Genomic DNA, 112,488 nt, shown 5'->3' with positions numbered 1-112,488 from the left:
GTGACCGTCATGGACGTCGTCCCCACCGCCGAGGTGTGGGCCCGCGCCGACGCGCGGATGGCCCTCGGCTACTGGCACTGGGCCTTCCTCGCCCTGCCCGAGCCGATCCCCGAGCGGCTGATCGCGCCGGATCCGGAGTTCTTCTTCTTCGACGCCGAGTTCGGCGGCGCCATCCGCGGGTTCGCCGCGGAGGCGGTGGCCGACTACGCCCGCTGCGTGCGGGACCCCGCCGTGGTGCACGCCATCTGCGAGGACTACCGGGCCGGTGCCACCTGTGACCGCGCCGACGACGAGGCCGACCGGGCCGCCGGGCGGCGGATCACCTGCCCGCTGCAGGTGCTGTGGGCCGGCCGGGGTGCCCTCGCTTCCTGGTACGACACGCTGGCGGTCTGGCGGGAGTGGGCCGACGACGTCACCGGCGAGGCGCTCGACAGCGGTCACTTCATGGCGGAGGAGCGGCCGGCGGAGACGCTGGCGGCGATCCTCCGCTTCCACGGCGACGGCCGGGCGGAGGAGCCGCTGCAGGCGACCGGCGCCGTCCCCGGGACCCGGACGTGAGGACACCCGGACCGGCCGGTCCGGGAGAGGGAGGTCGTGCGATGAGCGAACCGACGGACGAGCCCGACCGCCGGCTGGACGGCAACGCGGCGGCCGGCGTGCTGACCGAGATGATGACCATGGACCCCACCACCGCGATGGTCACCTGCGCGCACTGCGGCAGCCGGGCGGCGCTGGGCGCACACCTGGTCTACGCCGACACCCCCGCCATGGTGGTCCGCTGCCCGGGCTGCATGCAGGTGGTCATGCGCTGCGCGTCCGACGACGGTGGCCGCCGTCTGGAGATGAGCGGCGTGCGGCTGCTGTCGGCCCCGCCCGGCGGCTGACCCCGCGCCCCGGGGGCGGTTGCCCGGGCGGTCAGGCCGTGCCGGGCACCGCCGGCGTGCCCGCCGCCAGGGAGACCCGGCACAGGTCGAGGGTGTCGACGATGCCGACCAGCTTCCCGCCGTCGAGCACCAGCAGGTGCTGCATCCGGTGGTCGACCATCGCGCGGACGGCGTCGTCGACGGGGGTGTCCGACGTGACCGTGACCGGGGGGCCGGACACCACGTCGCCGACCCGCACCTGCTCCGGGTCCCGGCCGTCGGCCACCGCCTGGCTCACGTCCGCGTCGGTGACGATCCCGATCGGGACGGCGGCGTCGTCGGCCCGGGTGACGACGAGCGCGGTGTCGCCCGACCGCTTCATCAGGTAGGCGGCCGCGGCCAGGTGCGCCCCCTGCTCGACCGTCGTGACCGGCGGGCGCATCGCGGCCCCCACGGTGGGGGCGGCTGTGGGCGGCATGGCTCTCCTCGTGGCGTCGGGGACGGTCACTCCGGGCCCGGGGTGCCACCGAAGCGCTCGAGCCGGATGCTCGACGGCTCGTGGCCGAGGTCGACCAGCGTGGCGGCGACGGTCTCGACGAACACGGTGGGACCGCACACGAACACCCGCGGCCGCTCGGCGGGCGGGTAGGTCCGCTCGCGCAGCAGGGGGGCGTCGATGCGGCCGGTCGGACCCGGCCAGTCGGCCGGCGCACCGCGGGTGAGGGTGACCGTCGCCTCGGGCCCGAGCAGGCCGGTGCCCAGGACGTCGTCGGCGGTGCGGGCGGAGTACAGCAGCCGGACGGGGGTGGGGCTGCCGGCCCGGCGGGCGTGGTCGAGCATCGCGAGGAACGGCGAGACCCCGGCACCGCCGGCGACGAGCTGCACCGGGCGACGGCGCTCCGTCGGCGTGGCGCGGTCGGCGTCCGCGGACCAGACGAAGTAGCCGCCGATCGGGCCACGGAGTTCCAGGGCGTCCCCGGACTGCATCTCGGCGGTGAGGTAGGGCGACACCTCACCGCCCGCGAGGTTCTCGACGAGCAGGTGCAGCTGCGGGTCCTCGGGTGGGGAGGCGATCGAGTAGCTGCGCTGGGCGCGGTAGCCGTCCTCGGCCGTCAGCCGCACGTCCACGTGCTGGCCGGGCAGGTGCCCGGTCCAGCCGTCCACGTCGAACACCAGCCGCCGGACCCGGGTGCTCTCGGGCCGGCTGTCGGCGAGCCTGGCCTGCAGCCAGGTCAGTCGCCGCTGTACCGCTGCTCGAGCCACGGGTCACCGCGGTCGTGGTAGCCGAAGGTCTCCCAGAAGCCGGGCTCGTTCACCCGGGTCAGCGTGAGCCCGCGGACCCACTTGGCGCTCTTCCAGAAGTACAGGTGGGGGACCAGCAGCCGCGCCGGGCCGCCGTGCTCGGGGGCGAGGGGCTCCCCGTTGTAGGTGTCGACCACCCAGGCCCGGCCGCCGGTCACGTCGTCGAGGGGCAGGTTGGTGGTGTACCCGCCGTCGCAGAACGCGACGAGGTACGACGCGCGGGCGCCGGCGTCGGCCAGCAGGGTGTCGACCGCGACGCCCTCCCACCGGGTGTCGAACTTCGACCACTTGGTGACGCAGTGGATGTCGACCGAGATCGCCTCGCGCGGCAGCGCCCGGAACTCCTCCCAGGTCCAGGTGCGCGGGGTCTCCACCTCGCCCCGCACGGAGAAGTCCCACCGCGCCACCGGCGTCCGCGGCGTGGGGCCGGCCGACAGCACCGGGAACCGGCTGCCGGTGTCGTACTGGCCGGGTGGCAGGCGGTCGTCCGTGGTGGCCGACCGCCTGCGGCCGAACCCCCGGGACACCAGTGACATGGCAGCCCCCTCTCGTCCGGGGTCCCACCCTGGACGGCACCGGGCGGGACAGCATCGGTCAGATGACCGTCACGCGCGGGCCGCGCCGCGCAGCTCGAGCAGGGCGTGCAGGAACGCCTCGGAGAAGGTCGGGAACGGCTGGATCACGTCCTCGAGCACCTCCAGCGGCACGCGGGCCCGGATGGCGAGGGTGGCCTGCTGCAGCCACTCGCCGGAGCCGGGGCCCAGGGCGTACGCCCCGGTCAGGTGCGTGCCGTCGGAGACGAGGGTGAGGAAGCCGGGCTCGGTGTCGTAGGAGCGGGTGTAGGTCGCCGTCCGCGCCACCTGCGACAGCGGCACGGTGGCCGTGACCGGGCCGTCGGCGTCCCCGACGGCGGCGGCCTCGGGGTCGGTGTAGGTCACCCGAGGGACGGCGGAGTAGTCCACGGCGCGCGGCCGGCCGAGGATGTTCGACGCCACCACGCGCGCCTGGTACTTGCCGACGTGGGTCAGCGGCCAGGGGGTCATCACGTCGCCGACGGCCCACAGCCCCTCGCGCGCGCACAGCCGGGCGTCGAGGCGGAGCTCCTCGAGGCCGACGGTCTCCAGGCCGATGTCGTGCACCCGGGGACGGCGGCCGGTGGCCACGAGCAGACGGTCGCCGCGCAGCGGCTCGCCGTCGGGGAACTCGAGCACGAACTCGCCGTCCTCGTACCGGGCCGCCGACGCCATCCGGCCCAGGTGCAGGCCCACGCCCTCGGCCGCCAGCGCCGTGCCCAGCGCGGTCCCCAGCGCCCGGGGCTCGCGGGCGAGCAGGTGGTCCATGCCCTCGACGATCGACGCCGAGCCGCCCAGCCGGGTCACCGCCTGCGCCATCTCCACGCCGACCGGGCCGCCGCCGAGGACCAGCAGGTGCCGGGGGACCTCGGTCATGCTCGTCGCCTCGCGGCTGGTCCAGGAGCCGGGCAGCTCGCGCAGGCCGGGGACGGGGGGCACGAAGGGGTCCGAGCCGGTGGCCACCACGACGTGCCGGGCGGTGTGGACGGTCCTGTCGACCTGCACCCGGCCGTGGCCGGCGAGGCGGCCGTGGCCGCGGATGACGTCGATGCCCTCGCCCTCGGCCCACTTCACGGCGCCGGCGTCGTCGTAGTCGCTGACCATGAAGTCCCGCCAGCCGAAGGCGGCCGCGGTGTCCACCGGGCCGGTCACCGCCTGCGCCGCGCCGGGTGCCCGCCGGGCCGCGGCCACCGCCTCGCCGGGCCGGAGCAGGGTCTTCGACGGGATGCACGCCCAGTAGGAGCACTCCCCGCCGAGCCGCTCGCGTTCCACGATGGCGACCCGCAGGCCGCCGTCGGCGAGGCGCGCGGCGCAGTGCTCACCGGGAGCCCCGCCGCCCAGCACGATGACGTCGTAGTCCATGACCGCTCCTCGGGTGTCGTCGCTGCGGGTGGGGGAGACCGACGGGTCACCGTCGGCCGGCCGTCTGGGCGGGCACCGGCCGCACCGTCGAGGGGACCGGCATCGGCGCGGGCGCGGGCATCGGCGCGGGGGTGGGCCGGTCGGAGGCGAACAGCGCGGTGACGGCGGCGGCCGCGAGGGCCAGCCCGGTCATCACGAGCATGGCCGGCCGGTAGCCGTCGGCCAGCGCCGGTCCCAGCTCGCCGTCGCCGGTGCCGACCAGGACGGGCACGAGGGCGACCAGCAGCAGCGCGCCCACCCGCGCCGCCGCGTCGTTGACCGCGGAGGCCTCGCCGAGGTCGTCGTCGCTCACGGCGGCGAGCACGGCCGAGGTCAGCGGGGCCACCGTGAGCGCCAGGCCCACGCCCCACAGCAGCGCGCCGGGGAGGAGGCCCTCGACCCAGCGGTCGCCGGCGTCGACGGTCGAGAGCACGAGGAAGGAGCCGGCGATGGAGAGGATGCCGGCGACCATCAGCCGGCGCGGCCCGACCCGGCCGACCAGCCCGCCGACGACCGGGGAGAGCACGAGGAAGACCGCGGCCTCCGGGATCAGCACGGCACCGGCCTCGGCGGCGCTGTAGCCGAGCTGGAGCTGGACCTGCAGGACCAGCAGGTACGCGGCGGCGGCGAGCGCGCCGTAGAGCAGCACCGTGGCGACGTTGATGGCGTCGAACTGGCGGGAGGTGAACAGCGACAGGCGCAGCATCGGGCTGCGCTGCCGGCGCTCGACGGGCACCAGCGCGGCGAGGCACAGGACGCCGCCGATCCCGGTGAGCAGGACCCGCGGGCTCAGCCAGCCGGCCACCGGCCCGGCCATGAGGGCGAAGACGACGCCGCCGAACCCGGCGACCGACAGCACCGCGCCGGCGACGTCCAGCGACAGCGGCCGCCGGGCCCCGCCGGTCTCGGGGACGTGCCGCAGCACCCAGACCGCGGCGAGGACGAGCGGGACGTTGAGCAGGAACAGGTACCGCCAGGACGTGGTGTCGACCAGCCAGCCGCCGGCGTAGGGGCCCAGGGTCATGCCGAGGGTCGCCAGGCCCGCCCAGACGCCGATGCCCCGCGCGCGGTCGGCGACCAGGAGGGTCCCGTTGAGCAGGGCGAGGGCGCTGGGCACCACCAGGGCGGCGCCGGCGCCCTGGACCAGCCGGGCCGTGACCAGGGTGGCGGTGGTCGGGGCGACCGCGCACAGCACCGAGGCGACGAGCATCACGACCAGACCGGCGAGCAGCGCCCGCCGCCGGCCGAGGGCGTCGATGAGGGCGCCGGCGGGCAGCAGCAGCGCCGCGGCGGTCAGCAGGTAGCCGGCCACCACCCACTGCACGCCGGACACGCTCGCCCGCAGGTCGGCCTCGATGGCCGGCACCGCGACGTTGACGACGGCGGCGTCGAGGAAGGCGACCATCGACGCGAGCACGGTCGCGGCGACCAGCGCGGCGCCCGGCCCGCTGCGCAGCGCGACGAGCCCGCCGTGCGGCGGGTCGGCCGCCGTGCGGGTCGCGCCGTCGCCGGCGGGGTCGTGCCGCCGGGGATCGCCGTCCACGGGATCGCCGTCCACGGGATCGCCGTCCACGGGATCGCCGTTCACGGGATGGCCGTCCACGGGGCCGCCTCCGGGCGCCGGTCAGTGCGGGGCGCCCTCGATGACGAGGGTGGCGTCGGCGACGGCCTCCTCGGCGGTGCGCCCCTGCCGGCGGGCCACGATGTAGCCGGCGTACCAGTCGGCCCAGTGGTGCGGCGGCCCCACCGGCTCGTACTGCCCGTGGTGCTCCTCGGCCTCGCGCAGCAGGCCGGCCAGCGTCGGGACGTCCATCTCGTCCACGTCGTCCTCCTCGGTCTCGGTGTCGGTGTCGGTGTCGGTGGTCAGCGGCCGGGCAGGCGGGTGGTGAGCTCCTGCAGCACGTACCGGTTGCCGTCGGGGTCGGCGAAGGTGGCGTAGGACGCGTAGCTGCGGCGCTCGGGGTCGGGCCCGGGGGCGTGCGTGGTGGGGTCGCCGCGGACGGCCAGGCCGCCGCCGGCGTCGTGGAAGACCTCGCTGACGTCCGCGCCGTTCTCGATCAGCTCCGCGCGGGCGGCCTCGATGTCGGTGACCGCGAGGAACATCCCGCCGCCCGCGCCGGGTGCCGTGGGGGGCAGGCCGATGCCGAAGTGGATGGAGCAGGGGGAGCCGGGCGGCGTCATCTGGATGATCCGGAAGCCCTCGTCGACGAGGAAGTCGGCGTCCTCCCGCCAGCCGAGGTCCTTGTAGAACTGCTTGGCCCGGTCGACGTCGGAGACGCCGATGACGACGGCCTCGAGCTTCATGTCCACGGGGTGCTCCCTCACGCTCGCCGGACCCGGCGCCGACCGGTGCCGGTCGCACCAGGCTGGTCCGCCGGCCTCCGCGTCGGACCAGGGAGAGTCACTGGTCCGGCCCCGGGGCCGGCGGGAGGAGGAGCCGGCGGGCCCGGGACCAGGGACTGTGCCTGGCGCGACCGCGAGCGGGGAGCGGCAGCGTCGGGCGGGAGCCGACCGGGGAGGAGCGACCGTCGGCGGTCGAGGACCCCGGGGCCGGACGAGAGGGGCATCCGATGCGTTCCGACATCGCGCCGGGCGGGGTCTTCCCCGACTACTCGCTCCCCGACCACACGGGCGTCGAGCGCACGCTCGGCGAGTTGCAGGACCGCGACCCGATGGTGCTGGTCCTGGCCCGCGGCCACCACTGCCCGGAGGACCACCAGCAGCACCTGGAGCTGGCGGCCTTCCAGTCGAGGATCGGGGTGGCCCGCACCCGGATCGTCACCGTCACCACCGACGACCGCCACACCGCGCAGGAGTTCCGGGCGTCGGTGGGCGCCCAGTGGCCGTTCCTGTCCGACCCCGGGCGGATCGTGCAGCGCGACCTGGACATCCAGGACTACACCGACCCCGGCAACGACCCGATGGTGCCGCACACCCTGGTGCTCAAGCCGGGCCTGGTCGTGCACTCGGTCTACAACGGCCACTGGTTCTGGGGCCGGCCCTCGATCTGCGACCTGTGGCACGACCTGCGCGCCGCGACCGCCGAGATCCGCCCGGACTGGGACCTGAGCCGGCCGGGGTTGCGCGAGGCGTGGGAGGCCGGCGAGTGGTCGCACTTCTCCGCGGAGGACCGGCGGGCTCCCCGGCCGGCGGCCCGGGTCGGCTGAGGGCCGGACCCGCCCGGTCGCTCAGGCGTCGTCGCGGGCCAGCGCGTCGACCAGCTCCCGCCGCGAGCTGACGCCGAGCTTGGTGAACACCTTCCGCAGGTGCCACTCGACGGTGCGGGGGCTGAGGAACAGCTGCGTGCCGATCTCCGGGTTGGTCAGCCGCTCGGCGGCGAGCCAGGCGATCTGCGCCTCCTGCGGGGTGAGCTCGTCGAGGGTCGCGACGACGCGCCGCCGCGCGGTCTCCCCGGTGCCGGTCAGCTCCTGCCGGGCCCGCTCGGCGAAGGCCTCCATCCCCATGTCGACGAGCATCCGGTGGGCGGTGCGGAGGTGGTCGCGGGCCTCCCGCCGCCGGCCCTCGCGGCGCAGCCACTCCCCGAACAGCAGGTGCGCGCGGGCCTGCGCCACCCGGATGCTGGTGCGGGCGAGCCGGTCGACCGCCTCCCGGTGGAGCGCCTCGGCGTCGTCCCCGCTGCTGAGCAGGGCCCGGCATCGGGCGTCCACCCCGAGCGCCCAGTCGGTCCCGCTGGCCCGCGCGAACGCGGTGAACCGGGACGCGGGTCCGGTGGCCCGCCCGGCCCGGCCGCTGCGCACCGCCGCCTCGACGACCTCCGGCCACACCCAGGTCCACAGCTCGAGCCCGTCGGCCCGGTCGGCCGCGCTCTCCGCGGCGGTCAGCGCCTCGTCGTACCGGCACAGGCCGAGGAGCATCACCGCCCGCGTCCAGTCCGCGGAGATCAGCCACAGGCCCTCACCCCGGCGCACGACGTCCTCGCGGCTGGCCTCCACCAGCGCTCGCGCCTCGGCCTCGCGGCCCCGCCAGGTGGCCAGGCTGACCGCACCGTAGGGGGTGACCCGGCTGCCGATCGCCTCGGTGACGGCGGCCGCCTCGCCGGCGAGGGACGTCGCGACGGCGAGGTTGCCGGCGAACAGCTGCATGCTGAACCGCTCGGTGAGCGCCGTGGGCAGCAGGGACAGCGCGCCGGTCCGGCGGGCGACCCGGACCTGGCGCTCGGAGAGCACGTCCCAGCTGGTGTCGTCGAACAGCGCACGGGCCGTCCGGCAGGCCAGCCACAGCCAGCGCAGCGCGTCGTCCTCGGGGAGCGGCTCCTCCCGCATCGCGGTCAGCGCCCGCCGCAGCACCGGGATCCCGGCCCCGTGGCCCCGGGTGAGCAGCAGCGCGAGCCCGTCGAGGAGCAGGGCGCACGACCGCGGCAGGCCGGAGGGGGAGGGGCCCCAGCCGGCGGTGACGACGGCGTCGGCCACCTCGCGCAGGTCACCGCCGCGGGCCTCCCGCCCGGCCGCCACCGCCGCGGCGAACGCGTCGAGGTAGGTGGCGCGCGCGAGGGTGGCGTCCAGCGGCTCCAGCCGGCGGGCCGCGGCCAGCAGCAGCCGGGGAGCGTCCCGGCCGCGGGTCGCGGCGAAGGTGATCTGGGCGTCCAGCAGCTCCGCCCGGGCCCGGTCCAGCTCGTCCAGGGGACCGACCCGGGCGGTGGAGAGCAGCTCGACCGCGCGTTCGGCAGCTCCGGCCAGGTTGGCGCTGGAGGCCGCGGCCAGGGCCCGGCGGGCCCGCCGCGCGGGGTCGGGGGTCAGCGCCACGGCCCGTTCGAGGAAGACCGCGGCGGCGGCCTGCCCGCCCCGGGCGCGCACCCGGCTCGCCGCCCGCTCGAGCTCCTCGGCGACGTCCTCGTCCAGGCCCGCCGTCCCCTGCGCCCGGTGCCACGCGCGGCGGTCGGGGTCGGTGCCGGGATCGACCGAGGACGCCAGCGCGCGGTGGGCGGTGCGGCGCTCCTCCGGGGACGCCGCGCGGTAGACCGCGGACCGCACCAGGGGGTGGCGGAAGCGGACGGAGGTGTCGATCTCCACCAACCCCGCGTCGGTCGCGGGGGTCACCGCCTCGGCGCCGATGCCGAGCCGGCCGGCGGCGCGCCAGACCGGGACCGGGTCGCCCACCGGGTCCGCGGCGGCGATGAGCAGCAGCCGGCGGGTCACCTCCGGCAGCGGCGCGAGCCGGCGCCGGAAGACGTCCTCGATCCGGCCGGCCACCGGGGTGGCGTCGGGCAGCCCGAAGCCGCCCGCGAGCTCGGCGGGCGTGCGCCCCTGCGGGAGCTCCAGCAGGGCGAGGGGGTTGCCGCGGGCCTCGGCCACGATGCGGTCGCGTACCCGGGGGTCGAGGGTGCCGGTCACCGCCGAGTCCACGAGCGCCCGCGCATCGGTGTTGTCCAGCCCGCGGACGACGAGCTCCGGCAGCCCGGCCAGCACCGGCTCGCGGTCGGACGGGCGGACGGCGAACACCAGGGCGACGGGCTCGGCGGCGAGCCGGCGGGCGACGAACTCCAGGACCTGCGCCGAGGCCTGGTCCAGCCACTGGGCGTCGTCGACGATGCACAGCAGCGGCCGCTCCTCCGCCACCTCGGAGAGCAGGGTCAGCACGGCCAGGCCCACCAGGAAGCGGTCGGGTGCGGTCCCCGCCCGCAGGCCGAACGCGGTGCCGAGGGCCTGCTGCTGCGGCGCGGGCAGCGCGGCGAGCCGGTCGAGGTGGGGACCGCACAGCTGGTGCAGGCCGGCGAAGACCAGCTCCACCTCCGACTCCACGCCCGCCGCGCGGGCCACCTGGCACCCGGCCGAGCGCTGGAGGAGGAAGTCCAGCAGCGCGGTCTTGCCGATCCCGGCCTCGCCGCGCAGGACCAGCACCTGGCTGCGCCCGGCCTTGGTGGCCGCCACCAGGCCGCTGAGCCGGTCGCACTCGGCGCGGCGCCCGACCAGGCCCGGCCACCTGCCGACGGTCGTGCCTCCCGTCTCGAGGCGGTCGTGCGGGGACCGCCCGGCACCGGTGCGCAGCCGTGCGGGTGGCACGGCGCGCGCGGCGGGGTCCCGACCCTCGGGGCCCGGACGCCGGGGATCCGCTCCGGCCGGGCGCCTCGGCGCCGGTGGGCGCAGTCCGGTGGACCCGCGGCGGGGGACCGCCATGACACCTCCTCCCGGGACAGCGGGAGCAGGAGCTGCCCGCCGGGGAGGACGGGCCGGCCGGAGCTCTCCCGGGCCCGGAACGCTAGGCAGTCCGGCGGCCGGGGGCATCGGTCATCCGACTCGACCAGGGTCTCCCACGGGCGCGACCGGCCGCGGAGGCCCCCATCGTGGCCGCGTGGTGAGCGACGCGGCGGGCACGGACGGGCGCGGGCCGGCGACGCCGGGCGCCTGGGAGCGGGTGGTGCACGACCACTCCGCCCGGGTCTACCGGCTGGCCTACCGGCTCTCCGGCGACACGCAGGACGCCGCGGACCTGACCCGGGAGACCTTCGTGCAGGTGTTCCGCTCACCGGCGGGCCCCGCGCCGGGCGGCCCGGAGGCGCCGCTGCACCGGATCACGACGGGGCTGTTCCTCGACCTGGTCGAGCGCCGGCAGCGGGCCGGCACCCCGGCGGGGCCCGGCGCGGGGACGGGCCCCGGACTCCCGGTGCAGGAGGCACTGGACGCGCTGCCGCCGGAGGTCCGCGTCCCCGTCGTCCTGCGCGACGTCGCGGGGCTGCCCTACGACGAGATCGCGGCCACCCTCGGCATCGGTCGCGGCGCCGTCGGCAGCCGCATCCACCACGGCCGCGCCGGGCTGCGGCGCTGCCTCCCGGCCCCGCCCCGGGACCGGGCGGTCGCCGACCGGCCGGGGCGGTCCGCCGGGCACCTGGTGCGCGGGCGGCCGGGCGAGCAGCATCCGTCCTGACCGCCGTCCGCCCGTGACCGCACGAGGAGCGCACCGCGACATGCCGACCGAACCGCAGCCGGCGACCGACCTGGCCCGGCGCTCGCCCCCGTCCGTCCTGGTGGTCTTCGGTGCGTCGGGGGACCTGACCGCCCGCAAGCTGCTGCCCGCGCTGGAGCGGCTGGCCGCCTACGGCGCGCTGCCCCCGGAGGTCGCCCTCGTCGGGGTCGCCCGCACGCCCATGACCGACGAGGAGTTCGGCAGCTACTGCCGGACCACCGTCGCCGCCACCGACGACCCGCGCTGGACCGAGCTCACCGCCTCGGCGCGCTACGTCGCCGGCGACTACGACGACCCGGGCACCTACTCCCGGCTCGCCGAGGTGCTCGCCGACTGCGACCGGCGCCACGGCACCGCCGGCGGCCGGGTGTACTACTTCGCCACCCCGCCGCGGCTGTTCGGGCCGATCGCGGTGAACCTGGGCAAGGCGGGCCTCGGCACGCCGGCCGGCGAGGGTTTCGTGCGGGCGGTGATCGAGAAGCCGTTCGGCTGGGACGAGGCCAGCGCGCGCGACCTCTACACCGAGCTGACGACGGCGTTCACCGAGGAGCAGATCTTCCGCATCGACCACTACCTGGCCAAGGAGACGGTGCAGAACCTGCTGGCGCTGCGCTTCGCCAACTCGGTGTTCGAGCCGATCTGGAACCGCACCTGGGTCGACGACGTGCAGATCACCGTCGCCGAGACCCTGGGGGTCGGCTCCCGCGGCGGGTTCTACGAGACGACCGGGGCGATGCGCGACATCGTGCAGAACCACGTGCTGCAGGTGCTGTCGCTGTTCCTCATGGAGCCCCCGACGTCCTTCCACGCCGAGGCGATCCGCGACGAGAAGGTCAAGCTGCTGCGCGCGCTGCGGCCGCTGGACGAGGAGGCGCAGATCGCCGCCAACACCGTCCGCGGCCAGTACACCCGCGGCGGCACCCGCGAGGAGCTGATGCCCGGGTACCGGGAGGAGCCCGGCGTGGACCCGCTGAGCTCCACCGAGACGTTCGTGGCCATGCGGCTGGACATCGACAACTGGCGCTGGACCGGCGTGCCGGTGTTCGTGCGCACCGGCAAGCGGCTGCCCGCCCGGGTCACCGAGGTCGCCATCCAGTTCCGCCGGCCGCCGCAGCTGCCGCTGTTCCCCGGCACCGGCGACGGCCTGGAACCCGACGCGCTGGTCGTGCGGGTCCAGCCCGACGAGGGGGTGAGCCTGCGCTTCGGCGCCAAGGTCCCCGGCCACGCCTTCCGCGTGCAGAAGGCCTCGATGGACTTCTCCTACGAGAGCTTCGAGCAGGAGTCGATCGACGCCTACGAGCGGGTCATCCTCGACGCGCTGATCGGCGACCCCACCCTGTTCATCCGCGCCGACGAGGTGGGCCGCTCCTGGCGCATCGTCGACCCGGTGCTGCGGTACTGGGCGAGCGACACCGCGCCCATCCCGCTCTACCAGGCCAGCACGTGGGGACCGCCGGAGGCAGGCGCGCTGATGACCCGCGAGGGCCGACGGTGGCGCCATGGGGGGTGAGCCCGCGCCGCGCGGCCGCCCGGGGTCAGCCGTCGCCGGCGGCGGCCGGCCGCAGCAGGACGGCCTCGTCCGGCTGCAGCACCAGCCCGGGCAGCGCGACGGTCCCGCGGCCGTCCCGCGCGGGGTCGGTGGACACGACGACGGCGTGCGCCCCGCCGGGCAGGTCGCCGCCCTCGAGCCGCCGTGGGCCGGAGGCGAAGTTGACGGCGGCCACCAGCCGGCCGGCGCCCTCGCCGCGCACCCACGCCAGCACGTCGGGGCCGGCGTCGAGCACCCGCTGGGCGCCCGACTGCAGGGCGGGGGAGCCCGCGCGCACCTCGCCCAGCCGGCGCACCAGGGACAGCGTCGAGGCGGGGTCGGCGATCTGGCGCTCGGCGCACAGCCGCTCGGCGTCGGCCACCAGCGGCAGCCACGGCGTCCCGGTGGTGAAGCCGGCGCCCGGGCCGGCCACCGACGGCGGCCGCCAGGGGAGCGGCGCGCGCTCGGGGTCGCGGCCGTCGACGTCGACCACCCGGTCCGGCGGCACGTCGGCGTCGGGGAGGCCGAGCTCGTCGCCCTGGTAGAGGAACGGCGTGCCGCGCAGCGCGGTCAGCAGCAGCGCGGCCGCCCGGGCGCGGGCCGGCCCGGAGCCACTGCCGTCGTCGTACCGGGTGGCGATCCGCGAGTGGTCGTGGTTGCCGAGGAACCAGGCGGGCCAGGCGTCGGGCTCGGCCAGCTCCTCGAACTGCTCGACGGCGTCGCGGAAGGCGGCGGCGTCCCAGGGCAGGTGCAGGAAGACGAAGTTGTGCGCCATGTGCAGCTGGTCGCCGCCGGCCACGTAGTCGACCACCCGCCGCAGGTCGAGCAGGTACACCTCGCCGACGATCATGCGGTCGGGGTACTCGTCGACCACCCGGCGGATGCCGCGCAACCGCTCGTGCGCGACCGGCTCCCAGTCCTGGTCGTGCCGCCGGTCGGCGCCGGCGTTGCTCCGCAGCAGCGGGTCCTTGCCGAGGCGCTGGAGGGCGTCGATCCGCAGCCCGTCGACGCCGCGGTCCAGCCAGAACCGCACGGTGTCGTGCATGGCGGCCTCGACCTCCGGGTTGTCCCAGTTCAGGTCCGGCTGCTGCGGGGTGTAGGAGTGCAGGTACCACTGCCCCGTGCGCTCGTCGAAGGACCAGGCCGGGCCGACGGCGGCGAAGTCCGACCGCCAGTCGTTGGGGGGCCCGCCGCCGGGGGCACCGTCCCGCCAGACGTACCAGTCGCGCTTCGGGTCCTCCCGCGACGAGCGCGACGCCAGGAACCACGGGTGCCGGTCGGAGGAGTGGTTGGGCACCCAGTCCAGGACGACGCGGATGCCCCGCGCGTGGCAGTCGGCGATGAGCGCGTCGAGCTCGCCGAGGCCGCCGAAGAGCGGGTCGACGTCGCAGAAGTCGGCGACGTCGTAGCCGAAGTCGGCCATCGGCGAGGGGAAGACCGGGGAGAGCCACACCGCCCCGACGTGCAGGGCGGCGAGGTGGTCGAGGTGCTCCCGCAGACCGCGCAGGTCGCCCACGCCGTCGCCGTCCGCGTCGGCGAACGAGCGCGGGTAGACCTGGTAGACGGCGCCGCGCTGCCACCACGGGGGCTCTGCCATGCGCGGAGCGTAGGACCGGGCGGCGCGTTCCGCTGCCGTGCTGACCGCGGGCGACCCGGTCCCGGCGTGAGTCCACCGACGACTAGTGCCGTCGGCCATTGCCCGGAGTCCGCCGTGTGCCGTAGGAAGACCGCGCACGCTGTCGCGTACGTCACACCGGAGGTGCTCCATGGGCGTCGAACTGCGCGGACTCGAGGGCAAGGTCGTCCTCATCACCGGAGCGGGACGCGGTCAGGGCGCCAACCACGCCCGGGCCTTCGCCGAGGCCGGGTGCGACGTGGTCGCCGTCGACATCGCCGCGCCGATACCCGGCCTGTACGAGACGGCGAGCGCCGAGGACCTCGCGCTCACGGTGAAGCAGGTGGAGCAGTACGACCGGCGGGCGCTCGGGCTGACCGCCGACGTCCGCGACGAGGACGCGGTGCGCCGGGCGGTGGAGACCGCGCTGGCCGAGTTCGACCGGATCGACGTCCTGGTCAACAACGCCGGGATGGCGGCGCTCGACACGATCCAGGACATGAGCGCCGCCACGCTCGACGCGGTCATCGACACGAACCTCAAGGGGCCGATGCACGTGGCCAAGTTCGTCGTCCCGCAGATGATCGGACGGCGCGACGGGAAGATCGTCAACATCTCCTCCGCGGTGATCGGCAGCGGGCACGCGATGCTGTCGCACTACGTGGCGAGCAAGCACGGCGTGGTGGGGCTCACCCGCGCGTGGGCCACCGAGCTCGCCGAGTTCGGCATCAACGTCAACGCCGTCGCCCCTGCGACCATCCGGCCCGGCCCCGACCGGCACGGCTCCGGCATGGTCAGCGGGCTCTCGGCCGGCATGGGGATGGACCCCGCCGAGGCCTTCGAGGTCTTCTCCGCCCAGGGCAACCTCCCCGGACCCAAGTGGCGGGCGGAGATGCAGGACATCACCGACGCGGTCTTGTTCCTCGCCTCCGACAACGCCCGGGTCATCACCGGTCACACGCTGCACGTCGACTGCGGTCAGGCGACCCGCTGATGGGGTCCATGGTCGGAGCCGCCGTGCTCCGCAAGGAGGACCCCGCCCTGCTCACCGGCCGGGGCCGCTACGTCGACGACATCCAGCTGCCGGGCACGGTGCACATGGCCTACGTCCGCAGCGTCGAGCCGCACGCCCGCATCGCCTCGATCGACACGAAGGCCGCCCGGGAGCTGCCGGGCGTCCTCGGCGTGTGGACCGCCGCCGACCTCGACGGGCTGCCGCACGTGCGCTCCTTCCCCGGCACGCAGCGGCCCTGCCTCGCCCGCGACGCCGTCCGGTTCGTCGGCGAGCCGGTCGCCGTCGTCGTCGCCGACGACCGCTACCTCGCCGCCGACGCCGCCGCCGCGGTCGTCGTCGACTACGACCCGCTGCCGGCCCTGGTCACCGTCGAGGACGCGCTGGCCGAGGGCGCGGCGCCCATCGTCCCCGGGCTGGCGAGCAACGTCGTCCTGGACCAGCCGATGTCCGCCGACGACGCCGAGACCGAGCTCGCCGCCGCCCCGCACCGCACCAGCCTGCGCATCCGCAACCAGCGGCTGGCCGCCGTCCCCATCGAGCCCGGCGGCTGTGTGGCCAGCTGGGACGGCAGCGGGCTCACCCTGTACGCCACCGTGCAGGCCCCGCACCCGGTGCGCAACGAGCTGGCCGCCATGTTCGGCCTGCCCCAGCACGAGACGCGGGTCGTCGCACCCGACGTCGGGGGCGGGTTCGGCGCCAAGGCGAGCTTCTACCCGGAGTTCCTCCTCACCGCCGAGCTGTCGCGGCGGCTGGGGCGGCCGGTGAAGTACGTCGAGACGCGCAGCGAGAACCTGGTCGCGATGACCCACGGCCGGGCCCAGCTGCAGGACGTCGACGTGGGCTTCGACGACGAGGGCCGGCTGCTGGCCATGCGGGTGGCGATCGTCCAGGACGTCGGCGCCTGGCCGGACGCGACCGGCGCCGGGCTGCCCACCCTCACCGTCTTCATGTCCGGCGGCTGCTACAAGATCCCCAAGGTCGCGGCGTCCTTCCGCAGCGTCGCCACCAACACCACGCCGGTGGCGGCCTACCGCGGCGCCGGCCGGCCGGAGGCGGCGTTCCTCATCGAGCGGGTCGTCGAGGTGGTGGCCCGCGAGCTCGGCCGCGACCCGCTGGAGGTGCGGCGGGTCAACTTCATCCAGCCCGGCGAGATGCCCTACGCCACCCAGTGGCCGGGGATCGTCTACGACGAGAGCGACTACCCGCGGCTGCTGGACACCCTGCTGGAGCACCTGCGCGACGGCGGCGCGGACCTCGAGGAGCTCCGGCGCGAGGCGGCGGAGCGGCGCGCCGACCCCACCCGGCCGCTGCTGGGCATCGGCTTCTCCTGCTTCGTCGAGATGGGCGGCTTCGGCCCCACCCCGCTGTTCGAGCAGTTCGGCTACATCGGCGGCTGGGAGTCCTCCACCGTGCGGATGAACCCCGACGGTTCCGTGGTGGTCTCGGTGGGGACCAGCCCGCACGGGCAGGGGCACGAGACGGCGTTCGCGCAGATCGCCTCCGACGCGCTCGGTGGGGTCCCGGTGGAGCGGATCAGCGTGCGCCACGGCGACACCGGGACCGTGCAGGAGGGCATCGGCACCATGGGCAGCCGGGCCATCCCGGTCTGCGGTCCGGCGGTGCACCGCTCCAGCGACCAGCTGCGGCGCAAGCTGCTCGCGATCGCCGCCCACCTGCTGGAGGCCGACGAGTCGGACGTCGAGCAGGACGGCGAGCGGTTCGCCGTCCGCGGGACCCCCGGCGCGGAGGTGTCGCTGGCCGACGTCGCCCTGACCGCCTACAAGCCGCACAAGCTCCCGGAGGGCATGGACGTCGGCCTGCAGTTCATGGACTACTACGAGCCGACCAACCTCAGCTACCCGAGCGGCGCGCACGCCTGCGTGGTGGAGGTCGACCGGGCCACCGGTCAGGTGTCGGTCCTGCGCTACGTGGCCGTCGACGACTGCGGGACGGTGATCAACCCGCTGACCGCGCGCGGCCAGGTCGAGGGCGGGCTGGCGCAGGGCATCGCCCAGGCGCTGCTGGAGGAGGTGCGCTACGGCGACGACGGCCAGCCGGTCACCTCGTCCCTGGTCGACTACGCCGTCCCCGGGGCCCCGGACGTGCCCGACCTCCACACCCACCACCTCGAGGTGCCGACCAGTTTCAACCCGCTGGGGGCCAAGGGGCTGGGGGAGTCCGGCGCCACCGCGGCCCCGCAGGCGGTGGTCAACGCGGTCGTCGACGCCCTGGCGCACCTGGGCGTGCGCACCATCGACATGCCGATGACGCCCTACCGGGTGTGGACGGCGATGCGCGCCGCCGAGCAGGGCCGGGCCGACGGCGCGGCCGTCGACGACCGGCACCCGCCGGCCGCGGCCATGCAGCCCGACGACGACGCACCGCCACCCCCCGACGGCATGCCGACCCCGCCCGCGGGGGCCGGCGAGGACTGGAAGGTGACCCCGTGAGGCACGACGTCACCCTGCGCGTCAACGGCGTCGCCACCCGGCACACGGTGGAGTCCCGGCAGTTGCTGGTGCACCACCTGCGCGAGACGCTCGGCCTGACCGGCACCCACGTCGGGTGCGACACCTCCAACTGCGGCGCCTGCACCGTGCTGCTCGACGGGGTGGCGGTCAAGTCCTGCACCGTGCTCACCGTCGCCGCCCACGGCGGTGAGGTGCTCACCGTGGAGGGCCTCGCCGAGGACGGCCGGCTGTCCCCGGTGCAGGAGGGCTTCCGGCAGTGTCACGGCCTGCAGTGCGGCTACTGCACGCCGGGCATGGTGGTCTCGGCGACCGGCCTGCTGCTGGACAGCCCGGATCCGACGCGCGAGGAGATCCGGGAGGGCCTCGAGGGCAACCTGTGCCGCTGCACCGGCTACCAGATGATCGTGGAGTCGGTCCGCTGGGCCGCCGAGAACGGCGGTGCCGGCGCTCCCGCGGAGGAGCACCGCGCCCGGTCCCAGGAGGCGGTCCGGTGATCCCCGCCGACTTCGACCACGTGCGCGCCGACTCCCTCGACCACGCCCTCGACCTGCTCGGCGAGCACGGCGACGACGCCAAGCTGCTGGCCGGCGGGCACTCGCTCATCCCGCTGATGCGGTTCCGGCTGGCCGCCCCGCGCGTGCTCGTCGACATCAGCCGGGTGCCCGCGCTGCGCACCCTGGAGCGGTCCGACGGGCACCTGCGGCTGGGCGCCGGCCTGCGGCTGCGCGACCTCGAGAACTCCCCGGAGGTGCGCGAGCAGGTGCCGCTGCTGGCGGCCGCGGCCGCCACCGTCGGGGACCGGCAGGTGCGCGCCCGGGCCACGCTCGGGGGCACCGTGGTGCACGGAGACCCGGCCGCCGACGTCCCGGCGGTGCTGGTCGCCCTCGACGCGACCCTGGTGCTCCGCGGCCCGGGCGGCGAGCGGGAGGTGCCCGCCGCGGAGTTCTTCGTCGACTTCTGGGAGACCGCGTGCCGGCTCGACGAGGTGCTCACCGAGATCCGGGTGCCGGCGCTGCCGGGGCGCGGCTGGGACTACCGGAAGTTCCGCCAGCGCAGCCAGGACTGGGCGACGGTGGGTGTCGCCGTGCAGGAGCGCGCCGACGGGTCGCACGCGGTCGGGCTGGTCAACATGGCCCCGGTGCCGTGGCGGGCCACGCCGGTCGAGGACGCCCTGCGCGCGGGCGCCCCCGTGGCCGAGGCGGCCGGGCACGCGGCCGAGGGCACGGCGCCGCCGTCGGACCTGCGGGGCGACGCCGACTACCGCGCGCACCTCTCGCGCGTCCTCACCGCGCAGGCGCTGACCACGGCGATGGCCGGCCGCCCGCAGTGAGGGAACCGCCGTCGGCCCACACCGCCGCCCGCCGCACGATCTCCCGGTGCTCCGGGACGGCGTAGGACGGCACGTGGTGGCCCAACGCGTCGTACACCACCCGGCCGGCGCCCACCGTGCGCGCCCACAGCAGGGGGTGGTCGCGACCGCCGTGCGGGGAGGTCATCAGCCCGTCCACGTCGTCGGCCAGGTCGAGGAACCCGTAGACCTCGTCGACGACGTCGAAGTCGGGCACCCCGGCCACGACCGGGTGCCGGTCGCGCGCGACGCTGACCCGGACGGCGGCGCCCAGCGGCGGGTGCGAGGAGCGGTCCCAGCGCCACACGCCGCCGAGCAGCTCGCGCCACTGCGGCCAGTCGTCGAAGCAGATGCTCGCGCCGTGCACCGCCAGCAGCCCGCCCCCGAACCGGACGTGACCGGACAGGGCCGCCCGGGCGGCGGCCGACAGGGACAACGACCACCGCTCGCGCAGGTGCGCGTAGCGCTCCACCCGCATGGTCCAGCGCAGCAGGTTGAGCACGACCAGGGGGCGGGACCCCGGCGAGCCGGCCGCGAGCCCGGTCAGGGCCGCCTCGACGTCCTCGGTCACCGTGGTGGCGAAGCCGGCCTCGTGCAGCACCTCCGCCAGCTCCGCGGACGTGGCGGGGAAGTCGTGCGCCACCCCGCCGGACACCACCACGGCCGACCGGCTCCCCGGACCACCACGCATGACCGCCCTCCTTGACGTCAGAAGACCAACTACTACAGGGTGGCAGCGACGCAGGTCACACCCGAGGAGTGTCGATGACCGCGACCACGGTGGGCGTCGTCACCGTCCGGACGTTCGCCGACGCCAAGGACGCCTACCGGCACCGGGACCTCCGTCAGGCCCTCTATGACGAGGGCGAGGTGGTCATGGCCGACGTGCTGGTCAACCTGCACGGCGAGGAGCACCGCCGCCGGCGGCGGGTGGAGAACCGCAGCTTCCGGCGGGAGACCTTCGAGCACTACGAGCACGAGCTGTTCCCGGCGGTCACCGACCGCACGCTCGCCCCCCACCTGGCCGCCGGGCGGGCCGATCTGGTGCACCTCGGTCACGAGCTGATGCTCAACCTCGCCGCACTGACCGCCGGCGTCGACCGCCCGGAGGGCACCGCCGAGGAGACCGCCCGGCTGCACCGCTACCTCCTGCTCTTCATCGAGGGAGCCACCCTCGCCCACTCCACGCAGGACCGGGAGGAGCAGCGCCGCCGCGTGGCCGCCGGGCTGCTGGACTGGGACGAGGAGTTCCTGGCGCCCTCGATCGCGCGCCGGCGGGACGCACTGGCCCGCGCGGCGGCGGGGGAGGTACCCGACGGGGAGGTCCCGCGCGACGTCCTCACCGGGCTGCTGCGGGCGCAGGACGAGCTGGACCTCCCGCACGAGGTCCTCCGGCGCGAGATCGCGTTCGTGCTGCTCGCCGGCGCGCACACCAGCGCGACGGCCTTCGTCCGCTCCGTCGACGCCCTGCTGTCGTGGACTGCCACCCACCCCGGTGACCTCGCGAGGGTCCTCGAGGACCCGCTGTTCGTGCAGCGCTGCGTGCACGAGACCGTGCGGCTCAACCCCTCCAGCCCGGTCGGCGTGCGGTGGGCGCTGGCCGACGTCACCCTCCGGTCCGGGGTGCGGATCCCCCGCGGGAGCAGGCTGGTCATCGACCTGGCCGCGGTCAACCGCGACCCCGCCGTCTTCGGTCCCGCGGCCGCGGAGTTCGACCCCTACCGGGAGCTGCCGCACGGCGTGGCCCCGTTCGGGCTGAGCTTCGGCGGCGGGATGCACGTCTGCATCGGCCAGGACCTCGCCGCCGGGGTGGTGCCGGCCGGCGACGCTGACCCGCGGACCCACCTCACCGGTCTGGTCACCGGCGCGGTGCGGCGGGTCTTCGCCGAGGGCGTGCGGCGCGACCCCGACGCACCGCCGCAGCGGGACGCGAACACCGCCCGTCCCTACTGGGGCACCTACCCGGTGCTCCTCGGCCGCAGCGGCTGAGCCGATCCCGTCCCGACCGGCCGCGGGCACGACCGAGCCAGGAGCTGCCATGGCCTACACCGTCTCGGTGGACAAGGACACCTGCCTCAGCTCCGGGAGGTGCGTCGCCGACGCCCCGGCGGCCTTCCGGTTCGACGACGACGAGCTCGCTGAGCCCGTCGAGCCGCAGCCGCGCGCCGACGACGACCTGCTGCTCGCCGTCGCCCGGGCCTGTCCCTCGGCCGCCATCGCCGTGCAGGACCCCGCCGGCCGGCCGGTCGACCTGTCCTGACCCCGCCCCGAGGAGCCGACGTCCCGTGTTCCGTCACGTCGTGGTGTTCAGCTGGACCGCCGAGGCCACCGCCGAGCAGCGGGAGGTAGCGATCGCGGCGATCCGGGCGTGGGGCGAGCAGGCCCGGGAGTTCGGCACGCTCACCCTGGGCGTCGACGCCGGGCTCGCGGAGGGCAACGGGGACGCCGTCGTCGTCGTGGACCTGCCCGACCGGGACGCCTACGCCGCCTACGCCGCCGACGAGCGGCACCAGCGGATGCTCCGCGAGCACGTCCGGCCCATCCTGGCGCAGCGGTGCGCCGTCCAGCACGAGCTCTGAGCCGCGGGAGGCCGGTCAGCGCTCCCGGTCCAGGCGGAGGAGCCGGACGGCGTTGGCCGACAGCGCCGGGGCCAGGTGTGCCACCTCCGCGACGGCGACGGCGCCCCCGGCGTCCCACCCGGCGAAGTTGGTCCCCAGGACCAGCCGGTCGGTGCCCAGCACCCGGATGAGCAGGTCGAGCGCCTCGCGGCTGCCCACGTGGGTGTCCAGCCACAGGCCGCGCAGCTGGGGCAGCGACCCGTCCCCGCCCGCCGCCCGCAGGGCCGGGGGCACCCAGGCGCGCGGCACCGCCACAGCGTGGGTCAGTCGCCCGGCCAGGAACGCGGTGGCGCCGCCGCCGTGGGACAGGCAGACGTCCAGCCGGGGGTGCCGCTCCAGGACCCCGCCGAACACCAGCGCGGCCGCGGCCAGCGTCTCGTCGTAGGCGAAGCCCACCAGCAGGTCCAGGTCGAACCGGCGCAGCCGCGGGTCGTCGGGCGGGCCGGCCCGGCCCAGCGGCGTCGGGTGGACGAACAGCGGGACGTCGAGGTCCACCGCGGCGGCGTACAGGTCGTCGAGCGCCGGGTCGTCGAGGGTGCGTCCCCCGGGGTCGGTGTCGACGGAGGCCGCCGACAGCCCGAGGTGGCGCACCGACCGTTCCAGCTCGGCGACCGCGGCACCGACGTCCTGGACCGGCAGCTGCGCGGCGCCCCTCAGCCGGGTGGGGTGGGTCGACACCAGCGCGGCCAGCGCGTCGTTGTGCGCCCGGGCGAAGCGGCCGGCCGCGGCGGCGTCGAGGTCGCCGAAGTAGGTGAGCGGGTTGGGCGAGAGGAGCTGGACGTCGATGCCGGCCTCGTCCATGGCCCGCAGGCGCACGTCGACGTCCGTGAAGGCGCTGCCCTCGTAGCGGACGCCGGTGAGCACGTAGCCGCCCACCCGGTAGAACGGCGCGCCGTCGGGGGACGTCCCGAGCTCGGGGCCGGCCGCCCCCGCGGCGCCGAGGCTCCCGGGCAGCACGACGTGGGCGTGCACGTCGACCACCGGAGCAGCGGGCGAGGTGCCGGTCATGACCCTCCCCGGCCATGGACGTGTGACCGGCGACACACTAGCGTCGCTAGGCGGTTGACGCCGCTCGCGCGGCGTCGTGCCCGCCCCGGAGGAGGTCGCGTGTCCGTCGACGAGGTGACGGCGACCCCGCAGCTGACGCTGAGCGGCTACGCCGAGCTGTGGGACGCGTTCCGCCAGCGCGACCTTCGGCAGCGGCTCTACGAGGCCGGCGGGGTGGTCATGCGCGACGCGCTGCTCGACCTGCACGGCGACGAGCACCGGCTGCGCCGCCGGGTGGAGAACCGGCTCTTCCGGCGGGGCACCTTCCGCCTCTGGGAGGCCGAGCTGGTGCCCGGCGTGATCCAGGAGGCGTTCGGCCCCGCCCTGCAGGTCGGCCGGGCCGACCTCGTCCGGCTCGGCTACCGCACCACGATGGCCCTCACCGCCCGGGTCGCCGGCGCCGACCGCACCACCGGGTCGGTCGAGGAGACCGACGCCCTGCAGCGGTTCGCCGTCACCTTCAGCGAGGGCGCCACGCTCGTCCACAGCACCCGCGACCCCGCCGAGGTGCGGGCCGAGGTCGAGGACGCGCTGCGCCGGTTCGACGCGCTGTTCTTCACCCCCTCCCACGAGCGGCGGGTGGCTCTCGCGGCCGACGCCTCCGTGGCCGAGGCCGACCTGCCGCGCGACGTCCTCATGGCGCTGGTGCAGCACGCGGGCGAGCTCGGCGTCGACCGCGACACCATGCTGCGCGAGGTCGCCTTCTACCTGCAGGCCGGCTCGCACAGCACGGCGGCGGCCTTCACCCACGCCGTCGACGAGGTCCTGCGGTGGGCCGGCGGGGACCCCGACCGTGCCCGGCGGCTGGCCGACGACCTGTTCCTGCAGCGCTGCGTGCACGAGGCGTTCCGGCTGCACCCGGCCAGCCCGGTCGCCGAGCGCCGCGCGCTGGCCGACGTGCCCCTCCGCGACGGGCGCGTGGTGCCGGCCGGGACGGTCGTCGTCATGGACATCCGGACGGCCAACCGCGACCCGGCGGTGTTCGGCCCCGACGCCGGCATCTTCGACCCGCTGCGGACGGTGCCCGACGGCGTCCCCCCGTGGGGGCACACCTTCGGCGGCGGCATGCACGCCTGCATCGGCATGGAGCTCGACGGCGGCACGGTGCCCACCGACCCGCCCGCGACCGACCACGTGCTGGGCACGGTGACGCTCATGCTCCGCGAGCTGCTGCGGCACGGTGTCCGCCCCGACCCGCAGCACCCACCGACCCGGGACCCGCACTCCCGGCGCGAGCACTTCGGCAGCTATCCCGTGCTGCTCGGCAGCCCGTGAGGCACGGCCGGCGGCCGGCGGTCCCCGGTCCGTGGAGGAGCACATGAGCTGGGCGGTCGTCACCGGCGCGGGGCGGGGCATCGGCGCGGTCACCGCCCGCTGCGCGGTCGAGGAGGGGTACCGGGTCGCGGTCTGGGACGTCGACGGGGCCGCGGCCGGCGCCGTCGCCGCCGACCTCGGGCCGGCCGCCGTCGCCGCCACGGTCGACGTCACCGACGAGGCCGCCGTGGCCGCGGGCCTCGACGGGTTGCCCGAGGCCCCGGCCCTGGTGGTCAACAACGCCGGCCGCGTGCGCTTCGGCCCGCTGCTCACCCTCGACCGGCAGGACTGGGACGCGGTGCTCGCGGTCAACCTCACCGGGACCTTCCTCGTGGGCCGGGCGGCGGCGCGGCGGATGGGGGAGGCCGGGGGCGGCGCGATCGTCAACATCTCCTCCGTCAACGGCGTCGCCGCCGCGCCGCACGCCGGGGCCTACACCAGCACCAAGGCCGCCGTCGTCCTGCTCACCGAGCAGATGGCGCTGGAGTGGGCGCCGCTCGGCGTGCGGGTCAACGCGGTCGCCCCCGGGCTGATCCGGGCCGGCATGTCCGACCCGATCTACGCCGACCCCGAGGTCCGCCGGCAGCGGCAGGCGAGGGTGCCGCTGGGTCGCCTGGGCACCGCCGAGGACGTCGCCGCGGCCGTGCTGTTCCTCGCCTCCGACCGCGCCGGGTACCTGACCGGGCAGACGCTCGCGGTGGACGGCGGCCTCACCAAGGCGGCGCTGCTCGGGCTCGCGCGGCCGCGCAGCGTGGACACCGCGGGCGGCTGACCGCACGGGCCGGGCCACCCGTGCGGACGACGACGGGGGACGGGAGTGGCTGGCATGCTCACGACGCGACCGCGGGTCCCGCGGGACACCACCGGGAGGGATCGGGCCGTGACCCACGACGACGTCATCGAGCGGCTGCAGCACCTGGGCATGTCCGGCTACGAGGCCAAGGCCTACCTGGCGCTCCTCGGCGCGGGCGGCCCGGTCAACGGCTACGAGGTCGCCAAGCGGTCCGGGGTGCCGCGCAGCACGGTGTACGAGACCCTCGCCAAGCTCGTGTCCCGCGGCGCCGCCTTCGAGGTCCGCGGCGCCGACGACGCGGTCGACTACCTGCCGCTGCCGGCGAAGGCGCTGCTGGCGCGGCTGAGCCGGGACTACTCGGAGTCGCTGGCCGCGCTCGACGCCGTGCTGCCCTCGATCACCGCGCCGCCCGCGGTGCACGTCATGCACGACCTGTCCGGGGCCGCGGCGCTGCTCGACCGCGCCCGCGACGTCGTCGCCGGTGCCCGCCGGGAGCTGTTCCTCTCCATCTGGCCGGAGGAGATGGCGGCCCTGCGGGAGACCGTGACGTCGGCGGAGGCCCGGTCGGTGGCGGTCACCGCCATCGCGTTCGGCGACGTCGGCGACCCGGTCGGCCGGACCTACCGCCACGAGCTGTCCACACCGGAGGTGGTGCTCGAGAACCTCGGCTGCCGGATGCTCACCGTCGTCGGCGACCGGCAGGAGGCGGTGATCGGCGGCTTCACCGAGACCGGCGCCTGGGGCGTCTACACCGACAACCCGGCCGTCGTCCTGCTGTCGGTGGAGTACGTGCGCCACGACATCGCGATCCAACTGATGGGCCACCACTTCGACGCCGACCAGATCCGCGCCTTCTGGCGGGAGGACCCGGACATGGGGCGGCTGCGCGCCGACCGGGGCCTGCCGGCGGTGACGCTGCGGGCCGGCGCCCAGGCGCGCCCGCAGGCGGTTCCCGCCCGCCGCGCACGCCGCGGCCGGTCGGCCGGCTGAGCCGTCCGGGCGCGGGCCCCGGGGAGGGAGGCGGCATGCGGGACCTGGCGGGCTCGTCGGTGCTGGTCACCGGCGGGGGCTCGGGCATCGGCGCGGGCGTGGCCCGGCACCTGGTGGGCCTCGGCGCCCGCGTGACGGTCTCGGGTCGGCGGGCCGACCGGGTCGAGGCGGTGGCCCGCGAGCTGGGGGAGGCCTGCCGGCCCGTCGCCGCCGACGTCACCGTCGCCGCCGACCGGGAACGGCTCGTCGCCGCCGCGACCGCGCACGGCAGCGGGCTCGACACGCTCGTCAACGCCGCGGGGAACATGTACCGCGGCGCCCTCGACGAGCTCGACGAGCGGGCGATGCTCGACCTCTACCACGCCAACGTGGTCGGGCCGGTGCAGCTGTCCGGCCTGGCGCTCCCGGCGCTGCGGGCCAGCCGCGGGTCGATCGTCATCTTCGGGTCGGTGCACACCCAGCGGGCCTTCCCCGGGGCCTCGCCCTACGCAGCGACCAAGGGCGCGCTCGAGGCGCTCACCGGTGTGCTCGCCGCCGAGCTCGGCCCGCAGCACGTGCGGGTCAACTGCGTGCGTCCCGGCGCGGTCCCCACCGAGATCAACGTCCGGGCCGGGCTCGGTACGCCGGAGCAGGCCCGCGCCCGGCTCGACGCGCTGGGCGGGGCCCACGCGCTCGGCCGCATAGGCACCACCGAGGAGGTGGCCGAGGCGGTCGCCTACCTGGCCGCCGCGGAGTGGGTCACCGGCACGGTGCTGACCGTGGACGGGGGGCTGGCCCTCGGCGTCACCAACGCCTGACCGGCGCCGGCCGGTAGTCGTCAGCTCCCTTGACACCACCAGGGCCCCCTCCGACGATGAGGGGACCGCGGGGCCCGTGGCCGGGAGCGCGACCCGCCGCGCAGGGAGGTGGCGCCGGTGTCCGAGCCGATCCTCGTCTCCGGGGGCACGGTCGTCGACGGCACCGGGGCCGACGCCCGGCCCGGGGAGGCCGTGCTGGTGCGCGACGGACGGATCGCCGCCCTGGGCGCGGCCGCCGAGGAACAGGCCGCGGCACTGCCCGGGCTCACCCGGATCGACGCCACGGGGCGCACGGTCATGCCGGGTCTGGTCGACGCCCACACCCACCTGTCCTTCGGCGAGCCGACCGGCAACGACGAGCTCTTCTTCCACCGCACCGAGGCGTTCAGCTCGATGCTGTCGGCCTACAACGCGCAGAAGGTGCTGCGGGCCGGCGTCACGAGCGTGCTCGACGCCGACTGCCTGTGGAACATCGGCGTCGAGCTGCGGGACGCCATCGAGTCCGGGTTCGTCGAGGGACCGCGGATGCGCGCCGGCGGCAACGCCCTGATGACCATGCTCGGCGGCACGGCCGGCCGGCTGATCCGCGACGAGGGCACCACCGGCTACGCCACCGTCGTCCACGACGTCGACGGCATCCAGCGCGAGGTGCGGCGCCAGATCAAGCACGGCGTCGACTGGATCAAGGTCATGGTGACCGGGCTGATCCCCTCGGTGAAGGGCCCCGAGGTCAAGGTCTGGAACCGGCGCGAGATCCAGGCGGTGGTCGACGCCGCGCACGAGCTGGGCACCCCGGTCGTGGGGCACTGCCGCAACTCGGTCAGCACCAAGGAGTCGGCCGAGGCCGGCATGGACCTCATCTACCACTCCTCCTACATGGACGACGAGGCCCTCGAGGCGGTGGTCGAGCACGGGGCGACGCTGTGCCCGACCTTCACGCTGCTGGGCAACCTCGTCGACTACGGGGAGCGGGTCGGCACCGCCCCCGAGCTGCTCGACGTCTTCAAGGCCGAGCTCGACGTCACCGGCGTCATGGTCGACAAGGCACACCGCGCCGGGGTGCGGGTGATCACCGGTTCGGAGACCGGCTTCGCGATCACCCCCTGCGGCGAGTGGCACGCCCGGGAGCTGGCGATGCTCGTGCAGTACGCCGGGTTCACGCCCATGGAGGCCATCACCGCAGCGACCTCCCAGGCGGCCTGGGCCATGCGGATGGAGGGCAGCCTCGGCGCGCTGCGCGAGGGCTACGTGGCCGACCTGGTCGTCGTCGACGGCGACCCGCTGGCCGACATCGGCGTGCTCACCCGCGAGGGCTCGATCGTCGAGGTGGTGAAGGACGGTCGGCGGATCGACCTGTCCCGGCCCCTCCCCGAGCGCCGTCCCCGGGCGGGGGAGAAGGTGAGCTTCCTGGCCGCCTGCCCGCTCACCCGGGCCTTCGCCCTGGAGGACACCCGGCTGCGGGCCACCCGGGCAGAGGGCGAGGTGCTGTCCGACGAGCAGATGGCCGAGCTGGCCAAGGCCTGATCGGCTCCCGCCCTCGCCCGGTCCGCCGAGGGGCTGTCGGGCCGCCCGACGTGGTGGAAGCATCCCTGCATGACCGGTACGACACCCCGCCGGCGTCCGACCCTGCGCCTCCTGCGGCCGGCGGCGGGTGCCGCCCCGCGGGACGGAGCCGGCCCGCCCGGCCGCCGGCCGCGGGTGGTGGTGGTCGGGGGCGGGTTCGCGGGCTTCCACGCCCTGCGGTACCTGCAGCGCCACCTCCCGCCCGACGCCGCGGAGCTGGTGCTGGTCAGCCCGAACGACTACCTGCTCTACAGCCCGCTGCTGCCGGAGGTGGCCACCGGCGTCGTCGAGGCCCGGCACATCGCGGTGTCGCTGCGGCGCACCCTGCCCCGGGTGCGGCTGGTCCTGGGACGCGTGTCCGACGTCGACCTGACCGGGCGCACGGTCACCGTCGCGCGCGCGGACCTGGTGCAGACGCTGGCGTGGGACCAGCTGGTCCTGGCGCCGGGGTCGATCACCCGCCAGTTCGACATCCCCGGCGTGCCCGAGTACGCGCGCGGCCTGAAGACCCTGGTGGAGGCCGTCTACCTGCGCGACCACCTGCTCGAGCAGCTCGACCTCGCCGACGCCCAGCCCGACACCGAGGCCGGGCGGGTGGCGCGCGCCGAGCTGCTCACCGTGGTCGCGGTCGGCGCCGGGTACACCGGCACGGAGTTCGTCGCACAGGCGCAGCGGTGGCTGACCCGCATCGAGCGGCGCTGGGACCGCACCCGCGCCAGCGACGTGCGGTGGGTGCTGGTCGACGTCGCGCCCGCCGTCCTGCCCGAGCTCGGCCCGGAGCTCGGCGCGCACGCGCTGCGGGTGCTGCGCGACCGGGGCGTCGACGTCCGGCTGAGCACCAGCGTCGCCTCGGCCGAGGACACCCGGGTGACCCTCACCGATGGCACGACCATCGCCACCCGCACCCTCGTGTGGGGCGCCGGGGTCGTGGCCAGCCCGCTGGTCATGGGGCTGGGGCTGCCGACCCGTCGCGGCCGGCTGGTCACCGAGCCCGACCTGTCGGTGCCCGGGGTCGAGGGCCTGTGGGCGGCCGGGGACGCCGCCGCCGTGCCCGACCTCGCGGTGGACGAGACCGACGGGCGGCGGCCCGACACCCAGCCCACCGCCCAGCACGCGCAGCGGCAGGGGGTCGCGCTCGGCCGCAACATCGCCGCCACCCTGGGCTCGGGCACCCGGCGGCCCTACCGGCACCCCGACCTCGGCCTGGTGGCCGACCTCGGCGGGTTCGACGCCGTCGCCCGCCCGCTGGGGGTCAGGCTGACCGGTCCGGTGGCCAAGCTGGTGACCCGCGGCTACCACCTCTACGCCCTTCCGGCGATGTCCAACCGGATCCGGGTGGCCGCGGACTGGGCGTTCCAGAGCCTGCTCCCGCCCGACGAGACGCAGCTGTCGGTGGTGCGCGAGGAGGACGCCCGGCTGGCCACCGCCCAGGCCACCGCCATCTACGGTTCGACGGCGTAGGGGCGGTCGCGACCGGCAGGAGGCAGGACATGCCCGGATCCCGCGAGTGGGACCTGGAGGGACACGGCGGCCGGCTGGTCGCCCGGACCTGGGAGGGGGAGGGCGCCCCGACGCACGTCGTCGTCCTGGCCCACGGGTACGGCGAGCACGTCGGCCGGTACGAGCAGGCCGCGGCCGCGCTGGTCGCCGCCGGGGCCGTGGTGTACGCCGTCGACCACGTGGGGCACGGGAAGAGCGAGGGCGAGCGGGTGCTGGTGGCCGACTTCGAGGCGGTCGTCGACGACCTGCACCGGGTCGCCGAGCGGGCGCGGGCGGAGCACCCCGGCCTGCCCGTCGTCCTCCTCGGCCACTCGATGGGCGGGCTGGTCGCCGCCCGCTACGCGCAGCGCCACGGCGACACGCTCACCGCGGTGGTGCTCTCCGGCCCCCTGGTCGGCAGCTGGGAGGCCGCCGCCGCGCTGCTCGCGCTGCCCGAGCTGCCCGACGCCCCCCTCGACACCACCACGCTGTCCCGCGACCCCGAGGTGGGCAGGGCCTACGAGGACGACCCGCTGGTCTGGCACGGCCCGTTCAAGCGCCCGACGATCGAGGCGATCGACGAGGCCCTGCGCGCTGTCCTGGAGGGCCCGTCGCTGGGGGCGCTGCCGTTGCTGTGGGTGCACGGCGAGGCCGACGCGCTGGTCCCGGTCGAGGGCACCCGCGTGGGCATCGAGCACCTGCGGGGCGAGCGCCACGTCGAGCGGATCTACCCCGGCGCGCGGCACGAGGTGTTCAACGAGCTCAACGCCGAGGAGGTGCTGGCGGACGTGACCGCGTTCATCGACGAGGTGCTGTCCGCCCGTCGCGGCTGACCAGCAGGCGCGCCCGGTCGGCCGGTCGGGCGCGGTGCAGCGGCCTCGCGCAGGATCGTCCCGGGTCGGCGCCGACGGCGCCGCGGGGAGGAGGCGCGGGATGGCGGTCGACGAGGCGGAGCTGCGGCGGCGGTGGTCGGCCGGGCAGCCGTGCCACGGGGTGTGGAGCCTGCTGCCCGGGGCGGTGACCGGGGAGCTGCTCGCGCGGACCGGCGCCGACTACGTCGTCGTCGACCTCCAGCACGGCGCCGCCGCCGAGGCCGACCTGCCCGGCACCGCGGCGGCGGTCACCGCGGCCGGCGCGGTGCCGCTCGTCCGGACCCGCAGCCCGTCCTTCGCCGACGTCGGCCGGCCGCTCGACCTCGGCGCCCGCGGCGTGATCGTCCCCAACGTGCGCGACGCCGGCCACGCCCGCGAGATCGTGGCCGCCTGCCGGTACGCCCCGGCCGGCGGGCGCTCGATCGGCCGGCTCTCCGGCGGGTCCGACCGGCCGCTGGTGGTCCTCATGGTGGAGGCCGCGAGCGCGCTCGACGACCTCGACGCCCTCCTTGCCGTCGAGGGCCTCGACGGCGTCTACGTCGGCCCGGGCGACCTCTCGCTCTCGCTGGGCCTGACCGGCGAGGAGCGGCGGGCGGAGCTGCGCGGCGTGCTGTCCTCGATCGTCGCCCGGGCCGTGGCCGCCGGCGTGCCGGTCGGCGTCCACGCCTCCACCGCGCAGGAGGCCGCCGCGTACGCCGCGGAGGGCGCCACGATCGTCACCGTCGCCGTCGACGCCGTCTCGCTGGGGGCGGCAGTGAGCGGCGCCCTGGACGCCGCCCGGGAGGGGGCCGGCCGGCGGGGCTGACGCCTCTGGCCTCCGGCTGTATCAGCGCGGCTCCTGCGGCCCTCTGCCGGTCGACGTCCTCCCTCCCGATCGGGGACCGCTGATGGACCAGGACCTGCGCGTCACGCTGCTCGACGGCTTCACCGTCCGGGCCGGGGGGCTGCCGGCCGCCGGGGACCTCCCCCCGGCCGCGCAGCGCCTGGTGGCCCTGCTGTGCCTGACCGGCGGGCCGGCCCGCGCGGACGTGTCCGGCCGGCTGTGGCCCGGCGCCGGCGAGGAACGGGCCCGGGCCAGGCTGCGGTCGGTGCTGTGGCGGCTGCGCCGCTGCGCTCCCGGGCTGGTGCTCGACACCGCGCCCGGCACGCTCCGGCTGGCCGCCGGCGTGCGCGTCGACGTCCGGGAGCTGCAGGCGTGGGCCGGGCAGGTGGGCGACCCGCGGGTGGCCGCTCGCCGGCTGGCCCTGCCGCGGCCGGCCCTGCTGGGCGACCTGCTGCCGGACTGGTACGACGACTGGGTGCTGCGCGAGCGGGACCGGCTCGATCGGCTGCGGTCGCAGGCGCTCGAGACCGCGGCGGTGCGGCTGTCGGCCGCCGGCCGGTACGCCGAGGCGCTCGAGGCCGCTCACCTGGTGATCCGGGCCGAGCCGCTGCGGGAGAGTGCCCACCGCGCGGTGGTGCGCGTGCACCTGGCCGAGGGCAACGTGGCCGAGGCGCTGCGCGCCCACGACCTGTACCGGGACCTGCTGCGCGAGGAGCTCGGCGTGCCGCCGACGGGCCGGATGACCCGCCTGGTGCAGGGCCTGGGCCGGGCGGGACGGCTGGCGTCGTGACCGCGGGCAGGGTCCAACGACCGTTGACGCCCGTCGATGCGTGGCGGAACGATCCCGTGCTGTCACCACCGTCCGCCGGGACCCGCCGCCAGCCCGGAGCAGGCTCGAGAGGTGCCCCCATGAACGCCACGTCCGCGCGCATCCGCCTGCTCGACGGCTTCCGGGTCACGGCGGACGACGCGGGCGCGGACGCCGCCGTGCGCGACCTGCCGCACGGCGTCCAGCGGCTGGTCGCCCACCTGAGCCTGTCCGACTGCGCGGCCCGCGGGGCGATCGCCGGCCGGTTGTGGCCCGACGTCCCCGAGCCGCAGGCGCACGGCAGCCTCCGGTCGGCCCTGTGGCGGGTGCAGAAGGCGGTGCCCGGGCTGGTCGAGGTCTCCGGCAGTGCGGTGGCGCTCGCCCGGGGGGTCCGGGTCGACGTCCGCGAGCTCGTCGGCTGGGCCTCGGCCGTCCTCGACCCCGCGACCCCGGTGGCGACCGTCGACACCCCCGCCCCGGCGCTGGCGGGGGAGCTGCTGCCGGGGTGGGACGACGACTGGGTGCTGCTCGAACGTGAGCGGCTGCGCCAGCTGCGCCTGCACGCGCTGGAGGTGTGGGCCGACCGGCTGGTGCGCGCCGGCCGACACGGCGAGGCGGTGCGGGCCGCCTACGCCGCCGCCCGGGACGAGCCGCTGCGCGAGAGCGCGCACCGGGCGATCGTCCGGGTGCATCTCGCCGAGGGCAACCTCGCCGAGGCGGTGCGCGCCTACGACGCGTTCCGGACGACGCTCGCCCGGGAGCTCGGGGTGGCGCCGACCCGCCAGATGCAGGACCTGGTGTCCCGGTGGCGGGTGCGCTTGGTCACCGGGGACGGCCGCACGCGCGACCTCCCGCGGCCCCGTCCGGAGGCCGCCGTCCCCGTCCGGACCGCAGCGCCGGGAGCGGCCCGGCGGTGACGGCGCGGTGACGCCCGCCGCGTGGACTGGGACCACCCTCGGGGCCCGCCCGGCCCCGCGACGCGAGGAGGTCCCCGGTGTCCCTCGACGCACCCGAACGCCCCGGGCCGTCCGGGCGGGCCGGTCCCGTGGGCTACGACGCAGCCTTCCTGGGTGTCGACCTCCCCGCCCCGGTGCCCGGTCCGGCCGTCCTGCCCGATGTGGCACCCACGGTCGACGGCACCGGCGTCGTGGCCCACGAGCACTTCTCGCTGCAGGTGAGCGCGCCCCGCCGGCTGGCCCTGTGGGTCGGGTGGAACATCGACGGCGGCAGCCTCAAGGCGCTCAGCCGCCGCGGCCTGGAGTTCGTCCGGGACCCCCAGGTCGCCGGTGACCTCCAGGTCGGCGACGAGCTGTACGCGGGCAACCGTCTCGACCGCGGGCACATCGCGCGCCGCGCCGACCTGGTGTGGGGCAGCCTGCCCGTCGCGCGGCGCGCGAACCGCGACTCCTTCTACTTCACCAACATCGCGCCGCAGATGGACGACTTCAACCAGAGCACGCGCGACGGCGTGTGGGGCCGGCTCGAGGACGCCGTCCTCGCCGACGCCGACGTCGAGGACCTCCGGGTGAGCGTGTTCGGCGGGCCGGTGTTCGCCGACGACGACCGCGTCTACCGGGGCGTGCGGCTGCCACGCGAGTACTGGAAGGTCATCGCGTACCGAGAGGCTGGCGTGCTGCGGGCCCCGGCCTTCCTGCTGACGCAGTCGCTGGACCCGCTGCAGTTCATCGACCTCGACGAGTTCCGGGTCTTCCAGGTGACCGTCGCCGAGGTCGAGCAGCGCACCGGGCTGGTCTTCCCGGACCTGCTGGACGCGGCGGGTCCGTTCGTTCCCTCCCTGCTCACGGAGGAGCGGCGGCCGCTGGAGGGCACCGCCGACATCGTCTGGTGAGGGCCGTATCACCGCCTCCGCCGCCGCCTCCGTGGGGTGTCACACCCTCCCGGCTCCTGGAGGCGGGCCATGACCGACCAGTCGTCGTCGCCGTACCTGCGCGCCCTGTGGCGCGCCCGCGACCTCGGGCGGGCCGACGGGCTCCTCGAGGCCGCCGTCGGGCCGGCCGGGGAGCAGGTGCCGTCGGGTGCCTGCTGCCACGGGCGCGACCCCGACGGGCTCGCCCGCCTGGTCTGGGACGGCGAGGGCAGCGCACCGGCCGGGGTCCGGCTCAACGCCCCGGTCTGGTACGCGGACGGCTTCGGCGGCGCCCTGGCCGAGGCCGCGCGGGCCCGCCGCCGGGTGCCCTGCCCGAGGCCGCCGAGCGACTGACCTGACCGTCCCCCGGGGCCCACCGCGCCCGTCAGGGCTCCGGCACCGCGACGCTGACCGTCGTGGCGGCCTGACACGGGCCTGGCCGGCCCCCGACGCGCGAGCCGGGCCAGGAGGCGGTCCCGGTGGGCGTGGAACGCGGCCCTCGGCGTATCAACGGGTGCGTCCCGGCCTCCTCCCGACGAGACCCCCCGCCGTCCGCCGAGGAGCCGCCATGGGCGCGCACCGGACCGCTCCCGCAGCACGGGCGCTCGCCGCCGCGCAGGAGACCAACGGCCGGCTGGGACACGAGAACCTCGGCCCGCTGTCGGCCACGCGCGGGTTCCTGCCCACCCGGCCGCCGCTCGAGCGGCTGCCGGAGAGCCACGCGGCCTGGGACGACACGGCGGCCCGGCTGCCGGCCCTGCTGCGGGACCTCACGGTCCGCGAGGTGCTCGGGCGGATGCCCGTGCTCCCGGCCGGGCCGGAGGACCTGCCCGACGCCGCGCTGCAGCGCGCGGCCACGGTGCTGGGGCTGCTCGCCCACGCCCACGTGCACGGCCGCGTCCCCCGGCCGGCCGGCCTGCCCGCGGGCGTCGCCGTCCCCTGGGCACAGGTGCGCCGCCGGCTGGGCCGGCCGCCGGAGCCCGTGCTCGGCTATCCCGACCTCATCGTCCACAACTGGCGGTCCGCCGCCGGGCGCGACGACCTCCCGCTGCTGTCCGACGACCTCCGGCTGCTCGTGCCCGCCGCCGGCAACGAGGCGGAGCGCGTCTTCTACCTCACCCAGGTCGAGATCCTGGCCCGCTGCGCGCCGGTGGTCCCGGCGGTGGTCGCCGCCCAGCAGGCGGTCCTCGACGACGACGCCGAGGCGCTGGCCCGCGCGCTGGACACGGTCACCGCCGCGGTCGAGGCCGCGACGCGGTCGCTGCGGCTCGTCGACCCCCGCCCGGGCAGCCGCACGCACGTCGACCCCGTCGTCTGGGCCAAGACGGTGGCCCCGCTCGCGGTGCCGGCGGCCGAGGGGGTGCTCGGCCCCAGCGGGACGGCGTCGCCGGTGTTCGCCCTGCTCGACGCGCTGGTCGGCCGGCGCGGCCACGACAGCCGGCTGGGCCGGGAGATCCTGCTGCACCGCCGGACCCACCCGCCGCACTGGCGGCGCTTCGTCGACGCGGTCGACGAGCTCCCGCCGGCCGGCTACGTCGCCGCCCGGCCCCGCCCGGACCTCGTGCCCTCGTTCGAGGCGGCGCGCGAGGCCTACGCGGGCGCCGACGGGTTCCTCGGCAGGCACCGGCGCCGGGTGTCGGGCTACCTCGCGGTCGCCTTCATGGTCGGCCGCGGGGTGACCATCGGCGGGTTCAGCGGGACCCCGCGCGAGTTGACCTGGCAGACCGTCGACACCGCGCTCACCGCGTCCCGCGCCGAGCGGGTGCCCGCGCGGACGGGGGACCCGGCGCCAGGGCCGGGCGCGAGCGCGCCCGCCCGGCCCGCGCGGCGGGGCCGCGGCCTGGCCGACCTCGCCGAGCACAACGACGACGAGCACGGCTGGTGGGTGGCGATCGACGGCCGTGTCCACGACGTCACCGGCTTCGTACAGCGCCACCCCGGCGGCGAGGCGGTGCTGCGGGCGCACGCCGGACTCGACGCCACGGCCGCCTTCGGCCGCGCGCACCGCGACCGGCCCGGGCTGCACCGGCTGCGGGAGACCACCGACGTCGGGCCGCTCGTGCGTCCCGCCCTGGACCTGAGCGGCGGCCTGTACGACGCCTGGGCCCGCGCGCTCGCCGACCTCGTGCACCTGCAGAACGCGTTCCGGCTGGACCGCTCCTTCGGGAGGGGCACCGACCTGTGCCGGCCGGGCGGCGACCGCCCCTCCGCGCTGCAGGCCGACCGCGCCGCCGACACCGCCGCCCGGTTCGGCGACGAGTACCTGCCGCGGTTCGCCGCCGAGGTCCTCGCGCCGCTGGCCGAGCGGGTGCTGCGCGAGCAGCAGGGAGCCGCCCGCGGGATCCGGGTCGTCCCCGGGCCGCCGCGGGAGGGCGGCCTCCGGCGCCGACTCGACCTGGTCGAGCGCCGGCTGGCCGCCACCAAGGAGCTGCTCGTCGCCGGCGCCCGCTGCTTCGACACGTGGGGCGACGCCGTCCTGGGCAGGGGCGACCTGTGGCGGCTGGCCGCGCAGGCGGTCCCGGCCTGCGCCGGCGCGGGGACCGTCGCCGTGCACCGCCGCCGTGGACCGGAGCCGCGACCGTGACCGCCTCGATCGGCGTGTCGCTCGTGATCTCGAAGGGGGCGCGGCGCGCCTGCGGGTTCGACGTCGATGCGGTCGGGCCAGCGCCTCAGGCGGTGGTCCGACCGTCGATGGACCTGACGAGGAACCAGGTGGTCGTCGTGAGCAGGGCGATGACGTTCAGCCTCCGACGGCGGCTTCCTCGTCGTGACTCAGGCCTCCCAGCGCTGCGGCCTCCGACAGCAACGACCAGATCAGCAACCACTTCGACCATCGCTTCGGGTCGCCGTCGACGGGGGAGCCGCCTGGGCTGCCGAACAGGCCGCGGAGGTCGATCGTGAGCGCCAGGACCAGGATCGGGATGACCTGAGCCGCGGCACTGTAGGGGTCGTTCACGGGAGGCACCTCCTCGCCTCGCCGTCCGCTCCGCTCGGTCCCGGCCTCCCGGGACGGTCGCCCCGGGAGGCCGGGCCGCGTCAGACGGGCAGGATCCGCAGCGGGACGCCGAAGCCGTCGAGCCGGCGGTTCCCGTTCTTGTTCGCCGAATAGGCGCCCGCGTCGGCCAGCAGCTGGTCGAGCGCGGCCCGGGCCGTCGGGGCCTGCCCGTCGCGGACCATGCGGACCACCGCACCGGCCACCTGGGGTGCGGCGAACGAGGTGCCGCTCCAGGTGGCCCACGAGCTCGGCCCGAAGTCGTCGGGGTCGACCAGGTCCGAGGTCGGCGACTCCTCGCCGATCACGTAGGTGGAGACGACGCCCTGCCCGAGGGTCGAGCAGGTCACCCAGTCGCCCCGCGAGGACCACTCGGCGCCCACCACCTGCTGGTCGTCCCGGTCGTCGAGGCGGAGCGCGGCCACGGCCACCACGTGCCGCTCGAACTCGGGGTCGGCGGCGAACGCCGCGGGCCAGCACGGGCGGCCGTCGTCGCCGTAGTTGCCCGCCGCGCAGACGACGAGCAGGTGGCGTCCCTGGCGCCCGGCGACGGCGATCGCCGTGCGGAGGGCCTGCTCCATCGCCAGTGGCGGCCGGTCGCCCGAGGTCTGGAAGCCGAGGGACAGGTTGACCACCTCCGCGCCGTCGCGGGCCGCGCAGACCAGTTCGCGTGCGACGTCCACCTCGTCCCCCTCGCCCTCGGTGTCGAGCGCGCGCCGCACGTCCAGCCGCGCGCCGGGCGCGACCTGCTCGACGACGCCGGTGGTGAAGGTGCCGTGCCCGGCGGCGCGGTCGAGGAAGCGGTCGGCCGGGACGACGTCGAGCAGGTCCAGGTTGTCGGTGCCCGCCAGGCCGGCCAGCCAGCCGTCACCGCGTTGCTCCGCGCTCACCCCGTTGTCGACGACGGTCACCAGCGGGTCCCCGCCCCTCCTGGGCACCGGCCGGTGGTCCCAGGACGCGCCGGGACCCGGCCCGGAGGGCTCCGGGCCGCCCGCTGCCTTCCGGATCGCCCCCAGCAGGGAGACGTGGCTGGGCGCCGCCCGCGCGACGGCCACCTCCCCGGCCACCGCTCCCGACGCGCGCAGGCTGCGGGCGCCGGCACCGACGGACACCAGCACGCGCAGGTCGTCCAGTCCGGGGACCGTCAGCACCTGCGGCGCGTAGTACCGCGACTCCAGCTCGGCGACGACCGCGGGGACGTCGTCCCGGTGCACCACGAGCCGGTTCGGGGTGACGGCGGTCCCGTCGCGCTCGACCCGGATCCGGGCCGGCCCGATGCCGCTGCGCCGCTCCTTCAGGTCGGCCAGGGCCCGCAGGTGGTCCTCCCGAGGACCGCCGTTGGCGGCCATCTCGGCCAGCCACGCGGCGATCTGGGTCCGCACCGCGGCCCGCTGGGCGGCGATCTGCTGTGGCGCGCGCTGGTCGGCCGGGGCCTCGGGGAACTGGTAGGCGTCCGCCATGGTGGATCTCCTCCTCGTCGCGCCGGGTCCGGGGCAGAATCGTCCCGGTGACCGGCGTCACACGGGAAGAGCTCCGCGGCTCGCTCCTGATACGCGCCCAGGAGGCCTACGACGGGGTCGTCGGGGACCCCCGGCGCTTCGACCGGGCCGCGGCCGACGTCGTCGAGGCCGCCCGCCGCGCCCTCGACACCGAGGCGCTGGTGGTCGGCCTGCGGGCGGTGGCCTGGTCGGCCCGGGCCCGGCGGGAGAACCGGCGCGCCCTGCGGCTGCTCGACGAGGCGCTCCGGCTGGCGCGGCGCGCCGGGCTGACCGCCCGGGTCGCGGAGCTCCTCGTCACCCGGGCGGCGGTCGTGCTCGAGCTCGGGCAGGTCGCCGTCGCGCTCCGCGACCTCGACCGGGCGGTCCCCGGCGAGGGCCGGCCGCCGCCCGAGGCCGACTTCATGCGCGCGGTGCTGCTGCACAACCTCGGCCGGCTGGAGCCCGCGGCGGCGTCCTACCGCCGGGTGGTCGCCGACCCCGCGGCGACCCTGGACAACCGCGGCAGCGCGGCGAACAACCTCGCCCTGGTCGCCGCCTCCCGGGGCCGGTTCGACGAGAGCCTGCGGCACCTCGACCGCGCCGAGGAGCTGGCCGCCGGCATCGGGCCGTCGATGTACGCGTTCGTCGCGCACAACCGCGGCCTGGTCCTCGCGCAGAGCGGACGGCTGGCCGAGGGGCTGGGCCAGCTCGACCGGGCCACCGAGCTGTTCACCCGGACCGGCGTGCCACTGGGCGAGTACCACATGGAGTACGCCGACGTCCTGGCCGAGCTGCGGCTGCTGCCGGAGGCGCGCGAGCTGGCCGGCCGCGCCGCCGCCGACCTCGAGGCCCAGGGCGTGCTGCTCCTCGCCGCGGAGGCGCGGCTGACCGTGGCGCAGACCGCGCTGCTGGCCGGGGACGCCGCGGCGGCGCGGACGGCGGCCGACGAGGCCGGGCGGCTGTTCCGCCGGCAGCGCCGGACGGCCTGGGCCGCGCGGGCCACCGTCCTGGCCGCCGAGGCCGCCGCCCTCGACGGCAGCGCCGACCTGCCGCTGCTGCGGCGCGCGGCGCGGGCGGCCGGGTTCCTCGACCGGTCGGGCATGCCGTCGGCCGCCGCGGCCGCGCACCTGGCCGCCGGCCGGCTGGCCGCCGACCTCGGGCGCCCCCGCGTCGCGCGGCGCTGCCTCGGGGTGGCGCGCGACCGCAGCCGGCGGGGGCCGGTGCTGCTGCGCCTGCGCGGGCACCTCGCCGCCGCGTCGGCGGCGCGGCTCGCCGGTGACGACGACGCGGTGCTGCGGCAGTGCCGCGCCGGGCTCGCCGACCTGGCCCGGCACCGCGCCGCGCTGGGCTCCACGGAGCTGCGGGCGCTGGCCTCCGGGCACGGGGTCGAGCTCGGGCGCCTCGGACTGGAGACGCTGCTGTCGACCGGCTCCCCGCTGCGGGTGCTGGGCTGGATGGAGCAGACCCGCGCCGCCGCGCTGCTCGCCGTCGAGCCCCCGGTGCCCGACGGGCTGCAGGACGAGCTCGCCGAGCTCCGGCTGGTGCACGCCGAGCTCGCACAGGCGCTGCGCGACACCGGCGAGGAACCGGCCGAGCTGCGCGCCCGCCAGACCGCGGCGGAGGCCCGGCTGCGGCGCGCCACCTGGCACCGGTCGGGGTCCGCGCCGGCCCGGGCGCCGGTCTGCACGCCCGGCGAGCTGCGCCGGCGCCTCGACGGGCGCGCCCTGGCGTCGTTCGCCACGGTCGGCGACGAGCTGGTCGCCGTCGTCCTGCACGCCGGAGACAGCCGCCTGGTCCGGCTGGGCCCGGTCGCGCCGGTGCGGGCCGAGGGCGACAGCCTGCTGTTCGCCCTGCGCCGGCTGGTGCGCCCGGGCCGGGCCGCCGCGGTCGCGGCCGCGCGGGCCGCCGCCGAGCAGGGGCTGCGCCGGCTCGCGGACCTGCTGCTGCACCCGCTCGGGGTGCCCGCGGACGTCCCGCTGGTCGTCGTGCCCGACGGCCGGACCCGCCGCGTGCCGTGGCCGGCGCTGCACCGCGCACCGGTGTCGACCGCGCCGTCGGCCGCGCTGTGGGCACGCACCGCCGCCGACGTGACCCGGCCCGCCGGCCGGGTGGTGCTGGTGGCCGGGCCGCGGCTGCCCGGCGCGGTCGCCGAGGTCGAGGCGGTGCGCTCCTGCCACCCGGCCCCGGACGTCCTGACCGGCGAGGCGGCGACGGTGGCCGCGACCACCGCCGCCCTCGCCGGCGCCGGCCTCGCCCACCTCGCCTGCCACGGCCGGCTCCGGTCGGACAACCCGTCGTTCTCCGCCCTCGAGCTCGCCGACGGCCAGCTCACCGTGCACGAGCTCGACCGCCGGGGCATCGCGCCGAGGCGGGTCGTGCTCGCCGCGTGCGACTCCGCCGCCGACGTGACGTACGCGGGCGACGAGCTGCTGGGGTTCGTCAGCGCCCTGCTGGCGCGGGGGGCGAGCGGGGTGCTGGCGAGCGCGGTCGCCGTCGGCGACGTCGAGTCCGTCGACCTCATGCGCCAGGTGCACCGCGGGCTGGCCGCCGGCCGGACCGTCGCCGACGCGCTGCACGCCGCCCGCGACCGGCTCGACACCACCGACCCGCGTCAGTTCGTCCACTGGTGCGCCTTCGGCGCCTACGGGGCGGGCTGACCCGGCCGGGCGGGGTATCAGGAGCGCCGCGGGCGCCTCTGGTGGAGGAGCGGCACGGTCCGGACGGCGCGCTGGCACTCGCCCGGATCGCGGGGCACCATGCCGGTGCGGCCTCGTGAGGGGAGGTGGTGGGGATGACGGTGCCCGGACCGGGGGACGACGAGCTGCTCGACCAGCTGCGCGCCGCGGTGCGCGGGGCCGGCACCCCGCCGCCGGGGATGGCCGCAGCCGGCCGCGCCGCGTTCTCGTGGCGGACGCTCGACGCCGAGCTCGCCGCGCTGACCGCCGACTCGCTCCTGGACCGCCCGTCGGGAGTGCGCGGGGGTGCCGGCGGCCCGCGGGACCTGGTCTTCGAGGGCCGGGAGCTGTCGGTGGAGGTGGCGCGCGACGCCGACTGCCTGGTCGGCCAGCTGGTGCCGGCCACCCCCGGGCAGGTGTCCCTGCTGCGCCCCGACGGCGAGGTCGACCGCACCGACGCCGACGAGTTCGGCCGGTTCCGGTTCGACCGGGCGGTGTCGGGGCCGGCCCGGTTGCGCTGCACCACGCCCGCGGGCGTCCTGGTCACCGACTGGGTGCGCTTCTGAGCCCCACTCCGCGGGCTCACACCTCCAGCAGCGCCTGCACCGCCCGGTGGGTGCGGATCCGCGCGATCGCCCGGGCCCGGGTCGGGCCGATGCTGCCGATCGGCATGCCGAGGCGCCGGCCGATCTCCTCGTAGGGCAGCGGCGGGTCCTCGATGAGCAGCAGCAGGAGGGCCCGCTGCCGGTCGGGCAGCTCGGCGAGTGCGGCGAGCAGGGCCTCGTGCCGCTCGCCCTCGAGCAGCTCGGCGTCCGGGCCGGGGGTGTCGTCGTCCGGCCGGCCCCGCTCGTCGAGGTCGGCGGAGGGGATCACGCAGCGGCCGCCGTTGAGGTGGTGGCACTCGTGGCGGGTCGTGGTGGCGATCCACCCGGGCAGCGCCCGCGGCTCCCGGATGGCCCCGAGGTGCTCGACCAGGCGCAGCCACACCGTCTGGGCGACGTCCTGGGCCTCGGCGTCCTGCAGGCGGTGCCGGCGCACGATCGACAGGACGAGGGGGAGGAACCGCTCGACGAGGCGGTCCCAGGCGGCGGCGTCGCCGGCCAGCGCCCGGGCGACCAGCGTGGCGACGGCGTCCTCGGCCTCGGGCTCCACGGACCGCCCCCTCACCTCCCGGGTGCTGCGGAGACCCCAGCGTAGTGACGGGACTCGCGTCGGCGCGCGCGATCAGGCGAGGGATCAGGCCAGGGCGCGGGCGACGGCGTCCTCGGCCCGCCGGCGCGCCGACCCGTCGCCCTCGACGAGCGCCGAGACCGCCGAGCCGTCGACCAGCGCGACCAGCGTGGCGACGTCGGCGCCCCGCCGGCCGCACCGGTCGAGCAGGTCGGTGAGCTGGGCGTCGATGGCCGCGCGCGCCTCCCGGAGCAGCGGGCGCAGGCCCGGGTGGCGGCCGCAGGCCAGGAACCGCTCGTAGAGGGCCAGCAGCTCCGTGTCCCCCCGCCGCCCGCCGAGCACGACGTCGACGACGTGGCGGGCGGTGGCCGCGGCCGACCGGGGCCGGCGGGGGAGGGCGGCGACCAGCGCCTGCGCTCGATCCCGCTCCTCCCGCAGCAGGTGCTCGACCGCGGCGGCCCGCAGCTCGTCGATGCCCGGGAAGTAGTACGTGGTGACGCCGAGCGGGATGCCGGACCCGGCGACGACGGCACGGTGGGTGAGCGGGTCGGGCCCCCCGGCGGCCACCAGCCGGGCCGCCGCCTCGACGACGGCGGCCCGCCGGGCCTCGCCCTTGGCCGTCAGCCGCGTCATCAGTGCGCCGCCGACGACGCCAGCTGCAGCGCGACCACCCCGGCCAGGATGAGCACGATCGCGACGATCCGCAGCACCGTGACCGGGTCGCCGAACGCCAGCATCCCGACGACGGCGGTCCCGCCCGCGCCGATGCCGGTCCAGACGGCGTACGCGGTGCCCACGGGCAGCGTGCGCAGCGCCAGGGAGAGCAGCGCGAAGCTGGCCACGGCGCAGACGACGAAGGAGACCGACCACCACAGCCGGCTGAAGTTCTCCGACTGCTTGAGCGAGATGGCGAACGCCGTCTCGAACAGGCCGGCGACGACGATCAGGACCCAGGCCACGACAGGCTCCTCAGAACGGTACGGACGTACGAGAAGAACCGTACACGAGTACGGTTGTCCTGGCCCGTGGTACCGGGACGGTCGCGTCCGTCCGCCGCATCCCCCAGGCTGGGGACGTCAGCCGCGACGAGAGGCCCCGAGAGGACGACGCCGGTGACCGACACCAGGACGCGCGAGGAGACGACCGCGCAGGGCAGCCCAGACCCCGCCGGCCCGCTGGGCCCCGAGGAGCTCGACCGCATCCACGCCTGGTGGCGCGCGGCCAACTACCTCTCGGTCGGCCAGATCTACCTCATGGACAACCCGCTGCTGCGCGAGCCGCTGCGCCCGGAGCACGTCAAGCCGCGGCTGCTGGGCCACTGGGGCACGACGCCGGGACTGAACTTCGTCTACGCCCACCTCAACCGGGCGATCGCCGCCCGGGACCTCGACTGCATGTACGTGATGGGCCCCGGGCACGGCGGGCCGGGCCCGGTCGCCGCGGCGTGGCTGGAGGGCACCTACAGCGAGGTCTACCCGGACGTCTCGCAGGACGCGCCCGGGATGAAGCGGCTGTTCACGCAGTTCAGCTTCCCCGGCGGGATCCCCAGCCACGTCGCACCGGAGACCCCCGGCTCCATCCACGAGGGCGGCGAGCTCGGCTATGCCCTGGTGCACGCCTACGGCGCCGCCTTCGACAACCCCGACCTGGTGGTCGCGGCCGTCGTCGGCGACGGCGAGGCCGAGACCGGGCCGCTGGCCGCCAGTTGGCACACCACCAAGTTCGTCGACCCGGCGCGTGACGGCGCCGTGCTGCCCATCCTGCACCTCAACGGCTACAAGATCGCCAACCCGACGGTGCTGGCCCGCATCGAGCACGACGAGCTCACCGACCTGCTGCGCGGCTACGGGCACACGCCGTACGTGGTCGAGGGCGACGACCCCGCGGTGATGCACCAGCAGTTCGCCGCCGTCCTCGACCGCTGCCTCGACGAGATCGCCGAGATCCAGCGCCGGGCCCGGCAGGACGGCGTCACGGAGCGGCCGCGCTGGCCGGTGATCGTGCTGCGCTCGCCGAAGGGCTGGACCGGCCCGGCCGAGGTCGACGGGCACCGGGTCGAGGGCTCGTGGCGCTCCCACCAGGTGCCCTTCGCCAACGCCCGCGAGGACGAGGGCCACCGGCGGGTCCTCGAGCAGTGGCTGCGCAGCTACCGCCCCGAGGAGCTCTTCGACGACGACGGCGCGCCCGTGCCGGCCGTGCGCGACCTGCACCCCGAGGGCCCGCGGCGGATGAGCGCCAACCCGCACAGCAACGGCGGCCTGCTCCTGCGGCCGCTGCGGCTGCCCGACTTCGCCGACTACGCCGTGCCCGTGCCCGAGCCCGGCACCGGCGCCGTGGAGGCCACCCGGGTGCTCGGGGAGTTCCTGCGCGACGTCATGCGCCGCAACCCCGAGACCTTCCGCGTCTTCGCCCCCGACGAGAACAACTCCAACCGGCTCAGCGCCGTCCTGGAGGCCACCGACCGGACGTGGGTGGCGCGGCGCGAGCCCGACGACGACCACCTCGCCCCCGACGGCCGGGTCATGGAGGTGCTCTCCGAGCACCTGTGCCAGGGCTGGCTGGAGGGCTACCTGCTCACCGGCCGGCACGGCTTCTTCTCCTGCTACGAGGCCTTCATCCACGTCGTCGACTCGATGTTCAACCAGCACGCCAAGTGGCTGAAGACCACCAACGGCATCCCCTGGCGGCGGCCGATCGCCTCGTTGAACTACCTGCTCACCTCGCACGTCTGGCGCCAGGACCACAACGGCTTCTCGCACCAGGACCCCGGCTTCATCGACCACGTGGTCAACAAGAAGGCCGACGTCATCCGGGTCTACCTGCCGCCGGACGCGAACACGCTGCTGTCGGTGGCCGACCACTGCCTGCGCACCCGGCAGTACGTCAACGTCATCGTGGCGGGCAAGCAGCCCGCGCTGCAGTACCTGGACATGGACCGGGCGGTGGAGCACTGCACCAAGGGCATCGGCATCTGGGAGTGGGCCAGCACCGACGGCGGCGCCGAGCCCGACGTCGTGCTCGGCTGCGCGGGGGACGTGCCGACCATGGAGACCCTGGCGGCCGCCGAGATCCTCCGGGGCGCCTTCCCCGACCTGCGGGTCCGCGTGGTCAACGTCGTCGACCTGATGCGGTTGCAGGACGACCGCGAGCACCCGCACGGGCTCTCCGACGCCGAGTTCGACTCGTACTTCACCACCGACAAGCCGGTCGTGTTCGCCTACCACGGCTACCCGTGGCTGATCCACCGGCTGACCTACCGCCGGGCCAACCACGAGAACCTGCACGTGCGCGGGTACGTGGAGGAGGGCACCACCACCACGCCGTTCGACATGTGCGTCGTCAACGGCATCGACCGCTACGACCTCGCCATCGCCGTCATCGACCGGGTGCCCCGGCTGCGGGCCCGCGGCGCCCACCTGCGCGACCGGCTCACCAACCAGCTCATCGAGCACCGCCGCTACATCCGCACCCACGGGGAGGACCTGCCCGAGATCCGCGACTGGCAGTGGGGCTCGGGCGCGGGCCCGGTGGTGGTCGGCGGCGGTCCGCTGCACGAGCCGGAGAACTGACCGCGGGCGGGCGCTCCGCCGCGGAGGGCGGCTGGCACGATGCGGGCATGGCGGACCCAGGGGGCCCGGCCGGACGCGGCGGGACGGCGTTCGTCCTCGGCGGCGGGGGAGTGCTCGGCGCGGCCGAGGTCGGGATGCTGCAGGCCCTCTTCGAGCGCGGCGTCCGCCCGGACCTGGTCGTGGGGACGTCGGTGGGAGCGATCAACGGGGCGTTCGTCGCCGCCGACCCCACGCCGGGGGCGGTCGAGCGGCTGCGCGGAGTCTGGGCGGAGCTGGCCTCGCGGCAGGTGTTCGCCGGGTCGGTGCTGCGCCGGGTCGGCACCCTGGTGCGCACCCGCACGCACCTGCACCCCCGCGAGCCGCTGCGCGACCTGCTCGAGGCGCACCTGCCGGTGCGGGCCTTCGCCGGGCTGCGCGTCCCGTTCCACTGCGTCGCGGCCAGCATCGAGCAGGCCGCCGAGCACTGGTTCACCGACGGCGACCTGGTCGCCGCGGTGCTCGCCTCGTGCGCCGTCCCCGGGCTGCTGCCGGCGGTGGAGATCGACGGGGAGCACTACCTCGACGGCGGGCTGGTGCACAGCATCCCGGTCGGCCGGGCGGTCGCGCTGGGCGCCGACACCGTCTACGTGCTGCAGGTCGGCCGGATCGACCGTCCGCTGACCCCGCCGACGCGGCCCTGGGAGGTCGCCACGGTCGCCTTCGAGATCGCCCGCCGGCACCGGTACGCCGCCGACCTCGCCGCGCTCCCGCCGGGGGTCACGGTGCACGTGCTGCCCGCGGGGGACCCGGCCCCGCCGGGCGCGGCCAACCTGCGCTACCGCGACTTCTCCGGCGTCGCCGCGCGCATCGACCAGGCCCGCGACGCCGCCGCCGAGCACCTCGACCGGATCGCCGCGGGCCCGGGCGGGGTGGTCTGAGGTGCTGCCCTCCCGCCGGGTGCGCCGGGTCACCGGCCCGCTGCTGCTCGCGGCGCTGGCCGCCGGCGTCGTCCTGCTGCCGGTGCTGCTGGTGCTGGCCCTGGTCGTCTCGGTGTTCCTGCCGGGCCGCCTGCGGGCGCTGCGGCTGCTGGCCTTCGGCCTGGTGTACCTGGCGCTGGAGGTGGCCGGCCAGGCGGTCGCGGCACTGCTGTGGGTGGCCGGGGGATTCGGCCGCCGGCTGCACGCACCCCGGGTCCAGGCGGCGCACTACACCGCGCTGCGGCTGGCGCTCGACGGCCTCATGCGGGCGGCGCAGCGGCTGTTCGCCCTGCGGCTGGTCACCGACGGCGAGTCCTGGTCGCCGCTGGACGACGGGGTGCCCGGCTCCACCAACGCGATGGTGGTGCTGTCGCGGCACGCCGGCCCGGGGGACTCGTTCCTGCTCGTGCACACGCTGATGAACCGCGACCACCTGCGCCGGCCGCGGATCGTGCTCAAGGACGTGCTGCAGCTGGACCCGCTGATCGACGTCTACCTCAACCGGCTGCCCAACCACTTCGTCTCCGCGGGCGCGGGCGGCGCGGGCTCCGAGACGGCGATCGCCGACCTCGCCCGCGACCTGGGCGAGGAGGACGCGCTGCTGATCTTCCCGGAGGGCGCGAACTTCACCCCGCAGCGCAAGGTCCGGGCGCTGCAGCGGCTGCGCGACCGCGGGCTGCTGGCGGCGGTGCAGCGCGCCGAGGGGATGCGGCACCTGCTCCCGCCGCGCCCGGGCGGGGTGGTGGCGGCGCTGCAGGCGGCCCCGCACGCCGACGTCGTGCTGGTGGCGCACACCGGGCTGGAGCACCTGAGCACGGTGCGGGACGTGTGGCGGGGCCTGCCCATGGACAAGACGCTGCACCTGCGGTGGTGGTTCATCCCCGCCGCCGAGGTGCCCCGCGAGGAGGCGGAGCTGACCGACTGGCTCTACCACTGGTGGGAGACCATCGACGACTGGATCACCACCACGTCGGCCGCCACCCGGCAGGAGGAGGCGGCCGGCCGGGCCGGCGCCCAGCCGGCCTAGCGCGGCGCGTCGCGGTCGCGGGCGGGGGTGCCGGCGAAGCCGGTGCGGTGGGCCCACACGACCGCCTGCGTGCGGTCCCGCACGCCGAGCTTGGCCAGGATCGACTTGACGTGCGTCTTGACCGTCTCGGGGGAGAGCCACACGACCCGGGCGATCTCGGCGTTGGAGAGCCCGTCGGCGAGGGCGCGCAGCACGTCGGCCTCCCGGTCGGTGAGGTGCGCCGCCCGCCGCAGCTGCTCCCGGTCGGGCGCCCGCCGGGCGGCGTAGGCCGCCAGCAGCCGCCGGGTCACGGCCGGGGCGACCAGGGCGTCACCGGCCACCACCGTCCGGATGCCGTCGATGAGCTGCTCCGGGGTGGCCCGCTTGAGCAGGAAGCCGTCCGCGCCCGCGTCCAGCGCGTCGTCGACGACCTCGTCCAGGTCGAAGGTGGTGAGCACCAGCACCCGGGGCCGCCGCGGCCAGGACACGATCTCGCGGGTGGCGCGGACCCCGTCCAGCGCCGGCATCCGGACGTCCATGACCACCACGTCGGGGGCCAGCGCGCGGGCCCGCTCGACGGCCTGGCGCCCGTCGGCGGCCTCGCCCACAACGGTGATGTCCTCCTCGGCATCGAGCAGCGCCCGCAGGCCGCTGCGGACCAGGACGTCGTCGTCGGCGAGCAGGACCCGGATCACGAGGCCACCGTCGCGTCCACGGGCAGCACCGCGCGCACCCGGAAGCCGCCGGGGACCGGCACCGCCTCGAGCTCGCCGCCCTCCAGCCGGGCGCGCTCGCGCATGTTCACCAGCCCGTGTCCGGGCACCGGGTCGACCGGGCTGTCGCACTCGTTGAGCACCTCCACCAGCACCCGGGAGCCCGTCGTGCGGACCTCGACCCGGATCCGGCCGTCGGGGGTGTGGCGGACGGCGTTGGTCAGTGCCTCCTGCACGATGCGGTACACCGCGCGGGCCACCCCCGCGGGCAGCTCGGCGCCGTCGGTGCGCAGCTCCACCGACCGCCCGGTCGCCCGGACGCGGCCCACCATCTCCTCGAGGTCGGTCGTCGTCGGCGCGAACGGGTCGGCCGCGCCCTCGTCGGGCTGCAGCACGCGCAGCAGGCGGCTGAGCTCGTCGAGCGCCGCCCGCCCCGCCGTCTCGATCGAGGTCAGCGCCTCCTGCGCGTAGGTGGGGTTGTCGGCGAACACGCGGCGGCCCACCCCCGCCTGCAGGACCATGACGTTGACCGTGTGGCCCAGCGAGTCGTGCAGCTCGCGGGCCAGCCGCCCCCGCTCCTGCATCAGCAGCCGCTCCGCCTCGAGGGCCTCCCGGCGGCTCTCGGCGGCCCGGGCGGCCTCGGCCGCCACGGCGCGGGTGCGCCGGCTGCTCAGCGCCCCGGCGACCGTCGCGACGAGGAAGCTGGCGACGATCGAGGGGAGCGCCGAGACGGGGTCGCCGTGGTCGAGGGCCACGAACCCGGCGACGCCCAGCGCGGCGACGGCGGTGGCCGCGATCCGCAGGCGGGTGCCGCCGACGGCGAAGCAGGTGAAGAGGGCGAACCAGGCCGGCCAGGCGAGCAGGTCGATCGGCGACCCGGCCGCCGCCGTCACGACGATGGCCGCGCTGGCCCCGGCCTGGGCGAGCAGCGGCGCGGTCTGGCGGCAGACCAGCGCCAGGGGTCCGGCGGCCGCGGCGACGAGCGTGACCGCGTCGCGCGGCTCGTAGGGGGCCTCGGCCGGCACGGCCAGCGCGAGACCGACCGAGGCCACCGCCAGGACGACGGCCAGCGCCACGTCCACGCGGGCGGGGGCCCACCGCGCGGGCCGGCGGGGTGCGGTCGGGGACGCCGAGGGCGACACGTCCCATCGTGCCGCCGGGGAGGGTCGCGAGGCGACACCCTCGTGAGTCGCCCGCCTCCCTCGCGCGAGGGAGGAGCGCCGTCCGGCGGGGTGGCGCCGGGCCGGGGCGGACCACCCGGCCGAGGGCCGGGGACCCACCGCTCGGGGCTCCTCGCGGGGGGTGGCCGGGGCGCAGGGTCGACCCGCACGCAGCCCGACCCGTCCCCACCCCCGGAGGTCCCCGTGTCCACCACCGCCCGCACCCCCGCACCCGGATGGCCCGCGCCGCAGGCGTGGCCGCCTCCGCCACCCTGGCCGGTGCGCCCGCGCCGGACGCGCGCCCGCCGCGTCCTCGCCCTCGTGCTCGGCGTCCTGCTCCTGCTGCCCGGCGTGGCCCTGCTCGTCGGGGGAGGAGCGCTGGTGTGGGCGCACGGCCAGGAGCGCTCCGACGGCTTCGTGTCCTCGCCGGAGGAGGCGTTCACCAGTACCGGGCACGCTCTGGTCAGCGACCGCATCGACCTCGCCGCCGGGCCACGGTGGCTGCCGCTGCCCGAGACCCTCGGCACGGCGCGCGTCGAGGTGACCGGCACGGGCTCCCGCGACGTCTTCGTCGGCATCGCGACGGCGGCGGACGCGGCGGCCTACCTCGGCGACGTCCGGCGGACCCACGTCGACGGCCTGGGCTTCGGCGGACCCGCGGACGGCGACGACGACCTGCCCGGAGGGGAGCCGCCGGGGCCGCCCACCGCGCAGGACTTCTGGATCGCGGAGGCCACCGGCCGCGACGGCGTCGAGGTCACGTGGGACCCGGCGGACGGCGACTGGGTGTTCGTCGTGATGAACGCCGACGGCGGACCGGGCGTCTACGTCGACGCGCGCATCGGGGTCGAGGCGCCGGCCCTCGGCGGCATCGGCTGGGCGTCGCTCGGCGCCGGCGCGCTGCTCACCACCGTCGCCGTGGTCCTGGTGCGGCCGCGTCGCCGCCCGGCGGGCTGACCGCGGGCACGGAAACGGCAGCGAGGAGGTCCCGCGGTCCCGGACCGCGGGACCTCCGGCGTGCCGCCGGCCGGAGGGACGGGACGGGGAGCCCGTCGGGTCACCGTCGGGGACCGGACCACCACCGCGGCCGCGTCCCGGCAGGAGGCGGCCGCACGCCGGGCCGGGTGGGGCCACGGCGCGTGCCGGTGGGCGCGGCGGCGCCCGTCGTGCGCGGCGGACCCCGGTCGGACCGGTCGGCGGAGGAGCGCCGGTCGCGCGCGTGGCCACTCGGGGGCGGGTGCGTGGCGTCGTCACCGCCGGGCCGCGGCGGCGGGCGCAACGGCCCGGCGGGGTCGTCGTCGACCTCGGGCGGCTCGGCCGGCTCCTGCTGGAGGTCCGCGGGTGGTGCCGGCTGCGGCGGGTCGCCGTCCACCGGCTGCGGGCCGGCCTCGGCGGCCGGTGGTGCGGCGGCCGGTGGTGCGGCGGCCGGTGGTGCGGCGGCCGGTGGTGGGGACGGCGGCGCGGCCCGGCCGGTCCTCGCCGGGTCCCCGGCGAGGATGCGGCGCTGCAGCTCGCGCAGGTCGGGGCCGGGCTCCAGGCCCAGCTCGTCGAGGAACACCGCCCGGGCCTGCCGGTAGCTGCGCAGGGCCTCCTCCGGGCGCCCGAGGCGGTGCTGGGCCAGCATCCGCAGCGCCCACAGCCGTTCCCGCAGCGGCGCCTCGGCCAGGGGCGGTCCGAGCTCCAGCAGCGCCCGCTCCGGCGCGCCGCTGGCGAGGAGGGCCTCGGCCAGCACCTCGCGCGCCTGGTCGCGCACCTCCGTGAGGTGGGCGACGCCGGCGGTGGCCCACGGCGCGTCGGCGACGGTGGGGTAGGGGCGGCCGCGCCACAGGGCCAGCGCCTCCTCGGCGGCCCGGCAGGCCTCCTCCGCCCGGCCGGAGGACAGCAGTGTCCGCGCCTCGCCGGCCAGGCGGGTGAACCGCCGGGAGTCGACGGTCTCCGGGTCGACCACCAGCCGGTACCCGCCGGGCTCGCGGACCAGCACCTCCGACGGCACCCCCGGCGCACGGTCGGGCTCGAGCGCCCGGCGCAGCCGCCACACGTGCGAGTCCAGCGTCGACGACGAGCGGGCCGGGGACTCCTCGCCCCACACGGCCTGGGTCAGCGCGTCGACGCTGACGTGCCGGCCGGCGTGGACCAGCAGCAGCGACAGCGCCGCGGTGAGCCGCGCACCGCCCAGGGCGACCGGGACCCCCGCGCGCCGGACCTCGAGCGGGCCGAGGTCACGGAACGACAGCAGGGGGGAACTGGCTCCGCCCACGAACGTCCTCCTCGCGTGCTTCCCCCGTGCCCGCGATCCACGGTGACCGGATCCGGCTGCGCGACTGCGCCGCCGGGTCGACCGACCACCGTGCGTGACGACCCTGACGGGACAGTGCGTACCGCATCCCCGCCCGCGCCGGTAGGGGTTACGAGACGGAGAGGACCTGAACGGGTGGTCCCGTCCGGTGACCCGGCGCCGGGGGAGCGGGGCGACGGGGCCGGCCGACGACCCCCGGCGGTGGGCTCGCGGGCGGTCCCGCCGCGCCGTTGGAGCGGGATTGGAGCGGCTCCCCCGAGCGTGGTGCCGTCGGCCACCGGGTCGAGGGAGCGGAGCCGCGGAGGGAGACCGTCCTTGCACCAGCCTGCGGTGGCAGTGCCGCCACCTGCCGACCGGCGTCCTCCGTCCAGCCCCTCCTCCGAGCACTCCCGCCCTCCGGCGCGACCCGGCGCCGGAGGGCGGCCGGCCGCGCGATGGTGAGCCCCGGGCGGGCCGTGCCACTCGTGACCGCGGTGCTCCTGCTGGCTGCCTGCGGCGTCTACGGGCCGGACCGGGTGCTGACCGTGGGCGCGGAGGCCGTGGGCGCGGTCGCCGACGCCGAGGCCCAGGCCGACGCCGAGGCCCAGGCCGAGGCCGACGCCGGGCCGGCCGCCCCGGCCCGTGTCACGCCGCCCGCGGCGGTGGTCGCGCCGCCGCCGGCGCTGGACCCGGTCGCGGTCGCGGGGCTGGCCGTGCACGAGGCGGGCACCCGGACGCCCGAGGACCACCGGCAGGTCGCCACCGTGTCGGTGCCCGGTGTGCCGCCGCTCGACCGGGCGCTCGGCGACCTGGTCGCCGAGGGCGTGCAGCGGTACGAGGACCGGCTGGTCGCCGGCTCGTGGAACGAGCTGACGGTCGGGGTGACGCCCGTGCTCGCCACCGGCAGCGTCCTCGGGACCTCGGTCGCCGTGCGCACCCGGACCGGCGGCCTCCCCGCGGAGACCGCCACGACCGGCGTCTACGCCGACGTCGTGTCCGGGGCCGTCTGGACCTCGCCCGACCTGGTCGCCGATCCCGACCTCACCTTCGCCTGGTTCACCGACGCGGTCCGCCGGGCGGGCCTGGGGCACGAGCTGCTCGGCAGCGCGGCCGCGCTGGCGGACCTGCGCTTCGGCGCGGACGGGTCGGTCACCGCCGTGGTGGGGCTCGGCGACGGCCGGGCCGAGCCCTTCGGCGACGTCGCCGTGCGGTTCGCCCCCCACGTGGTCGAGGGCGTCCTCACCGACGCCGGCCGCGCGGTGCGGCAGGCGGCCGTCGCGGCCGCCCCCTTCACCGGCGTCCCGCCGGCGCCCGCTCCGGCAGCGGAGAGCCCGGCGCCGGAGAGCCCGGCGCCGCAACCCCCGGCGCCGGAGGTGCCGGCGCCGCAACCCCCGGCACCGCCGGTCCCGGCGCCCGAGGTCCCGGCGCCCGAGGTCCCGGCGCCCGCTCCGGCGTCACCGCCGCCCGGTCAGGCCGTCGACTGTGCCGTGCTGGCGTGCGTCGCGCTCACCTTCGACGACGGCCCCGGCCCCTACACCGCGCAGCTCCTGCGGGACCTGCGCGCGGCCGGCGCCCGCGCCACCTTCTTCGTCGTCGGGCAGGCCGCCGCCGCCGAGCCCGACCTCGTCCGGCAGGCGCTCGCCGACGGCCACGCCGTCGGCAACCACAGCTGGTCCCACCCGCGGCTGCCCGACGTCGGCGCCGCCGCGGTCGCCGCCCAGCTCGACCGGACCACCGCGGTGCTGGCCGACCTGGGCGTGACCACCGACCTGATGCGCCCTCCGTACGGGGCCACCGACGCCACGGTCGCGTCGGTGACGGCGCAGCGCGGCCTCGCCCAGATCGCGTGGGACGTCGACCCGCAGGACTGGCTGAACCGCGACGTCGCGACCACCACGCAGCGGGTCCTGGACGGCGTCCACCCCGGCGCGATCGTGCTGCTGCACGACATCCACCCGAGCACGGTGCAGGCGGTGCCCGGCATCGTCGACGCGCTGCGGGCGGCGGGCTACACGCTGGTGACGGTGCCGGAGCTGCTCGGGCCCGACCTGGAGCCCGGACGGGTGTACGTGCACCGGTGACCGGCTCGGCCTCGGCGCCCGGGCTGCCGGCCTCTCACACGTCGTCCACCCCTGGCCCGTCGTCGCCGGACTGGCGCTGCTCGCGGTCGCCTGCCGGCTGGCCGATCGCCGGACGGAGCCCGCCGCCCCGCCGGCGCGGCTCACCAGCTGCGGTCGGCGACGGCGGAGACGACGGCGGCCGCGCGGCTGGGGAACGGCCCGGCGGTGCGGCCGTCCGCGCGGCAGGTCCAGCGGTAGCCGTCGGCGGTCTCCTCGACCAGGTAGCCGTCCGGGTCGGCCGGGCCGTGGCCGGGGAGCCGCTCCGGGGGCGGGACGGGGAACGGGTCGGGGAACGGGTCGGTCACCGGACCTCCACGTGCTGGTAGCGGACCCCGGCCGACACGCTGCCGAGGTGCACGACGGGCACCGGCCGGACGGCGGCGTCGTCGACGGCCACGGTCGCACCCGTCGGGCCCACCCGGGCGACGAGCCGCGCGCCGGTGACGGTCACGGTGAGCGGGACGGGGTCGATGGCCGGCAGCGGCCCACCACCGGCTGCGGACGCCAGCGGCGTGGCGACGCCGTCGGCGACCCGGGAGACCTCCAGGCCGCCGTCGGCGCGCAGCAGGACGAGGTAGCCGTCGGCACCGGGCGAGGGACCCGGTGGCAGGTAGGGGGAGTCGTCGGTGGTCAGCAGGACCGACGCCCCGCACGGGCCGGGCCCGGGATGGCGCTCGACCAGCCGGAGGTCGAGGGAGAGCGTGAACGCGGCCGGGTCCGGCGGCGCCAGGAACCCCATCAGCGTGGACGTGGCCGCGCCGGGGGCGCCGCAGCCCCACGAGGCGTCGTCGGGGGAGAACCGGCCGCGGTCGGTGTCGGGCTGCATCCCCGGCAGCCAGACCCGGTGGGCGAACAGGTCCGTCGTGCGCCGTGCGGCGTCCCCGGCGAGGTACACCGGGTCGTCGGAGAAGAGCGCGTCGACGCCGGCCGCGACGAGGGCGTCCCGCTGGTACCGGCGGTCGACGGTGTGGCAGGCCACCTCGATGCCGGCCGCGTGCGCGCGCTCGCACAGCGCCGCGGTGACCTGGCGGGCCGCCGGCCCGATCCAGCCGATGCCCTCGGCGGCGGCCCGGTCGACGTCGGTGGTCCCGAGCCAGACGACGTCCCAGCCTCGCGAGCGGGCGAGCCGGCAGTCGGCGAGCGAGAAGGACTGCAGCAGCACCGACGACCGGCGGATGCCGCGCCGGTCGAGCGCCGCGATCACCGGCGCCATCGAGCCGGCGCCCTTGGCCTCGGGGCACAGCAGCACGCGGTCGCCGAACTCGGTGAGCACCTCGTCGAACAGCGGCGGGCGCAGTCCGTCGGGCCAGCCGCCGCCCAGGGTCGTCGAGGCGTCGACGTCGAGCTGCTTCCAGGACACCGAGGTGTGGTCGGCGACGTTCCCGCTGGAGGTGGTCATGCGGTCGACCGTGCCGTCGTGCATGACGCCGAGGCCTCCGTCGGCGAGCACGTGCACGTCCTGCTCGATGACCGGCAGGCCCTGGCCCACCGCGACGCGGTAGGCCTCCAGCGTGTGCTCGGGTGCCTGCAGCGCCCCGCCGCGGTGGGCGATGACGAACGGCCGGCGCAGGTCGGCGAAGTCCACGCGGAACCCTAGAGCGCCCGGCCGGAGGTGGCGCTCCGGACCAGCCCGCAGGATGGGGGCGTGACGACCGCCGCGCCGCCGTGCTACGCCGCCCTCGGCGACTCGATCTCGATCGACGAGTACGCCGGCGGTCCCGGCCGGGGCGGGGCGAGCCTGCTGTTCCGCAACCGCGACGACGACTTCCCCGACTGGCGCGGCCGCGACCTCCTGGGCCTGGACCCCACAACCGTCTTCGCCCTGCTCGCCACCGACGGGGCGACCACCGACACCCTGCTGCGCGCCCAGCTCCCCCGGCTGCGGGCGCTGCCGCACCGGCCCACCCTGGTCACCCTGACGATCGGCGGCAACGACCTGCTGGGCGCGTACGGCGACACCGACGCGGCCCGGGAGGTCGTCGCCCGCGTCGGGGCCGCCGTCGACGTCGCCCTGGACGGGATCACCGGCCTGCTGGCGCCCGGTGGCCGCGTCGTCGTCGGCACCGTCTACGACCCGAGCGACGGCACGGGCGACGCCGTCCGGCTGGGGTTGCCGCCCTGGCCGGACGCGGTCGGGGTGATCGGCGAGCTCAACCGGGTGCTGCGCGGCGCCGCCGAGCGGCACGGCGCCGCGGTGGCCGACGTCGCCGGGACCTTCACCGGTCACGGACTGTGCGCGGGGGACCCGACCCGGCCCGACGCCCGGCCCGCCGCGCGGGACCTGTGGTTCTGCAGCCTCATCGAGCCCAACGCCTGGGGAGCCGGGGGCGTCCGGGCGGCGTTCTGGACGGCGCTGCACGCGTGACCACGGGGGCACCGCGCGCAGCGCCCGGTGCCCGCCCGGTGCTCAGCCGGTGCCCTGCTCCGCGATCAGCTCGGCGACCTCCTCGGGCATCTCCGAGCAGTCGTCGTCGGTGTCGGGCTGGTCCTGCGCGAGGCCCTCGACGCCGGCGTCCTCGACGGGGGTGAAGCCCTTCTGCTCGATGTGCCGCGGCACCCGGTTCTGCGCGTTGACGACGTGCGACCGCGACAGCCAGCCGAGGCCGTCGGCCACGTCGAAGTCCAGCCCGCCGCCGGGCGCCCGTTGCACGTGTCCGGGGGAGGGCAGCAGCCCGACCAGCTGCACCGCCTGGTCGACGCTCAGCGTCGAGGGCGGGGTGTCGAAGTAGTACCAGCTGGCCGAGCAGATGCCGTAGACCTGCGGGCCGAGCTGGGCGTAGTTGACGTAGAGCTCGAGCATGCGGCGGTCGTCGACCACCAGCGCCAGCTCCGCCGACAGGCCGGCCTCGACCGCCTTGCGCCAGATGCTCATCGACTGGTTGAGGAAGAGGTTCTTGGCCACCTGCTGCGGGATGGTCGACCCCGAGGGGTCCTCCTCGCCGCGCAGTCGCGCCTCGGCCCGGCCGGAGAGCTCGTCCCAGGTGAACGCGCCGTCGCGGTAGGGCAGCGCCTGGTCCTCGTGCGCGATGACGGCGGCGAGGAAGTTGCGGGACACGTGCTCCACGGGCACCGACTGCTGGACGGCGCCCTGGTCGTTGGCCAGCATGAACGCCGTCGTCGGCGGGTCGACCCAGCGCAGCGACACCAGCACGAGCAGGTGCAGCACGAAGGCCACGACCAGGCCCCGGACGACGCGGCGCCGCACCCGGCGGCGCCGGAGGCGCCTGTCGGCGTCCGGCGGCGGGCGCTCGTCCCCGCGCCGCCGGGAGTCCGGACGGCCCCGTCCGGGCGGCGGCTGCGCTCCCGGCGGAGGCCCGGGCGGCGGCCACGCCCCCGGTGGCGGCGGCGCGCCCCACGGTGCGGGCGGAGGCGCCCCCGGGGCGCCGTACGGCGGCAGCGGCCCGTCCTCGGCGACCGGCCGGGGCGTGCGGCGGGTCGGCACCCGCTCGGTCCACGGCCGGACGGACGGGACGTCGTCGGGCGAGCGGCGGCGGCGCGACGCGAAGGGCATGCGGTGCTGTCCTCCCGGGACCGTGGGACCGGATCCCCAGGCTACGGTCCGCACCTCCACGCCACCGTCGTCCACGCCACCGGTCGGGCCCCCGGGCAGCCGCGCCGCCGCGCGGCCGACGTCACCAGGAGGAAGCCGATGGACGTCCCCGCACCGACCCCGGCCGGGCCACCGGCGCCGGCCGACGGCTCCGGCGTGCACGCCGTCGTGGGAGCCGGGGGAGTGACCGGCCGGCGGCTGGTCGCGCACCTGCACGCCGCCGGTCACCGCGTGCGGGCGGTCACCCGCGACGGGCGCGACGTCGGCACCCCCGGGGTGGAGACCGCGGCGGCCGACGCCGCCGACGGCGCGGGCCTGGCGGCCGCCTGCCGCGGCGCGGTCGCCGTCTACCACTGCGTCCTGCCGGTGCTCGCCCGCTGGGCCGACGACCTCCCCGTGGTGACCGACGCCCTGCTCGACGCCGCGTCCCGCGTCGGCGCACGGCTGGTGTACGCCGACGACACGTGGATGTACGGGCGCGTCGACGGGCCGATGACCGAGGACACCGCGTGGCGGCCGGTCAGCGCCAAGGGCGTGCTCCGCGCGTGGGTCGCCGAGCGCGTCCTGCACGCCGCGGCGGCCGGGCGCCTGCCGGTGAGCAGCGTGCGGGCCGGGGAGCTCTACGGGCCCGGGGTCCGGTCGCTGGTCGCCGGCAACCTGTTCCGCGCGGCGCGGCTGGGGCTGCCCGTGCAGTGGGTCGGGGACCCCGACCTGCCCCTGACCCCCACCTACGTCGACGACTTCGCCGCGACCCTGGCCGCCGCCGGCACGCGCGACACCTCCGACGCGGGGGTCTGGCACGTGCCCCACCCCGGGGTGACCACCGGCCGGGCGCTGGCGGCCGAGGCGTGCCGGCAGGCGGGCACCACGCTGCGGCTCGTGGCCCACCCCGGCGCACGGCTGCACCTGCTGGGCCGGGTCCACCCGCTCGCCGCTGAGGTCGCCGGGATGGCCTATCAGTTCGAGCAGCCGTTCGTCGTCGACGGCAGCCGCGCGGAACGGGCGTTCGGTCTCAGCCCGACCCCGTACCCCCAGGGGATCCACCGGACGCTGGCGGCCCTCCGGGGGAGCCGGGGCTGACGGCCGCCGGGCCGTCGGGCACCGACCTCGGCGCCGGCACCGCGGACCCGACCGCGGCCGTCGTCGGCACCGGCTCGCCCGGCGGCAGCTCCGGGTCGTCGAGGCGGTGGGCCAGCCGGCTCGGCCACCACATCCACCGGCCGACGTCGAGGGTCAGCGCGGTGACCAGGACCGACCGGACCACGATGGTGTCGAGCAGCACGCCGAGGGCCACGGCGACGCCGAGCTGGGTCAGGAAGGTCAGCGGCAGGGTGCCCAGCACCGCGAACGTCGCCGCCAGCACCAGCCCCGCCGAGGTGATCACGCCCCCGGTGGCGGCCAGCCCGACCAGCGCGGCCCGCCGGGTGCCGTGGTCGGCGGCCTCCTCCCGCACCCGGGTCATCAGGAAGATGTTGTAGTCGATGCCCAGGGCCACGAGGAACACGAAGACGAACAGCGGGAAGGAGCTGTCGGTCGCGGTCACCCCGAGGACCCAGTCGAAGACCAGGGCGCTGAGGCCGAGCGCGGCGCCGAAGGACAGCACCACCGTGGCGATGAGCAGCAGCGGCGCGACCACCGCCCGCAGCAGCACGCCCAGGACGGCGAGCACCACCAGCATGATCAGCGGGATGACCACGCGGTTGTCCCGCTGCGAGGCGTTCTGCACGTCCAGGTTGAGCGCGGTGTTCCCACCGACGAGCGCCTGGCCGTCACCGACGTCGTCGAGCGCGACCCGCAGGTCCTCGACGGTCGCGGCGGCCGCGGCGCTGTCGTAGGGGTCGGCCAGCGCGGCGCTGACCAGCGCGGTGTCGCCGGCCACCTGCGGCGGGTCGACCGCGGCGATGCCGTCGTCGGCCGCCACGGCGGCGGCGACCTCGTCGGCGGAGTCGGCGGAGGTCACCACCGTCACGGGGTTGCCGGCCACGGCCGGGAAGTGCCGGGCCGCCACCTCCTCGCCCTGGATCGACTCGGGCGTCCCCCGGAAGCCCTCCGCCTGGGTCAGCCCGCTGGGGTCGAGTCGGAACACCGCGAGGCAGGCCAGCAGCAGCAGGACGCTGGTCACGATCCAGGTCGCGCGCGGCCGGGGCCGGATCCACGTCCCGACCCGGGCCCACCACCCGGTCGCGCTCGGCTCGGGGCTGCCGAAGGTCGGCCGCACCGGCCAGAACACCCAGCGGCCGCAGATCACCAGCAGCGCCGGCAGCAGCGTCATCAGCACCAGGAGGGTGACCGCGACGCCGATCGCGGCGACCGGGCCGAGGCCGGCGGTCGAGTTCATCTCCGCGGCGACCAGGCAGAGCATGCCGAGGACCACCGTGCCGCCGCTGGCCAGGACCGCCGGGCCCGCGCGGTGCACGGCCTCAGTCATGGCCTCGTGCCGGTCGGTGTGCAGCCGCAGCTCCTCGCGGTAGCGGGCCACCAGCAGCAGCGCGTAGTCGGTGCCGGCGCCGACCACCAGGACGGTGAGGATGCTGGCGCTCTGCGCGTTGACCGTCAGGTCGGCGTAGCGGGCCAGCAGGTAGACCACGGCCTGGGCGCAGACGAGCGCGATCACCGCCGAGAAGATCGGCAGGACCCACAGCACGGGGCTGCGGTAGGTCAGCAGCAGGATGACGATCACCACGCCGAGGGCCGCGAAGAGCAGCGTCCCGTCGATGCCCGCGAAGGCCTCCGAGGAGTCCGCCGCGCTGCCGGCGGGACCGGTCACATAGGCGTCGAGCCCGTCGGGACCGTCGCCGGCCTCGGCGCGGAGGTCCTCGACGATCGGCGCGATCGCCTCCCAGCCCTCCGGGCCCACGTCGAGCGGCACGACGACCTGCAGCGCCTGCCCGTCCTCGGACGGGATCGGCCCCACCACGGGGCCGCTGAGCTCGTCGAGCTGCCCGAACGCCCGGACGTCCTCCTCGACGGCCGCGGCGTCGTCGGCGGTCAGCCCCCCGGGTCGCTCGTAGACGACGACCGCCGGGATGACGTCCGGGTCCGACCCGAGCTCGGCCTGCAGCTCCAGCACCCGGGTCGACTCCGCGTCGGACGGCAGCCACGCCGCGATGTCGTTCTCCTGCTCGTCGGTGAGGCCCCCGGCCAGCGGCGCCGCGGCGGCGGCCAGCGCCAGCCAGAGCACCAGGACCACCCACTTCAGGCGCGGATGGCTGACGCGGGACGCGAACGACCTGCCCATGGCGGTCTCCTCGGCGAGTGGCGGGTCCCCGTACCCCTGACGTCGACGCTGCGGCCGGGACGCTAGCGAGGGCCTGCCCGGCCCGTCACCGCCTTTCCTCCCGGGGGTCCCCGTCCGGCGCGGTCCGCGGCCGTGCGCGCCCCCCGGGTCACCGGTCGTTCGCCCACCGTGACCGGCCGGTGGCGGCGCACGGCGTCCGGCCCGGCCGTCGGGCGTTCACGGGGCGGTCATCCGCGGTGCACCGACGCCACCTACCGTCGGCGCGCCCCACCTGTCCGCACGAGGGAGATCCGCATGAGGCCACGTCCCCTGGCCGCCCTGGGCACCACCGCGTGCCTGTCCGTCCTCGCCGTCGCGACCGCCGGCCCCGCGGCGGCCGGCCCCGCCGGTCCCAAGCCGGTCGAGGTCCAGCTCCTGGCGTTCAACGACTTCCACGGCGCCCTGGAGGCCCCGACGGGCTCGGGCGGGCGCGTGACCCGTCCCGACGGCAGCACGGTCGACGCCGGCGGCCTGGGGTACTTCGCCACCCACCTGCGCCAGCAGGAGGCGGAGAACCGCAACACCCTGACGATCAGCAACGGCGACCTCGTCGGCGGCAGCCCGTTCCTGTCGGCGCTGTTCCGCGACGAGCCCACCGTCGAGGCCATGAACCAGCTCGGCCTGGACGTGGCCACCGTCGGCAACCACGAGTTCGACGAGGGCGTCGACGAGCTGCGCCGGATCATCGAGGGCGGGGCCTGCCACCCGGAGGACGGCTGCCTCGACGGAACCGGCTACGAGGGGTCCGACGCGGACTGGCTGGCCGCCAACGTCGTCGACCGCGACACCCAGGAGCCGGTCCTGCCGCCCTACGAGGTCCACAAGGTCCGCGGCGTGGAGCTCGGGGTCATCGGCGTGGTCCTGGACGAGACGCCGTCGATCGTCTCGGCCGAGGGCATCGCCGACGTCGAGTTCCTCGACGAGATCGAGACGATCAACCGGTACGCCGCCGAGCTGCAGGCCCGGGGCGTCGAGGTGATCGCCGTGTCCCTGCACGAGGGCGGCTCCGCCGGCGCCGACGTCAACGGCTGCACCGACCCGTCCGGGCCCGCCTTCGACATCACCCGGGCGCTCGACGACGCCGTCGACGTGGTCATGTCCGGGCACTCCCACAGCGGCTTCGTCTGCGACGTCGACGGCACCCTGGTCACCCAGGCGCTGTCCAACGGCCGGCTGATCACCGACATCGACCTGACCATCGACCGTCGCACCGGCGACGTCGTCTCGAAGACCGCCGAGAACGTGGTCGTCACCCGCGACGTCGCCCCCGACGCCCAGGCGGAGGAGCTGGTCGCCCGGTACGCCGCGATCGCCCAGCCGATCGCGAACGAGCCCGTCGGACAGATCACCGCGGCCATCGTGCGGGCGCAGGAGACCCTGTTCGGCACCGTCGCCGGGGAGTCCCCGCTGGGCAACCTGATCGCCGACGCCCAGCTCGCGGCCACCGACGACGAGGCCGGCGCGGTCGCGGCGTTCATGAACCCCGGCGGCGTGCGGGGCGACCTCACCTACCCCTCCTCCCCGGCCGGGGAGGGCGACGGGGTGGTGACCTACGGCGAGGCCTTCACCGTGCAGCCGTTCAACAACCTGCTCACCACGCTCGACCTCACCGGCGAGCAGCTCTACGCCCTGCTCGACCAGCAGTTCGCGGTCGGCCGGGTGCTCGCGCCGTCGTCGTCGGTGGCCTACACCGTCGACCCGGCCGACGGCGGCAGCGTGGTGCCCGGCTCCCTGACGATCGGCGAGGAGCCCGTCGTCCTCGAGGAGACCTACCGGATCACGGTGAACAACTTCCTCGCCGGCGGCGGTGACTTCTTCACCGTGTTGACCGAGGGGACGAACGCGGTGAACCAGCCCGGCTTCGACGTCGACGCCCTCGTGGCCTACCTGTCCGGCGACCCGGTGGCCCCGCCGGCGACCGACCGGATCACCGTGGCCGGCTGATCCGCACCCTCCCCGACGGCGGGCGTCGCCGGTCCCCCCGGGACCGGTGGCGCCCGCCGTCCGCGTCAGCGGGTGTCCTCCGGCCCGGCCCCGCCGATCCCGTCGAGGAGGCGCTCGAGCCCCCACCGGTACTGCTCGGTGGTGTTGTAGGCGGCGATGACGTCGAGGGTCTGCGCCGTCCGCGGGAGGTCCCCGGCGGGGAGGCCGGCCAGCGCCGCCCGCCGGCCGGCCGTCCGCTCGCCCTCGTCGGGGACGGGGGTGCCCGGCTCGAGCTCGGCCACGTCGAGGGCCACGGTGCCGAGGACGTAGGTGACCAGCAGGTAGGAGGTACGGGCCGCGACCCCGGCGTCGAGCCCGGCCGACACCAGCAGCTCGAGCACCGCCTCCCCGGCGGCCAGCGCCCGCGGCCCCGAGAAGCCGTCGCCCAGCAGCAGCGGCACCACGCCCGGGTGCGAGAGCAGCACCGCGCGCAGGTCCAGCGCGTAGGCGCACAGCCGGTCCCGCCAGGGACGCCCGGCGTCGCCGAGCACCGCGACGTCGACCCGGCCGAGCAGGTCGTCGACGACCGCGCTGACCAGCGCCGCCTTCGTCGGGAAGTACGTGTAGAGCGCGTTCGGCGTGACCCCGACCTCGGCGGCGACCCCGCGCACCGACAGCCCGGCGGGCCCCGACGCGTCGAGCAGCCGCAGCGCCGCCTCGACGATCCGCGCCTCGCTCACCGACCGCGCGGGCCCCGGCCGCGAGCGTCCCCGGTCCACCACTGTCCTCCCCTTGACAAGACTCTGCACAGCGTACAACGATCCTCGGCCATGAACACTGCACAGCGTAAAGAGATATCCGTCCCCGTCCCGTCCCGCCGCGCCGACCTCCGCGCGTGGGCCGCGTGGACGGCGACCGCCCTGGCCTTCCCGGTCGCCGGGCTGGCCGGGCTGGCCGCGGCCGGCGGCGCCGTCGCCACGCCACCGGCCGCCGCTGCCGGGGGCGCAGTCACCGGCCTGGTCCTCGGCGCCGCCCAGGCCCTCGCCGCCCGCCGGCGGCTGCCGGTGCTGCGCTGGACCGTCGCCACCGCCGTGGGCGCCGGCGCCGGCCTGCTGCTCGGCGCCACCGCGGTCGGGTTCGGCACCCGGCTCCCCGACCTCGCCCTGCAGGGCGCCCTGACCGGCCTGGTCGTCGGGATCGCGCAGGCTGCCGTCCTCCCGCGCGCCGCCGGACGTCGCCGGCTCGCCTGGGCCGCCGCCCTCGGGCCGCTGTGGGCGCTCGGGTGGACGGTGACCACCGCGGTGGGCGTCGACGTGGAGGCGCGGTACACGACCTTCGGCCTCACCGGGGCGCTGGTGGTCAGCGCGCTGTCGGCCCCGCTGCTGACCGCGGTGGTCCCCGCGGCCCGCCCCCTGGACAGCTACCGCTGACGTCCGCGCTCCCGGGCCACCGCCTCCCGGACGGCGGGTGCGACCTCCCCGCCGAAGCGGGCGAGCGCGCCGGGGTCGTCGGAGGCGAGCACGAAGGTGGAGAAGCCGGCCTCGAGCGCGAACTCGGTCAGCCGCCCGGCCCACGCCGAGGGCGGCCCGGTGAGGTCGGCCCCCGACGCGGCGGAGGTGCCGCTGACGTTGAGCAGCCGGACGACGTCGGCCGGCGAGCGCCCGGCATCGACCGCGGCCCGGTCGATGACCGCGTTCGCCGCGGGGACGGCGTCGGCACCGAGGAAGGACAGCGACGGCAGCCAGCCGTCGGCGCGGCGGCCGACCAGACGCAGCATCCGCGGCCGCAGCGCGCCGATCCAGATGGGGATGCGGTGGGCCGGGCGCGGCCCCCGCTTGGCGCCGTCCACCACGTGCTGGGTGCCGGGCACGCGCAGCGGCGCGCGGTCGTCGACGTCCCAGATCCCGCGGATGACGTCGATGGCCTCCTCGAGCGCCGTGACCGCGTCGCCGGGGGAGAGGCGGGGGCCGCCCATCGCCGCGATGGCGTCCCAGAACGCGCCCGAGCCCAGGCCCAGCTCGACCCGGCCGCCGGTGAGCAGGTCGAGGCTGGCAGCGGCCCGGGCGACGACCGCCGGCGGCCGCAGGGGCAGGTTGAGGACGTTCGGCGCGAGGGCGATCCGCTCGGTCCGCGCGGCGACGTAGGACAGCAGCGTCCAGGTGTCGAGGAACCGCGGCTGGTAGGGGTGGTCCTGGAAGGTGAGCAGGTCCAGCCCCGCCCGCTCGGCGGCCTGCGCCAGGCCCACCACGCCCTGCGGGTCGGCACTGGCCGGGGTGACGAACGCGCCGAACCGCAGCGCGTGTCCGTGGTCGGGCATGGCCTCCTCCTCGGGAGCGACCGCTACCCGCCCGAACGCGCGCCGCGGCCCGGCTCTTCCGCGTCCGTGCGGCGCCGGGTCAGCGGGCGAGGAAGTGCACGCCGAGCCAGGCCCAGGTGACCAGCACCGCCACCCGCCCGGGCGTGGTGCGCATGAGCGCCCCCAGGGTCCGCGCGAGGGTGGGCCGGTCGGACCTGCGGCGCGCGGCGGACTCCAGGACCACGCCGCCGGCCAGCAGCAGGACGACGGCGACGACGGAGACCGCGGTGCCGTTCACCGGCGCTCCGGGCGGGACGAGGGGCGGGCGACCAGCCAGGCCCCGGCCAGCAGCCACGCCAGGGTCGCGGCGGCCCGCACCGCCGGGTGCGCGAGCAGGGGGTCGGCGAGGTCGCTGAGGGTCGGCAGGTCGGCGTCGAGCAGGGCGAGGACCTCCCAGGCCAGGCCCGCTGCCAGCCACGCCAGCCAGGGCCGCCCCGCGCGGCCGACCGGGGGCCCGCCCGCCCCGGCCGAGCGCGCCAGGCCCACCGCCACGACCAGGACGCCGGCGCCGCCGACGGCCAGCAGCGCGCCGGTGGACAGCTCGCCGCCCACCGCGACGATGGCGGCGCAGGCGACGGCCAGGACCGGCCAGGCGAGCCGGCTCATCCGGCGGGGCAGCCCCACCGGTGCATGCTCGCCCACCTGGCAGGCGACCGGCTCGGGCCCCGACGCCCGCCGCGGCGGTGGAGGCGGCCGCCCTCCGTGGCGCCACCGTGCGGCTGCCGCTGGAGCGGATGGGCGGCCCGGCCTGACGCCGCCGGGCGCTCCTACGCCGGCGCGTCCGCGGCCAGGCCCAGGTGGTCGCGCGCCGCGGCGCGCAGGCAGGCCGCCGTCGCGCCCATCGCCTCCTCCTGCCCGTAGGTGGCCACCAGGTCGACCACGCGGCCGTCGGGCGGGTCGACCAGCGCCCGGCCCACCACGGCCGCCCACGGCACCCCGGCCGCCCGTGCCAGTGCCGCGACCCCGCCGACGACCTTGCCCTCGAAGGACTGCGCATCGAGCATCCCCTCGCCGGTGACGACGAGGTCGGCCCCGCGCACGTGCCCGGCCAGCCCGACGGCGTCGCGGACCAGGTCGAACCCGGGGACCAGCGACGCGCCGAGGGCTGCCAGCCCGCCGGCGAGACCGCCCGCGGCGCCGGAGCCGGGGAGGTCCACGACGTCGATGCCGAACCGGTCGCGGTGGCGCCCGGCCGCCTCGCGCAGCCTGCCGGTGAGCTGCTCGACCTGCTCGGGCGTGGCGCCCTTCTGCGGGCCGAACAGCCGCGCGGCGTCGAGGAACGTCGCCGCGACGTCGCAGGCGACCTGCACCGTCCAGCCGCGGCTGCCGTCGAGCGGTGCCAGGTCCTGCAGCACCTCCACGGCCCCGAGCCCGCCGTCGGTGCAGGCCGAGCCGCCCACCCCGACGACGACCCGCCGCGCACCGCGGCGCACGGCCTCGGCGACCAGCTCGCCGGTGCCGCGGCTGGTGGCGGCCCAGGGGTCGTTGCCCTCGCGGCCACCGGCGAGCAGCAGCCCGGAGGCCCGGGCCGTCTCCACCACGGCCTGCCCCTCGTGCAGCCGCCACGCGGCCTCGACCGGCGTGCCGAGCGGCCCGGTGACCGTCGACGTGCGCGTGGGGCCGCCGAGGGCCTCCAGCGTGCCCTCGCCACCGTCGGCCAGCGGGACGGGAACGGCGTGGTGCCCGGCCTCCGCGACGCCGGCGGCCAGCGCTCCGGCCGCCTCGGCGGCGGTGGCGGTGCCGCGAAACTTGTCGGGGGCGATCACGATGCGCATGCGCGCCTCCGTCGGGGGAGGGGGAGGAACGGCGCGGCTGCCCGCCCCGGCTCGGGGCCGGGGACGGGCAGCTGCGGGGTGCGGGGTGGACGGTGTCAGGCGACGCCCGCCCGCTCGGGGTCCCGGGCCTGCCGCGGTGACCCGGTGCCCTCGGTCTGCTCGAGGTCGCGCAGACCCAGCCGCGAGGTCTCGGGGGTGGTCCGGGCGGCGACGGCCGAGACGGGGCACAGCAGGAAGGGCACCCCGGACACGGGGCTCAGAAGGGCGGCTCCTCGCTGCTGTCGCCGGCCGGCGCGCCCCAGGGGTCGGGGGAGCCGCCGCGGCCGGCCCCACCGCGACCCTCCCCGGCACCGCCGCCGCTGCCGGCACCACCGCCGGCACCGTTGCCACCGCCGGCACCGTTACCACCGCCGAAGCCCCCGCCGGGACCGTCACCGGAGCGGGTGGCGCGGGTGACCGTCGCCGTCGCGTAGCGGAGCGACGGGCCGATCTCGTCGACCTCCAGCTCGATGACGGTGCGGTTCTCGCCCTCCTTGGTCTCGAAGGAGCGCTGCTTGAGGCGGCCCTGCGCCATCACCCGCGAGCCCCGGGTCAGCGACTCGGCGACGTGCTCGGCCGCCTGCCGCCACACGCTGCAGCGCAGGAACAGCGGGTCGCCGTCCTTCCACTCCTGCGTCTGGCGGTCCAGCGTGCGGGGGGTCGAGGCGATGGTGAAGTTGGCGACCGCCGCGCCCGAGGGCGTCCAGCGCAGCTCGGGGTCGCTGGTCAGGTTGCCGATGACGGTGATGACAGTATCGCCGGCCATTTTCCGGTCCTCCGTGTCGTTCGGTGCACAGCTCGGGGTGAGCGCCTGGAGGCTAGGGCGGCCCACCGACAGTTCCCGGTCCGCCGGGATCCGTCGCGGACCGGCCCGCCCGCGCGGGGCGCCGCGGATCCCCCGGACGTGTGACCATCGGGAGCCGGACGGCACCAGCGAGGGGACGGCAGGTGGCAGAGGCGCGGGCCGGGGCGGTGCTGGAGGCGACGCTGGAGCGGATCACCTTCGCCAACGCCCAGACCGGCTACACCGTGGCGCGCGTGGACACCGGCCGGGGCGGTGACCTGGTCACCGTGGTCGGCTCGCTGCTGGGCGCGCAGCCGGGGGAGACGCTGCGGCTGCGGGGGCGGTGGGGGTCGCACCCGCAGTACGGCCGCCAGTTCCTGGTCGACGACTACACCACCGTGCTGCCGGCCACGGTCCAGGGCATCCGCCGCTACCTCGGTTCCGGCCTGGTCAAGGGCATCGGGCCGCGGCTGGCGGAGCGGATCGTCGACCACTTCGGCACCGACGCCCTGCGGGTGATCGAGGAGCAGCCGGCGCGGCTGGCCGAGGTGCCGAGCCTGGGACCGAAACGGACGCGGCTGATCACCGAGGCCTGGGAGGAGCAGCGGGCCATCAAGGAGGTGATGGTCTTCCTGCAGGGGGTGGGCGTGTCCACGTCGCTCGCGGTGCGCATCTACCGGCAGTACGGCGGCGCCTCGATCGGCGTGGTCCGCGCCGAGCCCTACCGTCTCGCCGCCGAGGTGTGGGGCATCGGCTTCCGCACCGCCGACACGATCGCGGCCGCCGTGGGCATCCCGCACGACAGCACGCAGCGGGTCGAGGCTGGCGTCCAGTTCGTCCTCTCCGAGGCGACCGGGCAGGGGCACTGCTACCTGCCCGAGGCCGAGCTGGTCGCCCGGGCGGTCGAGATGCTGCAGGTCCCCGCCGACCTGGTGGGTCACTGCCTGGCGCTGCTGGTGGCCGACCAGAACGTGATCCGCGAGGAGTTCCCCGGCGCCGACGGCGAGCCGCCGACGGTCGCCTACTACCTCGTCCCCTTCCACCGGGCCGAGGTCTCCCTCGCCGCGGGGCTGCGCAGGCTGGCCACGGCCGACACCGACCGGATGCCGGCGTTCGGCACGGTGGACTGGGACGCCGCGCTGGCCTGGCTGCAGCGACGCACCGGCGCCGAGCTCGCCCCCGGCCAGCAGGAGGCGGTCCGCCTGGCCCTGACCGAGAAGGTCGCCGTCCTCACCGGTGGCCCCGGCTGCGGCAAGAGCTTCACGGTCCGCTCCGTGGTCACCCTCGCCGCGGCCAAGGGCGCCCGGGTGCTGCTGGCCGCCCCCACCGGCCGGGCGGCCAAGCGGCTGACCGAGCTGACCGGGGTCGACGCGGTGACGGTGCACCGGCTGCTGGAGCTGCGGCCGGGCGGGGACGCCGCCTACGACCGGGACCGGCCGCTGGACGCCGACCTGGTCGTGGTCGACGAGTCCTCGATGCTCGACCTGCTGCTGGCCAACAAGCTGGTGCGGGCCGTCGCCCCGGGGGCGCACCTGCTGCTGGTCGGCGACGTCGACCAGCTGCCCTCGGTGGGCGCCGGGGAGGTGCTGCGCGACCTGCTCGCCGCCGGCACCCCCGTCCCGCACGTGCGCCTGACGCAGGTGTTCCGGCAGGCCAGCCGGTCGGGGGTGGTGACCAACGCCCACCGGATCAACGCCGGCACCCTGCCCCAGGTCCGCGGCCTCGACGACTTCTTCCTGTTCAGCACCGACGACGCCGAGGAGGCCGCCCGGCTCACCGTCGACGTCGCCGTCCGGCGGATCCCGGCCCGCTTCGGCCTCGACCCCCGCCGCGACGTGCAGGTGCTGACCCCGGTGCACCGCGGGCCTGCCGGCGCCGCCGCGCTCAACGAGCTGCTGCAGGAGGCGCTCACCCCGGCCCGGCCCGACCGGCCCGAGAAGCGCTTCGGCGGGCGGGTGTTCCGCGTCGGGGACAAGGTCAGCCAGGTCCGCAACGACTACGACAAGGGCCGCAACGGGGTCTTCAACGGCACCCAGGCGGTCGTCACCGCCGTCGACGCCGTCGAGCAGGTCCTCACCGTCGTCACCGACGAGGGGGAGGAGATCGCCTACGACTTCGGCGAGCTCGACGAGCTGGTGCACGCCTACGCGGTCACCGTCCACCGCTCGCAGGGCAGCGAGTACCCCTGCGTCGTCGTCCCGCTGACCACCAGCGCCTGGACGATGCTGCAGCGCAACCTGCTCTACACGGCGGTCACCCGCGCCAAGCAGCTCGTCGTGCTGGTCGGCTCGCCGCGGGCGCTCGGCCAGGCGGTGCGTGCCACCGGCTCGGGCCGGCGGCACACCGCGCTGGCCCGCCGCCTCCGCGGGGGGCCGCGCGCCGGTGCCGTCCCGGCCGTGCCCGCCGGCGTGGGACGGGGCTGATCGCGGGCCCGACGCCGCCGCAGCGGTACGTGCACACACCGCTGCGCACGCCGCCCCGCGGCAGCGGCACGTGCACACACCGCGTGCCGGACGCCGGTTACGCCCACGGCGAACGGCCGATGCGACACGCCGGCGGGGGGACGCTGACCTGCGACTTCTCCCGACGCGGCGCGTCGCGCTTGCGCGGGGGCCCCGAATGTGTCGGTACCCCTCCCTAGATTCCGGATCGACATCTTCCCCGTGTCGACAAGGAGTCCCCCATGGCCGCCTCTGGCCTCAAGACCCGCAAGCCCACCGGCCGTGTGCCGTGGCCCTGCATCCTCCTCGAGGGCGAGGAGAAGGCGGGCAAGAGCTGGGCGCTGGCGCAGTTCAGCGCCAGCGACAAGATCGGTGCGCTGTACTGGATCGACCTCAACGAGGGCGCCGGTGACGAGTACGGCGCCATCCCCGGCGCGAACTACCAGATCATCGAGCACGACGGCTCCTACGCCCAGGTGCTCGCCGCGGTCCAGGCGGTCAAGTCCCACGCCCGCCGCGCCGCCGACGCCGGCGAACCGCCGGTGGTGCTCGGCATCGACACCGGCTCGGCCATCTGGGACGGCCTGAAGGACTGGGCCAGCGACCGCGCGTCGAAGTCCGCCCGCAACCGCGAGCTGCTCAAGCGCGACCCCAACGCCGAGATCACCATCAGCCAGAACCTGTGGAACGACGCCGGCGCCCGCTGGCGGAAGCTGCAGACCGAGCTGCTGACCTTCCCCGGGATCGTCGTGGTGACCGCCCGCGGCAAGGAGGTCACCGAGGTCGACGCCAACGGCCGCCCGATCGAGGGGCACAAGACCTGGTCGGTGCAGACCCACCGGGAGTTCCCGTACGCGGCCAGCGTGTGGATGCGGCTGCGCCGCGGACGGCGGCCGCTGATCGTCGGCGCGCGCAGCGTGCACGTCGGGATCAAGCCCAACGACGACCCGGCCAGGGAGGTCACCGACCCGAAGGCCACCGGCCGGCTGCTGGAGTGGCTGGTGTTCGACGCCCTCAAGTGCGACCCGGGCACCGCGCACGTCCGCGACCTCGTGCCGTTCCACGGCGGCGGGCTGCTCGACCACGAGCGGACCGAGGAGGCCGCGGCCGGCCGCCCCGGACGGCGGGAGCGCACCGACGAGCCGGACGTCTCCGACCTGGTCGCCCGCATCGGCGACGCCGCGCACGACGACGACCTGCGCGAGATCTGGGCGCACGCCAACCGCGCCGCGTGGCTCCAGGTCGAGGTGCCGACCCCGGGTGGGCCGTACACCATCGGCGAGCTGATCCAGGCCCGGCACGAGCAGTTCCTCGAGGCGTCGATGGCCAACCACCCGGCCGGGCGCCGCCGGGCCGCGGCCGGGACCGCTCCGCAGACGCCGGCCGCGGTGGTGGAGGCCGCCCGGACCGCCGCGGCGGCCGCCCGCCCGGCCGCCGAGCGGGAGGCCCCGCCGGCGAACCCGCTGCTGGAGCCCTCGCCGACCCCGGACGACCCGCGCGAGCGCCGGCTCAACGCGGCGCGGCGGGGCGTGCTGGCCAGCCTCGAGGCCCTCGGCGTGACCGAGGAGCAGATCGGCGCCCGGTTCGGCCGGCCCGCCGAGCAGGTGGCCACCAAGCGGCTGACCGCCCTGGTGCGCGACGTCATCGCCACGCAGCGGGCGGCCTCCGACGACAGCACGGACGTCGCCTGAGCCGTCCCGGTGGAGCGGGGCCGGTGTCCCCGGCCCCGCTCCACCCCTGACCGGAGGAAGAGGCGATGACCGCCGTCCTGCCCGCCCGTCCCAGCGCCGCCGAGCGACGGGCCGCCCCCAGTCTGGCCGCGGCGGTCCGCGACCTCGACAGCCGCCGCGCCCGCTCCCGCCAGCGGATGATCGGCGCCTCCGAGCTCGGCGAGTGCCGCCGCCGGGCCGCCTACCGGATCGGCCGCCGCCGGCCGACCAACACCCGCACCGGACTGCAGGCCTTCATCGGCACCGAGCTGCACCGCGGCGTGCTGCGCGCGCTGCGCCGCCAGTACGGCGGCCTGACCGAGGTGCGCCTCGCCGGCGAGCAGGTCAAGGGCCGCTGCGACTGGTGGCACGAGCCGGTGGTCGAGGACCTCAAGACGACGTCCCGGTTCGGCTTCGAGCGGGTCCTCACCCGCGGCGTCCCGGTGCGGCACTGGTTCCAGGTCGCCGTCTACGCCTGGCTGCTGCGCACCGGGCAGACCGCCGACCGCCGGCTGCCGGCCGCCACCGGGCAGGACGTCGACGGGCTGCGCCTGCGCTACCTCTCGCGCGACTCCGGTGAGGACGTCGTGTTCGAGGCCGAGAACGACCCGTCACTGACCGCCGAGGCGATCATGTGGCTCACCGACGTCTACGCCACCGTCGAGGACGAGGGCGTCGACGCCGTCCCCCGCGACGGGTTCGGTCCCGGCGTGGACTCCATGTGCGACTGGTGTCCCTTCCTCGACCTGTGCTGGGGCCCGCCGGTCGACCTCGACACCGAGGGCGAGGTCTCTCGCCAGTCGCGCCTGACGGTCACCGACGAGGACTACGTCGCGGCCGTCCACGAGTACGACGCCTGGCGGGCCGCCGAGACCGAGGCCCGGCGGCACAAGGACTACGCGCGGGAACGGCTGCGGGGCCGGTCCGGGCCGGCGGGTGACCTGCACTGCGAGTGGTCCGGGGGCGGGCTGCGCACGCAGGTGGACAAGGACGCCGCCGTCGAGCGGCTGGTCGAGCTCGGCGAGGTGCTGCCCACCCGCACGACCCGCAGCGCGCAGTCGATCCGGGTCGTCCGGACCGGCACCCGGGAGGACTGAGCCGGCGGTGGCGCGGTGTCACCCCTCGGGTGCATCATCGAACGCACGTTCGAACGCATGCGACAGCCTGGAGGTCCCGATGGCCACCGTCCCCACGTCCCAGCTGCCCGCCGGGGAACCGGTCCTGACCACCGACGTCGTGGGTACCGACTTCGGCCTCCCGCTGGTCCGGCCCACCAAGACCCGGCAGGACAGCCGGGTGCGGGTGGTGCGCTCGCACTGCCGGGCGCACGGTGGGGTGGTCGTCTGGTTCACGGACGGCACGAAGACCCCGCCGCTGCACGGGCGCACGACCTGGGTCCTCGCCGGGCCGGAGCCGGGTGACCACCCCGCCGAGCGGGTGGTGGCCTGACGCGGCCCGGCCGCACCGGCCCGCATGGGGAGAACTGCGTACAGACAGCGGGATCCCGCCGCTCCTAGGGTCCGCTGGTCGGTCGCCGTCACCGCAGCCTCGGGGGACGCCATGTCGCTGCTCTGCATCCACCTCTGCTGGGACGACGCCGGCCCGCGGCAGCACGCCGGCCTCCGGCAGCTGCTGCCGCCGGTCCGGCTGGACGACCGCGGGCCCTGTCTGCACCGCCGCACGTGGCTCGCCGGTGACCGGGTGCTCGGCGTCGAGGTGTGGTCCGACGACGACGCCGCGAGCCGGCACCTCGCCGACCTGCCGGCCAACTCGCGAGCCGCCGGTCTGGAGGCGCCGACCGTCGTCGTCCTGGTGTGGCCCGACGTGTACCGGGCGCTGCTGCCGGGCTTGCTCGGGCCCTCGGAGGCGGAGGCCGCCGAGCCGGCCGGACGGTCGCCCGCCGCCCCGGCGCGCTGAGCGCGCACCGCCGCGGCCGGCGCGGCGTCAGGTCATGTCGACGGCGATCTTGAGCTGCCCGGGACGGGGGGTGATCGCGGCGGTGAAGGCCGCCTCCACGTCGGCGACGGGGTGGACGTGGGTGACGTAGCAGTCGCGCAGCGCGGGGGAGGCCGCCAGGTGCGCGCCGGCGTCGGCCAGCACCCGGCGCCGCTCCAGGGTGACCCCCGAGCGCAGGGTCAGGTTCTTGCGCAGGAACGTCATCATGTCGAAGGGGTAGACCGGGTCGTCCGGCACGCCGAAGTAGAAGACCTGGCCGCCGGGCGCGACCGCGTCCAGGGCCGGCTGCAGCGTCGAGACCTGGTGTCCGACGGCCTCCACCACGACCGTCGGCCGGTCGGCGTCGGACAGCGAGCCGGCCCACCGCTCGGCGCGGGCGGTGACCGTCTCGTCGACGCCGAAGGCGGATGCGACGTCGCTGCGGTCCACCGGGTCGACGCCGGTGACCCGCGCCGCGCCCCGGGCCTTGAGGACGGAACCGAAGAGCAGGCCGATCGGGCCCTGGCCGATCACCGCGACGGCCTGTCCCGAGACGTCGCCGAGCTGTTCGACGGCGTAGAGGACGCAGGCCAGCGGCTGCAGCATCACGGCGGTGGTGGCCGGCAGGCCGGCGTCGAAGGGGGCGAGCCCGTCGCCGTCGGTGACCACGAGCTCGGCGATGCCGTCGAACATCGACGCCCAGCCCACGACGAGGTCGCCGGGGGAGTGGGCGGGGTGCCGGCTGGCGACGACCTCCCCGACGATCTCGTGCATCGGGAAGCCCGGCGCCCGCGTGGCACCCCAGCCGTCCTCGGCGGCCGGGTGGGGCCACACCCCGCCGCGGAAGTTGGGCAGGTCGCTGCCGCAGATGGCGCCGGCGCGGGTGGCCAGCAGCACGTGCCCGGGCGTCAGGGCCGCGGGGTCGGGAGCCGCGACCTCGACCTGCTCGAAGCGGAACGGGCCGCGCAGCGTCTGTGCCCACATGGGGGTGTCTCCGTCCTGCCGGTCGGTGGGTCCGGCCTGCAGCATCACCGCGGTCGGGTGCGGCGGCCAGTGCGGCGGTGCGCGACTCACCGGACCCGAGGCGCGGCGGGCAGGGAGTCCCCGCTGCGGGGGCGGGGGATCGCCGGTGCGGCGTCGCCGACCCCGCGTCGCCGGGCGGGTCCGGGAGGCGGGACCAGCAGGCCGGCGTCGCGGGCCCGCTGGACCGCCACGAGCCGGTCGCGCACCCCGAGCTTGCGGTACAGGTGCTCGAGGTGTTTGTGCACCGTCCGCGGCGAGGTCTCCAGCCGGCGGGCGATGGCCTGGGCCGTGAAGCCCTCCCCGAGGAGTCCGAGGACGGCGAACTCACGTTCGGTCAGGCCGAGGTCGCGGCCGCGTCCGCACTGCTCCTCCGGTACGCCGTGGAGGACGCGGTGCTGGCGGAACAGTGCGGCCAGGGCGGGGAGGACCAGCCGGGCCAGTTCGGCGTCGGCGTCGGCGTAGTCGTCGTCCGGGCGGCACACCACGTAGCCCTCGATCCCGTCGCCCACGCGCAGCGGCAGGGACAGCTGGTGGGCGATCCCGAGGGGACGGGCGACGTCCGACCACTCCGCCGCCATCCTGGCGGGGGCCACCTCCGGAGGCACTCGACCCAGGATCTGGGGTGCGGCGCTGCCCGTGACGGAGTGCCAGCGGATGAGCGGCTGAGTGGTGGCGTCGGGGACGACACCGGGCGGCGGGGTCGTCGGCAGGTAGCCGTCCGGCCAGCCCGCGACGACGTGGTCCACCCACGTGCGGTCGACGACGTTCAGCGAACAGCAGGCCGCGTCGAAGGACCGGAGGAGCAGGTCTGCCACCTGCGCGTGCGGGAACCCGCCCGCCCCGGGCTGCCGCTGCAGGACGTCACCGACGAGCTCCAGCCATGCGGCGTGCCATGCCGTGGTGCGCGACACGCCACTCACCGTATCCGGCCGGTGTCGGTGCGGTAGGGCCTTCTGTCACGGCTCGCTCCCGGCGGGATGTGGCGATCCTGCCTCCGCCGTCGGCGCCGGCCCATACGCAGGTGTGCGTACGGCCCCGGCGGGTGGGCGTGACTAGCTTTGCTGTCCCGCATCTCGTGTGCGTCTGTCCAGGGGGAGACATGTCGGTCGGGGTCGTGCACCTGCGTGTGAAAACCACCAACGCTGATGACCGTGCTCGGTCCCGACCGAGCTGCGCCACCTGACCCGCCGACCCATCCAGCGCCGGGACGGCCGTCGCCCGCCCGCCAGGGCCGGTGCCTGCTGCCGCCTCCACGGCGGTGGTCCCGGTGTCCTCCGTGCGATGTGCCGCCTCCTCACTCGTCCTGAGCAGAAGGACCCCTCACGTGGACCGTCCACCCCACGTCACCCTGCTCGACGGCTTCTGTCTCGAGCTGCCCGGTCGCGGACGGCGGTCGGACTCCGACGACCTGCCCGGTGCGGTGCAGCGCCTGGTGGCGCACCTGTGCCTGTCCTCCAAGCCGAACCGGACGGTGACGGCCGGCCGGCTGTGGCCCGACGTCCCCGAGGACCACGCGCACGGCAGCCTGCGGTCGGCGCTGTGGCGCCTCAACAAGGCGGCACCGGGCCTGGTCGAGGTGTCGGGCAGCACCCTCCGGCTCGTGCCGGGCGTGCGGATCGACGTGCGCGACCTCAGCGCGTGGGCACGACGGGCCGTCGCGCCACCCGGTGACCCCGGCGACGTCGCCCTGCCCGACAGCGCCCTCCTCGGCGACCTGTTACCCGGGTGGTACGACGACTGGGTGCTGCTCGAACGCGAGCGGTTGCGGCAGCTCCGCATGCACGCGCTGGAGGCCGTGGCCGCCCGGCTGGCCTCGCTCGGTCGTCACGGCGAGGCGCTGCAGGCCGCCCACGCCGCGGTCCGCGCCGAACCGCTGCGGGAGAGCGCCCACCGGATGGTGGTCCGGATCCACCTGGCGGAGGGGAACGTGGCCGAGGCGGTCCGGGCCTACGAGCTCTTCCGGACCGTGCTGCACACCGAGCTGGGCGTGCTCCCGAGCGAGGAGATGACCCGGCTGCTCGGGCACGTCCCGCGGGTCCGCCGGACGCTGGCCGCGCAGCTGCCCCTGGCGCCGGGGCCGGCTCCCGGCCACCTCGCCGCGCCACCGGGACGGTGCCGGTCCGGCGGGCGGTGACGGGTCCGTGTCGCGGATCGCCCGGGACGTCCGGGCCGGTGGGTCCTCCGTCCGGGGGACTGCGCCGCGCGGCGTGACCTCTGAGCATGGCTCCTGACCCCGCGCCCGCACCGGGCGGTCGCGGGACGGGTACCGCGACGCCGCGCGGGGCCCGGAGGAGAGACGACGTGGCCGACCGCCCGAGTGCCGCCCTGCTGATCCGTGTCTGGCACGAGGAGGACGGGGAGCTGCGGGCCCGCCTGCTGACCCTGCGCGACGCCGCCCCGGGAGCGCCCGCGGAGGAGGTCACGGTGGCCGTGGCGTCGTCGACCGACGGCGTGCTCGACGCCGTCCGGACCTGGCTGGAGGACGTCACCCGCGGGTCCTGACCCCCAGCAGCGTCGACGGCACTGTTGACCGGGGACCACTGCCCACCCAGAGTGTGACCGGCACCACACGACCGAGGAGGGGTCATGGCGGCACGGGTGGACAGCAGGGGGATGGACGAGGTCCTGCGGCGGGCGGTCGACGGCGGGGCGGTGCCCAACGTGGTCGCCACGGCCGCGGACGCCGACGGACCCTTCTACGAGGGGGCCGCCGGCGGCCGGACGGCCGGCACGGACCAGCCGCTCGACGGCGGCACGCTCTTCCGGATCGCCTCGATGACGAAGATGGTCGCCACGGTCGCCGCCCTGCAGCTCGCCGAGCGCGGCGAGCTGGACCTGCAGGCGCCGGTCGACACGCTGGTCCCCTCCTGGTCGGAGCTGCAGGTCCTCGAGGGGTGGGACGGGGACACGCCACGGACCCGGCCGCCGGCGACCCGGGCCACCGTCCACCACCTGATCACCCACACCAGCGGTCTCACCTACTGGTTCTGGAACGCCGACATGGTCCGCTGGGAGAGCACCACGGGCACGCCCAACGTCCTGAGCGGCCGCCGCACGTGCCTGAGCGCGCCGCTGGTCGCCGACCCCGGCACGCGGTTCGAGTACGGCATCAACACCGACTGGCTCGGCCTGGTGGTCGAGGCGGTCTGCGGCCGCACGCTGGACAAGTACCTGGAGGAGAACGTCCTCGCGCCCCTGGGCATGACGCACACCACCTTCAGCCCGACGCCGGAGCAGCGGGCCGACCTCGTGCCCGTGCACGTCCGCGACCAGGACGGGCACTGGGTCGCCACCGACCTCGACTGGGCCGAGGAGGCCGAGTGGTGGGCCGGCGGGCACGGGCTGTACTCCACCCCGCGGGACTACCTGCGCTTCCAGCGGATGCTGCTCGGCGACGGCGAGCTCGACGGGGTGCGCATCCTGCGGCCGGAGAGCGTCGAGGCGGCCTTCACCAACCAGATCGGCGACCTGGAGTTCCCGAGCCGGATCGCGTCGGCCGACCCCTCGGTGACCCACCCCTGGAACGGCCCGGCGGGGCAGAAGTGGGGGTACGGCCTCCTGCTCACGACCGAGCAGCAGCCCGGCATGCGCGCCGTCGGCAGCGGTGCCTGGGCCGGGGTCTTCAACACGCACTTCTGGGTGGACCGGGCCAGCGGGGTCACCGGCGCCATCTACACCCAGTTCCTCCCGTTCATCCCGGAGGAGGCGATGGCGGTCTACGCCGACTTCGAGCGGGCGGTCTACGCCTCGCGCTGAGGACCGTCGACGGGACGCCCGGACGGCGGCGGGTGGACGGAGCCCGGCCACCCGGCGCCGCGGACGACCGCGGCCGGCTCACGGGCCCTGGCCGCCGATGAGCCGGCTGATCGCCCCCGCGGTGCGGGCGACGTGGGAGGCCAGGAACCGCTGCCGGCTCTCCCCGGGCACCTCCTGCTCGGGGAAGGTGAGTGCCACGCCGGCGAGGGGGTGCCCGGAGTGGTCGACCACCGCGGCGCCCACCGAGGCGAAGCCCTCGGTGACCTCACCCTCCTCCAGCGCGTAGCCGCGCCGCCGCGTCTCGCCCAGCAGCCGGCGCAGCGCCGACAGCGAGCGGGGCCCGCGCTCGTTGCGCAGGACGAAGCTGCCCGCGGTGGGGAACAGCGCCCGCACCGCGGCCGGCGGCAGGACGGCCAGCACCGCCCGGCCGCTGGCGGTCAGCTGCGCCGGCAGCCGGACGCCGACGTCGGTGACCAGCGGTGCCCGGCCGCGGGCGCGCTCCTCGATGACGTAGACGACGTCGCGACCGTGCAGCACGGCCAGGTGGGACGTGTGCCCGGTGCGGTCGGTCAGCTCCGACAGCGGCCGCCGGGCCAGCCGCTGCAGCGGCTCCTGGCGGGTGAACCCGCTGCCGAGCTCGTAGGCGCTGACCCCGAGGCCGTACCGGCGCTCGCCGGGCAGGTGGACGACGAAGCCTGTCGCGACCAGCTCCCCGAGCAGGTGGTACGTCGTCGAGCGGGGCAGCCCGAGCTCCCGGGCCAGCGCCGCCGCGGGCACCGGCCCGGCCTGGTCGGCCAGGTACCGGAGGATCTCGAGCACCTGGCGCGCCGCGGGCACCTGGCCCACCGGACCTCCGATCGCCGATGTCTGGGATCCCAGACGGTATCTGCCGCAGGGGTCTACCGGGGCGCCCGCGCGATGCCGTGGCATGGAGCGGTGATCACCAGCGACACCACCGCCACGCTCGCGATCGGCGTCGGGCCCGGCCCGCTGCGTGCCTCCGACGTCGTCGCCGTCGCCCGCGGCGGGGCCGCCGTCGTCCTCACCGCGGAGGCCGAGCGGGAGGTCGCCGCCAGCCGGGAGGTCGTCGAGGCGCTGGCCGGTGACGTCGTCGCCCACTACGGGGTGTCCACCGGCTTCGGCGCGCTGGCCACCCGGCACATCCCCACCGAGCGGCGGGCGCAGCTGCAGCGCAGCCTGGTGCGCTCGCACGCCGCCGGGTCCGGATCGGAGGTGGAGCGGGAGGTGATCCGCGCGCTGATGGTGCTGCGGCTGGCCACGCTGGCCACCGGGCGCACCGGCGTCCGGCCGGAGACCGCGCGCACCTACGCCGCGATGCTCAACGCGGGCATCACGCCGGTCGTCTCCGAGTACGGCTCGCTGGGCTGCTCCGGCGACCTCGCGCCGCTGGCGCACTGCGCGCTCGCCGCCACGGGGGAGGGCGAGGTCCGCGACGCCGCCGGGCGGCGCCGGCCGGCCACCGAGGCCCTGGCCGCCGCCGGCATCGAGCCGGTGGTGCTGGCCGAGAAGGAGGGCCTGGCGCTGGTCAACGGCACCGACGGCATGCTCGGCATGCTGGTGCTGGCCCTGGCCGACCTGCGCCTGCTGCTCCGGGTCGCCGACGTCACCGCCGCGATGAGCGTGGAGGCGCTGCTGGGCACCGACGCGGTCTTCGCCGCCGACCTGCAGGCGCTGCGCCCCCACCCCGGCCAGGCCGAGAGCGCGGCCAACCTGCGGGCGCTGCTCGCCGGCTCGGCGATCATGGCCAGCCACCGCGGGCCCGCGTGCACCCGGGTGCAGGACGCCTACTCGCTGCGCTGCTCGCCGCAGGTGCACGGCGCCGTCCGCGACACCGTCGCCCACGCCCGGCTGGTCGCCGACCGCGAGCTCGCCGCCGCCGTCGACAACCCGGTGGTCACCGCCGACGGGCGGGTCGAGAGCAACGGCAACTTCCACGGCGCGCCGGTCGCCTACGTGCTGGACTTCCTCGCCATCGCCGTGGCCGACCTGGCCTCGATCGCCGAGCGGCGGACCGACCGCTTCCTCGACGTCGCCCGCAACCACGGCCTGCCCGCCTTCCTCGCCGACGACCCGGGCGTCGACTCCGGGCACATGATCGCCCAGTACACGCAGGCGGCCATCGTCTCCGAGCTCAAGCGGCTGGCCGCCCCGGCCTCGGTCGACTCGATCCCCTCCAGCGCCATGCAGGAGGACCACGTGTCGATGGGCTGGTCGGCCGCCCGCAAGCTGCGCCGCGCCGTCGACGGGCTCACCCGCGTGCTGGCGGTCGAGCTGCTCACCGCGGCCCGCGCGCTCGACCTGCGCGCCCCGCTGACCCCCGCCCCGGCGACCGCGGCCGTCGTCGCCGCCGTCCGCGAGCACGTCGCCGGCCCCGGCCCCGACCGGTACCTCGCCCCCGAGATCGACGCCGTCGTCGCGCTCGTCGCCGACGGCACCGCCCTCGCGGCGGCCGAGTCGGTCACCGGCCCCCTCGTCTGAGCCCCCCAGGACCGTCCCCGCCCGGAAGGAAGCCCCCCATGGAAGGCGCCCGTCCCGTCCGTGCCGCCCGCGGCACGGCCCGCACCGCCCGCTCCTGGCAGACCGAGGCGCCGCTGCGGATGCTGATGAACAACCTCGACCCCGAGGTGGCCGAGCGCCCCGACGACCTCGTCGTCTACGGCGGCACCGGGCGCGCGGCCCGCAGCTGGGCCGCGTTCGACGCGATGGTCGCCACGCTGCGCGGGCTCGGGGACGACGAGACGATGCTGGTCCAGTCGGGCAAGCCCGTCGGCGTGGTGCGCACCCACGAGTGGGCGCCCCGGGTGCTCATCGCCAACTCCAACCTGGTCGGCGACTGGGCCACCTGGCCGGAGTTCCGCCGCCTGGAGCAGCTCGGGCTGACCATGTACGGGCAGATGACCGCCGGCTCGTGGATCTACATCGGCACCCAGGGCATCCTGCAGGGCACCTACGAGACCTTCGCCGCCGTGGCCGCGAAGCTCGCCGGCGCAGCCGGGCAGGGGCAGGGCGGCGGCACCCTGGCCGGCACGCTGACCGTGACCGGCGGCTGCGGCGGCATGGGCGGGGCGCAGCCGCTGGCCGTGACGCTCAACGGCGGTGTCTGCCTGGTCGTCGACGTCGACCCCGCCCGGCTGCACCGGCGGGTCGCGCAGCGCTACCTCGACGAGGTCGCCGACGACCTGGACGCCGCGGTCGCCCGGTGCGAGCAGGCGCGGCGGGACCGCACGCCGCTGTCGGTCGGCCTGGTGGGCAACTGCGCCACGGTCCTGCCCGAGCTGCTCCGCCGCGGCGTCGAGGCCGACGTCGTCACCGACCAGACCTCGGCCCACGACCCCCTATCCTACCTGCCCGAGGGCGTGGACCTGGCCGACTGGCACGACCACGCCGAGCGGAAGCCGGCGGAGTTCACCGACCGGGCCCGCGCCTCGATGGCCCGGCACGTCGAGGCGATGGTCGGCTTCCAGGACGCCGGCGCCGAGGTCTTCGACTACGGCAACTCGATCCGCGACGAGGCCCGCCAGGGCGGCTTCGGCCGGGCCTTCGCCTTCCCCGGGTTCGTGCCGGCCTACATCCGGCCGCTGTTCACGCGGGGGATGGGCCCGTTCCGCTGGGCCGCGCTGTCCGGGGACCCGGCCGACATCCGGGCCACCGACGAGGCGGTCCTCGACCTGTTCCCCGACGACGACCACCTGCACCGGTGGATCCGGGCCGCGCAGGACAAGGTCGCCTTCCAGGGGCTGCCCGCGCGCATCTGCTGGCTCGGCTACGGCGAGCGCGAGCGGGCCGGAGGGCGGTTCAACGACATGGTCGCCTCCGGCGAGCTCGCGGCCCCCGTCGTCATCGGCCGCGACCACCTCGACTGCGGATCGGTCGCCTCGCCCTACCGCGAGACGGAGGGGATGGCCGACGGGTCGGACGCGATCGCGGACTGGCCGCTGCTCAACGCGCTGGTCAACACCGCCTCGGGCGCGTCCTGGGTGTCGATCCACCACGGCGGCGGCGTGGGCATCGGCCGCTCGATCCACGCCGGGCAGGTGACCGTCGCCGACGGCACCGCGCTCGCCGGGCAGAAGATCGAGCGGGTCCTCACCAACGACCCGGGCCTGGGCGTGCTGCGGCACATCGACTCCGGGGACGCGCCGGAGTCCGGCGACGACGCCGGCCCGCTCGCCGGGCACCCCGGAGGCGGCGTCCGGCTGCCGACGGCGGGCCGGTGAGCGCGCCGGACGCGGAGCGGACCGCGGCCGCCGCCTTCGACCGGATGTGGGCCGAGCTGGCGCCGGTCGGCCGGTGCGGGCGGACCGGCGGCTACCGCCGCTTCGCCTGGACACGGGAGGACGCCGTGCTGCACGAGTGGTTCGCCGGGGCCTGCGCCGGGCGCGGCCTGGAGGTCGAGGTCGACCGGGCGGGCAACCAGTGGGCGTGGTGGGGCGACCCGGACGCCGCCGTGGCCGCCGGGACGCCGGGGGTGGTGGTCGGCTCGCACCTGGACTCGGTCCCCGACGGCGGCGCGTTCGACGGCCCGCTCGGCGTGGCCGGCGCCCTGGCCGCGGTCGACGGCCTTCGGGCGGCCGGGTTCGTCCCGTCCCGGCCGGTCGGGGTGGTCGCCTTCGCCGACGAGGAGGGCGCCCGGTTCGGGGTGGCGTGCGCGGGCTCGCGGCTCCTCACCGGCGCGCTCCCGGCCGAGCGGGCGCTGGGGCTGGTCGACGGCGAGGGCACGAGCATGGCGGAGGCGCTGACCGCGGCCGGGCGGGACCCCGCGCAGCTCGGCCGCGACGACCGCGCGCTGGCCCGCGTCGGCGCGTTCGTCGAGTTGCACGTCGAGCAGGGGTACGGCCTCGCCGGGCTCGGCCGGCCGGTGGCGGTCGGCACCGGCATCTGGCCGCACGGCCGGTGGCGGTTCGACCTGACCGGGCGGGCCGACCACGCCGGCACCACCCGGCTCGCCGACCGCGACGACCCGATGCTCGCCTTCGCCGCGCTGGTCCAGCGGGCGCGCGAGCTCGCGGTGCGGCACGGCGTCCTGGCCACCTGCGGCAAGGTCGTCGTCCGGCCCAACGGGGTCAACGCGATCCCCTCGTCGGTCACCGGCTGGCTCGACGCGCGCGGCGAGGACCCGGCGTCGGTGCGGGCGCTGGTCGAGGCCTTCGCCGGCACGGTGGGCGACCTCGGCGGGACGTTCGGCGAGGAGTCCTGGACCGGCGAGACGTCCTTCGACGCGTCCCTGACCAACCGGCTCGCCGCGTCGCTGGGCGGCGGGAACCCCGGCGGTGACCCCGGTGCCGTGCCCCGCCTGGCCACCGGAGCCGGGCACGACGCCGGGATCCTGGCCGCCGCCGGCGTCCCGGCCGCGATGCTCTTCGTCCGCAACCCGACCGGCGTCTCGCACTCGCCCGAGGAGTTCGCCGAGCCCGACGACTGCCACCGCGGGGTGCACGCCCTGGCCGCCGCGGTCGCCGACCTCGCCCGGTGACCGTCCTGTTCGCGCCGCACGCGCACCTGCCCGGCGGCGTGCGTCCGGACGTGCTCCTGGAGATCGACGGCGGGCGGTTCACCTCGGTGCGGGCGGGAGTGCCCGCGGCGGAGGTGCCGGCCGCCGCCGAGCGCCTGCCGGGGGTGGTCGTGCCCGGGTTCGCCGACGCGCACAGCCACGCGTTCCACCGGGCGCTGCGCGGCCGGACCTCCGCCGACGGCGGCACGTTCTGGACCTGGCGGGAGGCGCTGTACGCCCTCGCCGGGCGGCTGGACCCGGACGGCTACCTCGACCTCGCCCGGGCCGTCTACGCCGAGATGGCCCTGGCCGGGGTGAGCACGGTGGGGGAGTTCCACTACCTGCACCACGCGCCCGGCGGGCGCCGCTACGCCGATCCCAACGCGATGGCCGAGGCGCTGCGGCAGGCCGCGGCCGACGCCGGCGTCCGGCTCACCCTGCTCGACACCGCCTACCTGGCCGGCGGGCTCTCCGCGGCGGGGCACGCCCCGCTGGAGGGGGCGCAGCTGCGCTTCGGCGACGGCGACGTGCACCGCTGGGCCGAGCGGGTCGCGGCCCTGCGCGGCTCGGCCGGCTTCCGGGTCGGGGCCGCGGTGCACTCCGTGCGGGCCGTGCCGGCCGGGGACCTGCCGGTGGTCGTGGCCGCCGCCCGCGGCGGGCTCGGCGGGGCGGACCGGTCGCCGCTGCACGTGCACGTGTCCGAGCAGCCCGCCGAGAACGAGGCCTGCCTCGGCTGCTACGGCCGCACCCCGACCCGGCTGCTCGCCGACGCGGGGATCTGGGACGCCGCGTCGACCGCGGTGCACGCGACCCACCTGACCGCGGCCGACGTCGCCCTGCTCGGCGGGGCCGGGGCGACCGCCTGCCTGTGCCCCACGACCGAGCGGGACCTCGCCGACGGCATCGGCCCGGCCCGCGCGCTGCTCGACGCCGGGGCGTCGCTGAGCCTGGGCAGCGACCAGCACGCCGTCGTCGACCTGCTCGAGGAGGCCCGGGTGATGGAGGGACACGAGCGGCTGGCCACCCTGCGGCGCGGCCGGTTCACCCCCGGGCAGCTGCTGGCGGCGCTCACCGCGCACCGGAGCCTGGGCTGGGCCGACGCCGGCCGGATCGCCCCGGGGGCGCGGGCGGACCTCGTGGTGCTGTGCACCGACACCGTGGGCACCGCGGGCGCGCTGCCGGAGCAGGTCCTGCTGGTGGCCTCGCGGGCCGACGTCGACACCGTGTACGTCGACGGCGTCCCCGTCGTGCAGGGCGGCCGGCACCGGCTGGGCGACGTCGGCGCGCTGCTCACCGCCGCGGTGGACCGGGTCTGGGCGTCGTGAGCGGCACCGTCGTCACGGGCATCGGCGAGCTGGTCACCAACGACCCCGCCGTCGGCGACGGGACCCCGCTGGGGGTCCTGCGCGACGCCGCCGTGGTGGTCGAGGACGGGCGGGTGCGGTGGACCGGGCCGGCCGCGGCCGCGCCGGCCGCCGACCGCCGGGTCGACGTCGGCGGCCGGGCGGTGGTGCCGGGGTTCGTCGACTCCCACACGCACCTGGTGTTCGCCGGCGACCGGGCCGCCGAGTTCGCCGCACGGATGGCGGGGGAGCCCTACGACGGCGGCGGCATCGCCACCAGCGTCGCGGCCACCCGCGCCGCCGGCGAGGCGGAGCTGGGTGCGCTGGTCGCCGCCCGGGTCGCGGAGATGCGCGCGCAGGGCACCACCACCGTCGAGATCAAGAGCGGCTACGGGCTGACGGTGGAGCACGAGGTCGCCTCGCTGGCCGTGGCCGGGGCCGCCACCCCCGAGACCACGTTCCTCGGCGCGCACGTGGTGCCGCCGGGCGCCGGGCGCGACGAGTACCTCGCGCTGGTCACCGGCGCGATGCTCCGGGCCTGCGCGCCGCTGGCCCGGTGGATCGACGTGTTCTGCGAGCCGGGCAGCCCCCGCGCGTTCGACGGCGACGAGGCGCGCGCGGTGCTGGCGGCCGGGCGGGCCGCCGGCCTGGGCCTGCGGGTGCACGGCAACCAGCTCGGACCCGGACCCGGTGTGCAGCTGGCCGTCGAGCTCGGGGCGGCGAGCGTCGACCACTGCACGTTCCTGTCGGACGCCGACGTCGCGACGCTGGCGGGCGGCGACACCGTCGCCACCCTGCTGCCCGGGGTCGAGTTCGCGACGCGCTCGCCCTATCCCGACGGGCGCGCGCTGCTCGACGCCGGGGTGACCCTCGCGCTGGCCAGCGACTGCAACCCCGGCACCTGCTACAGCTCCTCGATGCCGCTGATGATCGCCCTGGCGGTGCGGGAGATGCGGCTGACACCGGCCGAGGCGCTGTGGGCCGCCACGGCCGGGGGAGCGCGGGCGCTGCGCCGGACCGACGTCGGCACGCTCGAGGTCGGCGCCCGTGCCGACCTCGCCGTCCTCGCGGCGCCCAGCCACGTGCACCTGGCCTACCGCCCCGGCGTGCCGATCGCCTCGACCCTGGAGCTCTGAGCGCGCTCTGCCGCCCGCGATCCTCGGGGAGGCCGCGCTCCCGCCCGGGTCAGGCGGGCTCGGGCACGCCGCCGGGGTCGCCGCCGGGGTCGTCCGGGGTCGGTTCGATCGGCGGGGGCGGCAGCGGCTCGGGGGCGTCGGGGAGCAGTTCCCCCGGGTCGTCGGGCACAGGCTCGTCCGGGTCGATCTCCGGTCCGGGCTCGGGCAGCGGGGCGACCATGCGGGTAGTGAAGCAGCGCACGGCCGCCGTGGCGATGCCTGACCGACCCCGAGCCCCGCCGCCGGCTCCGCTACGCGGTGGCCGAGCCCGCCGGCCGGTGGGGCAGCTGGACGTGCGGCCGGGACTGCCACAGCGCCCACTCGGCGCCGATCTCGCCCGCGGTGCGCAGCAGCAGCGGCAGGTGCTCCCGCAGCAGGTGCTCGGTGGTGGTCTCGGCCGCGTGCACGGTGACGTTCACGGCGGCCTGCACCGCACCGTCCCGGTCCCGGACGGGGACCGCGACCGAGCGCACGCCCGGGGCCAGCTCCTCGTCGGCCAGCGCCCAGCCCTGGGCGCGGATCGTGGTCAGCTCCTCGCGCAGCTCGTCCGGCGTCCGGCCGGTCCGCCCGGGCAGCCCCGACCGGCTCGGCTCGGCCAGCGTCGCGGCGAGCCGGTCCGGGGGCAGGGCGGCCAGCAGGACCTTGCCCTGCGAGGTCAGCACCGCCGGGAACCGGGTGCCGATCTCGACCCGCAGCGCGATCAGCTTGGGCACCGACACCCGGGCGACGTAGACGATGTCGGACCCGTCGAGCTGCGCCATCGACGACGACTCCCCGGTGCGGGCGACCAGCGCCTCCAGGTGCGGGCGGGCGATGTCCCACAGGCCGAGCGCGCTCACGTAGGCCATCCCCAGGGTGAGCACCTTCGGGGTCAGCTCGAACGCCCCGCCGGAGGACCGGACGAACCCCAGCTCCTCGAGGGTGAGCAGCAGCCGGCGGGCGGTGGGCCGGGCGAGCCCGACCGCGGTCGCCACCTCCGTCAGCGACATGCTGCGGTGGTCGGCGTCGAAGCAGGCCAGGACGTCCAGCCCGCGGGCCAGAGCCTCCACGAAGTCCGGTCCCGTGCCGCGCCCCGCCATTGCACATCACTCCCCCCTCGCGAGGATGACACGGGCCGCGGGCGGCGCGGTGCGCCCCGCCGGGGCGCGTCACCGGTCCGGGGCGGTCACCGCCCGAGGACGCGCTCCTCGCCGCCGGCCCGCTTCGACTCGTCCTTGAAGTCGGTGTACTGGTAGGGGTTCTCGAGGATCGACTGCTCGGCCTCCGGCGCCTCCGGGAACATCCCGGCCTCCCAGACCTCCTCGCCGCACTCCGCCTGCAGGTACCCGACCGTGTCCTCGATCTCGCGGCGCATCGCGGCGAGGTCGATCCCGACCAGCCTGCCGTCGTACTTCACCACCCGGCCGTCGACGACGACGGTGTGCACGTCGCCGCGCTGGGCCTGGAACACCACGTGGCCGACCGGGTTGAGCAGCGGGAAGGAGACGGGGGAGTCGTCGTTCTTGACGAGGACCAGGTCGGCCTTCTTGCCGGCCTCGACGCTGCCCAGGTCGCGGTCGCGGCCGATGGTGTGCGCCCCGCCGCGGGTGCACCACTCCAGGACCGTCGCCGCCCGCAGCCGCAGGTGGGTGATGGTCTCGCCCCGGAGGTGCGCGGTGAGGTGCTCGGCCATGCGGTCGGCGTTGAGCGTGGCGCGCATGGCGGAGAACATGTCGCCGCTCCACCAGACGCTGGTGTCCATCGACAGCGACACCGGGATGCCGTACTGCAGCACCTGCTCGGTGGGCGCGTGACCCTGGCCGGCGCTGCACTCGGACTCGGTCGCCACCGAGATCGACCCGCCGGTGGCCGCGATCCGCTGGTAGCTGTCGCGGGTCAGCGTCGAGGCGTGCACGTACGTCGTCTCCGGGGTCATGAACCCGCCGTCGTACATCTGCTGGATGCCGGTGTCGCTGGTCGCGCCCCACACACCGGCGTGCGTGGTGACCGGGATGCCGAGGTCGCGGGCCACCTCGAACGCCGCCCGCTCCGGGAAGGCGGGGTCGCCGGTGACGTCGAACGCCATCTGCACGCCCATCCGGTCGTCGCCGGCGTCGCGCAGCCGCTCGAGGATCGAGCGGACGGCCGGGTCGGCGCTCCACTCCCACGGGCCGGCCTGGATGTTGCCGTAGGCCAGGACGAACCGGCCGGGCACCGACCGGAGCGCCTCGATCGCGGCCTCGGCGTGGTCGGTGGTGTGCAGGTTGTGCGACCAGTCGACCGTGGTGGTGACGCCGGCGTCGAGCGACTCGATCGCCGCGAGCCGGTTGCCCGCCGCGATGTCCTGCGGCCGGAACCTCCGGCCGTGCTCGAGGTAGTACCAGACGAAGTACTGGGTGAGCGTCCAGTCGGCGCCGTAGCCGCGCATCGCCGTCTGCCACATGTGCCGGTGGGTGTCGATCATGCCCGGCATGACGATGCCGCCCGAGGCGTCGACCTCGGCGGTGCCCTCGGGGACGTCCAGCCGGTGTCCCACCGCGGCGATCCGGTCGTCGACGACGAGCACGTCGGTGTCCCGCAGGACCGTCGCGGCGTCGTCCACCGTCAGGACGGTGCCGCCGCGGAACACGAGCGGACGGCCGGCCACGGGGACACCGGCCCCGTCGCCGCTGGCAGCACCGGACATGCTCATCGTCTCCTCCTCGGACGGTGGGGGGCGACCGGACCGCTGTCCGTCTGGCGGCCACCGGTCCGGGCGGCGTCACTCTGGTGTGATACCGACCACGTGTCAAGGTCGGGCGGCGGCCCGTGACGGAGGGCCACAGCCCGTTGACAGGGCCGGTCGTGGCCCGCAGACTCCGGCCCGGACGCACGTCCGCATCGCGGAGTCCCCGGACGAGAGGCGAGCCCGACCGATGACGTTGAGACCCCCCGACCCGGCGCCCCGCGGGCCGCTCGCGGGCCTCCTCGTGGCCGACTTCTCGCGGGTCCTCGCCGGCCCCTACGCCACGATGCTGCTGGCCGACCTCGGCGCCGAGGTGGTCAAGGTCGAGGGGCCGCGCGGGGACGACACCCGCACCTGGCAGCCCCCGGTCCGGGACGGCGTGTCGACCTACTACCTCGGCGTCAACCGCAACAAGCGCTCGGTCGCCCTGGACCTGAAGGACCCCGGCGACGCCGCCCTCGCGCGGGAGCTGGCGCGGCGGGCCGACGTGCTCGTGGAGAACTTCAAGCCCGGCGGACTGGCCCGCTTCGGCCTCGACCACGCCAGCGTCGCGGCGGAGAACCCGCGGGTCGTCTACGCGTCCATCAGCGGGTTCGGCAGCGCGCCGGGGGGACGGTCGCTGCCGGGCTACGACCTCATCGTGCAGGCCATCTCGGGGTTCATGAGCCTGACCGGCGACCCCGAGGGGGAGCCGTACCGGGCCGGCGTGGCGCTCTTCGACGTCATGGCCGGTCTGCACGCCACGATCGGGGTGCTCGCGGCGCTCAACCACCGCCACGAGACGGGGGAGGGCCAGCACGTGGAGGTGAACCTGCTGTCGTCGGCCCTGTCGGGCCTGGTGAACCAGACGAGCGCGTTCGTCGCGGGCGGGGTCGTCCCCTTCCGCATGGGCAACAGCCACCCCAGCCTGTTCCCCTACGAGCCCCTGCCCTGCGCCGACGGGGAGCTCATCGTCACGGCGGGCAACGACGGCCAGTTCCGCCGGCTCTGCGAGGTGCTCGGGGTCCCCGGGCTCGTCGACGACCCGCGGTTCGCCCGCAACGAGGACCGGACGGCCAACCGCGACCAGCTCCGCCCGCTGCTGGTCGAGCGGCTGCGCACCCGCTCGAAGGCGGACTGGTTCCGCGACATCATCGGCGCGGGGGTGCCGTGCGGACCGATCAACACCATCGACCAGGGCGTGGCCTTCGCCGAGGAGATCGGCCTCGATCCGGTGGTCAGCGCCGGGGAGGGCGCGGCCGCCGTCCCCTCGGTGCGCAACCCGATCACCTTCTCGGCGACCGCGGCGGAGTACCGGCTGCCACCGCCGGCCCTCGACGAGCACGGCGCGGAGATCCGCCGGTGGCTGGCGGAGCCCGCCGGTGAGGAGGCATCGGCATGAGCGGTGACGGGCTCTCGTTCCCGACGTCCCTCGGGACGTCGACCGCCGACGAGATCCGGCTGCTCGGCCGGGACCTCACCACCGAGCTCATGGGCCGGGTCGGCTTCGGCGAGCTGGCGTTCTGGCTGCTGAGCACCCGCCGTCCCACGCCGGCCGAGACCCGCGTGTTCGAGGCGGTGCTCGTCGCCCTCGCCGACCACGGCTTCACGCCCACCGCGATCGCCACCCGGCTGACCTACCTGTCGGCGCCGGACTCCCTGCAGGGGGCGCTGGCCGCCGGGCTGCTGGGCGGCGGCTCCCGGTTCCTCGGCGTCACCGAGGACTGCGGGGTCTTCCTCCACACGGTCCTCGAGGCGCAGGACGGGCCGCTGCCCACCGACGACGACGGCTGGGACGCGCTGGCGCTGGAGGCGGTGCGGGCCACGCGGGCGGCCGGCCGCCTCGTTCCCGGCCTCGGCCACCCGGTGCACAAGGTGCACGACCCGCGCACCGCGGTGCTCGTCCGCATCGCGGAGGAGGAGGGGCTGCGGGGGCCGCACCTGCGCCTGTTCGAGGCGGTCGGCCGGGTGCACGAGCAGGTCCTCGGCCGGCGGCTGCCGCTCAACGGCGCCGGGGTCTGCGGCGCCGCCCTGGCCGACCTGGGCCTGCCGGTCGAGATGCTGCGCGGCGTCGCCCTCCTGGCCCGCGCGGCCGGCCTGCTCGGGCACATCGCCGAGGAGCGCCGCCGGCCGATCGGCATGGACGCCTACCTCGCGGTCGACCGCAACGCGGTCTACGTCGACCCCGGCGACCGGGAGCCGCCGGCGTGAACGCGGCGGTCCTGACCCGGCCCGGCGGCACCCCCGCGTACGCCGAGCACCCCGACCCGGTGCCGGCGGCCGGGCAGACGCTGGTCGCGGTGACCGCGGCGCCGATCGTCCCGCTCGACCAGCTGTGCGCGTCGGGCGCCTCGTACTTCGGGCGCCCGGCCACCCCCTACGTCCCCGGCGTGCAGGGCGTCGGCGTGGTGCGGCGCTCGGCGGTGCTGGCCGAGGGCACCCGCGTGTTCGTCTCGACCACCGCCGGGATGCGGCCGGGGGACGGCAGCCTCGCCGAGGAGTGCGTCGTCCCCGACGAGGACGTCGTGCCGATCGACGCGGACGTCGACGACGCCGCGCTCGCCGCCCTGGGGATGTCCGGGGTCGCGGCCTGGGTGGTGCTCACCGAGCGGGCCCGGCTGCGGGCCGGCGAGACCGTGCTCGTCCTCGGCGGCGGGGGAGCGGTCGGGCAGGCCGCGGTCGGCACGGCCAGGCTGCTCGGCGCCGGCCGGGTGGTCGCGCTGGCCCGGTCGCCGGAGGCGCGGGAGCGGGCCCGCCGGGCCGGCGCCGACGAGGTGCTCGCGCCGGGCGGCGACGTCGACGAGCTGACCGCCCGGCTGCGCGACGCCCTCGGGGCCGGGGCCGACGTCGTGGTCGACCCGGTGTTCGGCACGGCCGCGACCGCCGCCGCGCGGGTGCTGGCCGTCCGCGGGCGGCTGGTCAACCTCGGCGGGTCCGGTGGCGACGTCGCGCAGTTCTCCTCGGCCGAGCTGCGCAGCCGGTCGGCGTCGGTGCTCGGCTACACCAACAACCACCTGACCGCCGACGAGCGCCGCGACGCCGTCACCGCGGTGGCCGGCCACGCGGCGGCCGGCCGGCTCGCCGTCGCCCACGAGGTGCTCCCGCTCGCGCGGGTCGCCGAGGCCTGGGACCGGCAGGCGTCCGGGCAGGCGGGCGTGCGGCTGGTCATGACGCCCTGAACCACCCACCGCGCGGACGGCGCCCGCCGCCCGCGGTCCCCGAGGAGGAGGCGACCGTGCAGCTGGTCACCGAGGAGAACATCACCGACCTGGCCGTGGAGCGCTGGGCCACGGCCAGGGACCCCCGCACGGCCGAGCTCCTGACGGCGCTCGTGCGGCACCTGCACGCCTTCGCCCGCGAGGTCCGGCTGACCGAGGCGGAGTGGATGGCGGCGGTGCAGTGGCTGACCCGCACCGGGCAGATCAGCGACGCCAAGCGCGAGGAGTTCATCCTCGCCTCCGACGTGCTCGGCCTGTCGATGCTGGTCGTCCAGATGAACCACCGGCTCGACCCCCGGGCCACGCCGGCCACGGTGCTCGGCCCGTTCCACGTCGAGGGATCGCCGGAGCTCGGGTACGGCGCCGACATGTCCCAGGGCCTGCCCGGCACGCCGCTGTTCGTCTCCGGCGTGGTCACCGACCTCGACGGCGCGCCCGTGCCGGGGGCGGTGCTCGACGTCTGGCAGGCCGACAACGAGGGGCTCTACGAGTCGCAGCACGCCGACGTCGACGAGGCCCGGCTGCGCGCGAAGTACCGGACCCGCGAGGACGGCAGCTACTGCCTGCGCACCGTCGCGCCCCTGGGCTACACGATCCCGATGGACGGGCCGGTGGGGGAGCTCATCGCGCGGACGGAGATCAGCCACTTCCGGCCGGCGCACGTGCACTTCCTGCTGGACGTGCCCGGCTACGAGCCGTTGATCACCCACCTGTTCCAGGAGGGCGCGCAGTACCTCGACAGCGACGTCGTGTTCGGCACCAAGGCCGAGCTGGTCGTCCGGTTCGAGGAGCGGGAGCCCGGAGAGACCCCGGACGGCGGCACCTCGGCCGAGCCGTGGCTCGAGGCCCGGTACGACTTCGTGCTCCAGCCGACGGCGCGGGCCGGGGCTCAGGCCGGCAGCGGCGTCGGCGCGTAGGCCAGCAGCCGCCACCGCCCCGAGGCCCGCGTCCACACGGCGAGGGCCAGGTTGTCGATCGTCTTGGGCACGCCGTCGACGTCGAGGTCCGCGGTCATCCGGCCGACGACGAGCGCGCTGTCGCCGACGACGGCCACCCGCTCCACCGGGTGGTCGATGCGGCGGTAGACGTAGTAGCCCGAGCGCACCTTGCCCAGGTACTCGTCCTTGGTGTCCCGGGCGCCGCTGGAGTGGGCGTAGCTCAGCTCGTCGGCGCAGAGGTCCGCGAGCACCGCCAGGTCGGCGTCCTGCATGGCCCGGTAGCGGCGGTCCTCGGCGGCCAGCACCGCGCGCACGTCCTCGGGGTCGCCGACCCGGCCCTCCGCCACGGGGCGATCATGCCCCGTGCCGCGGGCCGCTGCCGCTCTCAGAGCTCGGCGCGCAGCAGCGCCGCCGCCTGCGCGAGGGCGCGCATCTTCCCGGCGGCCGACGCCCGCGGGAGGTACTTGAGCCCACAGTCGCTGGAGAGCACGAGCCGGTCCACGTCGACGTGGTCCAGCGCGCGCCGCACCCGCTCGGCGACCGTCTCCGGGGTCTCCACCTCGGGGGTCGACAGGTCGAGGACGCCGAGCGCGATCCCCTTGCCCCGCAGCGGCCGCAGGGTCGCGGGGTCCAGCCGCGACTGCGCCGTCTCGACCGAGATCGTGTCGGCCGGGGTGTCGGCCAGCTCGGGCAGGAAGGAGTAGCCCGCCGGCCGCTCGGAGACCATCGCCGCGTAGCCGAAGCACAGGTGCACGTGCACCGGGCCGGCGGCGCCGGCCACGGCCCGGGTCACCGCCTCCGCGCCGAAACGGCGGGCCACCTCGGGACGCGCCTGCAGCCACGGCTCGTCCACCTGGACGACGTCGGCGCCGGCGGCGAACAGGTCGGCGATCTCCTGGCGGACGACGTCGGCGTAGGCCATCGCCAGCGCCCGGTCGTCGCGGTAGTGCTCGTCCTGCGACTGCTGCGCCATCGTGAACGGCCCGGGCACGGTGATCTTGGCCGCGCGGTCGGTGTGCGCGCGGAGGAACCGGACGTCGTCCACCTGGACCGGGGACGGCCGGTGGATCTCGCCGGTCACCCGGGGCACCGGGATCTCGATCCCCGACCGGTTGCGCACCGTGCCGGGCGGGTCGAGCTCGAGGCCGCCGAGCGCCGTCGCGAAGTGGTTGGAGTAGGACTCCCGGCGGATCTCGCCGTCGGTGACCACGTCCAGCCCGGCCTCCTCCTGGGCCCGCACGGCCGCCAGCGTGGCGTCGTCCTGGGCCTCCTGGAGGTGCTGCGGCGGGATGCGCCACAGCTCCCGGGCGCGCACCCGCGGGGGGAACCGGTGTCCCAGCCGCTCCCGGTCGATGAGCCAGTCGGGCTGGGGCAGGCTGCCGACGATCATCGTCGGCAGCGGGGGCAGCGGTGCCGGCATCCGGTCCTCCCGGGGCGTCTGGGTGCGACCATCGTCTCCGCGCGCCCGGGAGCCGACCACACCGGTTCCTCCTCCGGGATGGCACAGTGGGGGGAAGCAGTGCGCCGTCGCAGGCGTTGACCCCGGCGAGGTGCCGACCACCGGGCCGCAGCGGGTCGTCCGGCGACGTCCCCCGTGCCGTGGTCGCCCGCTTCGTCCACGCGTCGATCCCCGGGGGATCCGCGGACCGGCGACCGGGGCACCGGGTCCCGTCGCCGGGACGCCCCCGCCGGCACCGGCGGGACCGTGCAGCGTGCTGCCGGGCACCCGTGCCCGGCAGCCAGAGGAGGAGTCCGTGGCCCGACCAGGCCGGCGCCAGACCGCCGCCCGCCGATCCACCCCGCGCGACCAGCGCCGGGGACGGCAGCGCGGCGACGTCGTCGCCGAACTTGCCCGGACCGTCCGCGAGGTGGAGGCGGCCGCCCGGCGCGGCCGCGTGACGCCCTCGGTGCGGGCGACGTTCCAGGCCGTCGCCCTGGTGCTGCGCGACCAGCGGGCCCGCGTCCGGGCGGCCGACCTCAGCGAGAGCCGGCGGGCCGAGCAGCTCAAGCGGCTGGACGGCATCGCGACCATCCTCGCCACGACCGCCGTCCGCGACACCGGGCTGCTGGCGCTGCTGGCCGACGACGCCGTCGTCTCCGACGAGGCGCGGGCGCTGTCCCGGGAGCTGCTCGAGGCCGCCGGGATCGAGCCCGCCCCCGAGGAGGCCCCGCCGGCGGAGCCCGCCGCGGCGCCCGCCCCGCCCGAGCGCCGCGTGGTGCCGCAGTCGGTGGTCTCCCGGCAGCTGGCCAACCCCTTCCTCGCGCCCGACTTCTCCGCCGTCCCGTCGCGCCCGGTCCGGCCCCGGCGGCTGGCCGGCTGGGAGCTGACCGGCCCGCTGCTGAACTCCTTCGAGCGCGCCGGCGACGGCAACGCGGCGGTCATGGACCTGCCCGTCCCGACGTCGCGCCGCGGGCCCGCCGGCCTCGAGCTGATGCCGCACCAGGCCCGGCTGGTCGCCGCGGCCGCGGCCGGCCACCGCACCTTCCTGCTCGCCGACGAGCCCGGTCTCGGCAAGACGGCGCAGGCGCTGCTCGCCGCCGAGGCGGCCGACGCCTACCCGCTGCTCGTGGTCGTGCCGAACGTCGTCAAGACCAACTGGGCGCGCGAGGCCGGACGCTGGACCCCCGGGCACCCGGCCACCGTGGTCCAGGGCGACGGCGACGCGGTCGACGGCTTCGCCGACATCGTCGTCGTCAACTACGAGGTGCTCGACCGCCACGTGGGCTGGCTCGGCGACTTCGGGTTCCGCGGGATGGTCATCGACGAGGCGCACTTCATCAAGAACAAGACCTCGCAGCGGTCGCAGCACGTCCTCGGGCTGTCCGAGCGCATCCGGTCGCGCACCGCGCAGCCCCTGCTCATGGCCCTCACCGGCACGCCGCTGATCAACGACATCGACGACTTCCGGGCCATCTGGCAGTTCCTCGGCTGGATCGACGAGTCAGGGCCGCGCGGTGAGCTCCTGGAGGCGCTCGAGGAGACCGGCCTGACGCCGGCCGACCCCGGCTTCTACGCCGCCGCCCGCCGGTGCGTCGTCGACCGGGGGATCGTGCGGCGCCGCAAGGTCGACGTCGCCGCCGACATCCCCGCCCGCCGGATCGCCGACCTGCCCGTCGAGCTCGACGGGCCGGCCGGCCGGTCGGTCCGGGCGGCGGAGGAGGAGCTGGCCCGCCGGATGGTGGCGCGCTACGAGACCGCGCTGGCCAACCGCGCGGCCGGTGTCGAGGAGCTCGACGGCGGCATCGACCGGGAGCTGGTGCGCCGGGTGGCCCGGGCGGAGCTGAAGGACGCGAGCACCGGCACGGGCGAGAACGTGTTCGGCATGATGCGGCGCATCGGCCGGGCGAAGGCCGGCCTCGCCGCCGACTACGCGGCCCAGCTGGCCCGCAGCGCGGGCAAGGTCGTCTTCTTCGCCAAGCACGTCGACGTCATGGACGCCGCCGAGGAGACCCTCGCGCGGCAGGGGGTCCGGTACTCGTCCATCCGCGGTGACCAGACGCCCTCGGCGCGGCAGAGGCAGATCGACGCCTTCGTCAACGACCCCGGCGTCGCCGTCGCGGTCTGCTCGCTGACCGCCGCCGGCGTGGGCCTGAACCTGCAGGTCGCGTCGAACGTCGTGCTCGCCGAGCTGTCGTGGACCGACGCGGAGCAGACCCAGGCCATCGACCGCAGCCACCGGATCGGCCAGACCGAGCCGGTCACCGCGTGGCGGGTCATCGCCGCGCAGACCCTCGACGCCCGCATCGCCGAGCTGATCGACAGCAAGGCCGGGCTGGCCGCGCGGGCGCTCGACGGGTCGGACGAGGAGGTCACCTCGTCGGCCGACGTCCAGCTCGAGACGCTCGTCGCCCTGCTGACCGACGCGCTGACCGCGGCGCCGCGGCTGGACGCGGGCTCACTGACCGGCACCTGACCGGCGTCGGGCGGGCGGCGCGTCCGGCCGGGCCGCGGAGCCGGCGCCCGGCACCACGCGGAAGACGGGGAACCGGTCGGCGACGGCGGCGATCTCGTCGACGGCGAGGTCGGGTCCGACGCCGAAGAACGCCCGCGCCTCGCGGGCGACCGCCGCGGTGCCCGGTCGTCGTCCCGCCCGCAGCACGTAGGAGCGGATCACCGGAGCGCGGTCCCCGACGGGCACCTCGGCCAGCGTCACCGCCCGGCGCCGCCCGCCGCGGGCCAGCACGACCCGGCCCCCGGCCGCCCGCACGTTGCGCACCCACTCCGAGTCGCCGGTGAGGGAGACCAGGTGGCCGGCACCGTGGTGCTCGGCCCGGACCAGGGTGGTGCGCCGGACCACCCCGCTGCGGCGGCCGGGCACCTCGAGGGTGACCACGTAGCCCGGACTGAGCCCGAGGGCGGTCAGCACGTGTCCCAGCCACTGCAGCCGCGCGTACCACCGGGGTGGCGGCCGGTAGCGGTGCGCCCGGGGGTCGCCGAGCGGCACGACGAGGCGGTCGATCCTCCGCCGGGGGCCGTCGCGGGCGTCGAGGGCGAACGCGCGCAGGGCCTCCGCGGTCCCGACCCTGAGCGGGTACCCGTGTCCGGGCAGCAGCACCCGGGGCTCGAGCGCGGCCAGCGCCGCGATCGAGCGCAGCGCCGTCGGCCGGTCCCAGGTCGTGTACCAGGGCGGCCCGGCGAGCCGCTGCCGGCCCGAGAGCGCACCGGGGACCGAGTCCAGGTCCACGGTCACCAGCGCGTCGCCGGAGACCAGGACGCCGTCGCCCCGGCGCAGGAACGCGACGGAGCCGGGCGTGTGCCCGGGCGCGGCGATCCACTCCCAGTCGGGCAGCCCGGGGACGACGCCGTCGGGGTCGAGGGGCCGGGCGACGTCGGTGATGTCCCCGGCCGCCTCGATGCGGGCCCGCGCGCGGGCCGGCAGCAGGCGCACGACCGGCACGACCACCCAGTGGTCCAGCGGCATGTCGAACTCGGGCAGGTACCTCCCGGCGGCCATGGGCAGCTCGTCCGGGTGGAGGTACACCGGCACCCGCCAGGCACGGGCGAGGTCGCCCGCTCCGGCGGAGTGGTCGGGGTGGACGTGGGTGAGCAGGATCGCCGTCGGACGCGCGCCGGGGCCGAACAGCGACTCCGCCGCCTGCCGGACGGCCTCCGCGTCGCCGGCCCAGCCGGTGTCGACGAGCACCCACGAGTCGCCGGAGCGGACCAGGTAGGCGTTCGAGGCGAGCACCCCGGGGCCGAGCGCGACGGCGTGCACGTCGCGGGCGACCTCTGCCGGTCCCCGCCGTCCGGGCGGGGGAGGCCACCGGTCCGGCGTCTGTTCCAGGTACTGCCCGAGGCGGGCCCACACCCGCCGCTCGAGCCGGGCCCCGCCGGCACCCAGCAGCGGAGCCGCCGCACGCCAGGCCCCGCGCGGCCGGATGTCCCAGGACCAGCGGGCCCGGGTGCCGCCATCCACCGGGTCGAACGTCTCCTCCCCGTCGACGTCCATGGCCGCCATCCGGATCCGGAAGGCCAGCCGGTGCGGCCGCTCGTAGCCGGTCAGCTCGGTCGTCGTCTCGCCGCGCCGGCCCAGGCCGGCGACGGTCTGACGGAACCGTGTGCCGACCCCGATCGGGCCGGGGGTGGTCTTCTCGGCCCGCAGGACGCGCGGGTTGTAGCGGGGCTCGTTGCGGGGATCGGCGAGGACGTCGAACACCTCGTCCGGCGGGCGGGCGATGCTCACCTCGCCGCCGATCCGGATCACCACGGCTCCGCCGGCACGGGCCGCCCGCTCATCGGTCCGGTGCAGGTCACCGCGCACCCCCTCCGCCCGGCAGCGGGACCGGGCCCCGCCGGACTGTCGTCAGGTACCGGAGCGTGTCCGGTCGGCGCGGGGGCCGGCAGGAGTCCTGGGGCACACCCGGGTCGGACCATCGTCCCGCTCTCCGGCGCTCCCCTCGTCGGGCTGGACCGGACGGCTCACCGGGCCGTGGCCTTCGCCCCTACGCCGGGCGCGCCGCACGCCGGACCCTGCAACGCAGGGAGCCGTCGCGACCGCGACGGTCCCGCCGACCGGACGTCCTGGGTGCAGAGGTGGTGGCCGTCATGGCGAGGATCTACGTCCCCTACTCGACCGGGGAGGGGCAGACGGCGAGGATCGCGGACTACATCGCCGACGTGCTGCGGGCCCACGGGCACCAGGCGGACACCGCCGACATCAGGCGGTCCGAGGCTGCTGTGCCCGACGGGTACGACGGGGTGATCGTGGGGGCCTCGGTCCACATGGGGAAGCACGACGGCCACGCCGTCGACTACGTGCGGGAGAACCGGGCCGCGCTCGAACGGCTGCCGTCGGCGCTGTTCTCCGTCAGCCTCGCCGCGCACGGGGACCCCGAGGAGGCCCAGGGCTACGTCGAGGAGTTCGAGCGCGGGACGGGCTGGCGCCCGGCGAGGATCGCCCTCTTCGGCGGCGCCCTGCTCTACACGCAGTACGGGTTCCTCAAGCGGCACCTGATGAAGAAGATCGCGAGCGAGAAGCCCGGCCACCTCGGTACGGACGTCTCCCGCGACTACGTGTACACGGAGTGGGACGGCGTCCGGCGGTTCGCCGAGGACTTCCTGGCGGACCTGACGTCCGGCGGGGTCGGGCGGGGTCCGGCGGACGTGCCCGCGGGCCGGGTGACCTGAGCCGGGGACCGCCCGGATCGCCTCTCGGCCCGACGGACGTCCCGCATCCCCCGCGGCCGAGAGCCTGCTCAGGCCAGGGACCGCGCCGATGGCCCTCGCGGGTGCCGATCCGCGTCGCGGCGCCGTCGCCCGCCTCGAGAGCGGCCTGCGCCGGTACGCCACCGGGCGCCTCGAGCGGGAGGTCGGCCGGCTGACCGCGAGGGGCAGTCGCGTCCGCGTCCTCGCCCCGACGCCGCAGGACCTCACCGCCATCGGCCCGGACGTCATGGACGCCGGGCGTCGGTGTGCGGTGTTCGACACGGCGTTCACGACCACCGCGGCCGGGCTCGACCCGCGGTCGCACGCCGGCGGTCACCCGGCAGCGACCTCCCGGGCGACCCTCTGAGCGCACGGCGGACGGTGCGGGAGCCGGCCACCGTCAGCCGTTCCGTGCAGATCGCCGCGCCGGAAGTCGCCCGGGACACGGGTCAGGGTCCCTACGCTCCTGCCATGGGCAACATCGGCAAGGAAGTCCGCCGGATCGAGGTCCTGCCCGTGCCCGGGCCGACCCCCGAACCGGCCGCGCCGGAGCGACCTGAGCCGCACCGGGAACCGTCTCCCTCGAGGTAGCCGCGGTGGACCCCTACGGCGGCTTCGAGCCGCAGGTGGGTCAGATCAGGGCACTGCGCACCTTCCGGATCGGTCCGGACGGCGTCCTGTACCCCCTGTTCTCGGCCGGTCCCTGGCACGACGGTGTCAACACCGCGCGCTGCCTGAAGCAGGACCGCCCACCGCACCCCAGCCCCGACCCGGAGTGCACCTGCGGGTTCTACGCCTTCGGCGGGGAGCAGTGGGTCGGTGACCACCCGCGCAGCCGCCACGTCCTCGCGGTGGTCTCCTGCTGGGGGCACGTCATCGCCGGGACCCGCGGGCTGCGCGCCGAGCACTGCCGGATCGAGGCCCTGTGGTTGTCGGCGGCCGTGCCGGAGGAGCTCGCCGAGCGGGTCCGCCGGAACCACCCCTCGGTCGCCGTCCACCGGGACCGGTCCCGGATGCTGGCCGAGCACCCGCCGACCGAGCTGGAGTGCTACGAGCCGGCCGGCCCGGGGAGCGGCCACCGCGCCGGCCGGCTGTGGTGGTCGGTGGCGATCGCGGCGGCCGTGCTGGGCGTCCTCCCCGCCCAGTGGCTGGGCGGCGCGCAGAGCGCCGCGCTGCTGACCATCGTCCTGGGGACCGCCTTCGCCGTGGCGGCGCTGCCCCTCGCGGGGCGGGGCCGCGACGCCCGCAGCTCCGGCCGGCGGCTGCTCTGCCTGGCGACCTCGGTCTGGCTCTTCGCCGCCTTCCTGGGGCCGCTCGGCCTGGTGTTCGTGCGGCTGCCGCTGCTGCAGGCCGCGTCGATCGCCGGCCTCCAGCACCTGTGCGTGCTCGTCGAGGGCCGGCGCATCCCGGCCCAGATCCCCTGACCGCAGGTCCTCCGGCGGGGCGCCGAACCCGGTTGCCGGGAGGCGGGGTGCCCTGGGAGCGTCGCGGCATGCCGCCCGGGGACGTGGCCCCGCTGTACGAGCCGTTCCTGGCCACCGCGGAGGCCGTGGCCAGGGAGCGGCCCGAGGTCGACCCCGAGGCGGCGCGCGAGGTGTTCACCGAGGCCGCGACCCTGCTCCACGACGGCCTGGCCCTCGACGGGCTGGACGACCACGACGCGCGGGCCGTCGTCGCCGGGCTGTGCGCCGACCTGGTCGCCGGGGACCCGGGTGCCTCGGTGCGCGCGCGGGCGCGGGCGGTGGCCTCGGACCCCGGGGACCTGCACGACCCGGAGGGCGTGGCCGCGGCCTACCTGGCCGCCGCGGCCGTCCTGCAGCTGTGACCGCCGGGCCGCGGACGGTCCCGCGCGCGGTTCAGGCGCCGATCCGGGTCCGCACCGCGTAGAGCTCCGGGAAGAAGGTCAGGTCCAGCGCGCGGCGGAGGAAGTCCACACCCGAGCTCCCGCCGGTGCCGGTCTTGAAGCCGATCGTCCGCTGCACGGTCCGCAGGTGGCGGAAGCGCCACAGCTGGACGGCGTCCTCGAGGTCGACGAGGTCCTCGCAGGTCGCGTACTCGGCCCAGTGCGTGTCGGTGTCCTCGTAGACCGCCTGGAAGACCGGCAGCAGCGACTCCTCCTGCACCCACGCCCGGCGCACGTCCCGGTGCAGGACGTGCTCGGGGACCGGGTGGCCGGCGCGCGCCAGGAAGCGCAGGAAGGCGTCGTAGACCGTCGGGGTGTCGAGCAGGTCGGCCAGCATGGCGTGCGCGTGCGGCCGGGACTCGAACACCGCCAGCATGCGCCCGTTCTTGTTGCCGAGGACGAACTCGACGGCGCGGTACTGGTAGGACTGGAAGCCCGACGCGTTGCCCAGGACGCCCCGGAACTGCGTGTACTCGCTGGGCGTGAGGGTCGCGAGGACCGACCACTGGTCGGTGATGGTGCGGAAGACGTGCTTGACCCGGGCCAGGCCCTTGCGTGCGCGGCGGACGTCGTCGGCGTCGAGGTGGGAGCGGACCGCGCGCAGCTCGTGCAGCGCGAGCTTCAGCCACAGCTCGGTGGTCTGGTGCTGGATGACGAACAGGAGTTCGTCGTGGTGGGCGCTGATCGGGTGCTGCGCGGACAGCAGCTCGTCGAGGCCGAGGTAGCTCCCGTAGTCCATCCGCCCGCTGAAGTCCGTCGCCACACCCGCTTCGATCTCGCGGACGCCGTCCTCGATCGCCATGACGCCTCCCTCTCCGGTCCGGACGCTAGCCCGGTCCGGAGCGGGAGGCGTCCGGGGTCAGCGCCGCAGCGCCGAGGCCACCGCGAGTCCGGCGGCCGCCCGGCCGAGGGCGGGCACCCCCGGCCGGGCGGCGACGGCAGCCGTCGGAACGGTCGTCACGCGCCGTGGCCGCCCTCGCCGGCGCAGTGCGACGACGCCGACCCGGGCACCCCGAGCGCCGGGTTGCGGTCGAAGAAGCCGACCGGCTTGAGGGTGAAGCCCGAGTAGTCGGTCGGCATGACCGGCCAGTCCTCCGGGCGCGGGAAGTGGGTCAGCCCGAAGGTGTGCCACAGGACGACGTCGGTGTCCTCGAGGGAGGCGTCGTCGGCGACGAAGGACGGCAGCCCGCCCTCGCCGGGGTGCTGGTTGACGAAGTCGCCGGCCGGATAGCGCTCGGCCGGGTCGTACTCGGTGACCCACAGGCTCCGGGTCGAGAACGTGGCCCGCGCGTGGATCGAGGACCGCTCGTCGGCGAGCAGCACCGGCGCGTTCAGCGGGTGCAGTGCGTACCCCACCGGCTGGCCGAGCCGGTTGGTCTTGGACGGGTTGACCACGTGCCAGGTGCGCCCGACCGTGGCGTCGGTGAGCCGCTGGGCCTCCGACTCCCGGGTCAGCGGGGTGAGCCGGCGGGTGAAGGCGTTGCCGTAGGGGTTGGTGTCCTCGTCCATCGGGAGCCGGACGGCGTCCACCTCGTGGACGGTGTTGCCGGACCCGTCGGCCGCGTCCACCGCCATGTCCAGCCGGGCGGAGAACAGGTGCTGGTGGAACGGCGCCCCCAGCCCCGGGGCGACCTCGGTGGCGTAGGGGTGCTCCTCCCCGCGGTAGGACGAGGTGAACACGATGCCGGTGGCCTTGCTCTCCAGCTGGATGGTGCCGTCGGTGTAGAGGTACCAGTAGAAGCCGTAGTCGTAGTTGCCGATGGTCGTGAAGAAGCTGATCACCAGGCGGCGGGAGCGGCGGGTCTCGGCCATCCCGTTGAACAGGTCGGTGTGCTTCCAGCCGACGCCGTAGTCCTCCTCGTGCAGGCAGATCGCGTTGCGGATGGTCCGCGGTGCGCCGTCCTCGTCGGCCAGGGTGGCGTCGAGGTGGTGGATCTCCCCGAGACAGTCGCAGCCGAGCTCCAGGGAGTTGGTGTACCGGGCGAAGAGGTACTCGCCGACGTCGAAGTAGTTCTGCCAGAACCGCACGGGGGAGGGGTCGGCGTAGGGCACGACCATCTCCGCGATCGAGGCGCGGTGCACGACCGAGCGGCCGTCGACGGACAGCTGGTGGAGCACGAGGCCCTCGCGGGCGTCGAAGCCGACCCGGAACTCCCAGCCGGCCCAGCGCACGACGTCGTCGTCGACGGTGAAGCTCGGGCCCTCGGGCTGGGTGATCTCGATCGGCTTGAGGTCGCGCACCGGGGAGGGGTGGGTCGCCTGGTCGAGGTCGGCGCGCTCGGCGGGGACCGGCAGGTCGTAGTGGTCGTGCACGGCGGTGGTGATGCCGCGGGTGACGTCGACGTAGGCGACGACGCCGTCGACCGGGTGCGCCCACGGCAGGTCGGACTCGTCGGCCTGGTGGAAGCCGAGCACCCGCACGATCCGGTGACCGAACTCGTCGGGGAAGTAGGACCCGGCCGACAGCGGCACCGCGCGGACCTCCGCGACGTCGAGGCCGCGCTCGGCCATCGCCGCGACCCAGCGCTCGTCCGCGGCGAGGATCGGCTCGATCGCCTCGAACTCGGCGTCGAGGATCGGCACCTGCCCGTCGGCGATGCCGTCGATCTCGCGGTCCTCGACGACGGTGCCGCCGGTGATCGACACGACCAGGTCGCGGCCGTTGCCGGTGGCGCGGTCGAGCAGCAGCGCGCGGACCCGCCGCTCGACCGGCTCGCCGGGGCGCCAGGCCAGGACGTCGCGCTTGTGGGGCTCCTCCAGCCCGACGTAGACGAACGTGCTGCTCTCCATCACCAGGCCCGCGTCGCGGACGATCGCGGTCGCGGCGGTGATCTCCTCGGCGGTCAGCCGGGACAACGGGTGGGTGACGGCGGTGCTGGGGGCGGTGAGGGTCATCTGGGTCCTCCGGTGCGACGGGACGGGCGGGGTCGGACGGCGCGGCCGCGTCGGCGGAGGTGGCCGGGGTCTGCGTCCCCCGGAGTGGTGCGGCGGGGAGCCGGTGTCGCGGGGGCTCGTCGGCACGGTCGAGGGCGGATCCGGGGCTGTGGCCATGGCGGCCTCCGGGGCGTGCGGCTCCGGGCGGCCGAGAGGATCGGCGCACCCCGAGCCTGACCTGTGGCGGCATGACCGCCGTCACACGCCCGCCATCTTGGCGCACGGCTGCCGGCGCGCCGAACGGGGCACGACCCGGCCCCGTCGGCGGGCCGGGAGCGCCGCCGCGGTCCCTCGCCGAGCAGGGAGCGGCCCCGAGTCGTCAGAAGCGGTAGTGCAGGACGATCGTCCCCCTGCGGGACCAGGCCGTGCTGTGCGACGACAGCCGGTAGTACGTGCGCAGCAGCGGTGGGAACAGGGCGACCTCGGGTTCCCTGCTGAGCAGGATCTCCCGGACCAGGTGCAGGCGCGGGTTCCAGCGTTCGAACTCGTGCGGGTCGTCGATGCCCGGGAACCTGAGGAGCCCGGAGACGGCCTTGGTGCCGGGGACGTGCCGGGTCGCCCAGACCGCGAAGCGGGAGTAGCTGTTGAAGGCGATCTCCCCGGAGGGGAAGTGGCCGACCAGCCGGTCGAGCAGGGCGGACACCTCCGCCCCGTCGAGGAACCCCATCAGACCGTCGGCGACGACCACGGCCGGCCGGTCGGAGGGGACGGCGTCGAGCCAGCCCTCGTCCCGCACGTCCGCCGCGATGACACGGGTCTGCGCGCGCGAGGGGATCGCGGACTCCCGGAAGGCGGCCACGGTGGGGAGGTCGACGTCGTACCAGTCGACCGTCGCCGGCGGGGCGATCCGCGCCCACCGGGTGTCCAGGCCGGCGCCCAGGTCGAGCCCGACGCCGTCGGGGTGGCGGGCCAGGAACCCCGCCGCCACCTCGTCCATGCGCTTGGCGCGGAGTGCGCAGGTGCTGACCAGGTTGGCGTCGATGCGCCGCCGGCCGACGTCGTGGTCGAGCCCCCGGACGACCTCGTCGGCGAGGGTGTCCCCCAGGATCGGGTGCGGGGAGCGGCTGTCGAGTGCCCGGGAGTCGAGCGTCACGAACAGGCTGTCCTCCAGCGGCGTGAAGGCCGGCAGCGTGGTGCCCATCGGCGTGGCCTCTCGTGGAGTGGTGCACGGCCTGGCGAGGGCCGCCGGGGTGCCGGTCGGGCACGGCACCGGAACCGCGCCCGCGGTCACCGGATCCGGCCCGTCGACGACGCGTGCCCTGGGGCACCGGCGGTCCGCGGCCGCGATCGCGGGCAGCGGCGGCCCTGCCGATCTGGCCCCCGTACCAGCCAGCCAAGCACCGCGGGGGCGAGCCGTTCCAGGGCACTTCGACCCTCGGTCGGAGCGCCGTCCTCCTCAGCCGACCACCCAGGTGTCCTTGCCGCCGCCGCCCTGCGAGGCGTTGACCACCAGCTCGCCCTCCGTCAGGGACACCCGGGTGAAGCCGCCCGCCAGCACGACCGTCTCGTCGTCGGCGCAGAACGCGTACGGCCGGTAGTCCACGTGCCGCGGCACGAGCGCGCCGTCGGCGACCGTGGGGTGGGTCGACAGCGCCACCGGCTCCTGGGCGATCCACTCCCCGGGATCGGCCAGGACGGCGGCGCGGGCGCGCTCGAGCCGGTCGGCGTCCGCCCGCGGGCCGATGAGCACCCCGTGCCCGCCCGAGCCGGACCGCGGCTTGAGCACCAGCTCGGGCAGCCGGTCGAGGACCTCCCGGCACACGGCCGGGTCGCCGAGGTCGTAGGCCGGCTGCGAGCGCAGCCGTGGGTCCTCGCCGAGGAAGAAGCGGACCAGGTCCTCCACGTAGGGGAAGGTGCGCTTGTCGTCGGCGACGCCGGTGCCGAAGGCGTTGACCACGGTCACCGTGCCGGCCCGCAGGGGGCGCAGCAGCAGCTCGCCGAGCTCGTTGGGCCGGCCGTCGTCGCCGGTCAGCCGCTCCTCGCTGGTGCGCCGCCAGAGCAGGTCCACCCGGCGACCGTCGGGCAGCAGGAGGTCCTCGCCGCGCAGGGTCAGCTGCGCGGGCAGCACGACCGGCGCGCCGGCCATCTCCCCGAGCCGGTCGATCTCCCAGGCCACCGCGCTGCGCGGCCCGTCCCCGAGCACGGCCACGACCGGGTCGGGGACGTCGGTGGCGGCGGCGAGCATCCGCCGCACCGCCGCGACGGCGGCCTCCCGCACCGGCGCCGGTCCCGGCTGCACGCCCAAGCGGGGGGCCACGAGGTCGCGCGCGGCCAGGGCGTAGGCCAGCAGCGTCGGCGTCCGCACGTTGTCCTCCAGGACGACGAGCCGGCCGTCGGCACCGCGGACGAGGTCGGGGCCGGCCATGCCGATCCAGCGCCGCGGCGGCGGCAGGCCCGGCGTCCGGTGACGGTTGGTGTCGAGCACCGCGGCCGGCACGACGCCGGCGCGGACCGCCTCGCGCGGGCCGTGCGCGTCGGCGACGAAGGCCTCCAGCGCCCGGAGCCGCTGGGTGAGGCCGGCAGCCAGCTCCTGCCACTCGGCCCGCTCCAGCACCCGCGGCACCGGGTCGACCGTGAACGGGTGGGACTCCCCGGCGGGCCCGTGCTCCAGGCCGAGGTCGGCGGCCGCGCGGGCGACGTCCGCGGCCAGCGCGCCGGGGCCGTACGCGCGGACGGCGGCCAGCGCCGCCGCCGCGTGCGCCCGGTCGCCGCCACCGGGCAGCAGTGCCTCGTCGAGCCCGCCCTCGGGGCTCACGCGGCCGCCGCCGCGCGCTCCGCGGCCGCGCGCTCCGCGACGGCCAGGGCGGCGCGGGCCACCCACCGTCCCTGCTGCGGGTCGGTGACATCGAAGCCGAAGGGCGCGTTGGCCTCCAGCGCGAGCAGCCGGCCGCCCGGCTCGACCAGCAGGTCGACGCCCATCAGGCCCCCGCCGAGCGCGGCGACCACCCGCCGTGCCAGCTGCGCCATCTCCGGCGGCGCCTCGTACACCCGCGGGTACACCGTCCCGTGGGTGACCAGCGCGCCCTCCTCCCGGGACTTCTCGTAGACGAGGGAGGTGGTGGTGGGCGTGGCGAAGACCCGCGCGCACGCCGGCTCGGCGATCCACTCCTGCAGCAGCGACGCACCGCGCCGGTGGCCGCCGGCCGCCTCGTGCTCCCGCCAGCCGGCCTCCACCTCGCGGGCGGCGTCGAGGTCGCCGACCAGCTCGACGTAGCGGGCGCCGTCGCCGAGGGAGGGCTTGAGCACCATCTGCCGCCCGGGCATCGGCCACTTCCGGACCCTCGCCAGGTCCCACGCGGCCGGCTGCGGCACGCCGGCGGCCGCCCACACCGCGTGGGTCACCAGCTTGTCGGCCGAGGCGACCAGCGAGGTGACGGGGTTGAGCAGGGGCACGCCGGCCGCCTCGAGCAGCGTGGCCAGGGCGAAGGTGGGTGCGTAGGCCACCACCTCCTCGACCAGCACGTGCGCGATCGCCAGGTCGTAGCGGCCCGGTGGCGGGCCGGTGACCGGCCAGTCGTCCGGGATCCGGGCCAGCCGCTCGACCTCGGCGCCCTGCTCCTCCAGCGCCCGCACCCAGGCGGCCGCGTAGCCGGCGTCCTCGTACCAGTCCTCGTCGGTGATCACCAGCAGCACGCGCACAGCGCCCCTGTGCCCGCGCTCCGTCCCCGGCGAACCACCCGCCCGCCGCAGCACGGACGCAACACGCGGGACACCCCGGCGGACACGTCCCGGTCCTACCGTGCGGGCGCATGACGCAGGTGGTGCCCGACCGGCCCAGCGCCCGGCGGTCGGCCGCGGCGCGCCGGCGGCGCTACACCGCCGAGCTGGCCGGGGTGCTGCCGCCGAGCGGGCCCTTCGAGGCGTGGCTCGCGGCCGGCGGCGGCCTGGCGCCGGACTTCGCCCGGCTGCCGGCGCGCACCGGCCTGTGGTCGCCGGTCGAGGGCCTGCCCGCCGGCCCCGCGGGACCGGGCGGGTGGCCGGCCCGGCGCGCGGTGCTGCGCGCCCGCTGGCGCCGCTGGCTGACCGGGGACCTCCCGCCCGCGCCCGGCCGCACGGCCGTCCGCGTGGACCGCGTGCGGACGGCGGGCGGCGTGGCGGTCCGGGAGCTCACGGTCGGCGGGTCCACGGCCGGCGCGGGCTGGTCGGTGCGGGCGCGGCTGCTGCTGCCGGTGCCCGCGGCCGGCGTGCGCCGCGACGTCCCGGTCTACCTCCTGCAGTCCAGCCACGGGCCCTGGGCGGAGGCGGCGCTGGCCCGCGGGTGGGGCGCCTGCCTGGTGTCGGCCGCGGACGGCGACGACGACACCGAGGCCGTCGAGCATGTCTTCCCCTCGGTCGTCGCCGGCCGGCTGGCCTGGCGGGCGTGGGCGCTGTCCCGCGTCCTCGACGCGCTGGCGGACCAGCCGGGGGTGGACGCCCGCCGGGTGCTGGTCGGCGGGCACAGCCGCAACGGCAAGACCGCGCTGCTGGCCGCCGCCTTCGACGACCGCTTCGCCGGCGTGGTGTCCAGTTCCAGCGGCGTCCTCGGCGCCATCCCCGCCCGGCTGTGCACCGACCGGCACTTCGGCGAGGGCGTGGAGCTGCTCACCCGGCACTACCCGGGCTGGTACCACCCGCGGCTGCGCTGGTTCGCCGGGCGGGAGCACCGGCTGCCCACCGATGCCCACGAGCTGCTCGCGCTGGCCGCGCCGCGGCCGGTGCTGGTGTCGGTGGCGGTCGAGGACCCGGTCGAGCGCGTCCCGGCCGCCCGCGCCGCCGTCGACGCCGCGCGGGAGGCCTGGGCCCTGCTCGGCCGCGGCGACGCCCTGGAGCTGGCGCTGCGCCCGGGCGGGCACCGGGCCGACGAGACCGCGGTGGCCGGCCAGCTGGACTGGGCGCAGTCGGTGCTCGGCGGCCCGCCCCGCCGTCCCGGGCGGGCGCCGGCGCAGGCGGCCCCGGTCCCGTGGCCGGCCGACCGCCTGCGCCAGGGGCCGCGGCCGGTCCGCGGTGCGGAGCTGCGCGCCGCCGTCCGCGCCGCGCTGGGCCCGGCCCGGACCGCCGCCGGCGTCGCGGGGGAGGGGGAGCTGCGGACCCCCGACGGCGTGCCGGTCACCGTGCTGCGCCCGCCGGGCGGGGGCGACGGCCGCGGGCTGGTGCTCTGGCTCGGCCCGCCGTGCGCGGCGACCGGCTGGCGGGCCGGGTACGAGCAGGCCGAGCCGCTGCCGGCGCTCCTGGCCGCGGCCGGCTGGGCGGTCGCCTGCCACGACCCGGTCGGCAGCGGCCCTCGGCACGCCGAGCGGCCCGGGCCGGGTTCCTCGCCGCTGGGCCGGATGACCGCCGACGCGGCCGCGGTGGCCGCCGTCGCGGCGGCGGCGACCGGGCACGACCGGGCCTGGGTCGCCGCCTACGGCACCGGGGCGCTGGTGGCACTGCACCTGGCCGCCCTGGGCACCGGACCCGGGGACGTGCCGCCGGCCGGGATGGTGCTGGCCGCGCCCACCTGCGGCGAGCCGCTGCTGCAGGCCCGGCCGGGGTACACGCTGGCCGACCTGCTCACCGCGACGGCGGCCCTCCCGGCGGTGGTGCTGGACCCGGCCTGGGACCCCGAGGCGCCGCCCGGCGCGGTGGCCGCCGCGTGCCGGGCCGCCGGGGTGCCGCGGGTGCCGCTCGCCGACTGGCACCGGCTCTCCGCCGCCACCCGGTCGGCGATGGTCGACTGGCTGGACGCGCACGGCCCCCCGTGAGCTCCGACCCTCAGGCCTCCGCCGGGTAGCACCCCGGGCGCGGCTGGCCGGGCTCGCAGATCGCCGGGTCGGCACCTCCCGCCGGGCGGTCCACCGGCGACGCCAGCAGGACGGCCGCCGTGAGCGCGGCCACCACCAGCACGGCGGCGATCAGCAGGTGCAGCGTCCGGGTCGCGGTCACGGCGTCCTCCCGGGTCCGGCGGCGGGACCCTGTCCCACCGGTGCCCACCAGGCTCGTGGGCCGGCGCAGAGGAGTCGCAGAGGCCGAGGACGGCGGGGGCCGCTCGGACTCGGCGACGGCTCTGCGCCGCGGCAGGAGGCTCACGCCATGAGCATCCGCCGCATCGCCGTCGTCCTGCTGTCCGCCGTCCTCCTCTCGGGAGCCGGGGCCGGAGCCGCCCAGGCCGGTCCCAGCCGGCCGCCGGTGACGTCGTCGTGGCCGGTGTTGCCTCCCGGTGAGATCCGCTGGACCGGCACGACCACCGGGAGGCCCCCGCGCGCCGCCGGGTCCGCGTCGTCCTGGCCGCCGCGATGGCCGCCGCCACCGTCGGCGCTGCCGGCCCGCAACCGGAGCAGGCGAAGGTCGACACCAAGCCGCTGGAGGACCGCGTCGTCGTGCACGCGAGCGGGGACGTGGTCGAGCGTGTTCCGCCCGATCCCGGCGGCCGTTAGCCTCGGCCCCTCGTGCAGAGCAGTTGCACAGGTCAGGTCCGGGCACTGCGCAGCCGTGGCGTCGGACACTCGCGCGGTGGTGCCGTTCCCGGGTCCGCGGTCCGGGGGAGCCGCCGGTGGCACACGAGGCACGGCCATCTGGAGCAGCGCCGGCTGCAGCGGGACCGGTCGACCTGCAGGTGCGCATCCTGGGTCCGCTGGAGGTCGTCCGGGACGGACGGGTCGTCCGGCTGGGCGGCCGGCGACCCCAGGCGGTCCTCGCGGTCCTCGCGGTGCACGCCGGCCGGGTCGTTCCCCACGAGCAGCTCATCGAGGCCGCCTGGGACGGTCGGCCACCGCGCACCGCGCCGGCGGTCCTCCGCACCTACGTCGCGCAGCTGCGGGCGGTCATCGAGCCCGACGTCCGGAGCCCGGACGACGCCCGTGGTGCCGCGGGCCCTGACCACTGGCGCGTCCTGCTGACCCAGGGCCCGGGGTACGTCCTGCGGACCGGCGCGGGACAGGTCGACGCCGAGCGGTTCGGGCACCTGGTCGAGCAGGGCCGGCGCGCCCTGGCGGCGGGGGCTCATGCCGAGGCGGCCGACCTGCTGGGCGAGGCGCTGGCGCTGTGGCGGGGACCGGTACTGGTGGGCCTGGCCGAGCTGGAGGCCCTCGGCGCGTACGCCCGCCGCCTGGACGAGGACCGATGGCAGGCCGTCGAGGACCGGATCGAGGCCGACCTGGCCTGTGGCCGGCACGCGTCCCTCGTCGGGGAGCTCCAGGACCTGGTCGAGCAGGAGCCGCTGCGGGAACGGCTGTGCGGCCAGCTGATGCGGGCCCTGTACCGCTCGGGGCGGCAGGTGTCGGCGCTCTCGACCTACCAGGCGCTCCGCGAGCGCCTGGCCGACGAACTCGGCGTCGACCCGGCCGCCGAGCTGCAGCGCCTGCACCGGGCGGTCCTCCGGCACGACCCGGCCCTCGCCCCGCCCCCCGCCCCGGGCCGGGCCCGGCCGGCCGCGGCGGGGGGGGGGGGGGGGGGGCGGGGGCGCGGGCCCGCCCAAACGAAACCAGGCCCC

At 76.7% G+C, this 112,488-nt stretch carries 107 protein-coding genes (1 of these 107 only partly in view); 61 read left to right on the top strand and 46 right to left on the bottom strand.

Features of this window, described 5'->3' with window-relative positions; translation table 11 throughout:
• Positions 1 to 558: the 3' portion of an alpha/beta fold hydrolase gene (locus ACI79O_RS11245; RefSeq protein ID WP_456914172.1), read on the top strand. The gene continues 327 nt to the left of window position 1, outside the view; 558 of the gene's 885 nt are visible here — the last part of the coding sequence; its start codon lies off the left edge, out of view; it ends in the stop codon at positions 556 to 558.
• A gap of 41 nt (positions 559 to 599) precedes the next feature.
• Positions 600 to 884, top strand: coding sequence for a DUF6510 family protein (locus ACI79O_RS11240; protein WP_456874711.1), 285 nt, complete (start codon positions 600 to 602; stop codon positions 882 to 884).
• A gap of 31 nt (positions 885 to 915) precedes the next feature.
• On the opposite strand, the gene ACI79O_RS11235 is transcribed toward ACI79O_RS11240, so the two are convergent.
• The 7 genes from ACI79O_RS11235 to ACI79O_RS11205 form a co-directional block, all read right to left on the bottom strand.
• On the bottom strand, positions 916 to 1,341 hold the full coding sequence (locus ACI79O_RS11235) for a CBS domain-containing protein (RefSeq protein ID WP_456889418.1): 426 nt from the start codon (positions 1,339 to 1,341) through the stop codon (positions 916 to 918).
• Between the two features lie 26 nt (positions 1,342 to 1,367).
• Positions 1,368 to 2,126 carry an FAD-binding oxidoreductase gene (locus ACI79O_RS11230; RefSeq protein ID WP_456914171.1) on the bottom strand — a complete coding sequence of 253 codons (759 nt, stop codon included), beginning with the start codon at positions 2,124 to 2,126 and terminating at the stop codon, positions 1,368 to 1,370.
• Positions 2,096 to 2,701 (bottom strand): sulfite oxidase-like oxidoreductase, encoded by a 606-nt coding sequence (locus ACI79O_RS11225; protein ID WP_456889422.1) that lies wholly within the window; start codon positions 2,699 to 2,701, stop codon positions 2,096 to 2,098. The genes ACI79O_RS11230 and ACI79O_RS11225 overlap by 31 nt, the downstream gene beginning before the upstream one ends.
• A gap of 69 nt (positions 2,702 to 2,770) precedes the next feature.
• Positions 2,771 to 4,099 carry a dihydrolipoyl dehydrogenase family protein gene (locus tag ACI79O_RS11220; RefSeq protein WP_456889424.1) on the bottom strand — a complete coding sequence of 443 codons (1,329 nt, stop codon included), beginning with the start codon at positions 4,097 to 4,099 and terminating at the stop codon, positions 2,771 to 2,773.
• A gap of 46 nt (positions 4,100 to 4,145) precedes the next feature.
• Complete coding sequence (locus ACI79O_RS11215; RefSeq protein WP_456914170.1) at positions 4,146 to 5,696, bottom strand: MFS transporter; 1,551 nt, start codon at positions 5,694 to 5,696, stop codon at positions 4,146 to 4,148.
• A 66-nt stretch (positions 5,697 to 5,762) separates the two neighbouring features.
• Positions 5,763 to 5,960, bottom strand: a complete 198-nt coding sequence (locus ACI79O_RS11210; RefSeq protein WP_456889428.1) for a hypothetical protein — start codon at positions 5,958 to 5,960, stop codon at positions 5,763 to 5,765.
• A gap of 41 nt (positions 5,961 to 6,001) precedes the next feature.
• On the bottom strand, positions 6,002 to 6,442 hold the full coding sequence (locus tag ACI79O_RS11205) for a VOC family protein (protein WP_456874799.1): 441 nt from the start codon (positions 6,440 to 6,442) through the stop codon (positions 6,002 to 6,004).
• Positions 6,443 to 6,708: 266 nt separating this feature from the next.
• Here ACI79O_RS11205 and ACI79O_RS11200 point away from each other — a divergent pair, with 266 nt between their 5' ends.
• The gene (locus ACI79O_RS11200; RefSeq protein WP_456874704.1) at positions 6,709 to 7,305 is read left to right on the top strand and encodes a redoxin domain-containing protein; all 597 of its coding nucleotides are present in this window, start codon (positions 6,709 to 6,711) and stop codon (positions 7,303 to 7,305) included.
• A 21-nt stretch (positions 7,306 to 7,326) separates the two neighbouring features.
• Here ACI79O_RS11200 and ACI79O_RS11195 read toward each other — a convergent pair whose 3' ends face one another.
• On the bottom strand, positions 7,327 to 10,158 hold the full coding sequence (locus tag ACI79O_RS11195) for a helix-turn-helix transcriptional regulator (protein ID WP_456914169.1): 2,832 nt from the start codon (positions 10,156 to 10,158) through the stop codon (positions 7,327 to 7,329).
• 289 nt (positions 10,159 to 10,447) lie between these two features.
• On the opposite strand from ACI79O_RS11195, the gene ACI79O_RS11190 reads away from it, so the two are divergent.
• Together ACI79O_RS11190 and zwf are read left to right on the top strand one after the other, a co-directional pair.
• Complete coding sequence (locus tag ACI79O_RS11190) at positions 10,448 to 11,020, top strand: sigma factor-like helix-turn-helix DNA-binding protein (RefSeq protein ID WP_456914168.1); 573 nt, start codon at positions 10,448 to 10,450, stop codon at positions 11,018 to 11,020.
• A gap of 40 nt (positions 11,021 to 11,060) precedes the next feature.
• Positions 11,061 to 12,569 (top strand): glucose-6-phosphate dehydrogenase, encoded by a 1,509-nt coding sequence (gene zwf / locus ACI79O_RS11185; protein WP_456914167.1) that lies wholly within the window; start codon positions 11,061 to 11,063, stop codon positions 12,567 to 12,569.
• Between the two features lie 25 nt (positions 12,570 to 12,594).
• Here zwf and ACI79O_RS11180 read toward each other — a convergent pair whose 3' ends face one another.
• Positions 12,595 to 14,184: an alpha-amylase family glycosyl hydrolase gene (locus ACI79O_RS11180; RefSeq protein ID WP_456914166.1), complete on the bottom strand. Its 1,590-nt coding sequence runs from the start codon at positions 14,182 to 14,184 to the stop codon at positions 12,595 to 12,597.
• A 169-nt stretch (positions 14,185 to 14,353) separates the two neighbouring features.
• Here ACI79O_RS11180 and ACI79O_RS11175 point away from each other — a divergent pair, with 169 nt between their 5' ends.
• From ACI79O_RS11175 to ACI79O_RS11160, 4 genes are read left to right on the top strand one after another with little or no spacing between them, the layout of a single operon-like run.
• Complete coding sequence (locus ACI79O_RS11175; protein WP_456914165.1) at positions 14,354 to 15,196, top strand: SDR family NAD(P)-dependent oxidoreductase; 843 nt, start codon at positions 14,354 to 14,356, stop codon at positions 15,194 to 15,196.
• 8 nt (positions 15,197 to 15,204) lie between these two features.
• A complete protein-coding gene (locus ACI79O_RS11170) occupies positions 15,205 to 17,667 on the top strand; it encodes a xanthine dehydrogenase family protein molybdopterin-binding subunit (protein WP_456914164.1) in 2,463 nt (820 codons plus the stop codon).
• Positions 17,664 to 18,182, top strand: coding sequence for a (2Fe-2S)-binding protein (locus ACI79O_RS11165; protein ID WP_456914163.1), 519 nt, complete (start codon positions 17,664 to 17,666; stop codon positions 18,180 to 18,182). The genes ACI79O_RS11170 and ACI79O_RS11165 overlap by 4 nt, the downstream gene beginning before the upstream one ends.
• Positions 18,179 to 19,018, top strand: a complete 840-nt coding sequence (locus ACI79O_RS11160) for an FAD binding domain-containing protein (protein WP_456914162.1) — start codon at positions 18,179 to 18,181, stop codon at positions 19,016 to 19,018. Before ACI79O_RS11165 ends, ACI79O_RS11160 begins: the two co-directional genes overlap by 4 nt.
• Here the strand turns inward: ACI79O_RS11160 and ACI79O_RS11155 are convergent.
• A complete protein-coding gene (locus ACI79O_RS11155) occupies positions 18,972 to 19,727 on the bottom strand; it encodes a ThuA domain-containing protein (RefSeq protein WP_456914161.1) in 756 nt (251 codons plus the stop codon). The genes ACI79O_RS11160 and ACI79O_RS11155 overlap by 47 nt on opposite strands.
• Before the next feature lie 74 nt (positions 19,728 to 19,801).
• Between ACI79O_RS11155 and ACI79O_RS11150 the strand changes: the two genes are divergently transcribed.
• From ACI79O_RS11150 to ACI79O_RS11140, 3 genes are read left to right on the top strand one after another with little or no spacing between them, the layout of a single operon-like run.
• A complete protein-coding gene (locus ACI79O_RS11150) occupies positions 19,802 to 21,025 on the top strand; it encodes a cytochrome P450 (RefSeq protein ID WP_456914160.1) in 1,224 nt (407 codons plus the stop codon).
• 49 nt (positions 21,026 to 21,074) lie between these two features.
• Positions 21,075 to 21,296 (top strand): ferredoxin, encoded by a 222-nt coding sequence (locus ACI79O_RS11145; RefSeq protein WP_456914159.1) that lies wholly within the window; start codon positions 21,075 to 21,077, stop codon positions 21,294 to 21,296.
• Positions 21,297 to 21,321: 25 nt separating this feature from the next.
• The gene (locus ACI79O_RS11140) at positions 21,322 to 21,615 is read left to right on the top strand and encodes a Dabb family protein (protein ID WP_456914158.1); all 294 of its coding nucleotides are present in this window, start codon (positions 21,322 to 21,324) and stop codon (positions 21,613 to 21,615) included.
• Positions 21,616 to 21,630: 15 nt separating this feature from the next.
• Here the strand turns inward: ACI79O_RS11140 and ACI79O_RS11135 are convergent, their stop codons facing one another.
• A complete protein-coding gene (locus ACI79O_RS11135; protein WP_456914157.1) occupies positions 21,631 to 22,662 on the bottom strand; it encodes an amidohydrolase family protein in 1,032 nt (343 codons plus the stop codon).
• Between the two features lie 99 nt (positions 22,663 to 22,761).
• On the opposite strand from ACI79O_RS11135, the gene ACI79O_RS11130 reads away from it, so the two are divergent.
• The 13 genes from ACI79O_RS11130 (at position 22,762) to ACI79O_RS11070 (ending at position 36,591) form a co-directional block, all read left to right on the top strand.
• Positions 22,762 to 23,976, top strand: a complete 1,215-nt coding sequence (locus tag ACI79O_RS11130; RefSeq protein ID WP_456914156.1) for a cytochrome P450 — start codon at positions 22,762 to 22,764, stop codon at positions 23,974 to 23,976.
• Between the two features lie 43 nt (positions 23,977 to 24,019).
• Complete coding sequence (locus ACI79O_RS11125; protein ID WP_456914155.1) at positions 24,020 to 24,787, top strand: SDR family NAD(P)-dependent oxidoreductase; 768 nt, start codon at positions 24,020 to 24,022, stop codon at positions 24,785 to 24,787.
• A 108-nt stretch (positions 24,788 to 24,895) separates the two neighbouring features.
• On the top strand, positions 24,896 to 25,798 hold the full coding sequence (locus ACI79O_RS11120; RefSeq protein ID WP_456914154.1) for a TrmB family transcriptional regulator: 903 nt from the start codon (positions 24,896 to 24,898) through the stop codon (positions 25,796 to 25,798).
• A 35-nt stretch (positions 25,799 to 25,833) separates the two neighbouring features.
• Positions 25,834 to 26,595, top strand: coding sequence for an SDR family NAD(P)-dependent oxidoreductase (locus tag ACI79O_RS11115; protein WP_456914153.1), 762 nt, complete (start codon positions 25,834 to 25,836; stop codon positions 26,593 to 26,595).
• A 117-nt stretch (positions 26,596 to 26,712) separates the two neighbouring features.
• Entirely contained in the window at positions 26,713 to 28,119 is a 1,407-nt protein-coding gene (locus tag ACI79O_RS11110; protein ID WP_456914152.1) for an amidohydrolase family protein, read from the top strand.
• 69 nt (positions 28,120 to 28,188) lie between these two features.
• Positions 28,189 to 29,619, top strand: a complete 1,431-nt coding sequence (locus ACI79O_RS11105) for an NAD(P)/FAD-dependent oxidoreductase (protein WP_456914151.1) — start codon at positions 28,189 to 28,191, stop codon at positions 29,617 to 29,619.
• Between the two features lie 29 nt (positions 29,620 to 29,648).
• The gene (locus tag ACI79O_RS11100; RefSeq protein WP_456914150.1) at positions 29,649 to 30,470 is read left to right on the top strand and encodes an alpha/beta fold hydrolase; all 822 of its coding nucleotides are present in this window, start codon (positions 29,649 to 29,651) and stop codon (positions 30,468 to 30,470) included.
• A gap of 100 nt (positions 30,471 to 30,570) precedes the next feature.
• Entirely contained in the window at positions 30,571 to 31,314 is a 744-nt protein-coding gene (locus ACI79O_RS11095) for an HpcH/HpaI aldolase family protein (RefSeq protein ID WP_456889441.1), read from the top strand.
• An 82-nt stretch (positions 31,315 to 31,396) separates the two neighbouring features.
• Complete coding sequence (locus tag ACI79O_RS11090; RefSeq protein WP_456914149.1) at positions 31,397 to 32,122, top strand: AfsR/SARP family transcriptional regulator; 726 nt, start codon at positions 31,397 to 31,399, stop codon at positions 32,120 to 32,122.
• A 119-nt stretch (positions 32,123 to 32,241) separates the two neighbouring features.
• A complete protein-coding gene (locus ACI79O_RS11085; RefSeq protein WP_456914148.1) occupies positions 32,242 to 33,057 on the top strand; it encodes an AfsR/SARP family transcriptional regulator in 816 nt (271 codons plus the stop codon).
• A gap of 77 nt (positions 33,058 to 33,134) precedes the next feature.
• Positions 33,135 to 33,989 (top strand): DNA/RNA non-specific endonuclease, encoded by an 855-nt coding sequence (locus ACI79O_RS11080; protein WP_456914147.1) that lies wholly within the window; start codon positions 33,135 to 33,137, stop codon positions 33,987 to 33,989.
• Between the two features lie 69 nt (positions 33,990 to 34,058).
• Positions 34,059 to 34,361 carry a hypothetical protein gene (locus tag ACI79O_RS11075; protein WP_456889448.1) on the top strand — a complete coding sequence of 101 codons (303 nt, stop codon included), beginning with the start codon at positions 34,059 to 34,061 and terminating at the stop codon, positions 34,359 to 34,361.
• 214 nt (positions 34,362 to 34,575) lie between these two features.
• The gene (locus ACI79O_RS11070; RefSeq protein WP_456914146.1) at positions 34,576 to 36,591 is read left to right on the top strand and encodes a cytochrome b5 domain-containing protein; all 2,016 of its coding nucleotides are present in this window, start codon (positions 34,576 to 34,578) and stop codon (positions 36,589 to 36,591) included.
• A gap of 156 nt (positions 36,592 to 36,747) precedes the next feature.
• Here ACI79O_RS11070 and ACI79O_RS11065 read toward each other — a convergent pair whose 3' ends face one another.
• Positions 36,748 to 36,963, bottom strand: coding sequence for a hypothetical protein (locus ACI79O_RS11065; RefSeq protein ID WP_456914145.1), 216 nt, complete (start codon positions 36,961 to 36,963; stop codon positions 36,748 to 36,750).
• 80 nt (positions 36,964 to 37,043) lie between these two features.
• Complete coding sequence (locus tag ACI79O_RS11060; protein WP_456914144.1) at positions 37,044 to 38,459, bottom strand: S8 family peptidase; 1,416 nt, start codon at positions 38,457 to 38,459, stop codon at positions 37,044 to 37,046.
• A gap of 47 nt (positions 38,460 to 38,506) precedes the next feature.
• On the opposite strand from ACI79O_RS11060, the gene ACI79O_RS11055 reads away from it, so the two are divergent.
• Positions 38,507 to 41,134 (top strand): CHAT domain-containing protein, encoded by a 2,628-nt coding sequence (locus ACI79O_RS11055; protein ID WP_456914143.1) that lies wholly within the window; start codon positions 38,507 to 38,509, stop codon positions 41,132 to 41,134.
• Positions 41,135 to 41,268: 134 nt separating this feature from the next.
• A complete protein-coding gene (locus ACI79O_RS11050) occupies positions 41,269 to 41,718 on the top strand; it encodes a hypothetical protein (protein ID WP_456876695.1) in 450 nt (149 codons plus the stop codon).
• A gap of 16 nt (positions 41,719 to 41,734) precedes the next feature.
• Here ACI79O_RS11050 and ACI79O_RS11045 read toward each other — a convergent pair whose 3' ends face one another.
• The 3 genes from ACI79O_RS11045 to ACI79O_RS11035 form a co-directional block, all read right to left on the bottom strand.
• Entirely contained in the window at positions 41,735 to 42,304 is a 570-nt protein-coding gene (locus ACI79O_RS11045) for an RNA polymerase sigma factor (protein ID WP_456876694.1), read from the bottom strand.
• An 84-nt stretch (positions 42,305 to 42,388) separates the two neighbouring features.
• On the bottom strand, positions 42,389 to 42,955 hold the full coding sequence (locus tag ACI79O_RS11040) for a TetR/AcrR family transcriptional regulator (RefSeq protein WP_456889460.1): 567 nt from the start codon (positions 42,953 to 42,955) through the stop codon (positions 42,389 to 42,391).
• The gene (locus ACI79O_RS11035; RefSeq protein ID WP_456889463.1) at positions 42,955 to 43,281 is read right to left on the bottom strand and encodes a DMT family transporter; all 327 of its coding nucleotides are present in this window, start codon (positions 43,279 to 43,281) and stop codon (positions 42,955 to 42,957) included. Before ACI79O_RS11035 ends, ACI79O_RS11040 begins: the two co-directional genes overlap by 1 nt.
• A gap of 153 nt (positions 43,282 to 43,434) precedes the next feature.
• Here ACI79O_RS11035 and ACI79O_RS11030 point away from each other — a divergent pair, with 153 nt between their 5' ends.
• The 3 genes from ACI79O_RS11030 to ACI79O_RS11020 are packed head-to-tail and all read left to right on the top strand — an operon-like array spanning position 43,435 to position 47,874.
• Positions 43,435 to 45,891, top strand: a complete 2,457-nt coding sequence (locus ACI79O_RS11030) for a phosphoketolase family protein (protein WP_456914142.1) — start codon at positions 43,435 to 43,437, stop codon at positions 45,889 to 45,891.
• A gap of 47 nt (positions 45,892 to 45,938) precedes the next feature.
• Positions 45,939 to 46,808 (top strand): patatin-like phospholipase family protein, encoded by an 870-nt coding sequence (locus ACI79O_RS11025; protein ID WP_456914141.1) that lies wholly within the window; start codon positions 45,939 to 45,941, stop codon positions 46,806 to 46,808.
• 1 nt (position 46,809) lies between these two features.
• Positions 46,810 to 47,874, top strand: a complete 1,065-nt coding sequence (locus tag ACI79O_RS11020) for a lysophospholipid acyltransferase family protein (RefSeq protein WP_456889471.1) — start codon at positions 46,810 to 46,812, stop codon at positions 47,872 to 47,874.
• Here the strand turns inward: ACI79O_RS11020 and ACI79O_RS11015 are convergent.
• Both ACI79O_RS11015 and ACI79O_RS11010 read right to left on the bottom strand, forming a co-directional pair.
• On the bottom strand, positions 47,871 to 48,548 hold the full coding sequence (locus ACI79O_RS11015) for a response regulator (RefSeq protein WP_456876688.1): 678 nt from the start codon (positions 48,546 to 48,548) through the stop codon (positions 47,871 to 47,873). The genes ACI79O_RS11020 and ACI79O_RS11015 overlap by 4 nt on opposite strands.
• A complete protein-coding gene (locus ACI79O_RS11010) occupies positions 48,545 to 49,648 on the bottom strand; it encodes a sensor histidine kinase (protein ID WP_456914140.1) in 1,104 nt (367 codons plus the stop codon). Before ACI79O_RS11010 ends, ACI79O_RS11015 begins: the two co-directional genes overlap by 4 nt.
• A 282-nt stretch (positions 49,649 to 49,930) precedes the next feature.
• Between ACI79O_RS11010 and ACI79O_RS11005 the strand changes: the two genes are divergently transcribed.
• A complete protein-coding gene (locus tag ACI79O_RS11005; RefSeq protein WP_456889475.1) occupies positions 49,931 to 50,683 on the top strand; it encodes a hypothetical protein in 753 nt (250 codons plus the stop codon).
• Between the two features lie 100 nt (positions 50,684 to 50,783).
• Here ACI79O_RS11005 and ACI79O_RS11000 read toward each other — a convergent pair whose 3' ends face one another.
• A complete protein-coding gene (locus tag ACI79O_RS11000) occupies positions 50,784 to 51,983 on the bottom strand; it encodes an AfsR/SARP family transcriptional regulator (protein WP_456914139.1) in 1,200 nt (399 codons plus the stop codon).
• 503 nt (positions 51,984 to 52,486) lie between these two features.
• On the opposite strand from ACI79O_RS11000, the gene ACI79O_RS10995 reads away from it, so the two are divergent.
• Positions 52,487 to 54,082, top strand: a complete 1,596-nt coding sequence (locus ACI79O_RS10995; RefSeq protein ID WP_456914138.1) for a polysaccharide deacetylase family protein — start codon at positions 52,487 to 52,489, stop codon at positions 54,080 to 54,082.
• Between the two features lie 140 nt (positions 54,083 to 54,222).
• Here ACI79O_RS10995 and ACI79O_RS10990 read toward each other — a convergent pair whose 3' ends face one another.
• Positions 54,223 to 54,426, bottom strand: coding sequence for a hypothetical protein (locus tag ACI79O_RS10990; RefSeq protein WP_456889481.1), 204 nt, complete (start codon positions 54,424 to 54,426; stop codon positions 54,223 to 54,225).
• Positions 54,423 to 55,706: a glycerophosphodiester phosphodiesterase gene (locus ACI79O_RS10985; RefSeq protein WP_456914137.1), complete on the bottom strand. Its 1,284-nt coding sequence runs from the start codon at positions 55,704 to 55,706 to the stop codon at positions 54,423 to 54,425. The genes ACI79O_RS10990 and ACI79O_RS10985 overlap by 4 nt, the downstream gene beginning before the upstream one ends.
• Positions 55,707 to 55,766: 60 nt before the next feature.
• Between ACI79O_RS10985 and ACI79O_RS10980 the strand changes: the two genes are divergently transcribed.
• Entirely contained in the window at positions 55,767 to 56,486 is a 720-nt protein-coding gene (locus ACI79O_RS10980; RefSeq protein WP_456914136.1) for an SGNH/GDSL hydrolase family protein, read from the top strand.
• Positions 56,487 to 56,528: 42 nt separating this feature from the next.
• Here the strand turns inward: ACI79O_RS10980 and ACI79O_RS10975 are convergent, their stop codons facing one another.
• Positions 56,529 to 57,632 (bottom strand): transglycosylase domain-containing protein, encoded by a 1,104-nt coding sequence (locus ACI79O_RS10975; protein ID WP_456889489.1) that lies wholly within the window; start codon positions 57,630 to 57,632, stop codon positions 56,529 to 56,531.
• A 138-nt stretch (positions 57,633 to 57,770) separates the two neighbouring features.
• Between ACI79O_RS10975 and ACI79O_RS10970 the strand changes: the two genes are divergently transcribed.
• A complete protein-coding gene (locus ACI79O_RS10970; protein WP_456914135.1) occupies positions 57,771 to 58,751 on the top strand; it encodes an NAD-dependent epimerase/dehydratase family protein in 981 nt (326 codons plus the stop codon).
• Here the strand turns inward: ACI79O_RS10970 and ACI79O_RS10965 are convergent.
• Positions 58,684 to 60,909, bottom strand: a complete 2,226-nt coding sequence (locus ACI79O_RS10965; protein WP_456889494.1) for an MMPL family transporter — start codon at positions 60,907 to 60,909, stop codon at positions 58,684 to 58,686. The genes ACI79O_RS10970 and ACI79O_RS10965 overlap by 68 nt on opposite strands.
• Positions 60,910 to 61,203: 294 nt before the next feature.
• Here ACI79O_RS10965 and ACI79O_RS10960 point away from each other — a divergent pair, with 294 nt between their 5' ends.
• Positions 61,204 to 62,892 carry a bifunctional metallophosphatase/5'-nucleotidase gene (locus ACI79O_RS10960; RefSeq protein WP_456914134.1) on the top strand — a complete coding sequence of 563 codons (1,689 nt, stop codon included), beginning with the start codon at positions 61,204 to 61,206 and terminating at the stop codon, positions 62,890 to 62,892.
• A gap of 65 nt (positions 62,893 to 62,957) precedes the next feature.
• On the opposite strand, the gene ACI79O_RS10955 is transcribed toward ACI79O_RS10960, so the two are convergent.
• Positions 62,958 to 63,650 carry a TetR/AcrR family transcriptional regulator gene (locus tag ACI79O_RS10955; RefSeq protein WP_456914133.1) on the bottom strand — a complete coding sequence of 231 codons (693 nt, stop codon included), beginning with the start codon at positions 63,648 to 63,650 and terminating at the stop codon, positions 62,958 to 62,960.
• Between the two features lie 51 nt (positions 63,651 to 63,701).
• Between ACI79O_RS10955 and ACI79O_RS10950 the strand changes: the two genes are divergently transcribed.
• Positions 63,702 to 64,301 carry a hypothetical protein gene (locus ACI79O_RS10950; protein ID WP_456914132.1) on the top strand — a complete coding sequence of 200 codons (600 nt, stop codon included), beginning with the start codon at positions 63,702 to 63,704 and terminating at the stop codon, positions 64,299 to 64,301.
• Here the strand turns inward: ACI79O_RS10950 and ACI79O_RS10945 are convergent.
• From ACI79O_RS10945 to ACI79O_RS10920, 6 genes are all read right to left on the bottom strand, one after another.
• Positions 64,292 to 65,188, bottom strand: a complete 897-nt coding sequence (locus ACI79O_RS10945) for an LLM class flavin-dependent oxidoreductase (protein ID WP_456914131.1) — start codon at positions 65,186 to 65,188, stop codon at positions 64,292 to 64,294. The genes ACI79O_RS10950 and ACI79O_RS10945 overlap by 10 nt on opposite strands.
• Positions 65,189 to 65,267: 79 nt before the next feature.
• Positions 65,268 to 65,465, bottom strand: a complete 198-nt coding sequence (locus tag ACI79O_RS10940) for a DUF6186 family protein (RefSeq protein WP_456876672.1) — start codon at positions 65,463 to 65,465, stop codon at positions 65,268 to 65,270.
• Positions 65,462 to 65,851, bottom strand: a complete 390-nt coding sequence (locus ACI79O_RS10935; protein WP_456914130.1) for a hypothetical protein — start codon at positions 65,849 to 65,851, stop codon at positions 65,462 to 65,464. The genes ACI79O_RS10940 and ACI79O_RS10935 overlap by 4 nt, the downstream gene beginning before the upstream one ends.
• A 143-nt stretch (positions 65,852 to 65,994) precedes the next feature.
• Entirely contained in the window at positions 65,995 to 67,002 is a 1,008-nt protein-coding gene (locus tag ACI79O_RS10930; RefSeq protein ID WP_456914129.1) for a glycerate kinase, read from the bottom strand.
• A 95-nt stretch (positions 67,003 to 67,097) separates the two neighbouring features.
• Positions 67,098 to 67,244, bottom strand: a complete 147-nt coding sequence (locus ACI79O_RS10925; protein ID WP_456914128.1) for a hypothetical protein — start codon at positions 67,242 to 67,244, stop codon at positions 67,098 to 67,100.
• Positions 67,245 to 67,258: 14 nt separating this feature from the next.
• Positions 67,259 to 67,807 carry a single-stranded DNA-binding protein gene (locus ACI79O_RS10920; protein WP_456889516.1) on the bottom strand — a complete coding sequence of 183 codons (549 nt, stop codon included), beginning with the start codon at positions 67,805 to 67,807 and terminating at the stop codon, positions 67,259 to 67,261.
• Positions 67,808 to 67,989: 182 nt separating this feature from the next.
• On the opposite strand from ACI79O_RS10920, the gene recD2 reads away from it, so the two are divergent.
• The 5 genes from recD2 (at position 67,990) to ACI79O_RS10895 (ending at position 73,892) form a co-directional block, all read left to right on the top strand.
• Positions 67,990 to 70,248, top strand: a complete 2,259-nt coding sequence (recD2, locus tag ACI79O_RS10915) for an SF1B family DNA helicase RecD2 (RefSeq protein WP_456914127.1) — start codon at positions 67,990 to 67,992, stop codon at positions 70,246 to 70,248.
• Between the two features lie 260 nt (positions 70,249 to 70,508).
• Positions 70,509 to 71,957: a hypothetical protein gene (locus ACI79O_RS10910; protein ID WP_456889521.1), complete on the top strand. Its 1,449-nt coding sequence runs from the start codon at positions 70,509 to 70,511 to the stop codon at positions 71,955 to 71,957.
• A gap of 65 nt (positions 71,958 to 72,022) precedes the next feature.
• Entirely contained in the window at positions 72,023 to 73,072 is a 1,050-nt protein-coding gene (locus ACI79O_RS10905; protein WP_456914126.1) for a CRISPR-associated protein Cas4, read from the top strand.
• Between the two features lie 79 nt (positions 73,073 to 73,151).
• Positions 73,152 to 73,424 carry a hypothetical protein gene (locus ACI79O_RS10900; RefSeq protein WP_456889525.1) on the top strand — a complete coding sequence of 91 codons (273 nt, stop codon included), beginning with the start codon at positions 73,152 to 73,154 and terminating at the stop codon, positions 73,422 to 73,424.
• A gap of 111 nt (positions 73,425 to 73,535) precedes the next feature.
• On the top strand, positions 73,536 to 73,892 hold the full coding sequence (locus tag ACI79O_RS10895; RefSeq protein ID WP_456889527.1) for a hypothetical protein: 357 nt from the start codon (positions 73,536 to 73,538) through the stop codon (positions 73,890 to 73,892).
• Positions 73,893 to 73,919: 27 nt separating this feature from the next.
• Here the strand turns inward: ACI79O_RS10895 and ACI79O_RS10890 are convergent, their stop codons facing one another.
• Positions 73,920 to 74,894, bottom strand: a complete 975-nt coding sequence (locus ACI79O_RS10890) for a zinc-binding dehydrogenase (RefSeq protein WP_456889529.1) — start codon at positions 74,892 to 74,894, stop codon at positions 73,920 to 73,922.
• An 86-nt stretch (positions 74,895 to 74,980) separates the two neighbouring features.
• Positions 74,981 to 75,844 (bottom strand): response regulator transcription factor, encoded by an 864-nt coding sequence (locus ACI79O_RS10885; protein ID WP_456914125.1) that lies wholly within the window; start codon positions 75,842 to 75,844, stop codon positions 74,981 to 74,983.
• Positions 75,845 to 76,257: 413 nt separating this feature from the next.
• Here ACI79O_RS10885 and ACI79O_RS10880 point away from each other — a divergent pair, with 413 nt between their 5' ends.
• From ACI79O_RS10880 to ACI79O_RS10870, 3 genes are all read left to right on the top strand, one after another.
• The gene (locus ACI79O_RS10880) at positions 76,258 to 77,067 is read left to right on the top strand and encodes an AfsR/SARP family transcriptional regulator (RefSeq protein ID WP_456889532.1); all 810 of its coding nucleotides are present in this window, start codon (positions 76,258 to 76,260) and stop codon (positions 77,065 to 77,067) included.
• 167 nt (positions 77,068 to 77,234) lie between these two features.
• Positions 77,235 to 77,435, top strand: coding sequence for a hypothetical protein (locus ACI79O_RS10875; RefSeq protein ID WP_456875937.1), 201 nt, complete (start codon positions 77,235 to 77,237; stop codon positions 77,433 to 77,435).
• A gap of 84 nt (positions 77,436 to 77,519) precedes the next feature.
• On the top strand, positions 77,520 to 78,689 hold the full coding sequence (locus ACI79O_RS10870; protein ID WP_456889534.1) for a serine hydrolase domain-containing protein: 1,170 nt from the start codon (positions 77,520 to 77,522) through the stop codon (positions 78,687 to 78,689).
• A gap of 78 nt (positions 78,690 to 78,767) precedes the next feature.
• Here ACI79O_RS10870 and ACI79O_RS10865 read toward each other — a convergent pair whose 3' ends face one another.
• Positions 78,768 to 79,535 (bottom strand): IclR family transcriptional regulator, encoded by a 768-nt coding sequence (locus tag ACI79O_RS10865; protein ID WP_456914124.1) that lies wholly within the window; start codon positions 79,533 to 79,535, stop codon positions 78,768 to 78,770.
• A gap of 90 nt (positions 79,536 to 79,625) precedes the next feature.
• On the opposite strand from ACI79O_RS10865, the gene hutH reads away from it, so the two are divergent.
• The 5 genes from hutH to hutI are packed head-to-tail and all read left to right on the top strand — an operon-like array spanning position 79,626 to position 86,680.
• Complete coding sequence (gene hutH / locus ACI79O_RS10860) at positions 79,626 to 81,188, top strand: histidine ammonia-lyase (protein ID WP_456914123.1); 1,563 nt, start codon at positions 79,626 to 79,628, stop codon at positions 81,186 to 81,188.
• 38 nt (positions 81,189 to 81,226) lie between these two features.
• On the top strand, positions 81,227 to 82,927 hold the full coding sequence (locus ACI79O_RS10855; protein WP_456889538.1) for a urocanate hydratase: 1,701 nt from the start codon (positions 81,227 to 81,229) through the stop codon (positions 82,925 to 82,927).
• Positions 82,924 to 84,183: an allantoate amidohydrolase gene (locus ACI79O_RS10850; RefSeq protein ID WP_456914122.1), complete on the top strand. Its 1,260-nt coding sequence runs from the start codon at positions 82,924 to 82,926 to the stop codon at positions 84,181 to 84,183. Before ACI79O_RS10855 ends, ACI79O_RS10850 begins: the two co-directional genes overlap by 4 nt.
• Positions 84,180 to 85,526, top strand: a complete 1,347-nt coding sequence (locus tag ACI79O_RS10845) for a formimidoylglutamate deiminase (RefSeq protein WP_456914121.1) — start codon at positions 84,180 to 84,182, stop codon at positions 85,524 to 85,526. Before ACI79O_RS10850 ends, ACI79O_RS10845 begins: the two co-directional genes overlap by 4 nt.
• Positions 85,523 to 86,680 (top strand): imidazolonepropionase, encoded by a 1,158-nt coding sequence (gene hutI, locus ACI79O_RS10840; protein WP_456914120.1) that lies wholly within the window; start codon positions 85,523 to 85,525, stop codon positions 86,678 to 86,680. Before ACI79O_RS10845 ends, hutI begins: the two co-directional genes overlap by 4 nt.
• Before the next feature lie 49 nt (positions 86,681 to 86,729).
• On the opposite strand, the gene ACI79O_RS10835 is transcribed toward hutI, so the two are convergent.
• The 3 genes from ACI79O_RS10835 to ACI79O_RS10825 form a co-directional block, all read right to left on the bottom strand.
• Positions 86,730 to 86,900 carry a hypothetical protein gene (locus ACI79O_RS10835; RefSeq protein WP_456875929.1) on the bottom strand — a complete coding sequence of 57 codons (171 nt, stop codon included), beginning with the start codon at positions 86,898 to 86,900 and terminating at the stop codon, positions 86,730 to 86,732.
• Positions 86,901 to 86,970: 70 nt separating this feature from the next.
• Positions 86,971 to 87,768 (bottom strand): IclR family transcriptional regulator domain-containing protein, encoded by a 798-nt coding sequence (locus tag ACI79O_RS10830; protein ID WP_456889545.1) that lies wholly within the window; start codon positions 87,766 to 87,768, stop codon positions 86,971 to 86,973.
• A 116-nt stretch (positions 87,769 to 87,884) separates the two neighbouring features.
• Positions 87,885 to 89,384 carry an amidohydrolase family protein gene (locus ACI79O_RS10825; RefSeq protein ID WP_456914119.1) on the bottom strand — a complete coding sequence of 500 codons (1,500 nt, stop codon included), beginning with the start codon at positions 89,382 to 89,384 and terminating at the stop codon, positions 87,885 to 87,887.
• A gap of 229 nt (positions 89,385 to 89,613) precedes the next feature.
• Between ACI79O_RS10825 and ACI79O_RS10820 the strand changes: the two genes are divergently transcribed.
• From ACI79O_RS10820 to ACI79O_RS10805, 4 genes are read left to right on the top strand one after another with little or no spacing between them, the layout of a single operon-like run.
• A complete protein-coding gene (locus ACI79O_RS10820; protein ID WP_456914118.1) occupies positions 89,614 to 90,804 on the top strand; it encodes a CaiB/BaiF CoA transferase family protein in 1,191 nt (396 codons plus the stop codon).
• Positions 90,801 to 91,613, top strand: a complete 813-nt coding sequence (locus ACI79O_RS10815) for a citryl-CoA lyase (RefSeq protein WP_456914117.1) — start codon at positions 90,801 to 90,803, stop codon at positions 91,611 to 91,613. Before ACI79O_RS10820 ends, ACI79O_RS10815 begins: the two co-directional genes overlap by 4 nt.
• Positions 91,610 to 92,581: a zinc-binding dehydrogenase gene (locus tag ACI79O_RS10810; RefSeq protein ID WP_456914116.1), complete on the top strand. Its 972-nt coding sequence runs from the start codon at positions 91,610 to 91,612 to the stop codon at positions 92,579 to 92,581. Before ACI79O_RS10815 ends, ACI79O_RS10810 begins: the two co-directional genes overlap by 4 nt.
• Positions 92,582 to 92,637: 56 nt before the next feature.
• Complete coding sequence (locus ACI79O_RS10805) at positions 92,638 to 93,537, top strand: dioxygenase family protein (RefSeq protein ID WP_456889552.1); 900 nt, start codon at positions 92,638 to 92,640, stop codon at positions 93,535 to 93,537.
• Here ACI79O_RS10805 and ACI79O_RS10800 read toward each other — a convergent pair.
• Positions 93,510 to 93,905, bottom strand: coding sequence for a nuclear transport factor 2 family protein (locus ACI79O_RS10800; RefSeq protein ID WP_456889554.1), 396 nt, complete (start codon positions 93,903 to 93,905; stop codon positions 93,510 to 93,512). The genes ACI79O_RS10805 and ACI79O_RS10800 overlap by 28 nt on opposite strands.
• Before the next feature lie 38 nt (positions 93,906 to 93,943).
• Positions 93,944 to 94,978: a uroporphyrinogen decarboxylase family protein gene (locus ACI79O_RS10795; protein ID WP_456889556.1), complete on the bottom strand. Its 1,035-nt coding sequence runs from the start codon at positions 94,976 to 94,978 to the stop codon at positions 93,944 to 93,946.
• A 334-nt stretch (positions 94,979 to 95,312) separates the two neighbouring features.
• On the opposite strand from ACI79O_RS10795, the gene ACI79O_RS10790 reads away from it, so the two are divergent.
• A complete protein-coding gene (locus ACI79O_RS10790; protein WP_456914115.1) occupies positions 95,313 to 97,472 on the top strand; it encodes a DEAD/DEAH box helicase in 2,160 nt (719 codons plus the stop codon).
• Here ACI79O_RS10790 and ACI79O_RS10785 read toward each other — a convergent pair.
• Positions 97,455 to 99,263, bottom strand: a complete 1,809-nt coding sequence (locus ACI79O_RS10785) for a nitroreductase/quinone reductase family protein (RefSeq protein WP_456914114.1) — start codon at positions 99,261 to 99,263, stop codon at positions 97,455 to 97,457. The two genes, ACI79O_RS10790 and ACI79O_RS10785, sit on opposite strands and share 18 nt — an antisense overlap.
• Before the next feature lie 341 nt (positions 99,264 to 99,604).
• Between ACI79O_RS10785 and ACI79O_RS10780 the strand changes: the two genes are divergently transcribed.
• The 4 genes from ACI79O_RS10780 (at position 99,605) to ACI79O_RS10765 (ending at position 102,029) form a co-directional block, all read left to right on the top strand.
• Positions 99,605 to 100,186, top strand: a complete 582-nt coding sequence (locus ACI79O_RS10780; protein ID WP_456914113.1) for a flavodoxin domain-containing protein — start codon at positions 99,605 to 99,607, stop codon at positions 100,184 to 100,186.
• An 88-nt stretch (positions 100,187 to 100,274) separates the two neighbouring features.
• Complete coding sequence (locus tag ACI79O_RS10775; RefSeq protein WP_456889566.1) at positions 100,275 to 100,571, top strand: hypothetical protein; 297 nt, start codon at positions 100,275 to 100,277, stop codon at positions 100,569 to 100,571.
• Between the two features lie 229 nt (positions 100,572 to 100,800).
• Positions 100,801 to 101,628 (top strand): hypothetical protein, encoded by an 828-nt coding sequence (locus ACI79O_RS10770; RefSeq protein ID WP_456914112.1) that lies wholly within the window; start codon positions 100,801 to 100,803, stop codon positions 101,626 to 101,628.
• A gap of 68 nt (positions 101,629 to 101,696) precedes the next feature.
• Positions 101,697 to 102,029, top strand: coding sequence for a hypothetical protein (locus tag ACI79O_RS10765; RefSeq protein WP_456889569.1), 333 nt, complete (start codon positions 101,697 to 101,699; stop codon positions 102,027 to 102,029).
• 31 nt (positions 102,030 to 102,060) lie between these two features.
• On the opposite strand, the gene ACI79O_RS10760 is transcribed toward ACI79O_RS10765, so the two are convergent.
• From ACI79O_RS10760 to ACI79O_RS10740, 5 genes are all read right to left on the bottom strand, one after another.
• Positions 102,061 to 102,909: a tryptophan 2,3-dioxygenase gene (locus tag ACI79O_RS10760; RefSeq protein WP_456914111.1), complete on the bottom strand. Its 849-nt coding sequence runs from the start codon at positions 102,907 to 102,909 to the stop codon at positions 102,061 to 102,063.
• Between the two features lie 155 nt (positions 102,910 to 103,064).
• Positions 103,065 to 105,002, bottom strand: coding sequence for a primary-amine oxidase (locus ACI79O_RS10755; protein ID WP_456914110.1), 1,938 nt, complete (start codon positions 105,000 to 105,002; stop codon positions 103,065 to 103,067).
• 358 nt (positions 105,003 to 105,360) lie between these two features.
• Positions 105,361 to 106,182, bottom strand: coding sequence for a class I SAM-dependent methyltransferase (locus tag ACI79O_RS10750; protein ID WP_456914109.1), 822 nt, complete (start codon positions 106,180 to 106,182; stop codon positions 105,361 to 105,363).
• Between the two features lie 255 nt (positions 106,183 to 106,437).
• Entirely contained in the window at positions 106,438 to 107,796 is a 1,359-nt protein-coding gene (locus ACI79O_RS10745; protein ID WP_456914108.1) for a circularly permuted type 2 ATP-grasp protein, read from the bottom strand.
• Positions 107,793 to 108,674, bottom strand: a complete 882-nt coding sequence (locus ACI79O_RS10740; RefSeq protein WP_456914107.1) for an ATP-grasp domain-containing protein — start codon at positions 108,672 to 108,674, stop codon at positions 107,793 to 107,795. Before ACI79O_RS10740 ends, ACI79O_RS10745 begins: the two co-directional genes overlap by 4 nt.
• A gap of 116 nt (positions 108,675 to 108,790) precedes the next feature.
• On the opposite strand from ACI79O_RS10740, the gene ACI79O_RS10735 reads away from it, so the two are divergent.
• Positions 108,791 to 110,761 (top strand): glucuronyl esterase domain-containing protein, encoded by a 1,971-nt coding sequence (locus ACI79O_RS10735; protein ID WP_456914106.1) that lies wholly within the window; start codon positions 108,791 to 108,793, stop codon positions 110,759 to 110,761.
• A gap of 10 nt (positions 110,762 to 110,771) precedes the next feature.
• On the opposite strand, the gene ACI79O_RS10730 is transcribed toward ACI79O_RS10735, so the two are convergent.
• Both ACI79O_RS10730 and ACI79O_RS10725 read right to left on the bottom strand, forming a co-directional pair.
• Positions 110,772 to 110,942: a hypothetical protein gene (locus ACI79O_RS10730; RefSeq protein ID WP_456914105.1), complete on the bottom strand. Its 171-nt coding sequence runs from the start codon at positions 110,940 to 110,942 to the stop codon at positions 110,772 to 110,774.
• A gap of 140 nt (positions 110,943 to 111,082) precedes the next feature.
• Positions 111,083 to 111,244 (bottom strand): hypothetical protein, encoded by a 162-nt coding sequence (locus ACI79O_RS10725; protein WP_456914104.1) that lies wholly within the window; start codon positions 111,242 to 111,244, stop codon positions 111,083 to 111,085.
• Positions 111,245 to 111,292: 48 nt separating this feature from the next.
• Here ACI79O_RS10725 and ACI79O_RS10720 point away from each other — a divergent pair, with 48 nt between their 5' ends.
• A complete protein-coding gene (locus tag ACI79O_RS10720; RefSeq protein WP_456914103.1) occupies positions 111,293 to 111,433 on the top strand; it encodes a hypothetical protein in 141 nt (46 codons plus the stop codon).
• Between the two features lie 179 nt (positions 111,434 to 111,612).
• Positions 111,613 to 112,488, top strand: an 876-nt coding sequence (locus tag ACI79O_RS10715) for an AfsR/SARP family transcriptional regulator (protein ID WP_456914102.1), incomplete at its 3' end; no start/stop codon positions are given.

Source organism: Geodermatophilus sp. SYSU D00696, from assembly GCF_054050235.1.
This window is presented reverse-complemented; position numbering and strand designations above follow the sequence as displayed.

Coding starts and splice junctions, on each gene's coding strand:
- ACI79O_RS11235 (WP_456889418.1), bottom strand. CDS start 1,341: ATGCCGCCCACAGCCGCCCCCACCGTGGGGGCCGCGATGCGCCCGCCG.
- ACI79O_RS10950 (WP_456914132.1), top strand. CDS start 63,702: ATGAACACTGCACAGCGTAAAGAGATATCCGTCCCCGTCCCGTCCCGC.
- ACI79O_RS11240 (WP_456874711.1), top strand. CDS start 600: ATGAGCGAACCGACGGACGAGCCCGACCGCCGGCTGGACGGCAACGCG.
- ACI79O_RS11175 (WP_456914165.1), top strand. CDS start 14,354: ATGGGCGTCGAACTGCGCGGACTCGAGGGCAAGGTCGTCCTCATCACC.
- ACI79O_RS10900 (WP_456889525.1), top strand. CDS start 73,152: ATGGCCACCGTCCCCACGTCCCAGCTGCCCGCCGGGGAACCGGTCCTG.
- ACI79O_RS10870 (WP_456889534.1), top strand. CDS start 77,520: ATGGCGGCACGGGTGGACAGCAGGGGGATGGACGAGGTCCTGCGGCGG.
- ACI79O_RS11150 (WP_456914160.1), top strand. CDS start 19,802: ATGACCGCGACCACGGTGGGCGTCGTCACCGTCCGGACGTTCGCCGAC.
- ACI79O_RS10735 (WP_456914106.1), top strand. CDS start 108,791: ATGACGCAGGTGGTGCCCGACCGGCCCAGCGCCCGGCGGTCGGCCGCG.
- ACI79O_RS11075 (WP_456889448.1), top strand. CDS start 34,059: ATGACCGACCAGTCGTCGTCGCCGTACCTGCGCGCCCTGTGGCGCGCC.
- ACI79O_RS11090 (WP_456914149.1), top strand. CDS start 31,397: ATGGACCAGGACCTGCGCGTCACGCTGCTCGACGGCTTCACCGTCCGG.
- ACI79O_RS10775 (WP_456889566.1), top strand. CDS start 100,275: ATGGCCCTCGCGGGTGCCGATCCGCGTCGCGGCGCCGTCGCCCGCCTC.
- ACI79O_RS11105 (WP_456914151.1), top strand. CDS start 28,189: ATGACCGGTACGACACCCCGCCGGCGTCCGACCCTGCGCCTCCTGCGG.
- ACI79O_RS10755 (WP_456914110.1), bottom strand. CDS start 105,002: ATGACCCTCACCGCCCCCAGCACCGCCGTCACCCACCCGTTGTCCCGG.
- ACI79O_RS10890 (WP_456889529.1), bottom strand. CDS start 74,894: ATGTGGGCACAGACGCTGCGCGGCCCGTTCCGCTTCGAGCAGGTCGAG.
- ACI79O_RS11070 (WP_456914146.1), top strand. CDS start 34,576: ATGGGCGCGCACCGGACCGCTCCCGCAGCACGGGCGCTCGCCGCCGCG.
- ACI79O_RS11180 (WP_456914166.1), bottom strand. CDS start 14,184: ATGGCAGAGCCCCCGTGGTGGCAGCGCGGCGCCGTCTACCAGGTCTAC.
- ACI79O_RS10825 (WP_456914119.1), bottom strand. CDS start 89,384: ATGTCCGGTGCTGCCAGCGGCGACGGGGCCGGTGTCCCCGTGGCCGGC.
- ACI79O_RS10855 (WP_456889538.1), top strand. CDS start 81,227: ATGGAAGGCGCCCGTCCCGTCCGTGCCGCCCGCGGCACGGCCCGCACC.
- zwf (WP_456914167.1), top strand. CDS start 11,061: ATGCCGACCGAACCGCAGCCGGCGACCGACCTGGCCCGGCGCTCGCCC.
- ACI79O_RS11085 (WP_456914148.1), top strand. CDS start 32,242: ATGAACGCCACGTCCGCGCGCATCCGCCTGCTCGACGGCTTCCGGGTC.
- ACI79O_RS10905 (WP_456914126.1), top strand. CDS start 72,023: ATGACCGCCGTCCTGCCCGCCCGTCCCAGCGCCGCCGAGCGACGGGCC.
- ACI79O_RS11200 (WP_456874704.1), top strand. CDS start 6,709: ATGCGTTCCGACATCGCGCCGGGCGGGGTCTTCCCCGACTACTCGCTC.
- ACI79O_RS11125 (WP_456914155.1), top strand. CDS start 24,020: ATGAGCTGGGCGGTCGTCACCGGCGCGGGGCGGGGCATCGGCGCGGTC.
- ACI79O_RS11115 (WP_456914153.1), top strand. CDS start 25,834: ATGCGGGACCTGGCGGGCTCGTCGGTGCTGGTCACCGGCGGGGGCTCG.
- ACI79O_RS11220 (WP_456889424.1), bottom strand. CDS start 4,099: ATGGACTACGACGTCATCGTGCTGGGCGGCGGGGCTCCCGGTGAGCAC.
- ACI79O_RS10750 (WP_456914109.1), bottom strand. CDS start 106,182: ATGGGCACCACGCTGCCGGCCTTCACGCCGCTGGAGGACAGCCTGTTC.
- ACI79O_RS10760 (WP_456914111.1), bottom strand. CDS start 102,909: ATGGCGATCGAGGACGGCGTCCGCGAGATCGAAGCGGGTGTGGCGACG.
- ACI79O_RS11170 (WP_456914164.1), top strand. CDS start 15,205: ATGGTCGGAGCCGCCGTGCTCCGCAAGGAGGACCCCGCCCTGCTCACC.
- ACI79O_RS11050 (WP_456876695.1), top strand. CDS start 41,269: ATGACGGTGCCCGGACCGGGGGACGACGAGCTGCTCGACCAGCTGCGC.
- ACI79O_RS11225 (WP_456889422.1), bottom strand. CDS start 2,701: ATGTCACTGGTGTCCCGGGGGTTCGGCCGCAGGCGGTCGGCCACCACG.
- ACI79O_RS10795 (WP_456889556.1), bottom strand. CDS start 94,978: ATGCCGGCACCGCTGCCCCCGCTGCCGACGATGATCGTCGGCAGCCTG.
- ACI79O_RS11205 (WP_456874799.1), bottom strand. CDS start 6,442: ATGAAGCTCGAGGCCGTCGTCATCGGCGTCTCCGACGTCGACCGGGCC.
- ACI79O_RS11100 (WP_456914150.1), top strand. CDS start 29,649: ATGCCCGGATCCCGCGAGTGGGACCTGGAGGGACACGGCGGCCGGCTG.
- ACI79O_RS11025 (WP_456914141.1), top strand. CDS start 45,939: ATGGCGGACCCAGGGGGCCCGGCCGGACGCGGCGGGACGGCGTTCGTC.
- ACI79O_RS11145 (WP_456914159.1), top strand. CDS start 21,075: ATGGCCTACACCGTCTCGGTGGACAAGGACACCTGCCTCAGCTCCGGG.
- ACI79O_RS10765 (WP_456889569.1), top strand. CDS start 101,697: ATGCCGCCCGGGGACGTGGCCCCGCTGTACGAGCCGTTCCTGGCCACC.
- ACI79O_RS10835 (WP_456875929.1), bottom strand. CDS start 86,900: ATGGTCGCCCCGCTGCCCGAGCCCGGACCGGAGATCGACCCGGACGAG.
- ACI79O_RS10920 (WP_456889516.1), bottom strand. CDS start 67,807: ATGGCCGGCGATACTGTCATCACCGTCATCGGCAACCTGACCAGCGAC.
- ACI79O_RS10895 (WP_456889527.1), top strand. CDS start 73,536: ATGTCGCTGCTCTGCATCCACCTCTGCTGGGACGACGCCGGCCCGCGG.
- ACI79O_RS10820 (WP_456914118.1), top strand. CDS start 89,614: ATGACGTTGAGACCCCCCGACCCGGCGCCCCGCGGGCCGCTCGCGGGC.
- ACI79O_RS10970 (WP_456914135.1), top strand. CDS start 57,771: ATGGACGTCCCCGCACCGACCCCGGCCGGGCCACCGGCGCCGGCCGAC.
- ACI79O_RS10720 (WP_456914103.1), top strand. CDS start 111,293: ATGGCCGCCGCCACCGTCGGCGCTGCCGGCCCGCAACCGGAGCAGGCG.
- ACI79O_RS11135 (WP_456914157.1), bottom strand. CDS start 22,662: ATGACCGGCACCTCGCCCGCTGCTCCGGTGGTCGACGTGCACGCCCAC.
- ACI79O_RS11040 (WP_456889460.1), bottom strand. CDS start 42,955: ATGACGCGGCTGACGGCCAAGGGCGAGGCCCGGCGGGCCGCCGTCGTC.
- ACI79O_RS10815 (WP_456914117.1), top strand. CDS start 90,801: ATGAGCGGTGACGGGCTCTCGTTCCCGACGTCCCTCGGGACGTCGACC.
- ACI79O_RS10780 (WP_456914113.1), top strand. CDS start 99,605: ATGGCGAGGATCTACGTCCCCTACTCGACCGGGGAGGGGCAGACGGCG.
- ACI79O_RS10960 (WP_456914134.1), top strand. CDS start 61,204: ATGAGGCCACGTCCCCTGGCCGCCCTGGGCACCACCGCGTGCCTGTCC.
- ACI79O_RS10945 (WP_456914131.1), bottom strand. CDS start 65,188: ATGCCCGACCACGGACACGCGCTGCGGTTCGGCGCGTTCGTCACCCCG.
- ACI79O_RS11060 (WP_456914144.1), bottom strand. CDS start 38,459: ATGGCGGACGCCTACCAGTTCCCCGAGGCCCCGGCCGACCAGCGCGCG.
- ACI79O_RS11095 (WP_456889441.1), top strand. CDS start 30,571: ATGGCGGTCGACGAGGCGGAGCTGCGGCGGCGGTGGTCGGCCGGGCAG.
- ACI79O_RS10965 (WP_456889494.1), bottom strand. CDS start 60,909: ATGGGCAGGTCGTTCGCGTCCCGCGTCAGCCATCCGCGCCTGAAGTGG.
- ACI79O_RS10975 (WP_456889489.1), bottom strand. CDS start 57,632: ATGCCCTTCGCGTCGCGCCGCCGCCGCTCGCCCGACGACGTCCCGTCC.
- ACI79O_RS11155 (WP_456914161.1), bottom strand. CDS start 19,727: ATGCGTGGTGGTCCGGGGAGCCGGTCGGCCGTGGTGGTGTCCGGCGGG.
- ACI79O_RS10930 (WP_456914129.1), bottom strand. CDS start 67,002: ATGCGCATCGTGATCGCCCCCGACAAGTTTCGCGGCACCGCCACCGCC.
- ACI79O_RS10910 (WP_456889521.1), top strand. CDS start 70,509: ATGGCCGCCTCTGGCCTCAAGACCCGCAAGCCCACCGGCCGTGTGCCG.